Source organism: Aminobacter sp. GW821-FHT11F06 (assembly GCF_058808215.1).
The window spans coordinates 56886-169662 of sequence record NZ_JBXARL010000001.1; the positions used below are offsets into that span (position 1 = coordinate 56886).

110 protein-coding genes and 3 pseudogenes (2 of these 113 only partly in view) are annotated in these 112777 nt (G+C 61.7%); 30 read left to right on the forward strand and 83 right to left on the reverse strand.

Translation table 11 applies throughout. The features are described from left to right. Positions 1–401, reverse strand: partial view of a pantetheine-phosphate adenylyltransferase gene (gene coaD / locus AC1RTB_RS00275; RefSeq protein ID WP_492877197.1) — the 5' portion only. It extends 100 nt beyond the left edge of the window; only the first 401 of its 501 coding nucleotides appear in the window; its start codon is at positions 399–401; the stop codon falls past the left edge of the window. Continuing rightward, entirely contained in the window at positions 394–609 is a 216-nt protein-coding gene (locus AC1RTB_RS00280; RefSeq protein WP_492877195.1) for a hypothetical protein, read from the reverse strand. The genes coaD and AC1RTB_RS00280 overlap by 8 nt, the downstream gene beginning before the upstream one ends. On the opposite strand from AC1RTB_RS00280, the gene AC1RTB_RS00285 reads away from it, so the two are divergent. Beyond that, entirely contained in the window at positions 608–760 is a 153-nt protein-coding gene (locus AC1RTB_RS00285; RefSeq protein WP_492877193.1) for a hypothetical protein, read from the forward strand. The two genes, AC1RTB_RS00280 and AC1RTB_RS00285, sit on opposite strands and share 2 nt — an antisense overlap. Before the next feature lie 110 nt (positions 761–870). On the opposite strand, the gene gyrA is transcribed toward AC1RTB_RS00285, so the two are convergent. Continuing rightward, the gene (gene gyrA / locus AC1RTB_RS00290) at positions 871–3648 is read right to left on the reverse strand and encodes a DNA gyrase subunit A (protein ID WP_492877191.1); all 2778 of its coding nucleotides are present in this window, start codon (positions 3646–3648) and stop codon (positions 871–873) included. Positions 3649–3900: 252 nt separating this feature from the next. On the opposite strand from gyrA, the gene AC1RTB_RS00295 reads away from it, so the two are divergent. Continuing rightward, complete coding sequence (locus AC1RTB_RS00295) at positions 3901–4530, forward strand: MarC family protein (protein WP_492877189.1); 630 nt, start codon at positions 3901–3903, stop codon at positions 4528–4530. Between the two features lie 77 nt (positions 4531–4607). Here AC1RTB_RS00295 and AC1RTB_RS00300 read toward each other — a convergent pair whose 3' ends face one another. Further along, positions 4608–5108 carry a ClbS/DfsB family four-helix bundle protein gene (locus AC1RTB_RS00300; RefSeq protein ID WP_492877188.1) on the reverse strand — a complete coding sequence of 167 codons (501 nt, stop codon included), beginning with the start codon at positions 5106–5108 and terminating at the stop codon, positions 4608–4610. 161 nt (positions 5109–5269) lie between these two features. Here AC1RTB_RS00300 and AC1RTB_RS00305 point away from each other — a divergent pair, with 161 nt between their 5' ends. Both AC1RTB_RS00305 and AC1RTB_RS00310 read left to right on the forward strand, forming a co-directional pair. After that, positions 5270–5578 carry a DUF3302 domain-containing protein gene (locus AC1RTB_RS00305; RefSeq protein ID WP_492877186.1) on the forward strand — a complete coding sequence of 103 codons (309 nt, stop codon included), beginning with the start codon at positions 5270–5272 and terminating at the stop codon, positions 5576–5578. After that, positions 5575–6720 (forward strand): HlyD family secretion protein, encoded by a 1146-nt coding sequence (locus tag AC1RTB_RS00310; protein ID WP_492877184.1) that lies wholly within the window; start codon positions 5575–5577, stop codon positions 6718–6720. The genes AC1RTB_RS00305 and AC1RTB_RS00310 overlap by 4 nt, the downstream gene beginning before the upstream one ends. Positions 6721–6789: 69 nt before the next feature. Here AC1RTB_RS00310 and AC1RTB_RS00315 read toward each other — a convergent pair whose 3' ends face one another. The 3 genes from AC1RTB_RS00315 to AC1RTB_RS00325 all read right to left on the reverse strand — a co-directional run bounded on the left by AC1RTB_RS00315 (position 6790) and on the right by AC1RTB_RS00325 (position 10109). Continuing rightward, a complete protein-coding gene (locus AC1RTB_RS00315) occupies positions 6790–8265 on the reverse strand; it encodes an MltF family protein (protein ID WP_492877182.1) in 1476 nt (491 codons plus the stop codon). A 363-nt stretch (positions 8266–8628) separates the two neighbouring features. Next, positions 8629–9219 carry a single-stranded DNA-binding protein gene (gene ssb / locus AC1RTB_RS00320; RefSeq protein WP_492877181.1) on the reverse strand — a complete coding sequence of 197 codons (591 nt, stop codon included), beginning with the start codon at positions 9217–9219 and terminating at the stop codon, positions 8629–8631. 386 nt (positions 9220–9605) lie between these two features. After that, positions 9606–10109, reverse strand: coding sequence for a Holotricin-3 precursor (locus AC1RTB_RS00325; RefSeq protein WP_492877179.1), 504 nt, complete (start codon positions 10107–10109; stop codon positions 9606–9608). Between the two features lie 888 nt (positions 10110–10997). Here AC1RTB_RS00325 and uvrA point away from each other — a divergent pair. Both uvrA and AC1RTB_RS00335 read left to right on the forward strand, forming a co-directional pair. Beyond that, positions 10998–13922, forward strand: coding sequence for an excinuclease ABC subunit UvrA (gene uvrA / locus AC1RTB_RS00330; RefSeq protein WP_492877177.1), 2925 nt, complete (start codon positions 10998–11000; stop codon positions 13920–13922). A gap of 4 nt (positions 13923–13926) precedes the next feature. Next, positions 13927–14340, forward strand: a complete 414-nt coding sequence (locus AC1RTB_RS00335; RefSeq protein ID WP_492877175.1) for a hypothetical protein — start codon at positions 13927–13929, stop codon at positions 14338–14340. Positions 14341–14446: 106 nt separating this feature from the next. Here AC1RTB_RS00335 and AC1RTB_RS00340 read toward each other — a convergent pair whose 3' ends face one another. After that, positions 14447–15076, reverse strand: coding sequence for an MBL fold metallo-hydrolase (locus AC1RTB_RS00340; protein WP_492877173.1), 630 nt, complete (start codon positions 15074–15076; stop codon positions 14447–14449). A gap of 345 nt (positions 15077–15421) precedes the next feature. Continuing rightward, complete coding sequence (locus AC1RTB_RS00345; RefSeq protein WP_492877171.1) at positions 15422–16207, reverse strand: hypothetical protein; 786 nt, start codon at positions 16205–16207, stop codon at positions 15422–15424. Between the two features lie 554 nt (positions 16208–16761). On the opposite strand from AC1RTB_RS00345, the gene AC1RTB_RS00350 reads away from it, so the two are divergent. Next, a complete protein-coding gene (locus AC1RTB_RS00350) occupies positions 16762–17562 on the forward strand; it encodes a DUF72 domain-containing protein (RefSeq protein WP_492877170.1) in 801 nt (266 codons plus the stop codon). A gap of 16 nt (positions 17563–17578) precedes the next feature. On the opposite strand, the gene AC1RTB_RS00355 is transcribed toward AC1RTB_RS00350, so the two are convergent. Beyond that, positions 17579–18205: a TetR/AcrR family transcriptional regulator gene (locus tag AC1RTB_RS00355; protein ID WP_492877168.1), complete on the reverse strand. Its 627-nt coding sequence runs from the start codon at positions 18203–18205 to the stop codon at positions 17579–17581. A gap of 97 nt (positions 18206–18302) precedes the next feature. On the opposite strand from AC1RTB_RS00355, the gene AC1RTB_RS00360 reads away from it, so the two are divergent. Continuing rightward, positions 18303–19064: an SDR family NAD(P)-dependent oxidoreductase gene (locus tag AC1RTB_RS00360; RefSeq protein WP_492877166.1), complete on the forward strand. Its 762-nt coding sequence runs from the start codon at positions 18303–18305 to the stop codon at positions 19062–19064. 953 nt (positions 19065–20017) lie between these two features. Here AC1RTB_RS00360 and AC1RTB_RS00365 read toward each other — a convergent pair. Further along, positions 20018–21517: an NAD(P)H-hydrate dehydratase gene (locus AC1RTB_RS00365; protein WP_492877164.1), complete on the reverse strand. Its 1500-nt coding sequence runs from the start codon at positions 21515–21517 to the stop codon at positions 20018–20020. Further along, the gene (locus AC1RTB_RS00370) at positions 21507–21731 is read right to left on the reverse strand and encodes a hypothetical protein (RefSeq protein WP_492877162.1); all 225 of its coding nucleotides are present in this window, start codon (positions 21729–21731) and stop codon (positions 21507–21509) included. The genes AC1RTB_RS00365 and AC1RTB_RS00370 overlap by 11 nt, the downstream gene beginning before the upstream one ends. A gap of 113 nt (positions 21732–21844) precedes the next feature. On the opposite strand from AC1RTB_RS00370, the gene AC1RTB_RS00375 reads away from it, so the two are divergent. The 3 genes from AC1RTB_RS00375 to AC1RTB_RS00385 all read left to right on the forward strand — a co-directional run bounded on the left by AC1RTB_RS00375 (position 21845) and on the right by AC1RTB_RS00385 (position 24586). Beyond that, complete coding sequence (locus tag AC1RTB_RS00375; RefSeq protein ID WP_091913600.1) at positions 21845–22183, forward strand: P-II family nitrogen regulator; 339 nt, start codon at positions 21845–21847, stop codon at positions 22181–22183. Positions 22184–22232: 49 nt separating this feature from the next. Next, positions 22233–23642, forward strand: coding sequence for a type I glutamate--ammonia ligase (gene glnA / locus AC1RTB_RS00380; protein ID WP_492877160.1), 1410 nt, complete (start codon positions 22233–22235; stop codon positions 23640–23642). Between the two features lie 140 nt (positions 23643–23782). Then, positions 23783–24586, forward strand: coding sequence for a class I SAM-dependent methyltransferase (locus AC1RTB_RS00385; RefSeq protein ID WP_492877158.1), 804 nt, complete (start codon positions 23783–23785; stop codon positions 24584–24586). Between the two features lie 161 nt (positions 24587–24747). On the opposite strand, the gene AC1RTB_RS00390 is transcribed toward AC1RTB_RS00385, so the two are convergent. The 6 genes and pseudogenes from AC1RTB_RS00390 to crcB form a co-directional block, all read right to left on the reverse strand. Then, complete coding sequence (locus tag AC1RTB_RS00390; protein WP_492877156.1) at positions 24748–25788, reverse strand: glutamine synthetase beta-grasp domain-containing protein; 1041 nt, start codon at positions 25786–25788, stop codon at positions 24748–24750. A gap of 210 nt (positions 25789–25998) precedes the next feature. Next, positions 25999–26793, reverse strand: a complete 795-nt coding sequence (locus tag AC1RTB_RS00395; protein ID WP_492877154.1) for an ATP12 family chaperone protein — start codon at positions 26791–26793, stop codon at positions 25999–26001. A 2-nt stretch (positions 26794–26795) separates the two neighbouring features. Beyond that, positions 26796–27049 (reverse strand): annotated as a pseudogene (locus AC1RTB_RS00400) (EamA/RhaT family transporter); the annotation flags it as partial. A 39-nt stretch (positions 27050–27088) separates the two neighbouring features. Further along, positions 27089–27739: an HAD-IA family hydrolase gene (locus AC1RTB_RS00405; protein WP_492877314.1), complete on the reverse strand. Its 651-nt coding sequence runs from the start codon at positions 27737–27739 to the stop codon at positions 27089–27091. Positions 27740–27762: 23 nt separating this feature from the next. Continuing rightward, positions 27763–28746 (reverse strand): RluA family pseudouridine synthase, encoded by a 984-nt coding sequence (locus AC1RTB_RS00410; RefSeq protein ID WP_492877152.1) that lies wholly within the window; start codon positions 28744–28746, stop codon positions 27763–27765. A gap of 35 nt (positions 28747–28781) precedes the next feature. Continuing rightward, entirely contained in the window at positions 28782–29159 is a 378-nt protein-coding gene (gene crcB / locus AC1RTB_RS00415; protein WP_492877150.1) for a fluoride efflux transporter CrcB, read from the reverse strand. Between the two features lie 169 nt (positions 29160–29328). Here crcB and mazG point away from each other — a divergent pair, with 169 nt between their 5' ends. After that, positions 29329–30153, forward strand: a complete 825-nt coding sequence (gene mazG, locus AC1RTB_RS00420) for a nucleoside triphosphate pyrophosphohydrolase (RefSeq protein ID WP_492877149.1) — start codon at positions 29329–29331, stop codon at positions 30151–30153. Positions 30154–30159: 6 nt separating this feature from the next. Here mazG and hflX read toward each other — a convergent pair whose 3' ends face one another. From hflX to dusB, 9 genes are all read right to left on the reverse strand, one after another. Beyond that, positions 30160–31551: a GTPase HflX gene (gene hflX / locus AC1RTB_RS00425; RefSeq protein WP_492877147.1), complete on the reverse strand. Its 1392-nt coding sequence runs from the start codon at positions 31549–31551 to the stop codon at positions 30160–30162. Beyond that, a complete protein-coding gene (gene hfq / locus AC1RTB_RS00430) occupies positions 31552–31797 on the reverse strand; it encodes an RNA chaperone Hfq (RefSeq protein WP_006202172.1) in 246 nt (81 codons plus the stop codon). It abuts the gene before it with no gap. Positions 31798–31936: 139 nt separating this feature from the next. Further along, positions 31937–32800 (reverse strand): D-amino-acid transaminase, encoded by an 864-nt coding sequence (locus tag AC1RTB_RS00435; protein WP_492877139.1) that lies wholly within the window; start codon positions 32798–32800, stop codon positions 31937–31939. A gap of 77 nt (positions 32801–32877) precedes the next feature. Beyond that, positions 32878–34254: a Trk system potassium transporter TrkA gene (gene trkA / locus AC1RTB_RS00440; RefSeq protein ID WP_492877138.1), complete on the reverse strand. Its 1377-nt coding sequence runs from the start codon at positions 34252–34254 to the stop codon at positions 32878–32880. 52 nt (positions 34255–34306) lie between these two features. Next, positions 34307–35668: a nitrogen assimilation response regulator NtrX gene (gene ntrX, locus AC1RTB_RS00445; protein ID WP_492877137.1), complete on the reverse strand. Its 1362-nt coding sequence runs from the start codon at positions 35666–35668 to the stop codon at positions 34307–34309. Next, positions 35658–37994 carry a sensor histidine kinase NtrY-like gene (locus AC1RTB_RS00450; protein ID WP_492877136.1) on the reverse strand — a complete coding sequence of 779 codons (2337 nt, stop codon included), beginning with the start codon at positions 37992–37994 and terminating at the stop codon, positions 35658–35660. The genes ntrX and AC1RTB_RS00450 overlap by 11 nt, the downstream gene beginning before the upstream one ends. An 82-nt stretch (positions 37995–38076) precedes the next feature. After that, complete coding sequence (gene ntrC, locus AC1RTB_RS00455; RefSeq protein ID WP_492877134.1) at positions 38077–39534, reverse strand: nitrogen regulation protein NR(I); 1458 nt, start codon at positions 39532–39534, stop codon at positions 38077–38079. Beyond that, positions 39531–40667 (reverse strand): two-component system sensor histidine kinase NtrB, encoded by a 1137-nt coding sequence (locus tag AC1RTB_RS00460; RefSeq protein WP_492877133.1) that lies wholly within the window; start codon positions 40665–40667, stop codon positions 39531–39533. The genes ntrC and AC1RTB_RS00460 overlap by 4 nt, the downstream gene beginning before the upstream one ends. Then, positions 40664–41692, reverse strand: coding sequence for a tRNA dihydrouridine synthase DusB (dusB, locus tag AC1RTB_RS00465; RefSeq protein ID WP_492877131.1), 1029 nt, complete (start codon positions 41690–41692; stop codon positions 40664–40666). The genes AC1RTB_RS00460 and dusB overlap by 4 nt, the downstream gene beginning before the upstream one ends. A gap of 140 nt (positions 41693–41832) precedes the next feature. Here dusB and AC1RTB_RS00470 point away from each other — a divergent pair, with 140 nt between their 5' ends. Together AC1RTB_RS00470 and AC1RTB_RS00475 are read left to right on the forward strand one after the other, a co-directional pair. Continuing rightward, positions 41833–43053 carry a bifunctional 2-C-methyl-D-erythritol 4-phosphate cytidylyltransferase/2-C-methyl-D-erythritol 2,4-cyclodiphosphate synthase gene (locus tag AC1RTB_RS00470; protein ID WP_492877129.1) on the forward strand — a complete coding sequence of 407 codons (1221 nt, stop codon included), beginning with the start codon at positions 41833–41835 and terminating at the stop codon, positions 43051–43053. Continuing rightward, positions 43050–43556 (forward strand): CinA family protein, encoded by a 507-nt coding sequence (locus tag AC1RTB_RS00475; protein WP_492877127.1) that lies wholly within the window; start codon positions 43050–43052, stop codon positions 43554–43556. Before AC1RTB_RS00470 ends, AC1RTB_RS00475 begins: the two co-directional genes overlap by 4 nt. Here the strand turns inward: AC1RTB_RS00475 and AC1RTB_RS00480 are convergent. From AC1RTB_RS00480 to tpiA, 20 genes are all read right to left on the reverse strand, one after another. Beyond that, positions 43532–43993 carry a type II toxin-antitoxin system RatA family toxin gene (locus tag AC1RTB_RS00480; RefSeq protein ID WP_492877125.1) on the reverse strand — a complete coding sequence of 154 codons (462 nt, stop codon included), beginning with the start codon at positions 43991–43993 and terminating at the stop codon, positions 43532–43534. The genes AC1RTB_RS00475 and AC1RTB_RS00480 overlap by 25 nt on opposite strands. 10 nt (positions 43994–44003) lie before the next feature. Beyond that, positions 44004–44966, reverse strand: coding sequence for a lipoyl synthase (gene lipA / locus AC1RTB_RS00485; RefSeq protein WP_492877123.1), 963 nt, complete (start codon positions 44964–44966; stop codon positions 44004–44006). A gap of 12 nt (positions 44967–44978) precedes the next feature. Beyond that, positions 44979–45260 carry a GlsB/YeaQ/YmgE family stress response membrane protein gene (locus AC1RTB_RS00490; protein ID WP_492877121.1) on the reverse strand — a complete coding sequence of 94 codons (282 nt, stop codon included), beginning with the start codon at positions 45258–45260 and terminating at the stop codon, positions 44979–44981. Between the two features lie 82 nt (positions 45261–45342). Next, positions 45343–46788: a dihydrolipoyl dehydrogenase gene (gene lpdA, locus AC1RTB_RS00495; RefSeq protein ID WP_492877119.1), complete on the reverse strand. Its 1446-nt coding sequence runs from the start codon at positions 46786–46788 to the stop codon at positions 45343–45345. 18 nt (positions 46789–46806) lie between these two features. Beyond that, on the reverse strand, positions 46807–47388 hold the full coding sequence (locus AC1RTB_RS00500) for a GNAT family N-acetyltransferase (protein WP_492877117.1): 582 nt from the start codon (positions 47386–47388) through the stop codon (positions 46807–46809). Between the two features lies 1 nt (position 47389). Continuing rightward, positions 47390–48028, reverse strand: coding sequence for an SGNH/GDSL hydrolase family protein (locus AC1RTB_RS00505; protein ID WP_492877115.1), 639 nt, complete (start codon positions 48026–48028; stop codon positions 47390–47392). Between the two features lie 49 nt (positions 48029–48077). After that, positions 48078–49436 carry a pyruvate dehydrogenase complex dihydrolipoamide acetyltransferase gene (locus AC1RTB_RS00510; RefSeq protein ID WP_492877113.1) on the reverse strand — a complete coding sequence of 453 codons (1359 nt, stop codon included), beginning with the start codon at positions 49434–49436 and terminating at the stop codon, positions 48078–48080. Positions 49437–49451: 15 nt separating this feature from the next. Beyond that, on the reverse strand, positions 49452–50837 hold the full coding sequence (locus tag AC1RTB_RS00515) for a pyruvate dehydrogenase complex E1 component subunit beta (protein ID WP_492877111.1): 1386 nt from the start codon (positions 50835–50837) through the stop codon (positions 49452–49454). 15 nt (positions 50838–50852) lie between these two features. After that, positions 50853–51896, reverse strand: a complete 1044-nt coding sequence (gene pdhA, locus AC1RTB_RS00520; protein WP_492877109.1) for a pyruvate dehydrogenase (acetyl-transferring) E1 component subunit alpha — start codon at positions 51894–51896, stop codon at positions 50853–50855. A gap of 174 nt (positions 51897–52070) precedes the next feature. Continuing rightward, positions 52071–52400 carry an FtsB family cell division protein gene (locus AC1RTB_RS00525; protein ID WP_492877107.1) on the reverse strand — a complete coding sequence of 110 codons (330 nt, stop codon included), beginning with the start codon at positions 52398–52400 and terminating at the stop codon, positions 52071–52073. A 90-nt stretch (positions 52401–52490) separates the two neighbouring features. Then, entirely contained in the window at positions 52491–52886 is a 396-nt protein-coding gene (locus tag AC1RTB_RS00530; protein WP_492877105.1) for a DUF6636 domain-containing protein, read from the reverse strand. 64 nt (positions 52887–52950) lie between these two features. Continuing rightward, positions 52951–54225, reverse strand: coding sequence for a phosphopyruvate hydratase (gene eno / locus AC1RTB_RS00535; protein ID WP_492877103.1), 1275 nt, complete (start codon positions 54223–54225; stop codon positions 52951–52953). A 509-nt stretch (positions 54226–54734) separates the two neighbouring features. Then, complete coding sequence (locus AC1RTB_RS00540) at positions 54735–54938, reverse strand: dodecin family protein (protein ID WP_108608023.1); 204 nt, start codon at positions 54936–54938, stop codon at positions 54735–54737. 126 nt (positions 54939–55064) lie between these two features. Further along, a complete protein-coding gene (kdsA, locus tag AC1RTB_RS00545) occupies positions 55065–55898 on the reverse strand; it encodes a 3-deoxy-8-phosphooctulonate synthase (protein ID WP_492877101.1) in 834 nt (277 codons plus the stop codon). Further along, on the reverse strand, positions 55895–56740 hold the full coding sequence (locus tag AC1RTB_RS00550; RefSeq protein ID WP_492877099.1) for a VOC family protein: 846 nt from the start codon (positions 56738–56740) through the stop codon (positions 55895–55897). Before AC1RTB_RS00550 ends, kdsA begins: the two co-directional genes overlap by 4 nt. A 59-nt stretch (positions 56741–56799) precedes the next feature. After that, the gene (locus tag AC1RTB_RS00555; RefSeq protein WP_492877097.1) at positions 56800–57342 is read right to left on the reverse strand and encodes a DUF1697 domain-containing protein; all 543 of its coding nucleotides are present in this window, start codon (positions 57340–57342) and stop codon (positions 56800–56802) included. Between the two features lie 61 nt (positions 57343–57403). Then, on the reverse strand, positions 57404–59041 hold the full coding sequence (pyrG, locus tag AC1RTB_RS00560) for a CTP synthase (RefSeq protein ID WP_492877095.1): 1638 nt from the start codon (positions 59039–59041) through the stop codon (positions 57404–57406). Positions 59042–59190: 149 nt separating this feature from the next. Next, positions 59191–60246 carry a L,D-transpeptidase gene (locus tag AC1RTB_RS00565; RefSeq protein ID WP_492877093.1) on the reverse strand — a complete coding sequence of 352 codons (1056 nt, stop codon included), beginning with the start codon at positions 60244–60246 and terminating at the stop codon, positions 59191–59193. A 262-nt stretch (positions 60247–60508) separates the two neighbouring features. Beyond that, the gene (gene secG, locus AC1RTB_RS00570) at positions 60509–60967 is read right to left on the reverse strand and encodes a preprotein translocase subunit SecG (protein ID WP_492877091.1); all 459 of its coding nucleotides are present in this window, start codon (positions 60965–60967) and stop codon (positions 60509–60511) included. Positions 60968–61123: 156 nt separating this feature from the next. Beyond that, positions 61124–61888, reverse strand: a complete 765-nt coding sequence (gene tpiA, locus AC1RTB_RS00575; protein WP_492877089.1) for a triose-phosphate isomerase — start codon at positions 61886–61888, stop codon at positions 61124–61126. A 146-nt stretch (positions 61889–62034) separates the two neighbouring features. Here tpiA and AC1RTB_RS00580 point away from each other — a divergent pair, with 146 nt between their 5' ends. The 6 genes from AC1RTB_RS00580 (at position 62035) to lexA (ending at position 68269) form a co-directional block, all read left to right on the forward strand. Beyond that, a complete protein-coding gene (locus tag AC1RTB_RS00580) occupies positions 62035–63933 on the forward strand; it encodes a SurA N-terminal domain-containing protein (protein WP_492877087.1) in 1899 nt (632 codons plus the stop codon). Further along, positions 63930–64940 carry an anthranilate phosphoribosyltransferase gene (gene trpD, locus AC1RTB_RS00585; RefSeq protein ID WP_492877085.1) on the forward strand — a complete coding sequence of 337 codons (1011 nt, stop codon included), beginning with the start codon at positions 63930–63932 and terminating at the stop codon, positions 64938–64940. The genes AC1RTB_RS00580 and trpD overlap by 4 nt, the downstream gene beginning before the upstream one ends. Before the next feature lie 4 nt (positions 64941–64944). Next, a complete protein-coding gene (trpC, locus tag AC1RTB_RS00590; protein WP_492877083.1) occupies positions 64945–65754 on the forward strand; it encodes an indole-3-glycerol phosphate synthase TrpC in 810 nt (269 codons plus the stop codon). Between the two features lies 1 nt (position 65755). Next, a complete protein-coding gene (gene moaC, locus AC1RTB_RS00595) occupies positions 65756–66238 on the forward strand; it encodes a cyclic pyranopterin monophosphate synthase MoaC (RefSeq protein WP_492877082.1) in 483 nt (160 codons plus the stop codon). Further along, positions 66239–67444: a molybdopterin molybdotransferase MoeA gene (locus tag AC1RTB_RS00600; protein ID WP_492877080.1), complete on the forward strand. Its 1206-nt coding sequence runs from the start codon at positions 66239–66241 to the stop codon at positions 67442–67444. Positions 67445–67552: 108 nt separating this feature from the next. Next, a complete protein-coding gene (gene lexA, locus AC1RTB_RS00605; protein WP_492877078.1) occupies positions 67553–68269 on the forward strand; it encodes a transcriptional repressor LexA in 717 nt (238 codons plus the stop codon). A gap of 238 nt (positions 68270–68507) precedes the next feature. On the opposite strand, the gene AC1RTB_RS00610 is transcribed toward lexA, so the two are convergent. The 6 genes and pseudogenes from AC1RTB_RS00610 to AC1RTB_RS00635 form a co-directional block, all read right to left on the reverse strand. Continuing rightward, positions 68508–69896, reverse strand: a complete 1389-nt coding sequence (locus AC1RTB_RS00610) for a phospholipid carrier-dependent glycosyltransferase (protein ID WP_492877076.1) — start codon at positions 69894–69896, stop codon at positions 68508–68510. Next, positions 69893–70636 (reverse strand): ChbG/HpnK family deacetylase, encoded by a 744-nt coding sequence (locus AC1RTB_RS00615; protein ID WP_492877074.1) that lies wholly within the window; start codon positions 70634–70636, stop codon positions 69893–69895. Before AC1RTB_RS00615 ends, AC1RTB_RS00610 begins: the two co-directional genes overlap by 4 nt. Then, complete coding sequence (locus tag AC1RTB_RS00620; RefSeq protein WP_492877072.1) at positions 70620–71600, reverse strand: glycosyltransferase family 2 protein; 981 nt, start codon at positions 71598–71600, stop codon at positions 70620–70622. Before AC1RTB_RS00620 ends, AC1RTB_RS00615 begins: the two co-directional genes overlap by 17 nt. Then, complete coding sequence (locus AC1RTB_RS00625) at positions 71597–71977, reverse strand: GtrA family protein (protein WP_492877070.1); 381 nt, start codon at positions 71975–71977, stop codon at positions 71597–71599. The genes AC1RTB_RS00620 and AC1RTB_RS00625 overlap by 4 nt, the downstream gene beginning before the upstream one ends. After that, a pseudogene (locus AC1RTB_RS00630) lies at positions 71974–72382 on the reverse strand (Tn3 family transposase); the annotation flags it as partial. The pseudogene AC1RTB_RS00630 and the gene AC1RTB_RS00625, both read right to left, overlap by 4 nt. Positions 72383–72445: 63 nt before the next feature. Then, entirely contained in the window at positions 72446–74932 is a 2487-nt protein-coding gene (locus tag AC1RTB_RS00635) for a ComEC/Rec2 family competence protein (protein WP_492877069.1), read from the reverse strand. Between the two features lie 109 nt (positions 74933–75041). Between AC1RTB_RS00635 and gltX the strand changes: the two genes are divergently transcribed. Beyond that, on the forward strand, positions 75042–76463 hold the full coding sequence (gene gltX, locus AC1RTB_RS00640; RefSeq protein ID WP_492877067.1) for a glutamate--tRNA ligase: 1422 nt from the start codon (positions 75042–75044) through the stop codon (positions 76461–76463). Between the two features lie 184 nt (positions 76464–76647). Further along, the gene (gene gltA, locus AC1RTB_RS00645) at positions 76648–77937 is read left to right on the forward strand and encodes a citrate synthase (RefSeq protein ID WP_476801816.1); all 1290 of its coding nucleotides are present in this window, start codon (positions 76648–76650) and stop codon (positions 77935–77937) included. 55 nt (positions 77938–77992) lie between these two features. On the opposite strand, the gene lpxB is transcribed toward gltA, so the two are convergent. The 15 genes and pseudogenes from lpxB to AC1RTB_RS00720 all read right to left on the reverse strand — a co-directional run bounded on the left by lpxB (position 77993) and on the right by AC1RTB_RS00720 (position 92607). Further along, entirely contained in the window at positions 77993–79156 is a 1164-nt protein-coding gene (gene lpxB / locus AC1RTB_RS00650) for a lipid-A-disaccharide synthase (RefSeq protein ID WP_492877065.1), read from the reverse strand. Beyond that, positions 79153–80046, reverse strand: a complete 894-nt coding sequence (locus AC1RTB_RS00655; RefSeq protein WP_492877063.1) for an LpxI family protein — start codon at positions 80044–80046, stop codon at positions 79153–79155. Before AC1RTB_RS00655 ends, lpxB begins: the two co-directional genes overlap by 4 nt. Further along, the gene (gene lpxA, locus AC1RTB_RS00660) at positions 80033–80869 is read right to left on the reverse strand and encodes an acyl-ACP--UDP-N-acetylglucosamine O-acyltransferase (RefSeq protein ID WP_492877061.1); all 837 of its coding nucleotides are present in this window, start codon (positions 80867–80869) and stop codon (positions 80033–80035) included. The genes AC1RTB_RS00655 and lpxA overlap by 14 nt, the downstream gene beginning before the upstream one ends. Positions 80870–80881: 12 nt before the next feature. Further along, positions 80882–81346: a 3-hydroxyacyl-ACP dehydratase FabZ gene (gene fabZ / locus AC1RTB_RS00665; RefSeq protein WP_492877059.1), complete on the reverse strand. Its 465-nt coding sequence runs from the start codon at positions 81344–81346 to the stop codon at positions 80882–80884. Beyond that, entirely contained in the window at positions 81339–82397 is a 1059-nt protein-coding gene (gene lpxD, locus AC1RTB_RS00670; RefSeq protein ID WP_492877057.1) for a UDP-3-O-(3-hydroxymyristoyl)glucosamine N-acyltransferase, read from the reverse strand. The genes fabZ and lpxD overlap by 8 nt, the downstream gene beginning before the upstream one ends. A gap of 72 nt (positions 82398–82469) precedes the next feature. Next, on the reverse strand, positions 82470–84839 hold the full coding sequence (bamA, locus tag AC1RTB_RS00675) for an outer membrane protein assembly factor BamA (protein ID WP_492877055.1): 2370 nt from the start codon (positions 84837–84839) through the stop codon (positions 82470–82472). Positions 84840–85059: 220 nt separating this feature from the next. Then, complete coding sequence (gene rseP / locus AC1RTB_RS00680) at positions 85060–86199, reverse strand: RIP metalloprotease RseP (RefSeq protein WP_492877054.1); 1140 nt, start codon at positions 86197–86199, stop codon at positions 85060–85062. An 82-nt stretch (positions 86200–86281) separates the two neighbouring features. Next, positions 86282–87112 (reverse strand): phosphatidate cytidylyltransferase, encoded by an 831-nt coding sequence (locus AC1RTB_RS00685; RefSeq protein ID WP_492877053.1) that lies wholly within the window; start codon positions 87110–87112, stop codon positions 86282–86284. 8 nt (positions 87113–87120) lie between these two features. Beyond that, entirely contained in the window at positions 87121–87906 is a 786-nt protein-coding gene (locus tag AC1RTB_RS00690; RefSeq protein WP_492877051.1) for an isoprenyl transferase, read from the reverse strand. Continuing rightward, on the reverse strand, positions 87872–88426 hold the full coding sequence (gene frr, locus AC1RTB_RS00695; protein ID WP_492877049.1) for a ribosome recycling factor: 555 nt from the start codon (positions 88424–88426) through the stop codon (positions 87872–87874). The genes AC1RTB_RS00690 and frr overlap by 35 nt, the downstream gene beginning before the upstream one ends. 45 nt (positions 88427–88471) lie before the next feature. Continuing rightward, positions 88472–89194: a UMP kinase gene (gene pyrH, locus AC1RTB_RS00700; RefSeq protein ID WP_492877047.1), complete on the reverse strand. Its 723-nt coding sequence runs from the start codon at positions 89192–89194 to the stop codon at positions 88472–88474. A 111-nt stretch (positions 89195–89305) separates the two neighbouring features. Further along, positions 89306–90226 carry a translation elongation factor Ts gene (gene tsf / locus AC1RTB_RS00705; RefSeq protein WP_492877045.1) on the reverse strand — a complete coding sequence of 307 codons (921 nt, stop codon included), beginning with the start codon at positions 90224–90226 and terminating at the stop codon, positions 89306–89308. Between the two features lie 118 nt (positions 90227–90344). After that, entirely contained in the window at positions 90345–91127 is a 783-nt protein-coding gene (gene rpsB, locus AC1RTB_RS00710; RefSeq protein ID WP_492877043.1) for a 30S ribosomal protein S2, read from the reverse strand. Positions 91128–91493: 366 nt separating this feature from the next. Continuing rightward, positions 91494–91766, reverse strand: a pseudogene (locus AC1RTB_RS00715) (DUF4031 domain-containing protein); the annotation flags it as partial. Positions 91767–91776: 10 nt separating this feature from the next. Next, positions 91777–92607 carry a cell envelope integrity EipB family protein gene (locus AC1RTB_RS00720; RefSeq protein WP_492877042.1) on the reverse strand — a complete coding sequence of 277 codons (831 nt, stop codon included), beginning with the start codon at positions 92605–92607 and terminating at the stop codon, positions 91777–91779. 143 nt (positions 92608–92750) lie between these two features. On the opposite strand from AC1RTB_RS00720, the gene AC1RTB_RS00725 reads away from it, so the two are divergent. From AC1RTB_RS00725 to AC1RTB_RS00735, 3 genes are read left to right on the forward strand one after another with little or no spacing between them, the layout of a single operon-like run. Then, positions 92751–93215 carry a RidA family protein gene (locus AC1RTB_RS00725; protein ID WP_492877040.1) on the forward strand — a complete coding sequence of 155 codons (465 nt, stop codon included), beginning with the start codon at positions 92751–92753 and terminating at the stop codon, positions 93213–93215. Between the two features lie 10 nt (positions 93216–93225). Continuing rightward, positions 93226–93954 (forward strand): glycerophosphodiester phosphodiesterase, encoded by a 729-nt coding sequence (locus AC1RTB_RS00730; protein ID WP_492877038.1) that lies wholly within the window; start codon positions 93226–93228, stop codon positions 93952–93954. A 39-nt stretch (positions 93955–93993) separates the two neighbouring features. Then, a complete protein-coding gene (locus AC1RTB_RS00735; RefSeq protein WP_492877036.1) occupies positions 93994–95199 on the forward strand; it encodes a GNAT family N-acetyltransferase in 1206 nt (401 codons plus the stop codon). Between the two features lie 7 nt (positions 95200–95206). Here AC1RTB_RS00735 and AC1RTB_RS00740 read toward each other — a convergent pair whose 3' ends face one another. Next, the gene (locus AC1RTB_RS00740) at positions 95207–95536 is read right to left on the reverse strand and encodes a DMT family transporter (RefSeq protein WP_492877313.1); all 330 of its coding nucleotides are present in this window, start codon (positions 95534–95536) and stop codon (positions 95207–95209) included. Positions 95537–95624: 88 nt separating this feature from the next. Between AC1RTB_RS00740 and AC1RTB_RS00745 the strand changes: the two genes are divergently transcribed. Then, positions 95625–96056: an HIT family protein gene (locus tag AC1RTB_RS00745; protein WP_492877034.1), complete on the forward strand. Its 432-nt coding sequence runs from the start codon at positions 95625–95627 to the stop codon at positions 96054–96056. Between the two features lie 81 nt (positions 96057–96137). Here the strand turns inward: AC1RTB_RS00745 and AC1RTB_RS00750 are convergent, their stop codons facing one another. Together AC1RTB_RS00750 and AC1RTB_RS00755 are read right to left on the reverse strand one after the other, a co-directional pair. Further along, entirely contained in the window at positions 96138–96488 is a 351-nt protein-coding gene (locus tag AC1RTB_RS00750; protein WP_492877032.1) for an AzlD domain-containing protein, read from the reverse strand. After that, the gene (locus AC1RTB_RS00755) at positions 96485–97207 is read right to left on the reverse strand and encodes an AzlC family ABC transporter permease (RefSeq protein ID WP_492877030.1); all 723 of its coding nucleotides are present in this window, start codon (positions 97205–97207) and stop codon (positions 96485–96487) included. Before AC1RTB_RS00755 ends, AC1RTB_RS00750 begins: the two co-directional genes overlap by 4 nt. Before the next feature lie 217 nt (positions 97208–97424). Between AC1RTB_RS00755 and AC1RTB_RS00760 the strand changes: the two genes are divergently transcribed. After that, the gene (locus AC1RTB_RS00760) at positions 97425–98675 is read left to right on the forward strand and encodes a GGDEF domain-containing protein (protein ID WP_492877028.1); all 1251 of its coding nucleotides are present in this window, start codon (positions 97425–97427) and stop codon (positions 98673–98675) included. Between the two features lie 56 nt (positions 98676–98731). Here AC1RTB_RS00760 and clpA read toward each other — a convergent pair whose 3' ends face one another. The 3 genes from clpA to AC1RTB_RS00775 all read right to left on the reverse strand — a co-directional run bounded on the left by clpA (position 98732) and on the right by AC1RTB_RS00775 (position 102136). Continuing rightward, entirely contained in the window at positions 98732–101194 is a 2463-nt protein-coding gene (gene clpA / locus AC1RTB_RS00765) for an ATP-dependent Clp protease ATP-binding subunit ClpA (RefSeq protein ID WP_492877027.1), read from the reverse strand. Between the two features lie 8 nt (positions 101195–101202). Next, positions 101203–101532 (reverse strand): ATP-dependent Clp protease adapter ClpS, encoded by a 330-nt coding sequence (gene clpS, locus AC1RTB_RS00770; RefSeq protein ID WP_055977693.1) that lies wholly within the window; start codon positions 101530–101532, stop codon positions 101203–101205. Between the two features lie 274 nt (positions 101533–101806). Further along, entirely contained in the window at positions 101807–102136 is a 330-nt protein-coding gene (locus AC1RTB_RS00775) for a phasin family protein (protein WP_476784902.1), read from the reverse strand. A gap of 327 nt (positions 102137–102463) precedes the next feature. Between AC1RTB_RS00775 and AC1RTB_RS00780 the strand changes: the two genes are divergently transcribed. Continuing rightward, the gene (locus AC1RTB_RS00780) at positions 102464–103900 is read left to right on the forward strand and encodes a D-alanyl-D-alanine carboxypeptidase (protein ID WP_492877026.1); all 1437 of its coding nucleotides are present in this window, start codon (positions 102464–102466) and stop codon (positions 103898–103900) included. A 43-nt stretch (positions 103901–103943) separates the two neighbouring features. Here the strand turns inward: AC1RTB_RS00780 and AC1RTB_RS00785 are convergent, their stop codons facing one another. After that, the gene (locus AC1RTB_RS00785; RefSeq protein ID WP_492877024.1) at positions 103944–104639 is read right to left on the reverse strand and encodes a DnaJ domain-containing protein; all 696 of its coding nucleotides are present in this window, start codon (positions 104637–104639) and stop codon (positions 103944–103946) included. Beyond that, positions 104636–105367, reverse strand: coding sequence for a VWA domain-containing protein (locus AC1RTB_RS00790; RefSeq protein ID WP_492877022.1), 732 nt, complete (start codon positions 105365–105367; stop codon positions 104636–104638). The genes AC1RTB_RS00785 and AC1RTB_RS00790 overlap by 4 nt, the downstream gene beginning before the upstream one ends. Before the next feature lie 154 nt (positions 105368–105521). On the opposite strand from AC1RTB_RS00790, the gene AC1RTB_RS00795 reads away from it, so the two are divergent. Further along, complete coding sequence (locus AC1RTB_RS00795; RefSeq protein WP_492877020.1) at positions 105522–106475, forward strand: IS481 family transposase; 954 nt, start codon at positions 105522–105524, stop codon at positions 106473–106475. On the opposite strand, the gene AC1RTB_RS00800 is transcribed toward AC1RTB_RS00795, so the two are convergent. From AC1RTB_RS00800 to AC1RTB_RS00815, 4 genes are all read right to left on the reverse strand, one after another. Beyond that, positions 106472–106909, reverse strand: a complete 438-nt coding sequence (locus AC1RTB_RS00800; protein WP_492877018.1) for a DUF1489 family protein — start codon at positions 106907–106909, stop codon at positions 106472–106474. The two genes, AC1RTB_RS00795 and AC1RTB_RS00800, sit on opposite strands and share 4 nt — an antisense overlap. Before the next feature lie 69 nt (positions 106910–106978). Beyond that, positions 106979–107317, reverse strand: coding sequence for a type II toxin-antitoxin system HicB family antitoxin (locus tag AC1RTB_RS00805; protein WP_492877016.1), 339 nt, complete (start codon positions 107315–107317; stop codon positions 106979–106981). Next, positions 107314–107574: a type II toxin-antitoxin system HicA family toxin gene (locus AC1RTB_RS00810; RefSeq protein WP_492877014.1), complete on the reverse strand. Its 261-nt coding sequence runs from the start codon at positions 107572–107574 to the stop codon at positions 107314–107316. Before AC1RTB_RS00810 ends, AC1RTB_RS00805 begins: the two co-directional genes overlap by 4 nt. Positions 107575–107629: 55 nt before the next feature. Next, positions 107630–109033: an L-serine ammonia-lyase gene (locus tag AC1RTB_RS00815; RefSeq protein ID WP_492877012.1), complete on the reverse strand. Its 1404-nt coding sequence runs from the start codon at positions 109031–109033 to the stop codon at positions 107630–107632. A 621-nt stretch (positions 109034–109654) separates the two neighbouring features. Here AC1RTB_RS00815 and AC1RTB_RS00820 point away from each other — a divergent pair. Further along, on the forward strand, positions 109655–110410 hold the full coding sequence (locus AC1RTB_RS00820; RefSeq protein ID WP_492877311.1) for a DUF599 domain-containing protein: 756 nt from the start codon (positions 109655–109657) through the stop codon (positions 110408–110410). On the opposite strand, the gene AC1RTB_RS00825 is transcribed toward AC1RTB_RS00820, so the two are convergent. The 3 genes in view from AC1RTB_RS00825 to AC1RTB_RS00835 are tightly spaced (at most 26 nt apart) and all read right to left on the reverse strand, a layout consistent with a single transcriptional unit that may run on beyond the window. After that, the gene (locus AC1RTB_RS00825) at positions 110359–111156 is read right to left on the reverse strand and encodes a YdcF family protein (protein ID WP_492877010.1); all 798 of its coding nucleotides are present in this window, start codon (positions 111154–111156) and stop codon (positions 110359–110361) included. The two genes, AC1RTB_RS00820 and AC1RTB_RS00825, sit on opposite strands and share 52 nt — an antisense overlap. 26 nt (positions 111157–111182) lie before the next feature. Beyond that, a complete protein-coding gene (gene gatA / locus AC1RTB_RS00830) occupies positions 111183–112664 on the reverse strand; it encodes an Asp-tRNA(Asn)/Glu-tRNA(Gln) amidotransferase subunit GatA (protein WP_492877008.1) in 1482 nt (493 codons plus the stop codon). A 17-nt stretch (positions 112665–112681) separates the two neighbouring features. Further along, positions 112682–112777 carry the final stretch of a GNAT family N-acetyltransferase gene (locus AC1RTB_RS00835; protein ID WP_492877006.1) on the reverse strand. It continues 369 nt past the right edge of the window, so the window shows 96 of its 465 coding nt (coding positions 370–465); its start codon lies beyond the right edge, outside the window; its stop codon occupies positions 112682–112684.

Sequence of the window (112777 nt, forward strand, 5' to 3'; positions counted from 1 at the left end):
GTAATCGTGCGAACCGAAGGGCTCGCCGGCAGGAAAACCGTCTGCAGTTCCGGCGCCATGGTCTCGTTCATGCCCGCCATCTGCATCTCGTAGTCGAGGTCTGTGCCGTCGCGCAGGCCACGGATCATGATCGAGGCGCCTTGCTTGCGCGCCGCATCGATCACCAGCCCGTCGAAGGCGACGACCTTGATGCGGCCGCCATCCTGGCCGAACTCGGCTTTTGTCGCCTCTTCGATCAGCGCCACGCGCTCTTCGAACGAAAACAGCGGCTTCTTGCCCGGGTGGATGCCGATGGCGGCATAAACGACATCGGCCACCGCCAGCGACGCCTTGAGCACGTCGAGATGGCCGTTTGTGAGCGGGTCGAAAGACCCGGCGTAGATGGCAATGCGATCAATCATAGGCTGCTTCTAGAACATCGGCGCCGAAGGTGGAAGCGCACTTTGCCGCCAACGTGCCCCTCTTGGGGCCGGCGATTGGTTTACGAAATGAATGCGCCATGAACGGCAATTTCAGGATCAGTTCAAGCGGATGTGAATAAACCATCTCCATTGTCGATGAAACCAAACGCCGTTTCGTCCGTTGTTTCGAGCAGGAGAACAGCGCCATGATGATCTATATGCTCGCCGCGGCCATGACCCTGGCCATGCTCGTCGCCACTGCTTTCAGCCTCCATCATGAGGCGCATCGCGTTCGCACCAAGGTGCAGACCGCACGCATTCAGCTTCCCGGCTGGCGCAACCCGAGCACTCCGCGCTGAACAGTTTCTGCCCCTCCAGGCAAAAGCGGCGCCTCGGCGCCGCTTCTTTCTCTTCTTAAATATCCCTGCCTAACGCCTTGAACAGCAAAGCTGTTCGGCGTGGGCCAAGATCAACCTTCTTCGCTCACCACAGCATCGCCATTGGATGCTTCGTCGGCATCGTCCTCGCCCTGCGGCTCGGAAATCCGTTCGACCGAAACCACCTTTTCGCCATCGGCGGTGTTGAAGATGGTCACGCCCTTGGTGGCGCGGCTGGCGAAGCGAATGCCCTCGACCGGAACACGGATCACCTGGCCGCCATCCGACACCAGCATGATCTGGTCGTCGCCGCCGACCGGGAAGGTCGCAATCAGCTTGCCGATTTCCGCCGCTTTCGACACGTCGGTGGCGCGGATACCCTTGCCGCCACGGTTGGTCAGGCGGAAATCATAGGACGACGAGCGCTTGCCGTAGCCATATTCGGTGACAGTCAGCACGAACTGCTCGTGCTGGGTCAGGAACTGATAGCGCTCTTCGGAGATGTCGGCTTCTTCGCCGACCTCCTCGTTGGTCAGCGCGATCTCTTCGTCCTCGCCTGCAGCAACGCCTGCGGCCAGTCGCCGCTCGGCAACCGAACGCTTGAGATAGGCGGCACGTTCCGCCGGGCTCGCCTCGACATGCTCGATGACCGCCATCGAGATGACGCGGTCGCCCTCGCCCATGCTGATGCCGCGCACGCCAACCGAATTGCGGCTCTGGAACACGCGCACGTCGTCGACGCGGAAGCGGATGCACTGGCCGGAATCGGCGGTCAGAAGCACATCGTCATTGTCGGTGCAGGTTTCGACGCCGAGAATCTCGTCGCCTTCTTCCTCCAGCTTCATGGCGATCTTGCCGTTGCGGTTGACCTGGACGAACTCGCTGAGCTTGTTGCGGCGAACGGTGCCGCGCGTGGTTGCGAACATCACGTCGAGTTCGGCCCAGGTCGCCTCGTCCTCGGGCAATGGCATGATCGTTGTGATGCGTTCGCCCTGTTCGAGCGGCAGCAGGTTGATCAAGGCCTTGCCGCGCGATTGCGGATTGCCGATCGGCAGGCGCCAGACCTTTTCCTTGTAGACGATGCCGCGCGAAGAGAAGAACAGCACCGGTGTATGCGTGTTGACCACGAACAGCCGGGTGACGAAATCCTCGTCCTTCGTCGACATGCCCGAGCGGCCCTTGCCGCCGCGGCGCTGCGCCCGGTAGAGCGACAGCGGCACGCGCTTGATGTAGCCGGAATGGCTGACGGTGACGACCATGTCCTCGCGCGGGATCAGGTCCTCGTCGTCCATGTCGGCGCCGCCGTCGGTGATCTCCGTGCGGCGCGGCACGCCGAACTCGTCGCGCACGGCAATCAACTCGTCCTTGACGATCTGCTGGATGCGGGCGCGTGACGACAGGATGTCGAGATAGTCGGTGATCTCGGCGCCGATCTTGTTCAGTTCGTCGGCGATTTCGTCGCGGCCAAGTGCCGTCAGGCGCTGCAGGCGCAGCTCGAGAATGGCGCGGGCCTGCTCTTCCGAAAGATTATACGTACCGTCTTCATTGATGCGGTGGCGCGGATCTTCGATCAGCTGGATCAGCGACTCGACATCGGATGCCGGCCAACGCCGCGTCATCAACTGCTCGCGCGCCGTCTGCGGATCGGGCGCGGCACGGATAAGCTTGATGACCTCGTCGATATTGGCAACGGCGATGGCCAAGCCGACCAAGACATGCGCGCGGTCGCGCACCTTCTTGAGCAGGAACTTGGTGCGCCGGCTGATCACCTCTTCGCGGAAGGTAACAAACGCCCTCAGCATGTCGAGCAGCGTCAGCACTTCCGGCTTGCCGCCGTTGAGCGCCACCATGTTGGCGCCAAACGAAGTCTGCAGCGGGGTGAAGCGATAGAGCTGGTTGAGGATGACCTCGGCGTTGGCATCGCGCTTGAGCTCGATGACGACGCGGTAGCCCTGGCGGTCGCTCTCGTCGCGGATGTCGGAGATGCCTTCGATGCGCTTGTCGCGCACCAGTTCGGCCATCTTCTCGATCATCGTCGCCTTGTTCACCTGATAGGGAACTTCGGTGATGATGATCGACTCGCGGTCGCCCGCCCGCTGCTCGATATTGACCTTGCCGCGCATGATGACCGAGCCGCGGCCGGTCGAATAGGCATTGTAGATGCCCGAGCGCCCGAGGATCAGGGCGCCGGTCGGGAAGTCCGGACCGGGAATGATCTCCATCAGGTCGGGCAGGTCGATCGCGGGGTTTTCCATGACGGCAATGGTGCCGTTGCAGATCTCGACCAGATTGTGCGGCGGGATATTGGTGGCCATGCCGACGGCGATGCCGCCCGCGCCATTGACCAGCAGTGCCGGAAAGCGTGCCGGCAGGACGCGTGGCTCGCTGCCCGAAGCATCGTAGGTGTCCTGGAAATCGACAGTATCCTTGTCGATATCCTCAAGCAGTTCGTGCGCGACCTTGGTCAGGCGCGCTTCGGTGTAGCGCATCGCTGCCGGGGGATCGCCATCGATCGAACCGAAATTGCCCTGCCCGTCGATCAGCGTCACGCTCATCGACCAATGCTGCGCCATGCGCACCAACGCGTCATAGATCGAAGCGTCGCCATGCGGATGGTATTTACCCATCACGTCGGCGACGGGGCGCGCCGACTTCACATATTTGCGGTTCCAGTGATAGCCGCTCTCATGCGAGGCATAGAGAATGCGGCGATGCACCGGCTTCATGCCGTCGCGCACGTCGGGCAGCGCGCGGCTCACGATCACGCTCATGGCGTAATCGAGATAGGAGCGCTGCATCTCCTCGATGATGGAAATCGGCTCGATGCCGGAGGGACCGTCAGGTCCGCGCGGTGATTTCTGGTCGGTCAACTTTGATCACGCATGTTAGGAATCATTTGCTCCTTATATAGGAATGGCCTGCGAATGACCAATTTTGGCCGCGCTTTTCCAACGCTGATTTGAGGTTAGATATCAAAAGGATAGCCGCCGCGACATGATCCGCGACAGTTAGTCCGACAGCTCTGTTGGCCCTTTGCGCGCGCATCGCACATCATTCATGCGCTATGGCTCTGGCGCTGCGGACGCGCTCGGGTTAGCCTGCTTTCGCCGGGGAGATGCCGAATGCCGCTTTTCGACACTGTTTTCAACGCCTTCGTCACCATCCTCGTCACCATCGATCCGCCAGGCCTGGCGCCGCTGTTTTTGGCGGTGACGCGTGGCATGAATCGCGACCAGCGCCTGCAGGTCTCGGTGCGGGCGAGCGTCATCGCCTTTGTCGTGCTTGCGATCTTCGCCGTGGCAGGCAAGGTCATCCTCACCGTCTTCGGCATCACGCTGCCGGCCTTCCGTGTGGCGGGCGGATTCCTGCTGTTCTTCATCGCTTTCGAAATGGTTTTCGAAAAGCGGCAGGACCGCAAGGAGAAGATTTCGGATGTCGCGATCACGCGAGACCACATCCACAACATCGCCGCCTTCCCGCTCGCCATTCCGCTGATCGCCGGCCCGGGCGCCATATCGGCCACCGTGCTGCTCTCCGGCTCGTTCCAGGGATGGGCCGGACAGACAGCGCTCGTGCTCATCATCCTCGCCTGCCTGGCGGTGACTTACCTGGTGTTCATCCTGGCCGAGCGCATCGACCAGTTTCTCGGCCAGACCGGCCGTTCGATCCTCACCCGCCTGCTCGGCGTCATCCTTGCGGCGCTCGCGGTGCAATTCGTCGCCGATGGCATCAAGGAACTGGTGGCAATGTAGGCTGCGTCTTCATGGATTTGCCGCTCGGGCCAGGCAATCCTCCAGAGGTGGCAGTCTAGGCGCGCCTGCCTGCGCGATCAGGCCAGACCCTTCGCCCTTTTCCACTTGCGCAGCCTGCCATGCGCATTCGCGTAAGGCGACGCGGTGTTGAACTGGATCATCCGGCCCAATGTGTATTTCTCGTACCATGGCGCGCCATACAGCTCAGTGTCGCTGTAGCCTTCCACCAGCAGTGCGATCCGCGCCTTGGTATCGGCAAAACGCTCCAGCAGCGCTGGCCACGGCAGCTCGGCATAGTCGCCATAGAATTTCTGCGCCAATTTCTCAAGTTCGTTCCACCTGAAGCCGCTCTCCGGAAAATCGACGGTCTCACCGGCGCGCTTGCGCGCATGCCATTTGAGTACCAGCTCGTTCCAGCCAATGAGATACGAGACAAGGTCATGGACACTCATCATCGAGCCCTTTGCGTGTCCCTCCAGTGAGACCTCGTCGGCAAGATTTGCCGGAATGCCCGCGAGTTCCCGCACCAGCTTGTCATAGCTCGCGTTGATCGCCTCAAGCAGTTCAGTTTTGCTCATTGGGATTGCCATGCGCCCTCGAAATCTCATCGCAAACTGGAAGATGAACCCTTCAGGCAAAATGGCATGATTTCGTCGAGAAAAGCACGGCTTGCCTTTGCCGTCGTCATCACGCAGTTTCTCCACGCGTCAGGATTCACGTCTGGGAAAAGGCGACATCTATGCTGGACTACGTTGCGCTCGGGCTCCTGATCTTCATCGTCATTGCATTTGCCTATGGGCTGATCGCCGTCCACGACATTCCCTACAAAATCGCCAAGTCGCGCGACCATCCGCATCAGGACGCGATCGAGGCGGCGGGCTGGGTGAGCCTATTCACGCTCCATGCAATCTGGCCGTTCCTGTGGATCTGGGCGATGATGTACCGGCCTGATCGCGGCTGGGGCATGGGATCGCCGCCTGACACGCGACTTGCAGACCGAATTGCGGCGCTCGAAAAGCAGCTCGAAAACAAGGGCGCGCAGCAATGACGACGCTTCTCTGCCTGCTCTACGCTGCTGTCTGCATCGTTGTGTTTCGCCTGCTGCGTGTTCCGGCGAACAAGTGGACGCTGACAACGGCCGTTGTCGCCGGAGCGTTCCTCATCGGCGGTATCCTGCTGGTGATGAATTACAACCACCCCTTCACCACCGAGGCCCGCCTCTATTTCTACGCCACGCCGGTCAGCCCGCCGGTCAATGGCCAGGTGGTCGAAGTACCGGTGAAGGCGAATACGCACGTCAAGAAGGGCGACGTGCTTTTCCGCCTCGACCCGCGCCCGTTCCAATACATGGTCGAACGGCGCGAGGCTGAGCTCGCCGACGCCAAGCAAGGCGTGCTGGAGCGGGGGGCGGCACTCAAGGCTGCGACCGCGCTCGTTGGCCAGGCCAAGGCGGCACGGGACCAGGCAAAGGAGGAGTACGAGCGCTACACCGCGGCCAACACCAAGGGCAGCCTGGCCTCGGCACCGTTTTCGCAAGCGCAGGTCGACAACCGCCGCGCCGTCTACCTCTCCGCCGAGAGCGCCCTGGCCACCGCTGCGGCCCAGGAGGAACAGGCAAAGCTCACCGCCAAATCGCTCATTGGCGACACCGATACCAAGGTCGCGGAACTCGAGGCGGAGTTGTTGCGCGCGCGCTTCGAGTTGGAGCAAAGTGTTTATCGCGCCCCCACAGACGGCTACGCCACCCAGATTTTCCTCCATCCCGGCATGATGGCCGTCTCGCTGCCGCTGCTGCCGGTCATGACCTTCGTGCATTCCGATCGGCAGGTGTTTGCCGCTGCCTTCAAACAGGGAACGCTGCAGCGGGTAGAAGAAGGAGACGAGGCCGAGATTTCATTCGACGCCATTCCGGCGCGCATCTTCAAGGGCAAGGTCAGGACCGTCGTGCAGGCGATGGCCCAGGGACAGCTGGAGCCTTCGGGAAAGCTGTTGTCGCCGCAGGAGAACGCCGTTCCGGGCCGCGTTATGGTCGAGATCGAAATCCTCGATGATCTCTCGGCGTTCCAGCTGCCTGGTGGATCCGCCGCCGAGGTCGCCATCTACACCGATCACGCCCGCGCTTTTGCCGAGATCCGCAAGATACTCATCCGCATGCGCGCCTGGCAGAATTATGTGGTGTTCGATAGGTAGCCGGGAGTCCTGTTTGGGCGGTGCCGACTTGGCGGGTCGTCGGTTGATCCGCCAACCGCAAGCAGTGTCTCAGTTCGCCGACGAGGTCGCCGGCGCGTCGGCGATTGTCGCGTTGCTGTCGTGTGCCTGCTCAGTCAGGCGCTCAGCCAGCAGATCGTAGGCGACGTAATATTTGTAGATGTTGCTGACATACTGGACGGTCTCGCGGCCGACGATCTCGGCTGCGGAATGCTCGACATTGCCAAACCAGACATTCGGATCGAGCCCCATCTCCTTAGCCTTGGCGCGGAATTTGCGCAGGTTCGCCGGGCCGGCGTTGTAGGCGGCAAAAGCCAGCAGCACCCGGTCTCGCGCAGCGATACCCTCGTCATTGACATAGGTATCGACGAGGTAACGGAGATACTTCGAGCCCGCTTCCACATTGCGGTCTTCGTCCTTGTCGATGCCCAGGATGTTGACCGACTTGTCGGCCGCGGTCGACGGCAGCAATTGCATGATGCCCACCGCGCCACGCCGGCTCCGCAAGGATTGGTCGAACTGCGACTCCTGGTAGCCCTGCGCCATCAGCATCAGGTAGTCGAAGGAATAGGTTCCGCCGTGCTTGCGGAAAATCCCGACAAGATCCTTGAATTTTTCGACATCCGCCGACGCATAAGCGCGCTTCAGCATCTTGTCGCTCTTGTAGTAGGAATTCCGGACGATGTTGCCGAATGTCGTGCCGACCCGATGTGTCTTGACGAAATCGTTGAGCACGGATTTGAGCTTGGGACTGTCCTTGCGGAGCGCCCAGGCAATCTGATCATGCTCGGACACGACGATGTCGGCGCGTACGGCGATATCGGTAAAAACCTTCGCCCAGATACTGGCCTTGTGCATATCGACGACAGTCCAGCTCAAAAGGCCAGCATTGACCATCTCGAGCAGATCCTCATCCTCGAGGTTCTCGTCGATCGGCTTGATCTGGATCGGTTTGCGGCCGTTCTTTTCGAAATCCGCATTCAAGGCCGTCAGATGCTCGTAGTAGCTGCTGGAGCGCCGGACCGAAATCTCTTGGCCCGCGAGGTCGGCTATGGACGCGATGACAGGAGCAGCGGGGCCGGTGACAAGCACTTCGCTCGCCTCGCCAAACAGCGGTTCTGTGAAATCCACTTCTGACTGGCGTGCCTCGGTGACGGTCAGATTTGCCATGACGATATCGCCGAGCCCCTCCTCAAGTGCTGGCAAAAGACGCTCGCGCGGCAAGGGAATGAAGGCGACGCGGATCTTGTCGACCTCTTTCTTCTTGCCCTTGTTGAGCTCCTGCTCCAGCGCCAGGCCAAACTCGACGGCGGTTCCAAGCTGTTGCCCCCGGTCGATAAAATAGATGGTCTTGCTGAACGGTACGATGATCCGCACGACCCGCCGCTGGGCCATGCCGTCAAAATCGTCGAGATGCCTGGAGATGAGTGAAGGCGCCGCAGGGGCGATTGACTGCGCAAGGCTGGCCGACGTCGCCGCCAGCATGCCGGTCAAAATACATAGCGCAGCGACGAGCAACGTCTTCATGTCGCGCGCCCACACAGTCAGCCCACCACGCATACCCGCCTCATCGCGACCACGGATCAATTGCCGAATTGAGAATTGTACCGGCTGTAAAATCCAGCCTTGAGAGCACTGCCCAGGTGCCCAATCCCCCATCAGAATTGCCGGCCCGGTAGGCCGGCAAAGAAATGCCGTTGCCGGCACCCGTAAACCGCTGGCTGGTTGCCCTGAAAGGCGCCCATCCGCAACCCAATTACAGCGGCTGCCCCATGGCGCCGATAGTGCCGTGCTTCGTGGCGGCTTCAGCACAAGTGCCTTCCTAGCCAACCTGCCTCTGAGCCGGGCGTTTGACGAACTCGATGTCGATCTCCCGCCCGCTCATTGCGATCAAAACGGGATTTCGTCGTCGAGATCGCGCGACGAACCGCCGCCCTGGCCGCCACTGCGGCCACCGCCACCGCCCGAGCCGCCGCGACCGCCGCCGTAGCTGTCGGTCGGGCTCGACTGGCCGAAATCGGAACCACCGCGACCACCGCCGCCGCCATAGCCACCACCGCCGCCTTGGCCGCCGCCATAACCGACCTGGCCACCACCACCGCCGCCGCTATAGCCGGCGTCACCACCTTGGCCGCGCGCGTCGAGCATCTGCAACTCGCCGCGGAACTTCTGCAGCACGATCTCGGTGCTGTAACGCTCGACGCCGTCCTTCTCCCATTTGCGGGTCTGCAGCTGGCCTTCGATGTAAACCTTCATGCCCTTCTTGAGGTACTGCTCGGCGACCTTGGCGAGGTTGTCATTGAAGATGACGACCTGATGCCACTCGGTTTTTTCCTTGCGCTCGCCCGAATTCTTGTCGCGCCAGCTTTCCGATGTCGCGATGCGCAGGTTGACCACCGGCTCGCCGGAATTGAGCCGGCGGATTTCAGGATCCGCACCCAGATTGCCGACCAGAATGACCTTGTTGACGCTACCTGCCATGACACCGCTCCGCGCTCGTCCGAAACCAATTCCAAGAAAATGTGAGGGCGCACATTAGCCCATCGTCCACCTGCATGCGCCCCCGCCGGCGGAAAAGCACATGCTGTCCACAAATAGTTTTGTTCCTTTTTTGTTCTATAGGCAATGATGCGAATTGGCAAGAGGCTCCTGACAACCAACCCAACGCCGAAGCGACAAGCTTAGGGCCTTAGCCTCGTCCGTCTGCGTCCTGCCCTAGTCGGGCCGTCTCTTATCACCCGCCTTCGTGGAAACTCCGTGGCCGGTATCTGTCTGGCCCTGGGCAAGCCCATTGGCCAGTTTCGCAACCCATCAGTATCAAAAGGGCCGCCGAAGCAGCCCTTTCTTTTTTTCTGGTCGACCGGTTCTTATCGCCGCGCATCCAGCAGGGCGTTGATTTTGCTGAGCTGCTCATTCGTCAGTTCAGCAAGCTTGAAATCTGCCGCCAATCGGGCTTCCGCGTCATCCAGAGCTTGCTCCTGGGCGGCAGGGTCATGAAGGGTCAATGCTGCTTCGCGGCTCTTTTCATAGGTAGCAATCTTGCCGACTGCCGAATTTGGATTGGCATGCGCGCGCGCGGTGGCAGATGCATGAGCCGCATTCAACGCTCCCAGCGAATTGGCGTCAGAGTCATCTTCCGATACAGCGGCAGTTGTTTCGCGAGAGACGGATTTGCCATGCGCATCCGACTTGCCATGATCTGCCGACGCGTGACCGGAGCCGCCATTGTCGTGCCCACCGCCGTTGCCATTACCTCCGTCTTTGGCTTGGGCACTACCAATCAAGCTAAAGCCATCGACATGGCCTAGCGATGCGCTGCCAGCTACCAAACCGAGGCAAGCCAACGCGGCGAAATGGTTTTTCAATTTCATCGTGGTCGTTCCTGCAAGGCCCCCACCAGATGAGATCATGCCCTTTTGAGGCCGTTATGTGGCAACGACTTGAACCCGCATCCTTCAGCTTGTGAGGGCTGGCGAACTGCGTGGAGCCCTTTCCATCTGTTGGCAGTGTCCTCGCAAATAGCGCGCAAGCTGGCGGCGCAAGGGGACTTGTCAGCAGGAAATCGCGGTACAATTCCCCGTCGGCGCAAAAAATGGCCCCGCCGCTCCCAGGAGCGCACGGGGCCTGTTGTCGGGTTATACCCTTGACTGCCGGGAGTGGTTTACCGGCTTGCTCTCTCGGATGCTTCGTGGCTCACAGCCAACGATCCGACCAATGGTTTCAAATTGTAGGGGGATCAACGGGTCGCGGTTTGCGAGCGCTTTTCACTAGGGGAAAGCCAGGCACCTGCGCCTGCTGCGGTTCCGGCTTGTTAGCGGAACCCTTTGGGACTGTCCGGTGGAGTCATGCCTAGCTCCTGCGTCAGTTGCGCCATTTGTGCGCCTGCTGCTCAACTCGCGTGTCTGCGGCGTCTCGCAGACCGACCGTAGCATGGTGAGGAGCCCTCAAGGGAGGCTCGGCCTCAGGCGACTTCAGGAGTTTGCATCCCTGATTCGGCCACGTCAACTACAATTGTTAGAGGGGAAAAAATGTGATCGGAGAGCCGAATCCAGAGCCTGGGTTCAACCAACGCTCCTGCCATAGCGTTGTCAGGATGTCGTTCGGTCTTTGTTCTTTTCACTTGCCCCTGCCCGCCAAAGGCGCTTAAACGCATTTGGTTGCGACGCCTCTCGACCGGGCGGCGAAAATACCTACATGAGGGGATGGTCGGGCAAACCCGCCACTCCGAGCAATTCCAGATTTGAGGCGGCGGCGCGGCAATGGCCGATCACAAGTACATTTCCATTCGCGGTGCGCGCGAACACAATCTCAAGAACATCGATCTCGACCTGCCACGCGACAGGCTGATCGTCATGACCGGCCTGTCGGGCTCGGGCAAATCCTCGCTCGCCTTCGACACCATCTATGCCGAGGGCCAGCGCCGTTATGTCGAGAGCCTGTCGGCCTATGCCCGCCAGTTCCTCGAGATGATGCAGAAGCCCGACGTCGACCAGATCGACGGCCTGTCGCCGGCGATCTCGATCGAGCAGAAGACGACCTCGAAGAACCCGCGCTCGACGGTCGGCACGGTCACCGAGATCTACGACTATATGCGCCTTTTGTTTGCGCGTGTCGGCGTGCCCTACTCGCCGGCCACCGGCCTGCCGATCGAGAGCCAGACGGTTTCGCAGATGGTCGACCGCGTGCTGGCGCTCGACGAAGGCACCCGCCTGTTCATCCTGGCGCCCATCGTTCGTGGCCGTAAGGGCGAATACAAAAAGGAACTCGCCGAGCTCCAGAAGAAGGGCTTTCAGCGCGTCAAGATCGACGGCGCCTTCTACGAGATCGGCGAAGCGCCGGTGCTCGACAAGAAATACAAGCATGACATCGACGTCGTCGTCGACCGTATCGTCGTGCGGCCCGACCTGGCCACCCGCCTCGCCGATTCGATGGAAACCGCGCTCAAGCTCGCCGAGGGCCTGGCCGTCGCCGAATTCGCCGACAAGCCGCTGGACGCCAGCCAGACCGGCGCGGATGCGGTCAACAAATCGGCGAATGAAACCCACGAACGCATTCTTTTTTCGGAAAAATTCGCCTGTCCGGTGTCGGGTTTCACCATCCCCGAGATCGAACCCCGGCTGTTCTCCTTCAACAATCCGTTCGGCGCCTGCCCGGCCTGCGATGGCCTTGGCAATCAACGCGCCATCGACCCGGCGCTGATCGTTCCGGAAGACCACGTGTCGCTGCGTGAGGGCGCTGTCGCCCCTTGGGCCAAGTCGACCTCGCCCTATTACAGCCAGACGCTGGAAGCGCTCGGCAAGGTCTATGGCTTCAAGATCGGCGACCGCTGGCGTGATCTGACGCTGGAGGCGCAGGAAGCGATCCTGCACGGCACCGGCGCGAAGGAAATCACCTTCAACTATGACGACGGCCTGCGCTCCTACAAGACGACCAAGACCTTCGAGGGCGTCATCCCCAATCTCCAGCGCCGCTGGAAAGAGACCGAATCCGCCTGGATGCGCGAGGAGATCGAGCGCTTCATGTCGGCCACGCCCTGCCCTGCCTGCAATGGCTATCGGCTCAAGCCTGAATCGCTGGCGGTCAAGATCGCGGGAAAACACATCGGCGAAGTCACCGAGCAGTCGATCCGCAAGGCCAATGCCTGGTTCGAGCAACTGCCCGCTTCCCTCAACGACAAGCAGAACGAGATCGCCGTTCGTGTCCTCAAGGAGATCCGCGAGCGGCTGCGCTTCCTCAACGATGTCGGGCTCGAATATCTGACGCTGTCGCGCAATTCCGGCACGCTATCGGGCGGCGAAAGCCAGCGCATCCGCCTGGCGTCGCAGATCGGCTCCGGCCTCACCGGCGTGCTTTACGTGCTCGACGAACCGTCGATCGGCCTGCACCAGCGCGACAACGCCCGCCTGCTCGACACGTTGCGCCACCTCCGGGACATCGGCAACACCGTCATCGTCGTCGAGCATGACGAGGACGCGATCCTGACGGCTGACTATGTCGTCGACATGGGCCCGGCCGCCGGCATCCATGGCGGCAGCATCATCGCCGAAGGCACGCCGCAGCAGGTCATGGCCAATCCGAACTCGATCACCGGCAAGTATCTGTCGGGCGAACTCGAGATCGCCATGCCGGCCGTGCGGCGCGAACTGAAGAAGAACCGGCGCATCAAGGTCGTCGGCGCGCGCGGCAACAATCTGAAGGGCGTCACCGCCGAAATCCCATTGGGCACCTTCACCGCCGTCACCGGCGTGTCGGGCGGCGGCAAGTCGACCTTCCTGATCGAGACGCTGTTCAAGGCGGCGTCGCGCCGCATCATGGGTTCGCGCGAGCATCCGGCCGAGCACGATCGCATTGAGGGCCTCGAATTCCTCGACAAGGTCATCGACATCGACCAGTCGCCGATCGGCCGCACGCCGCGCTCCAATCCCGCCACATACACCGGTGCCTTCACGCCGATCCGCGACTGGTTCGCCGGTCTGCCGGAGTCCAAGGCGCGCGGCTACCAGCCCGGCCGCTTCTCGTTCAACGTCAAGGGCGGCCGCTGCGAGGCCTGCCAGGGTGACGGCGTCATCAAGATCGAGATGCACTTCCTGCCCGACGTCTACGTCACCTGCGACGTCTGCCACGGCAAGCGCTACAACCGCGAAACGCTCGACGTGCTGTTCAAGGGCAAGTCGATCGCCGACGTGCTCGACATGACGGTCGAGGAAGGCGTCGAGTTCTTCGCCGCCGTGCCCGTCGTGCGCGACAAGCTGATGACGCTCAACCAGGTCGGCCTCGGCTACATCCACATCGGCCAGCAGGCCAACACGCTGTCGGGCGGCGAGGCCCAGCGCATCAAGCTGGCCAAGGAGCTGTCGCGCAAGGCCACCGGCAAGACGCTCTACATCCTCGACGAGCCGACCACCGGCCTGCACTTCCACGACATCGCCAAGCTTCTCGAAGTGCTGCACGAGCTGGTCGACCAGGGCAACACGGTGGTGGTCATCGAGCACAATCTCGAGGTCATCAAGACCGCCGACTGGGTTCTCGACCTCGGCCCCGAGGGCGGCGACGGCGGTGGCGAACTTGTCGCAAGTGGCCGACCAGAAGACATCGTCGCCGAACCGCGCAGCTATACCGGCCAGTTCCTCAAGGAGTTGCTGGAGCGCCGCCCGGGGGGCAGGAAACGCGAGGCGGCGGAGTAGCGCTGTGAACTCGGCAAGCGAAGCTGAAACCAAATCGCTTGCCGACATTCCCGGCATAACGGATCTCATCCAGTGGTTCGGGCATATGCCACGCTTCCACGATGCCGAGCTTTTGAATGTAGAGTTGCGAACCGCCCAGCCCGGTCGCCTCAGGATTCATGCCTTTCGCATGACTGACGCCGTAGACGACAAAGGCCACTTCGTGCTCGACCGACACGTTCTGGTGACTGTGACTCTGGACGCAGTCACCGAGGTCAGCCTCGTCGACGCCAACCTACAGGGCATCATAGGCGACATGGTGATCTCGGAAGTGCCCGATGGTTTCCGCATAAAGTGGGATGCTGCCTATGGCGTGAACGGCAGTATCGTTGCGGGAAAGCTGCGGTTCGACCTCGAAGATTGGCCTGTCAAAGCCTGACTTTTCCTCAGTCAGGCGATTCATCGGCACCGACATCGCTGAACGGCGCTTCGCACCATTTCGAACATTATGCTCGCAAAAATTGCGTGATCTGGGGCGCCATGCCTCATACGGTGCGCGGGCGCCACGGCTCGTGCTCGTGCGCGAGCCAGACCAGTTCGGGGTCGAGAGCGAGCACCCGCAGCTGGCCTTCGCTGCGCGGCTCGTCAAGCTCGCCGAACCAAACCGCCACGTCGCCGCCAATGACGACCGGGCGCCCACCAGTCTCGACCACGACGACCTGCATGCCGGCTGTGTGGCCCGGCGCCGGGACGAGCCGGAGCCCGGGAAGCAGCTCGAATTCGCCGTCGACCAGCACATACCGCACGCCGGGCGCATCGACCCACTCGCGCATGGGGTATTCGTTCTCGTCGCTGTGCGCGTCTTCGAGCTCACGACGCTGGACGTAGATCGGCTTGCCGGCGAAGAGGTGGTTGCCGCCGCAATGGTCGGCGTGCAGGTGTGTGTTGACGACGATGTCGATGCTGGCGAGGTCGAAGTCCTGCTTGCTCAGCGGATAGAGACAGGGATCGAAGGCGGCCACCGCCGCCGGGTGCAGCTCCGTCATGCCGGTATCGACCAGTATGCGCGCATCGGGATGGTTGATGACGTGCACGTAGACTGGCATCCGCTCGCCCTCGACGTTCAAATCGGCAACGAGGATTGGCGTGATGGTGATTGAGGCGTAGGCGTTCATCTTCCCATCTCCTTCAACATCTTGCACGCTGCCTCGCATGTCCCCAATGAAGTGACGGAAGAGTGAGGGGCTTGGCTCAAACGCCATATGGTCGACGCAGCCGTGCGGGGCTGATTCATTCCGAACGGGTCGGCGATGCCACTTGCTTTGCCCATGCCGGCGCAGCCATTATGGTTGCATAATGCAACTGGTTTCAAAGTAAGTTAACTGATCTCGTTCTGCAATCGGTTTTTGGAGTGCGCATGAACGACGCACGTGGCTGAACACGATCGAATTGCCTCTTCAGTTGAGCCGCGAACGGAAACGGCACGGCTCCACAGCTGAAGGCGAGCCTTGCGCTGCCGGTCACCCCGCAAACCGGCCTGTATCGGCACGGCTTGAAAACAGCCACCAGCCATAAGCCGCGATGATGCCGGGGATCAGCAGCTCGCGGATCTCCGACAGCTCGTAGCCATCCATCATGCGGTGCCCGCCAAAGACGAAAACGAGCTGGGAAACAGGCAGCAGGATCGCCATCATCAGCCCGGCCACGCGGAGGGTTGGCCGCTCATGCCTCAGTTCCGCGGCCAGCAGCATGGCGATCAGCAGTCCCATGAAGAACCAGACCTGATAGGGAACGACGTTCCATTCCTCGTAGAGAAAGCCGGTCAACGGCAGGCTCGCCAGCGCGAGCAGCTTGGGTGGAACGAACCGCTCCACCTGCGCCCACAAACCGCTGACCCTTGCGGGCCAGAACGCTGGCAAAGCGACGAAAAACAGGAACGCGGCCGAATAATAGGCGGCTTCGAATTTGTAGGTCGCAAAATTGTGCAGGTTCGTCTCGTCCTGGGCGTTGCCTTCGAACATCGGCCCGGCCGACCAGCCGATCCAGTGCTGGCCCCACGACATTTCCTCCATGAGAATGAGGAACGTGACGACAAACATCGCCGCGAAAATCAGCGGCACGGGCAGGCCGAATACCCGCGTCCGGTCGCGGCGCGCGCGCCATCCGGCAGCACCGAGGCCAGCAAGCGCGATCAGGAACACCAGCTCGGTCAGATTGCTGACCGACTGCCCTTCGCGCACCGTCTCGAGCAGTATCTGCGGTGCCAGAACCACGCTTGCAGTGGTCAGCAGCAAGAGGCCGGCCATCACATACGCCACACCGAGCAATGCCGATCGGTTTTCAAACGGGCGCGCGTTCGATGGGGGCGGCCGCAAGCCAAGGACAAGCAGGCAGGCGGCAACGAAAGACACGATGGGCCTGACCAAGCCAAAGATTGACCAGTCCACCCTGTCTTTTTCGAGCAGATCACGATCATGGATGGCAGCATCGTATGTCACCAGGCACAGGAGAGTGACGAGCGCGGTACCGAGAAGGCCAAGCCGCCTCGGCAATGACACAGTTGGTGCGTGCTTGTGCGAAGTCATTTGTGCGGAGGTGGACACTGTTGTTATCCTTTACGTTCGGAACGCTTGAGGCGAATACTTAGTCACAAGCGCAGAATAAAACGTAAAACTTCAAGCAAGCTTTTGAAGCGCCGACAGCGATGGGCGCGACCGCGCATTCGGGAATGCGGAAATTTTTGTCAGTATGATTGTGCCCAGGCGCAACTGCATCTGTGACCTTGATTGCGACTTCGGCTAGTAATGGCCGACATTGGACCACGTATTCGTAGGGCCACGTATTCGTAGGGATTGTAGCAATGACCGGAAAAATCCGTGCAGGCATGGGCGGCTGGACGTTCGAGCCTTGGGAAGGCACGTTCTATCCCGAAAAGCTGTCCAAGGCGAAGCAGCTGCAGTTCGCCACCCAGCAGGTGCCGACCATCGAGGTCAATGGCACCTATTATTCTTCCTTCAAGGAACCGACCTTCCTGAAATGGGCGAATGAGGCCCCCGACGGCTTTGTTTATGCGCTGAAGGGCAACCGCTTTGTCACCAACCGCCGCGTGCTCGGCGAGGCCGGCGAGTCGATGACGCGGTTTTTGGGGTCTGGTGTGGCAGCTCTGGGCGAAAAGCTCGGGCCAATCCTGTGGCAGTTCGCGCCGACCAAGAAGTTCGACGAAGACGATTTCGGCGCCTTCCTCAAGCTTCTGCCGGAAAAGCAGGATGGCGTGAAACTGCGCCATGCGGTCGAGGTCCGGCACGACTCCTTCGTCGTGCCGGAATTCGCGGCACTGGCCAGGAAACATGATGTCGCCATCGTCTATGCCGACCACGCCAAATATCCGGCGATCGCTGATGTGACGGGCGATTTCGTCTATGCGCGGCTGCAAACCGGCAGCGACGACAATCACGATTGCTACACGCCGAAGGGCCTCGACGAATGGACCGCGCGCGCAAGAACCTGGTCTGCCGGCGGCGTGCCAGCCGACCTGCCCCGCGCCGATCCCAAGACCGAGGCACCGGTCAAGCCGCGCGACGTGTTTGTCTACTTCATCACCGAAGGCAAGGTCCGCGCGCCGTTCGGCGCCATGGCATTCATGAAGCGGATCAACGGTTAGGGCCTTGTTCGCCCTGTCAGGCTCCGGCGCTGCGCCCGGAGCCTGACGTCAGCGCATCCCATGCCGCCATCGCACCGTCTGCCACCGCAAGCAGCGCTTCGCGCGAGGCCCCGTCCCGCGCCTGCACCGACATGCCCTGCTGGACGGCGAGATAGAAAGCGGCAATCGCGTCGCAATCGACTGTCTCAGGCAACTCGCCCTGCTCCACCGCCAGTTTCAGCCGGCTTGCCAGGTCGCGCGCGCTCGACAGGCGGCGATCGCTGAGATCGCGGAACACCTCGGCATTGGTTTCGCTGACATTGAGCGCGCCCAGGACGATCAGGCAGCCCTTGGGATCGCCAGGTTCGCTGAAGGCTTTTGCCGAGGCGCGCAGGAAATCCGCCACCGCATCCCTCACACGGCCATGACGGTCGAAGGCGCCCCAGATGCCGCTCCCCTCCGTTGCGCCATAGAGATCGACAGCCTCGCGAAACAGCGCTTCCTTGCAGCCGAAGGCAGCATAAAGGCTGGGCGAATTGATGCCCATTGCGGTCTTCAGGTCCGACAGCGACGCGCCGTCATAACCCTTTTGCCAGAACACCCGCATCGCCTGGCGCAAGGCAGCGTCGCGGTCAAAACTGCGTGGCCGTCCCTTCTGAGACATCGAAAACCTTTCTGTTATGATCGATACATAAAGACCTTGACCACATTCGGCAAGAGTGCCATCTATTTTGTATCGACCAATACAGAAAGATCAAATCATGCCCTCCTCGCACCTCAATACGACTGAACTCGCCGGCAAGGTCGCACTGGTCACCGGCGGCAGCCGCGGCATCGGCGCCGCCATTGCGGTACAGCTCGCCCTCGCCGGCGCCGACGTTGCCCTGACTTATGTGCGTTCGGCGGAAAAGGCCGAGGCCGTCGTCAAGCAGATCGAGGCCCTCGCCCGTCGCGGCTTGGCGATCCAGGCCGACAATGCCGATGCGGCGGCTGTCGAGGCCGCGGTCGCCAGCACCGTCGCGGCGTTCGGGCGTCTCGACATCCTCGTCAACAGCGCCGGCATCTGGCATGCCGGCACCATCGACACGGTGACGCTGGAACAGCTCGACGAAACCATGGCGGTCAATTTCCGTGCGCCATTCATCGCCTCGAAAGCGGCGGCCAACGTCATGCCGGAAGGCGGCCGGATCATCTCCATCGGCAGCAATCTCGCCGATCGTGTGCCGTTCGAAGGCATCAGCCTCTATTCGGCCAGCAAGGCCGCACTGGTCGGCCTGACCAAGGGGCTGGCGCGCGATCTGGGGCCGCGCGGTATCACGGTCAATGTCGTCCACCCCGGCTCGACCGAAACCGACATGAACCCGGCAGAAGGCGATGTCGCCGACTACCAGCGCAGCCTGATGGCCATCCCAAAATTCGGCTCGCCTGGCGACATTGCTGGCCTTGTGACATGGCTTGCCGGTCCGCAGAGCCGCTTTGTGACAGGTGCTGTACTGACAATCGACGGTGGCACCAACGCCTGATTGCCGAACCCTTTCCACGCGCTGCGGTTCGTGGCGCGTGGAGAGGTTTTCTACGTTAGCAAATTCCTCAACGCCTTTGGGCTCCTAATTTTCACCGTCTCATTCCTTCGCACCCCCCTCTGGCCTGCCGGCCATCTCCCCCTCAAGGGGGGAGATTAGTCACGTCCGCGACGGTGCTCATCCTGCGAGTTCGTAGGGAACAAGCCTTGCAAAGTTGGTGATTAGCTGGGGCGTCGATGGCGGCGTGATCTCCCCCCTTGAGGGGGAGATGGCCGGCAGGCCAGTGGGGGGTGCGAAGGATTACGACCTGCAGGATTTGCCTTGCAAGGCACGAGCGACTGTCACCCCTTGTCAGCAACCATCGTGGATAGCCGCCCCCGTTTTTCCACGCCCTCTCCACCTCCCGTATCATCACCTCGCGATCTTCCACGGGACCCCGGTGCGCACCGGGCAGCGGGGGGGGGGAAGCGCCGGTGCCGGGCTGGCGGGAGGTCGGATCTCCTGCTGGGTGATGAGCCCCCAAGCCCGGGCCTTGCGGCGGCTGGCGGCGCGAAAGCGTTGAGGCGACTGAGCGGGGCAAGAACACCGGGCGGGGCGCGAACGTCGCGCCACATACATAAACTTAGGAAGGCACGGCCTCGCGCCCCGCTTCCCGAACTACCTCCTGCAAGGGAGTGCTCTTTGACAAAGGCCAGGCGCGAAAGCGAGCGTGGCGGTGAATAAGCTTGGCACCTGCGCTGGCGTCGTCATCCCGGCCGAGCGCAGCGAGAGCCGGGACCTATTGGCTAGCAAATCGTCAAGCGCGGCCGGGTCCTTGCCTTGGCGGTCTTCATGACCGGAACCGTGAAATGAGAACCCGGCCGCGCTGATCAATAGGTCCCGGCTCTCGCTGCGCTCGGCCGGGATGACGGCCGCTAATGCGAAGCTCGATTCTCACCGAATCGCTTGCAGTCTTACCCGCCCAACTCCCCCAACACCTCCCGCAGTGCCAGCGGCAGGTCTTCGGCGATCAGTCCGGGCCCAAAACGTCGTGCCGCTTCGGCATGCATCCACACCGCAGCGCATGCGGCCTCGAATGGCGGCATGGCTTGAGCAATGAGGGCTGCAACGATGCCCGACAGCACGTCGCCCGACCCGGCGGTCGCCAGGAGCGGCGTGCCGTTGGTGTTGATCGCCGCGCGCCCGTCCGCGGCAGCGATCACCGTATCCGGGCCCTTGTAGATGACAGTCGCATTGGCGCTTTGTGCCGCCGCCCGAGCGCGTTGCAGCTTCGACAGCTTGCCGTCTGCCGCAATATCGGCAAACAGCCGGCCGAACTCGCCATGATGCGGCGTCAGCACGAGTGTCGGCCCAGTCGCCCGTTTCGCCGCCTCGAAAAACGCCGCGCGCTGATGCGACAGCGAGGTGATGCCGTCGGCATCGAGCACCAGCGCGCCAAACCGCCTGTCGGCGACTGACATCAGCTCGAGCGCGAAGCGGCCGACCTCCGGCTCGGGCCCAAGGCCGGGACCATAGACCAGCACCTCCGGCTTGCGCGCGCCGAGAAAAGCCAGTGCGTCCGCAAGCGTGTCCGAGCGCCTCAGGATGATCGAGGTCAGATGCGCGGCGTTGGTGGCCAAAGCCGCGCCCGGCGACAAAACCGTTACCGCGCCTGCTCCCGCGCGCGCCGCAGCCATCGCCGACAGGCGTGCAGCACCGGTCGCAGCCAAGCCGCCGGAAAAGACACCGACATGGCCGCGGCTGTATTTGTGAGCGTCGTTGGCGGGTGAGGGAAACAATGGCAGCCACCATGCCGGATCGTTCTCGAAGCAACGCGTGCTTGTGGCGACAACGGTGGCATCCGAGATGCCGATATCGGCAACGACGGTCTCGCCGCAATGCGCCCGGCTGGGAAACAGCAGGTGCCCCGGCTTCTTGCGGGCAAAGGTCACTGTCAGGGCCGCCGTGAAGGCACCGCCCAACACCTCGCCTGTGTCACCCGACACGCCCGACGGCAGGTCAACCGCGACGACAGGCACGCTCGCCTCGACCGTCCGCGCGATCGCGGAAAGAACCTCGCCCGTCAACGGCTTGGACAAGCCGGCACCGTAGAGCGCGTCGACCACCATTGAACCTGATGTGGGTGCGAAAGCCGCCAGTGGCCGAACCTCGACCGGGCATTCGGCGGCGGCAAGGGCCGCATCGCTGCCGACGCGCGGGCTGGCGGTTGCGAAAAGCCTGACATCGACGCCGCTTTGGGCAAGCAGGCGCGCGACGACATAACCGTCGCCGCCATTATTGCCCGGCCCGCACAGCACATGCACCGCCTGTGCGCCGGCAAACCGCGCAAGGATGACATCGGCAATGGCGCGCCCTGCCCGGCGCATCAGGCCGATGCCGTCGACCGGCCCTGCGGCGATCGTCAACCGGTCGGCTTCGCTCATCTCGCTTGAGGTCAGCAGTTCAAATGCCATGGCGGTCATCCCGGATCGGTTCTGACAATGGCTTGAGAGTTAGCACGCCGCCGCATCCTGCCCAAACGCCAATGCGGGTGACCGGCCGCGTACAAATCATGAGCATGTTGCTGCTTTTTTGTGCATCTGAGCAAAGCATGGAGCGATGAAATTTTGGGCGCATCTCGACCAACCGGCTGAAATCGGTTCCAATCCCCAGGTCTTTGGCTGCCATGCAGACAAACCGAACAAAGTCGCCGCAGCCACTCGACTTGGCACGCTTCGTGCTTGAAAGATGCGCGAGTGGGTGCATCACCCCTGAGTTACGCCAGTGGAGGCCATATTCGCATGAAAAAGATCGAAGCGATCATCAAGCCGTTCAAGCTCGACGAAGTGAAGGAAGCGCTCCAGGAAGCTGGCTTGCAAGGCATTACCGTCACCGAAGCCAAGGGTTTTGGCCGCCAGAAGGGCCATACCGAGCTTTACCGCGGCGCCGAATACGTCGTCGATTTTCTGCCCAAGGTGAAGATCGAAGTCGTGCTCGGCGACGAATCGGTCGAAGCGGCCATCGAGGCGATCCGCAAGGCGGCCCAGACCGGCCGCATCGGCGACGGCAAGATTTTTGTCTCCAACATCGAGGAAGTCGTGCGCATCCGCACCGGCGAGACCGGTATCGACGCCATCTGACCTCGAAACAGCCCATTCTCGTTCAAACGTCATCACACAGGGAAACATCATGACGACAGCCAAAGACATCATGAAGCAGATCAAGGACAACGACGTGAAGTTCGTTGACCTGCGCTTCACCGATCCGAAGGGCAAGCTCCATCACGTCACCATGGACATCGCCGAAGTCGAAGAAGAGATGTTCGCCGACGGCGTCATGTTCGACGGTTCGTCGATCATCGGCTGGAAGGCCATCAACGAGTCCGACATGGTGCTGATGCCCGACATGGACACGGTCCACATGGACCCGTTCTTCGCCCAGTCGACCATGGTCATCCTGTGCGACATTCTCGACCCGGTTTCGGGCGAGGCCTACAACCGCGATCCGCGCGGCATCGCCAAGAAAGCCGAGGCCTATCTCAAGGCCGAAGGCATCGGCGACACCATCTTCGTCGGCCCGGAAGCCGAATTCTTCGTCTTCGACGACGTCAAGTACAAGGCCGACCCCTACAACACCAGCTTCAAACTCGACTCGACCGAACTGCCGTCCAACGACGACACCGACTACGAGACCGGCAACCTTGGCCACCGTCCGCGCGTCAAGGGCGGCTATTTCCCGGTGCCGCCGATCGACAGCTGCCAGGACATGCGCTCGGAAATGCTGACCGTGCTGTCCGAGATGGGCGTGCGCGTCGAAAAGCACCACCACGAGGTGGCGGCTGCCCAGCACGAGCTTGGCATCAAGTTCGACACGCTGGTCCGCAACGCCGACAAGATGCTGATCTACAAGTATGTCGTGCACCAGGTCGCCAATGCCTATGGCAAGACGGCCACCTTCATGCCGAAGCCGATCTTCGGTGACAACGGCTCGGGCATGCATGTCCATATGTCGATCTGGAAGAACGGCAAGCCGACCTTCGCCGGCAACGAATACGCAGGCCTTTCGGAAAGCTGCCTCTATTTCATCGGCGGCGTCATCAAGCACGCCAAGGCAGTCAACGCCTTCACCAACCCGCTGACCAACTCCTACAAGCGTCTGGTGCCGGGTTATGAGGCTCCGGTGCTGCTCGCCTATTCGGCCCGCAACCGTTCGGCCTCCTGCCGCATTCCGTTCGGCAACTCGCCGAAGGCCAAGCGCGTCGAGGTCCGCTTCCCCGATCCGGGCGCAAACCCCTATCTCTGCTTTGCCGCGCTTCTGATGGCCGGCCTCGACGGCATCAAGAACAAGATCCACCCCGGCCAGCCGATGGACAAGGATCTCTACGACCTGCCGGCCAAGGAGCTGAAGAAGATCCCGACCGTCTGCGGCAGCTTGCGCGAAGCGCTCCAGAGCCTCGACAAGGACCGTGGTTTCCTCAAGGCCGGCGGCGTCTTCGACGACGACCAGATCGACTCGTTCATCGAACTGAAGATGGCCGAGGTCATGCGCCTCGAAATGACCCCGCACCCGGTCGAATACGACATGTATTACTCGGTCTGAACCAGATCGTTTCAGGTAGAAAGGAACCCCGGCGAAAGCCGGGGTTTTGATTTTCTACGCACAATTGTGCGAAGGGCTAAGGCATGATTGCGAATCTCTCCGCAGCTTTGAAATGCGTGGCAGCCTGCTAGGAAAAACCGATGATCTCTAGATGTAGCGTCTGTGGCGCCAACGAATTCTGCCACGGGCATGTGCTTTGGCAAGGCTTGATCGCCGAATGGGAACTTGGCCCGACCGAGGTCGAGTATATCGACAGACAGCAGGGCACGTCATGCCAGAGCTGCGGGACGCAGCTTCGCGCCATCGCCCTGGTACAGGCCATTCAATCATACCTGCAGACGACTATGCCGTTGAACCAGATCGTAGCCGACAGACGATACCAAGGCGTCCGAATCCTGGACCTCAACGGATGCCTGGTAGTCTCGGACATGCTGGCAGCACTCCCCGGCTATGTGCGTGCCGATTATCCCGCGGTCGACATGACGGCGATGCCATATCAAGACGCGTCATTCGACATCGTCGTGCATTCGGACACGTTGGAACACATTCCTCACCCAGTCACAGCCCTCAAAGAATGCCTGCGTGTCGTCACCGACATCGGAGCTGTCTTCTTCACCATTCCAATTATTGTTGGGCGCCTCTCGCGCAGTCGCGACGGACTGCCCAAGAGCTTCCACGGCAGCAGTGCAAACAACGCCGACGACTATGTCGTTCACACCGAGTTCGGTGCGGACTTCTGGACCTATGCGTTTCAAGCCGGCGCGCAATCCGTATCGATCTGCTCTGCCGAGTTTCCGGCAGCGCAGGCAATCACACTTAAGAAATCGCCGGTGGCGGGCGAGCCCCCATCATTCGAGGCGCGGCAGGGCGCGGCGGATATAGGCAAGAATTTCACTGCCTGGGATGCGCTGCGCCGGCGTCTTGGGCTGCAACGCTTCGGATAGACGCGGCAAACAGGCTGCGTTCGCACGCCGCGCGACAGCAGGTTCGCATACGGTAACAAAAATCCCGACGTTTGCCGGGATTTTTGTTACCGCGCCCAAGAAGGACTTTTCAAAAGAAGTGTCGCGGCCGGCGTTTCGAACGCCGGTCGTGTTGGAAAAAGTCAGGCGGCCGCCTTCTTCTCGAAGCTGGTGGGCACCTCTGCGATCGTCTTCAGGATCTGCGAGGCGATCAGGTAGGGGTCGCCCTGCGAGTTCGGGCGGCGGTCTTCGAGATAGCCGCGATAGTCGTCGCGGACAAAGCTATGCGGCACGCGTACCGATGCGCCGCGGTCGGCGACGCCCCAGGTGAAGACGTCGATTGAAGCCGTCTCGTGCTTGCCGGTCAGGCGCAGATGGTTGTCGGGTCCGTAGACCGCGATGTGATCGGCACGTGCATCGGCGAACGCCGCCATCAGCGCTTCGAAATAGGCCTTGCCGCCCTTCTCGCGCATATAGGCGGTCGAGAAATTGGCGTGCATGCCCGAGCCGTTCCAGTCGGTGTCGCCGAGCGGCTTGCAGTGATACTCGATGTCGATGCCGTATTTTTCGGTCAGGCGCTGCAGCAGGTAGCGCGCCAGCCACATCTCGTCGGCGGCCTTCTTCGAGCCCTTGCCGAAAATCTGGAATTCCCACTGGCCCTTGGCCACTTCGGCATTGATGCCTTCGTGGTTGATGCCGGCGGCGAGGCAGAGGTCGAGATGTTCCTCGACGATCTGGCGCGCGACGTCGCCAACGGCCTGATAGCCGACGCCGGTGTAGTACAGGCCCTGCGGTGCCGGGAAGCCGGTTTCGGGGAAGCCAAGCGGGCGGCCGTCCTTGTAGAAGAAATATTCCTGCTCGAAACCGAACCAGGCGCCATCATCCTCAAGCACGGTGGCGCGGGTGTTCGACGCATGCGGCGTGACACCATCCGGCATCATCACTTCGCACATCACCAGCACGCCATTGAGCCGCGCCGGATCGGGATAGACGGCGACAGGCTTCAGGACACAGTCCGAGCTCTTGCCTTCCGCCTGCATTGTCGAGCTGCCATCAAAACCCCAATAGGGAAGCTGCTCCAGCTTGGGGAATTCAGCAAATTCCTTGACCTGCGTCTTCCCGCGAAGATTGGCCACAGGAGTATATCCGTCCAGCCAAATATACTCGAGCTTGTACTTCGTCATGCTAACCTCTCAGTGTCGTGCCTGTCTGCCATTGGCGGCGTTCGTCGAAATGAGAGATGCAAGCCCCGTGCCAATTGAAAATCCCCGCAGCCGCGCCCCAAGCTGAGGGTGCGGATAACGGGGATGCTCAAAGAATAGGCAAAGCTGGACAGCAGTGCTGACGTTCTGCACAAGAGCTGGGCGGGACCCGCAAAGTGCGCGGCGAGCGTGTCAGTCCGCCTTCAGCGCCTCAAGCAGCGCCACCGCCGACAGCATGTCGCGTTTGCGGTTGGCGCGACGGGCGACGGCTTCGGAATCCTGACCCCAATGCTCGATCTGCCAGTCCTCGTCGACATGGGCAGCGGCCCAGCCCTCTTCGACTGTGATTTCGCCCATCTCGACTGCCAGCGCCAGAAGGGCTGAACCGGTCAAAGTGGTCATCAGGTGCAGTGCTGCCAGGCGCATCGGTTCGGCGCGTTGGGACAAATGGACACCAAGGGCGGCGATCGCCGCGCGCGGCTGCTCGACATGCATGACGCCTTCGGCCACGACGAAATGCGCGCCGAGCGACGCCCGCGCCCAATCGATGATCGGGTCCCATGCTTCCGATTGCCGCCCAACCAGCCGTTCCGGCTGTTCGGCGCGATAGCAAAGCAGGTCGGACGACGAGAAGCGCAAGATATCCTCGAGCACCGCCTGCGGGTCGGTGGAAACACCGTCGATGGCCGTATTGATCAGGCGCAGCACCGGCATGGTGAAGGGGTCGATGGTTTCGACCTGGGCAGCGAACTCGTCTGCCACAAGCTGTGCGGCCGCCTTGGTCGGCAGGGCAAGCACCGCCCTGCCCGGCGTGCGCACTGCCTTGCCATCGAGCTGGACCGCATGGCCTTCTTCAACTGATGCAACCGAGGCCGTTTCATAAAACCGCTTGGGCAGGTGCTTGCGCATCGTGCTCTGGGCGCGACGGATCGGATCTGGATCGGACAGCAGGTCGCTGGTTTCGAGGTCCGTTAGAATGTCTCGCATCTCTACTCCGTAACAGTCACGCGCTTGCGCGCGGGCCGGTTTACAATGATCAGCCCGGCCACGATCAGGCCAAGCGCCAGAAAAATGTTCCAGGTCAATGGCTCGCCGAGCACCAGCCGCATATCACGCCGAATGCCGGCGACAGAAGGGCAAAGCTGAAAAGCCCCGCCCCAGGATAACCCCGCATCAGCCAGCACCAGAGAATATAGGTGAACGCAATGACATAAACAGCCTGAAACAGCAGCGCGCCGGTGGCGGCTGCCGATACGTCTTGGCACCGGCCCACTTGGTCCGGCTAGTCGATAAGGGCAAGCAGCTCGCTTGGGGTGGTCAGTACCGCATGCGCGCCGGTGGCAAACAGGCCGTCGCGGTGGTGGTAGCCCCAGGAAACGCCGATAGCCTGTGCACCTGCACTCCTCGCCATCTGCATGTCATAGATGGCGTCGCCGATCACATAGGTCGAAGCCGGATCGATGCCGGTTTCGGCACAGCATTCCAGCACCATGGCCGGATGCGGCTTGGACGGGCAGTCGTCGGCGGTGCGAATGGTGACGAAATGGCGCTTAAAACCGTAGGTTTCCAGAACCCTTTGCACGCCCCGGCGCGACTTGCCGGTGACCATGCCAATCAGCACGTCGTCGCGCTTGGCCAGCGTTTCGATCAGCTCGGCAATGCCGTCATAAAGTGGCTCGCTGAAGGTCGGCAGCTGACGCGAAGCGATGAAATGCTCCTTGTAGCGCTCCGCCAGGCGCGCGCATTCGGCGTCGCGCGGGCGTTCAAGCAAAGTCGCTATGGCGAGGTCAAGCGTCAGCCCGATGATGCTCTTGGTCGCATCGGGAGTCGGCTCCGGCAGGCCGGCCTCGCGAAAAGTCGTCACCATCGAGGCGTGGATGATGTCGGCGCTGTCGACCAGCGTTCCGTCGCAATCGAACAGGACGAGCTTCAGCGATGCGGCTGAGTTGCCAGCCGTCACGCCGGCTCCCCGCTTTCGTCGTCGAAGCCAATCAGGTTCCAGCTCTGGCGCATATGCGGCGGCATTGGAGCGGTGACGTCGATGATACCCTTGTCGGGATGCGGGATGACGATGCGGCGCGCATGCAGATGCAGCTTGTTTTGCAGACCACCTGGGAACTCCCAGTTGGTGTCGTGTTCGAAATATTTGGGATCGCCGATGATCGGGCAGCCAATATAGGCAGCGTGCACGCGCAGCTGATGGGTGCGGCCGGTATATGGCTCCATTTCCAGCCAGGTCATGGTCTGGGCAGCCTGCTCGAGCACACGGTAATATGTAACCGCGTGGTCGGCGCCCTTTTCGCCATGCTTGGCGACGCGCATGCGGTCGCCGTCGGGTGTCTGTTCCTTGATCAGCCAGGTCGAGATCTTGTCTTCGCGCTTTGGCGGCGCGCCCTTGACCAGAGCCCAATAGGTCTTCTTGGTTTCACGTGCGCGGAAGGCCTCGGCGAGTTTCATCGCCGCCAGACGCGTACGCGCCACGACCAGCACGCCCGACGTGTCGCGGTCGAGGCGGTGCACAAGGCGCGGCTTCTCGCCCTTCTTGCTGCGCCAGGCCTCGAGCATGTCGTCGAGATGGCGCACGATGCCGGAGCCACCCTGTACGGCAAGGCCAGCAGGCTTGTTGAAGACAAAGACCTTGGAGTCTTCGTAGATCAGCATCTGCGCCAGCACATCGCCATCGTCCTGATCACGCATGGTGCGGGCGGTCAGCGGGCCGTTGTTCTTCTTGTCGACCTCGAGCGGCGGGATGCGGATCGTCTGGCCTGGCTCGACACGCGTGTCGGCCTTGACGCGACCGCCATCGACCCGGATCTGGCCCGAGCGCAGCAGCTTTTGCAGGTGGCCGAAGCCGAGCCCCGGAAAATGGGACTTGAACCAGCGGTCGAGCCTCATGCCCGTTTCGCCGGCTTCCACCGTGATCTGTTCAACGCCAGCCATTTTTCAATCGTCCTTTTCGAAGCGGCCCAATAGCATCAGCCGACGCTTCTTGCGAGCCACATTCCCAAGAACAGCGCCAGAATGGCTGAAATGACGCTGGCAAACGCATAACCGAAGGCCGAAAATGTCGATCCGCGCTCCCACAAGGTGGCAAAATCCAGTGAAAATGCCGAAAAAGTGGTGAAGCCGCCGAGGATGCCCGTGGCGACGAACAACCTGAGTTCGTTCGACGTGCCAAACCGGCGCGCCAGGAACCCGACGAACAGGCCCATGGCAAAGGAGCCGACGATATTGATCGCCATCGTGCCCCACGGAAAATTCGGTCCAGCAAGTCGGAGCGCGACAAGATTGGCGAGATGGCGCAGCGAGGCACCTATGGCGCCGCCGAGTGCAACGAGAGTGAGATGAAGCATGGCGATTTCCTGCCCGCGCGCGAAAAGCCGGTCAATAGTTAAAGCGTAGCTGCGGTGGTCTCAAGCGGCCAGATCGCATCGCTTTCGCTACGAAAACAACATGTGGACAAGCGCCGGGCTCATCAAGCCACTGTTGGGTCGAAAGCTGCCGGGCTATAGCATTGCGGTCATGCAACCTTCCAAAGACATCTCCCGCCTGATCGAGATCATGGCCGCCCTGCGTGAGCCGGAAACCGGCTGCCCCTGGGACATCGAGCAGAATTTCGCGACCATCGCGCCCTACACCATCGAGGAAGCCTACGAGGTGGCCGACGCCATCTCCCGCAACGATATCGATCATCTGCGCGAGGAATTGGGCGACCTGCTATTGCAGGTGGTCTATCACGCGCAGATGGCCGAGGAAGCCGGCGAGTTCGCCTTCGGCGATGTGGTGCAAGCCATCACCACCAAGATGATCCGCCGTCATCCGCACGTCTTTGGCGACGCCAAGGCGCGTGAGGCGCGTTCGGCGAAGGGCATGTGGGAGAAGATCAAGGCGGAAGAAAAGGCCGAGAAACGCGCGGCACTGCTTGCCCGCGGGCTCGACCCCGAGGATCACGGCCAGGGCTTTTTGGACAGTGTGCCGGTAGCACTGCCAGCACTTACCCGTGCGTTGAAACTTCAGGAAAAGGCGGCGCGCGTCGGTTTCGATTGGGGTGAAGCTGCGCCCATCCTCGACAAGATCGAAGAAGAGATCGGCGAATTGCGCGACGCCATGGCCAAGGGTGACCAGGCCGCGGTCAAGGACGAATTCGGCGACATGCTGTTTGCGCTGGTCAATCTCGGCCGGCACCTGGAGCTCGACTCCGAGGCAGCCCTTTCAGGCACCAACGACAAGTTCCGCAAGCGATTCCACTACATCGAGCACGCTCTCTACGAGGCCGGCAGCAACCTTGGGGACGCGACCCTGGACGAGATGGAAGCGCTCTGGCAGCAGGCCAAGACAGCGAAGTAAGCCGTCTTAGCCGTTGTTTTTCCGCGATATTCTGCTGGCGATCTCGTCGCGCGCGGATGCGGTGGCCTTAAGTGTCATCGACACGCTGCCATCGTCATTGTCGGTGCGTGAGACCACATCTCCGTTGCGGTAGAGCCAATCGATCTGTCCGAGCTGGCTTGGCGCTAGCGTAACCTCGATGGACTCCAGCTCGCCCGAAACGCGCTGCTCGATCAGGCTGGTGAGCGTTGAAATGCCTTCGCCCGTGATGGCCGAAATCGCGATCGGCGGCGTCTTGCGGCCGTCGGCGCCGTCAGAAAGCAGGCGTTCGCGATTACCCTCGTCGAGCTGATCGATCTTGTTCCAGACCTCAACGACGCGATCAGTGTCCGCCGCATCGACGCCGAGATCGGACAGGATGCGCTCGACATCGTTGGCCTGGGCCGCTGTGTCGGGGTCGGAGATGTCGCGCAAATGGATCACCAGATCCGCCTCGATGACCTCTTCGAGCGTCGCCCGGAAGGCCGCGATCAGGTGCGTCGGCAGGTCGGAGATGAAACCGACGGTGTCGGACAGGATGATCGGCGTGCCGTGCGGCAGCCGCACGCGGCGCAAGGTCGGATCGAGCGTCGCAAACAACATGTTCTCGGCCAGCACGCTGGCACCGGTCAGGTGATTGAACAAAGTCGATTTGCCGGCATTGGTGTAACCAACGATGGCGACGACCGGGAACGGCACCTTGCGGCGCTTGGAGCGGTGCAGGTCACGTGTGCGAACCACCGTTTCCAGCTCGCGCTTGAGCTTGATGATCTTTTCCTGCAGCGCGCGCCTGTCGGATTCGATCTGCGTTTCGCCGGGGCCGCCGAGGAAACCCGCGCCGCCGCGCTGGCGCTCAAGGTGGGTCCAGCTGCGGACAAGCCGGCCCTTCTGGTAGTTGAGATGGGCAAGCTCGACCTGCAGCGTGCCTTCCTTGGTGCGGGCGCGCCGGCCGAAAATCTCGAGGATCAGCCCGGTGCGGTCGAGCACCTTGGCGTTCATCTCTTTTTCAAGATTGCGCTGCTGCACCGGAGTCAACGGATGGTCGACGATGACCAGTTCCGCGCCGCGCTCCTTTACGATCGCAGCGAATTCCTCGACCTTGCCGCTGCCCAGCAATGTCGCCGGACGCGGGTCGTTGAGGGTTACGATCGCGGTGTGAACAGGTTCGAGATCGATGGCGCGGGTCAGTCCGACGGCTTCGTCGTGGCGAGCCTCGGCCGAACGCTGCAGCCGTGGACGCGCGCTGTCGTCGTCACCCTTGGGCTGGCGCGTAAGCACCGGCACGATGACGATCGCACGGGTGGGGGCGTTGTCGCCCCCTACCGATTCGGGTCCATTGCTCTCACCGGCCTTTGTGCCGGCGTGTTTGTCGCGTGCCAATCAGGCGCCCTGGCTTTCCTCGCCATCGAACATCTGAACCGGCTGGCTCGGCATGATCGTGGAGATGGCATGCTTGTAGACGAGCTGGGAGTGCCCGTCACGGCGCAACAAAACACAGAAATTGTCGAAGGAGGTTACAACTCCGGTCAATTTCACGCCGTTAATGAGGAAAATGGTGAGTGGGTTTTTGCTCTTGCGAACTGAATTCAGGAACAGGTCCTGAAGATTCTGCGATCGTTCCGCCATTGTTTTTTTCTTTCGCCGATCCCTGTCTGCTGCCAATGCGCCAAATAACTCAGCTCATGTCAAGCGAGCAAACACCCCCTTGCCACAACGCGCGGCAAGCTGAACGAGATGAATTTAACCATTTACGCCCAAGCGGTTATCAGGCTTGGATTTTTTCCGCAACGTCAAAAAAAGCTTCCCGAAGGGAAAGGGCCACCGATCCGGGGTGCCCATTGGCCACCGGCTGGCCGTCGATCTCAACGATCGGCATGATCACCGTGGTTGCAGCCGAGATGAAAGCTTCGCGCGCGGACTTGGCTTCATCAACGGTGAAACCGCGCTCCTCGATCTTCAATCCGAGCTTGTCGGCGACAGCAAACAGCGTGGTGCGGGTGATGCCACGCAGGATGCCGCTGTCGGCCGGACGGGTGACAAGGCTGCCATCCTTGGTGACGATCCAGGCGTTGGTGGCAGCCCCTTCGGTGACCTTGCCGTCGGCATCGACGAACCACGCCTCCTGGGCGCCGGCCTCCTTGGCCTGCTGGCGTGCCAGAACATTGGGCAGCAAGCCGACGCTCTTGATGTCGACCCGGTCCCAGCGGTTTTCCGGCACGGTGATCACCTTGATACCAGTACTCGCCCGCTTGGCGGCGGCCGCCGGATCGGTGCGCTTGGCGGTGACCACCAGCGCTGGCCGCGTACCGTTGACCGGGAAAACATGGTCACGGGGCGCCACGCCACGCGTCACCTGCAGATAGACCATGCCATTGCGGACGCGGTTGCGGCCAATGACCTCGCGCATGATGTGCACGAGCGCCTTGCGGTTGACCGGCCAGTCGATCCTGAGTTCGGAAAGCGAGCGGTCGAGCCGGTCAAGGTGCCCGACGCTATCGACGATGAAGCCGCGTGCCACCTCGCAGACCTCGTAGACACCATCGGCGAACTGATAACCGCGGTCCTCGATATGCACAAAGGCGTCCGAATGGGCGACGTAGCGCCCGTTGACATAGGCAATGCGCGGCATGGTTTTCGTACCCTCGAGATTTTATGGCGTTCTAGACGATTTGCGCCGTGCGGCAATGTGCAAATGGCTGGTCCAGATCAGAAGAATTCGAGGCTGACCCTGAACATCTGCTCGACCTGCTTGACCGCCTTGTCGAGCGCGAAAATGACGACGCGGTCCTTGGGCTTGATCTTCACCGAACCACTCGGCTTGACCACATGGCCATCGCGATAAATCGCGCCGATGCGCATGCCGTCGGGCAACTCCAGATCACGCAGCAGCGTGCCGACCAGGGGCGAGGTTTCGAGCGCCTCGGCCTCGATGATTTCGGCGGCGCCGCGCTGGATCGAGTGCACCTGCCTGATTCGGCCGCGCCGGACATGCTGGAGCACGCGCGAAATGGTGACTGCACTTGGATTGACGTGCGCGTCGATGCCAAGCGACTTGGTCAGGTCGTGATAGGACGGGTTGTTGATGAGCGCGAGGTTGCCCTTGCAGCCAAGACGCTTGGCCATGACGCTGGACAGGATGTTGACCTGGTCGTTGTTGGTCAGCGCGACCATCAGGTCGGCATCCTGGATGTCTGCTTCCATCAAAAGCTTCTGGTCGAGCGCGCTGCCGTTGAGCACCACCGTGCGGCGCAACTCGTCGGCGACCTTGACCGCCCTCTCCCGGTTCGCCTCGATGATCTTGATTTTGGTGCGGCTCTGGCGCTGTTCGAGCGTACGTGCGACGAACAGGCCGATATTGCCGCCGCCGGCGATGACGATGCGTGTCGCCTCCTGCTCCTCATGCCCAAACAGGCCAAGCGTGCGGCGCACTTGGTCCTTGGTCGTCACGACATAGGCGAGATCGCCCGCCACCAGCTGGTCGGCCGAATGCGGGATGAACAGGCGGTCGTTGCGGGTGACGCCGACGACTGTCGATGGCAGATCGGGGAACAGTTCGCTGAGCTGTGCCAGCGGCGTGTTGATGACAGGGCAATCTTCCAGGCACTCGATCGCCACCATGATGATGTGGTTTTCGGCAAATCGAACCACGTCGGTGGCGCCCGGCAGCGAGATGCGCCGAAGCACCATCTCGCCGACCTCAAGCTCGGGCGAAATGATCACGTCGATCGGCAGATGGTCGCGCGAAAAAAGGTCCTGGTAGTGTGGCTGGAGGTAGGATTGCGAGCGGATGCGCGCGACCTTCATCGGTACGTTGAACAGCGCATGCGCCACCTCGCAGGCGACGATGTTGACCTCGTCGAACAGGGTCACCGCGATGATCATGTCGGCGTTCTGTGCGCCCGCCGCCTCCAGAACCTCCGGATGCGAGCCATGGCCGACGAAGCCGCGCACATCAAGCTGGTCGCGCACAGAATGGATCAGCTCAGGCGCCGTATCGATGATCGAGACGTCGTTCTTCTCGGCAGCCAGCCGCTCGGCGATGCCGTAGCCGACCTGTCCTGCCCCGCAGATGATTACGCGCATGTGGGAAGTCTATCCTGGCTGGCCGATCGGTTCCCACGTCTCAGGATCATGCCTAGACGCCAAGCGACTTGAGTTTACGGTGAAGGGCCGAACGCTCCATGCCGATGAACTCGGCAGTCTTGGAGATATTGCCGCCGAAGCGGTTGATCTGGGCGATGAGGTATTCCTTCTCGAACATCTCGCGTGCCTCGCGAAGCGGCAGCGCCATGATGTGCTGGTCAGACTGGTTGGGGGCGCGTGGCATGACGTCGCCAATTTCCGACGGCAGCAGGTCGGCGGTGATCGGCTGCTCGGGATTGTCGCCGCGCGCAAGGATCAGCAAGCGCTCGACATTGTTGCGCAGCTGGCGGACGTTGCCCGGCCAGTTATGGGCCTGAAGCACAGCAAGTGCGTCGTCGCCGATGCGGCGCGGCTTGATGCCGGCCTGCTTGGCCATCTGCTTCATGAAATTGTCGACGAGGTAGGGAATGTCTTCCCGCCGCTCGGCAAGCCCCGGCACCATCACCGGCACCACGGCCAGGCGATGGTAGAGATCCTCGCGGAAGCGGCCCTCGGCGATCATCGCCTCCAGGTTCTGCGCCGTCGACGAGATGATGCGCACATCGACCTTGACGCGCTTGGTGCCGCCGACGCGCTCGAATTGCTGCTCGACCAGCACACGCAGGATCTTGTTTTGCGTCTCGCGCGGCATGTCGGCGATTTCGTCGAGGTAAAGGATGCCCTGATGGGCCTCTTCCAGCGCGCCAACCTTGCGTTCGCCACCGTTCGACTCGGTACCGAACAGCTCGATCTCCATGCGCTCGGGCGTGATGGTCGCGGCGTTCAACGCGACGAACGGGCCATTTTTCCGTGCCGACAATGCGTGGATGGCGCGTGCCGCCATCTCCTTGCCGGAACCCGACGGACCAATGATCATGACGCGGCTGTTGGTTGGCGCGACACGATCGATGGTCTGGCGCAGCTGGCTCATCGCCGACGACATGCCGATCAGGTCGTGCGTTTCGCCGCTGCGCATCTTGAGATCGGAAACCTCGCGCTTGAGCTTCGAGGTTTCGAGCGCGCGTTCGGCGATCAGGATCAGCCGGTCGGCCTTGAACGGCTTTTCGATGAAGTCGTAGGCGCCACGGCGGATCGCCGAGACCGCGGTCTCGATGTTGCCGTGGCCCGAGATCATCACGACGGGCAGGCTGGGGTGCAAGGTCTTGATCTCGTCGAGCAATGCCAGACCGTCAAGCCGCGACCCCTGAAGCCAGATGTCGAGGAAAACCAGGCGCGGCGCGCGGTCCGCGATTGCGGCAAGCGCGCTGTCCGCGTCGAACGCGGTGCGGGTTTCATGGCCCTCGTCGCTCAGGATGCCCGCGACCAGTTCGCGGATGTCTTCCTCGTCGTCAACGATGAGAATATCAGATGCCATTTCTGACCTTTTCGTTTTCTCTGACCTGCACTGCGTCCCCGGCCCCCTTGGGTGCCGTAGCCTCTTCGGCTGCCGCAGGCAGGATCATGCTGATCATCGCGCCGCGCCCGCCGTGGAAATCGGCTGGTGCGTCGTGAAGTTCCAATTTTCCGCCGTGGTCCTCGACAATCTTCTTGACGATAGCGAGGCCGAGGCCCGTGCCCTTCTCGCGGGTCGTCATATAGGGCTCGAGCAGCCGTTGACGATTTTCGCGCGGCAGGCCCTTGCCATTGTCGATGACATCGATCCGGATCGAGTTGCCGTCCCGGCGCGCTCGGATTTTTATGACACCTGATTCACCGGTATGGCGTTCCGCCGCCTCGATCGCCTCCGCCGCATTCTTGATGACATTGCCGAAGGCCTGGGCCATCAGGCGGCTGTCGAAGGTTCCCTTGAGCGGACCGGCGGTGATGTCGCGTTCGAAGGCGATGTCGGCACGGCTGACCTCGACAAGGAATGAGGCCTCGCGCAGCGGCTCGCGAATGTCGGTCACCTTCATTTCCGGCTTTGGCATGCGCGCAAAGGCGGAGAATTCGTCGACCATGCGGCCGATGTCGCCGACCTGGCGGATAATCGTCTCGGTGCACTGGTCGAAGACCTCGCGGTCCTCGGTGATCACCTTGCCGTAGCGGCGCCGGAGACGTTCGGCCGACAGCTGGATCGGGGTCAGCGGGTTCTTGATCTCATGGGCGATGCGCCGCGCGACGTCAGCCCAGGCCGAGGTGCGCTGGGCGGTGACGAGATCGGTGATGTCGTCGATGGTCACGACATAAGACTTGTCGCCGACTTCGTTCTCGCCTTCTTCGACCGTTACCTGGACGTTGAAGGTGCGCTCGGCGCCGGCGCGATAGAAGGTCACCTGCTCGCGATAGACGGCACGGCCCGACTTGCGGCCGATTTCAAAGACACGGCCGACATGCGGCAGCAGGATCGACAGGTTCTGGCCGAGCGATTGATCAGCCGAGATCGCCAGCATCTCCTCGGCCGACGGATTGACGATGGTGATGCTGCCATAGGGGTCGACGCCGATGACGCCTGCGGTCACGCCCGAAAGCACAGCTTCCGAAAAGCGTCGCCGCTCATCGATGACGTCCTTGGCGGCCAGGATTTCGTTGCGTTGCGACTTGAGCTCAAGCAGCATGTTGTTGAACGTGTCGCTGAGAGCGCCGACATCGCCATCCGATTGGCGCACGGGCACCGAAACGTCGAGATTGCCGGTCGCCACCTCATCCGCAGCGCCGATAAGCAGACGGATCGGCCGCACAAGGCGATCGGCCACCGCAATGCCGGTCCAGATCGCCGACAAGACCACGATCAGCGTCAGCCCGAGATAAAGCAGCGCAAAGGCAATCTGCGTTGTGCGCCGGTTGGCACCGAGGTCACGGTATTCGTCGGTATTGGCGGTGACGATCTGGCGTGCCTTGATCACATCAGGATCGACCAGCCGGATCGTGTAGAGATAGAGCCCTTCGATCTCGCGCAGCTTGACGATGGCGCCCATGATGTTGCGCGTTCTGGCATCGATCAGCACCGGCTTGCCGGCGGCGGCAGCTTCCACCGCCGCCTGCGGCGGCTCGGGCATGGCAAAGTCGGCACCTGTCTTGGCGCTCATGACGAACGAGCCGTCGGGCCTGATCAGTGCCGCGTGGGCGAGCGCGCGCAATTGCGCCTGCCGGCTCATGAAATCGAGGAAGCCGCTGCGGTCGAGACCGTAGAGCGAACGCGCATTGTCGAGGTCGTTGGCCATCGACAATGTCGTGCTCTGCAGGTTGCGCGCGTTCTCCTGGACGTAGGCTTCCGCGATCGACAGCGACGAATTGATGATCGTCCGCGTCCTGATCTCGAACCAGCGGTCGAGGCCGATATCCAGCGTGATCGAGGCAACGATGGCGACCAGCAGTGCCGGCAGTGCCGCCACCAGCGCAAACATGGTGACGATGCGCACATGCAGCCGCGAGGCCGCCTTGCCTCGCTTGCGGGCCACGGCGATGCGCTGGATCTCGATGACAATCAGCGCGATGAGGATCAGGACGAACAGCGCGTTGATGCCGATCAGCGCAAGCGTCGTCGTCGAATCAGGCGTGATCGGCGTTACGCCGACGAGGATGGCGAACGACACCGCAGCCGAAACCAACGCGGCGGCGATCGCCACCACGCCCGGGAGCGCAAGAAGGCGACGACCTTCCTGCTGGCCCCGTTCGGGAAAGAGCGTTTCGTTCTGAGGTTTTGCCTGGCTCGCCATGCTGCCGTGTAGAGACATTGATTGCGGCGCATCTATGCAACGCATTGTGGCGATTATGCAACATTTTCGGCGTAAGCGAAAATGTTTCGGCAGGCTTTCGACAGATTAGCGTTTTGGCTTCGTCGCGTCAGGCCGAACGCGACGACTTGTAGACGTTGACGCCCAGTTCGCGGATCTTCTTGCGCAGCGTATTGCGGTTGAGCCCCAGAAGCTCCGCGGCCTTGATCTGGTTGCCGCGCGTCGCCGTCATCGAGGCCAGCACGAGGGGGTATTCGACCTCGGCCAGAATGCGCTGGTAGAGGCCGGGCGGCGGCAGGTCGCCGGCAAACATGGCAAAATAGCGCTGGAGGAAATGCTCGACCGCCTGGCCGACAGACAGGTCGTCGGGAATGAGATTGCCGCCCGGCACGACAGGCTGTTCGCCGGTCTTGAGTTCGGCCTCGATGATTTCGGCCGAAATCTCGTCTTGTGGGTAGAGCGCCGCCAGCCGGCGGACCAGGTTTTCCAGCTCGCGCACGTTGCCTGGCCACGGATAGCGCTTCATCAGCTCGACACCGCCAGATGAGATATGCTTGGCCTGCAGGCCCTCGCTCACGCCCTGCTTGAAGAAGTGGCGGACAAGATCCGGCACGTCCTCAGAACGCTCACGCAATGCTGGAAGACGAAGCGGTACGACATTGAGACGATAGAACAAATCTTCACGAAACAGACCCTGATTAATCAGCGTCCGCAAGTCCTTGTTGGTCGCGGCCACGATGCGCACATCGGTCTTGATCGGCGTGCGACCGCCGACAGTGGTGTATTCGCCCTGCTGCAGCACGCGCAGGAGCCTTGTCTGCGCTTCCATCGGCATGTCGCCGATTTCGTCGAGGAACAGCGTGCCGCCATCGGCCTGTTCGAAACGTCCGGTCGAGCGGTTCTGCGCCCCGGTAAAAGCACCTTTTTCGTGACCGAAGAGCTCGGATTCGATGAGGTCGCGCGGGATCGCGGCCATGTTGATGGCGACAAACGGTCCGTTGCGACGGCGGCCATATTCATGGAGAGCCCGCGCCACCAGCTCCTTGCCGGTGCCTGATTCGCCCGAGATCATGACGGTAAGATCGGTCTGCATCATGCGGGCGAGCATGCGGTAGATGTCCTGCATCGCCGCCGAGCGCCCGACCAGAGGCATGGATTCGGGCTGGTCGTCGTGGCGTTGCTCGATCTTTGGCCGCCGCGGCTCGGCGAGCGCGCGGTTGACGATGCTGAGCAGTTCGGTGAGGTCGAAGGGCTTGGGCAGATACTCGTAGGCGCCGGTCTCAGACGCGCGGATGGCGGTCATGAAGGTGTTTTGCGCGCTCATGACGATGACCGGCAGCTCGGGGCGCGCCTTCTTGATTCGCGGCAGCATGTCGAAGGCGTTTTCGTCGGGCATCACCACGTCGGTGATGACCAGATCGCCCTCGCCGGCCGCCACCCAGCGCCACAGCGTCGCGGCGTTGGAGGTGACACGGACGTCGTGCCCCATGCGCGACAGCGCCTGGTTGAGCACCGTGCGGATCGCCGCGTCGTCATCGGCGACAAGAATGTTTCCGCGCACGCTCATCGATGGGCTCCTTGGCTATCGTCGTCCAGATGCACGGGCAGTTCCTTCCAGGCAGGCATGAGGATGCGGAAGGTGGTGCCGCGCGGTGTCGATTCGCACTCGATCACCCCGCCATGGTCGCCGACGATCTTGGCGACAAGCGCGAGGCCTAGTCCCGAACCGTTCGGCTTGGTGGTGATGAACGGGTCGAACAGGATCGGCAAAATGTCCTCCGACACGCCCGAGCCATTGTCGTGCACGCAAAATTCGAGCGGCAGCGACACGCGATCCTGGCTGCCGGGGATCGACATGCGGATGCCCGGCTTATAGGCGGTCGACAGGGTGATCTCGCCATGTGGATCGTGGCCGATCGCCTCGGCGGCATTCTTGACCAGGTTGAGGAAGATCTGCACGAGTTGATCGCGGTTGGCATAGACCGGAGGCAGCGATGGATCATAATCCTCCAGGATCTTGATACCATTGGCAAAACCATTCCTGGCAATCGCCTTCACATGGTCGAGAACGACGTGGATGTTGACCGGATAACGATCGATAGGCCGCTCGTCGGAGAAGACCTCCATACGGTCGACAAGCTTTACGATCCTGTCGGTCTCGTCGATGATCAGCCGTGTCAACGAACGATCCTCGTCGGAGGCATTCAGCTCCAGCAGCTGTGCCGCACCCCTGATGCCGGAGAGCGGATTCTTGATCTCGTGGGCGAGCATGGCCGCAAGGCCAGTGACCGAGCGCGCAGCACCGCGATGCGTCATCTGGCGGTCGATCTTGTCGGCCATCGAGCGTTCCTGGAACATCACCACGACCGAACCCGGCAGTTCAGCTGCTGGTGCGACGTAGAGATCGACCATCTTTTCGATGCCAAGGCGCGGTGACGAGACATCGACACGGTATTCGTTGACCGGCGTGTTGCGTTCGCGCACCTGCTCGACGAGCTGAAGGATGGGGCTGCCGAAGGGCACGAAACGCGACAGCTCGCTGCGCGCCAGGATGGTGGCACTGGAGCGGAAAAAGTCCTCGGCATCGGCATTGGCGTAGCTGATGAAATTGTCCGGCCCGATCATGATGACCGGACGGCGGATGGTGTTGAGCACGATTTGCGCGGCATCGACTGCAACCGGCGCGGGGTTGAAGCTCATGCCGCATTCCTTTCAATGGAACTTTCGCCGAATGCCGTAAGTGCCTCGCGCAACGACGAAATCACCTGCTTCGGTTCGAACGAGGTAAGGACGCCACGGCGCAAATCATCGGGCACGGCAGAGGTGTGGCGATCGAGATACCAACCAAGATGCTTGCGCGCCTGGCGCAGCCCGCTTTCGATACCGTAGAGCGCGAGCATGTCTTCGTAGTGAGCGACGGCGTAGTCGGCCATGTCCGCAGGCGATTGCGGCACGCCGGCCGCGGCACCGTCGCTTGCCGCGGCAGCGATCATGCCGGCGGTCCACGGTGAGCCATAATGCGAGCGCCCGGCCATGACGGCGTCGGCTCCGGACTGGTCGAGAATCTCAGCGGCGTCCTGCGCCGTTGCGACATCGCCATTGGCGACCACCGGAATGCTGACAGACTGCTTGACCCGCGCGATCGCACGCCAGTCGGCCTTGCCTTGATAGAACTGGCAACGCGTGCGGCCGTGCACAGTGACCATCCTGACGCCGGCCTGTTCGGCGCGGTAAGCCAATTCCGGCGCATTGAGCACGTCATCGTCCCAGCCAAGCCGCATCTTCAGCGTCACTGGCACCTCGACGGCGCCGACGACCGCGTCGATCAGCGTCAGTGCGAAATCGAGGTCGCGCATCAGCGCCGAGCCGGCATAACCGCCGGTCACCTTTTTGGCCGGGCAGCCCATGTTGATATCGATGACGTCAGCACCTTCGCCAACCGCGATGCGGGCGCCTTCGGCCATATGCGCGGCCTCGCGACCGGCGAGTTGCACCATATGCACCGGCAGGCCGGAATGGCGGATGCGGAAGCCGCTGGAGCCTCGCCCCTTGGCGAGTTCGCCGCTGGCGACCATCTCCGAGACAACCAGGCCAGCACCATGCGCATAAGCGCGCGTGCGAAAGGCCTCGTCGGTGACGCCCGACATCGGGGCCAGAAACACCCGATTGCGGATCGTCACATTGCCGATCGAAAGCGGCTGGCCAAGTTTACCGAGATCATTCATGCACAAAAACAAAGCACCATTTTTCTCTGCACAATGAGTAGCCATGATCGGCTCGTTGTGCAACTGCGAAATGACAGCCGAATGCGGCGCTTTCTGGATTCCTCTGGCCTTCCGCAGGCCTCGCGGCTAAGCCTCTGCTCATGAATACAGAAGTGCCCAACCATCCGAATTCAAAGGTCGCCGTCGTCATCGTGGCTGCCGGCCGTGGCGAGCGCGCCGGCCAGGGCGACGGTCCCAAGCAGTACCGCAAGATCGGCGGCAAGGCCGTCATCTGGCATACGTTGAAGGCGTTTCTCGACCACCCAAGGATAGGCGCGGTAGCCGTTGCCATCCATGCTGATGACACAGAGCTTTTTGCAGCGGCAGCAGGCGAGTTCGCCTCTCGCGTGATTGCCGTCACAGGCGGCGCAACCAGGCAGGAATCGACTCGCCTGGCGCTGCTGGCGCTACAGGACACCAAGCCGCTAGCTGTGCTGATCCATGATGGCGTCAGGCCGTTCATCGGCGCCGATGTCATTGACCGCACGATCGCAGGCATCGACGAAAAACACGGCTCGCTGCCGTCCCTGCCCGTTTCCGATACGCTGAAGAAAGAAGCCTCAGATCGCACGGTTGCTGAAACCGTGCCGCGCGCGGGCCTGCATTCGGCACAGACACCGCAAGGCTTTCCCTTCGCGCCGATCTTTGCCGCGCACCAGCGCGCCTTCGAGGCCGGCCGCAGCGACTTCACCGACGATTCGGCTATCGCCGAATGGGCTGGCATTCCGGTCCGCCTGGTGCTCGGCTCACCCGATAACATCAAACTCACCTGGGCAAAGGACATCGCCATGGCCGACCAGCGCCTTTCTGGCCAGACACCAAGCTTTCCCGATGTCCGCACCGGCAATGGTTATGACGTGCATTCCTTCGAAGCCGGCGACCACGTCTGGCTGTGCGGCGTCAAAATCCCGCATTCGAAGAAGCTGAATGGCCATTCCGACGCCGATGTCGGGCTCCACGCGCTGACCGACGCGCTGCTGGCCACCTGCGGTGCCGGCGACATCGGCACGCATTTCCCGCCATCCGACCCGCAATGGAAGGGTGCGGCCTCGCGCCAGTTCGTCGAGCATGCCGCAAAGATCGTGCGCGCGTGTGGCGGGCGCATCGCCAATGCCGACATCACCCTGATCTGCGAGGCACCGCGCGTCGGCCCGCATCGCGAAGCCATGACCGCGGAACTTTCCGACATGCTGCGCATTGCCCCCGAGCGCATCTCGATCAAGGCGACGACCAACGAAAAACTGGGCTTCATCGGCCGCGAGGAAGGCATCGCTGCGATCGCGACCGCAAGCGTGGTCTATCCAGGAGAACTGCCGGAATGAGCGATATCGGCGCCCTCGCCTCGGCCCTGCTCGAAGCCTGCGAGACACATGGCATCATGGTCGCCACCGCCGAAAGCTGCACCGGCGGCATGATCATTGCGGCGCTGACCGACATCGCCGGGTCGTCGGCGGTGGTCGACCGCGGCTTCATCACCTATTCCAACGAAGCCAAGATGGAGATGCTCGACGTTTCCGCAGCCACGCTCGAAGCGCATGGCGCGGTGTCGCGCGAGACGGCACTCGAAATGGCCGCAGGCGCGCTGGCCCATTCGCATGCCAGCCTTGCGCTGGCGGTTACCGGCATTGCCGGCCCGGGTGGCGGTTCGGCCGAAAAACCGGTCGGCCTCGTCTGGTTCGGTGTCGCGAAGAAGGGCTTCCCACCGGAGGCGGAATTCAGGACCTTTGAAGACAAGGGTCGCGATTTCATCCGCCGCGAAACGGTCAGGACTGCCCTTGGGCTCGGCCTGAGGGCAGTCGATCAGACGGTCTTCGCAGGCCCGTAGATGACGTCGGCGCGCTTTTCGAAGGCTTCGGCGAACATGCGAAAGGCGCGGTCGAACATCGTGCCCATGAGCACGCCCAAGATGCGGCTCTTGAACTCGTAGTCGATGAAGAACTCGACGTCTGAGCCGCCACCCGCTGCCGCCACGAACTTCCACTCATTGGTCAGATAGCGAAACGGGCCATCGAGGTATTTGACGTCGATGGTGTTTTCCTCAGGCGTGAGTAGCACCTGCGTCGTGAACGTCTCGCGGATCGCCTTGTAGCCGACGGTCATGTCGGCAACGAGTATCTCGCGTCCATCGCGCTCGCGTCGCGAGCGCACGTTGAGTGCCTCGCACAAAGGCAGGAATTCAGGATATTTTTCGACGTCAGCCACCAGCGCGTACATTTCTTCCGGCGAGTGGCTGACGCGGCGCGTGGTTTCGAACTTCGGCATTCCGCGTTGATCAGGCCTTCTTGGCCAGCAATGCTTCGCGCGCGGCGCGCAGCTTGGCGAAATCGTCGCCGGCATGGTGCGACGAACGGGTCAGCGGGCTCGAAGCGACAAGCAGGAAGCCCTTCGACTTGCCGACCGTGGCGTAAGAGGTGAACTCCTCCGGCGTGACGAACTTCTTGACCGGATGGTGCTTCTTGGACGGCTGCAGATACTGGCCGATGGTCATGAAGTCGACATTGGCGGTGCGCAAATCGTCCATCAGCTGAAGCACTTCGTGGCGTTCCTCGCCGAGGCCGACCATGATGCCCGACTTGGTGAAGATCGAGGGATCGAGCTCCTTGACCCGCTGCAGCAGACGGATCGAGTGGAAGTAGCGCGCGCCGGGACGAACCGTCAGGTAGTTCGACGGTACGGTCTCCAGGTTGTGGTTGAAGACGTCGGGACGGGCGGCAACGACGATCTCGAGCGCGCCTTCCTTGCGCAGGAAGTCGGGCGTCAGGATTTCGATTGTGGTCTGCGGCGTCAGCCTGCGGATGGCGTGGATGACATCGGCGAAATGCTGCGCGCCGCCGTCTGCCAGGTCGTCACGATCGACCGAGGTGATGACGACATGGGTCAGGCCCATCTGGGCGACGGCCTTGGCCACGCTCTCGGGCTCATTCGGGTCGACCGCCGTCGGGATGCCGGTCGCGACATTGCAGAAGGCGCAGGCGCGTGTGCAGATCTCGCCCAGGATCATGAAAGTGGCGTGCTTCTTTTCCCAGCACTCGCCGATATTGGGGCAGCCGGCCTCTTCGCAGACGGTGACCAGCTTGTGCGACTTCACGATGTCGCGGGTTTCCTGATAGCCGCGCGATACCGGCGCCTTGACGCGGATCCAGTCCGGCTTGCGCAAAACCTCCTGGTCGGGCCGGTGGGCCTTTTCGGGGTGCCGCGCGCGCGGACGGTCTTTGAGATCGAGCACAGTGACCATCAGTCTATCCTATCAAGGCCGACGCGCTTGCGAGCGGCCGAAAATCCAGAGCAAGATCAGCGCGCCGGCGATGGCGACGATGAGATTGCCCATGAACCCGTAATAATGGATGCCGAGCAGCCCCGCCAGAGTGCCGCCGACAAACGACCCGGCAACGCCAACAAGGATGTTGGTCAAGAAGCCGTGGTCGCGGTTCATCGTGCGTTCGGCGACATAGCCGGCGATGAAGCCAACGAGCAGCATGCCGAAGAAACCGACACCGGGCATGCCGAGAATTCCGTAGCTCTGTTCCATCGTTCGTCTCCGGCCAATCGGCTGTCGTCAGCGCATATAGTGCCAATCGGCGCGCCGCAACAGGCGCGCCAGCGGTACCCTGTTATGCGTTGAGCGCGCGGCCATAAGCGTCGAGCACGCTTTCCTTCATCGTTTCCGAAATCGTCGGATGCGGGAAGATGGTGTGCATCAGCTCTTCTTCGGTGGTTTCAAGGTTCATTGCGACGACAAAGCCCTGGATCAGCTCGGTGACCTCGGCGCCAACCAGATGCGCGCCGAGAAGTTGGCCGGTCTTCTTGTCGAAGATGGTCTTGACCATGCCCTGGTCCTCGCCGAGCGCAATGGCCTTGCCATTGGCAACGAAGGGGAAACGGCCGACGCGGATGTCCTTGCCCTCGGCCTTGGCCTTGGCTTCGGTCAGGCCGACGGAAGCGACCTGCGGGTTGCAATAAGTGCAGCCCGGGATCTTCAGCTTGTCCATCGGGTGCACGTTGGGCAGGCCGGCGATCTTTTCGACGCAAATGACGGCCTCGTGCTCGGCCTTGTGGGCCAGCATTGGCGGACCTGCGACGTCGCCGATGGCATAGATGCCTGGCACGTTGGTCTTGCCGTAACCGTCGATGACGATGCAGCCGCGATCGGTCTTGATGCCGAGCGCTTCAAGGCCGATGTTTTCGATATTGCCCTGGACGCCGACGGCCGAAATCATCCGGTCGGCGGTGATCTTTTCGACCTTGCCGTCCTTCATCTCGACATGGGCCGTGACGGAGTTGGCGCCCTTCTCGACCTTGGTGACCTTGGCTTCGAGATAGATCTTCATGCCCTGCTTTTCGAACTGCTTCTTGGCGAAGGCCGAGATTTCGGCGTCTTCGACCGGCATGACGGCCGGCATCACCTCAACGACAGTCACATCGACGCCCATCGTGCGGTAAAACGAAGCGAATTCGATGCCGATCGCGCCCGAACCCATGACAAGCAGCGACTTCGGCATTTCCGGCGGCACCATGGCCTCGAAATAGGTCCAGATCAGCTTGCCGTCCGGCTCGATGCCGGGCAGCGCGCGCGGCCTGGCGCCGGTGGCGACGATGATGTGCTTGGCGCTGTAGGTGCCCTCGCCCAGCGTGTTCTTGGGCAGCGGCGCCTGAGGCTCCATCGGCTTCTTGGTCGATTTCGACACGACGATCTGGCCGGGCTTCACAAGCTTCGCCTCGCCCCAGATGACGTCGACTTTGTTCTTCTTCATCAGGAAGCCGACGCCGCCATTCATGCGCTGGGCGATGCCGCGCGAGCGGTCGACAACCGCCTTGAGGTCGGCGGTAACAGTGCCTTCGAGCTTGAGGCCGTAGTTCTTGGCGTGCTCGGCCAGATGCAGAACCTCGGCCGAGCGCAGCAGTGCCTTGGTCGGAATGCAGCCCCAGTTGGAGCAGATGCCAGCGAGATGCTCGCGCTCGACGATCGCGGTCTTGAGGCCGAGCTGAGCAGCACGGATCGCCGCGATGTAGCCGCCGGGACCGGAGCCGATGATGATGACGTCGTAATTCTCAGCCATGAGTGTCCTGCCTCTTGATCAAGTCGCGCTGCGCGTGAGCAGCACCCAGTCGTGTTTCTTGCTGTTTTCGTCGAGCGGTACGGATGGGTGGCGCGCAATCTCTTCAAATCCGCGGGATTTGTAGAGGCCAAGCGCCACGTCGTTGTCGCTTTCGGTGATCAGGCTGACGGGCCGTGCGCCCGCGCGTGCGATTTCGTGGTCGACCAGCTGTCGGCCTATGCCGCGTCCCCGATGGTGCGAATACACGCCGACGCTGTCGATGAACCAGTGGCCGATGGCCTGTTTTTGAAGGATCAGGATCGGCTCGAACACCGGATGCGGTGCCTCTTCGTCGGCGAATGAAGGCTCGACTGCATGGCCGATCACCACACCAGCGATTTCATGATCAACCTGGGCGAGGCTCGCGTCCTTCCAGCCGGCGCGCTCATCATCGTCGCGCATCAGATTGCGGCCATGTTCGAGCGCTGTCTGCGTGGTGCCATCGAGCACAGCGCCATGCCAAAGCCATGACGCCAGACCGTGCGACGACAGATCAACGAGAATTGCCAGCTCGGCGGCATCGCGCCGTTCGGCCCTGCGGATGGTGATAACGCCCGCCAAGCTAAAGCTCCAGCATCACGCGCACGATAGGCGCAATGGCATGGCCGATCTTACGGGTGTTCTCGGCATTGAGATGGACGCCGTCGACAGGCATGGTCTCCGCCACCGAGCCGGCATCGAAGAAACCGCAGCCGACCTCGTCGGCGAGCGCGGCATAGAGCGGCGCGAGTTCCTTGGAGGCCTTGTCGCCGCCTGCGAACATGTCCTTGAACTCGGCATTGGCCGTCCGGCTGAGAACCGGCGGCGAAACCAGCAGGATTTGAGGTGCCGGATAGTCGATGCCGTGATCGTAGGAACGGATAATCGATACAAGCCGCGCCATGCCTTGCTTGGCTGCCAGCGGATTGCCGTGGATCCACGGCTTCATGTCGTTGGCACCGAGCATGATGATGACGAGATCGAGCGGCGCATGCGTGCCGAGGATCGTCGGCAACAGCCGCGCGCCGTTGCGGTCGGCTGCTGCGAGATGGTCGTCAAAGGCGGTGGTGCGGCCATTGAGGCCCTCGGCAATGACGTTGACGCCAGTGCCCAGTTCCTTTTGCAGCACGCTTGGCCAACGGTCTTCGAACGCATGACGGGCCGGACCCGCGGCATCGTAGCCCCAAGTCAGCGAGTCGCCGTAGCAAAGCACAGTCTTCATGATTGAAGTCCTCGAATCCCCTCCCTTGTGGGGAGGGGAAATGGGGGAACTACACCAGCATGCCCATCGGGTTTTCGATGAAGCGCTTGAAGGCCGACAAAAGCTCGGCACCGAGCGCGCCGTCGACGGCACGATGGTCGGTCGACAGCGTTGCCGACATCACATTGGCGATCTTGATCTCGCCGTTCTTGACCACCGGCCGCTCTTCGCCGGCGCCAACGGCCAGTATGGTCGCGTGCGGCGGGTTGATGACGGCCGAGAAATCCTTGATGCCGAACATGCCGAGATTGGACACGGCACTGGAGCCGCCCTGATACTCCTCGGGCTTGAGCTTGCGGTTGCGCGCCCGGCTGGCCATGTCCTTCATCTCGTTGGAGATGACCGACAGCGTCTTGATGTCGGCCTGGCGGATGATCGGGGTGATCAGACCGCCCGGGATCGACACGGCAACACCAACATCGGCGTGCTTGTGCTTGACCATCGCCTGGTCGGTCCACGACACGTTGGCATCGGGAACGGCCGTCAGCGCCAGCGCAAGCGCCTTGATGATCATGTCGTTGACCGACAGCTTGTAGGCCGGAACGTCGCCCTTTTCGGTCTTGCGCACCGGGGCGGCGGCATTGAGCTGGGCCCTGAGCGCCAGAAGCGCGTCGATCTCGCAATCAAGCGTGAGATAGAAATGCGGGATCGTGCTCTTGGCTTCGACCAGGCGGCGCGCGATCGTCTTGCGCATGTTGTCATGCGGGATGAGCTCGTAGCTGCCTTCTTCAAACAGCTTGAGCACCTGATCGTCGGACATGCCCTTCGGCGCGGCAGCGCCAGCCGCGGGAGCCTTGGCGGCCGAAGCTGCCTTGGCACCGCCACCTGCTATCGCCGCCTCGACGTCGGCCTTGACGACACGGCCATGCGGGCCGGTGCCGGTCACGGCCAGGATGTCGACATTGGCGTCCTTGGCGATGCGACGGGCGAGCGGCGACGCGAAAGCGCGACCGTCGCTGGACGTGGCAGCGCCATTGGTCGCAGCCGGCTTGGCTGCCGGAGCAGCGGCAACCGGTGCAGCAGCGGGAGCTGCCGGCGCAGGCTCGGCCTTCGGCGCTTCAGCCTTGGGCGCTTCGGCTGCGGCAGGGGCAGACACACCGCCCTTGGCTGCGGCAGTGACATCTTCGCCTTCAGCGGCGAGAATGGCGATCAGCGCGTTGACCTTGACGCCTTCGGTGCCGGCCGGAACCAAAAGCTTGGCGACCGTGCCCTCATCGACGGATTCGACTTCCATCGTCGCCTTGTCGGTTTCGATCTCGGCGATCACGTCGCCGGGCGAAACCTTGTCGCCTTCCTTGACCAGCCACTTCGAGAGGTTGCCCTCTTCCATCGTCGGCGAAAGGGCAGGCATGGTGATATTGATCGGCATGATGACCTCCCGCCCCTAGCGATACGTGACTGCTTTGACCGCCTCGATCACTTCGCCGACATTCGGCAGAGCGAGCTTTTCGAGATTGGCGGCGTAGGGCATCGGCACGTCCTTGCCGGCGATGGTGATGACAGGCGCATCGAGATGATCAAATGCGCGCTGCGACACCTGGTTGGCGATGAAATCGCCGACCGAGGACTGCGGGTAGCCTTCTTCGACCACAACCAGGCGGTTGGTCTTCTTGACCGAGGCGATGATGGTGTCGAAGTCGAGCGGACGAATGGTCCTGAGATCGATGATCTCGACGTCGATGCCCATCGCACGCAACTCGGCCTCGGCCTTGATCGCGTAGGTCATGCCGATGCCGAAGGAGACGATGGTGACGTCATTGCCCTTCTTGTGGATGCGCGCCTTGCCGATCGGCAGCACGAAATCATCGAGCTTCGGCACTTCGAAGGAATGGCCGTAGAGGATTTCGTTTTCGAGGAAGATGACCGGGTTGGGGTCGCGGATCGCAGCCTTGAGCAGGCCCTTGGCGTCGGCTGCCGAGTACGGCATCACCACCTTGAGGCCGGGAATGTGGCTGTACCACGCGGCATAGCACTGCGAGTGCTGGGCAGCGACACGGGCAGCCGCACCGCTCGGTCCACGAAAGACGATCGGCGCGCCCATCTGGCCGCCGGACATGTACAGCGTCTTGGCGGCCGAGTTGACGATCTGGTCGATCGCCTGCATGGCGAAGTTGAAGGTCATGAACTCGACGATCGGGCGTAGGCCGGCCATCGCGGCACCAACGCCGACGCCGGCAAAGCCGTGCTCGGTGATCGGCGTATCGACGACGCGGCGCGGGCCGAACTCTTGCAGCAGGCCTTGGGTGATCTTGTAGGCGCCCTGGTACTCGGCAACCTCCTCGCCCATGACGAAGACATCGCCGTCGCGGCGCATCTCTTCGGCCATGGCGTCGCGCAGCGCTTCGCGCACAGTCGTGGTGACCATTTCGGTGCCGGCCGGAATATCAGGGTCGGCAGCGACTTCGGTCTTCGGCGCGGCGGCGACAGGTGCGGCTGCCTCGCTCTTGGCCGGAGCTGGTGCGGCAGCGGCAGCAGGCGCTTCAGCCTTGGCAGGCGCGGCACCTTTGCCGATATCGGCAGCACTTTCGCCGTCCTGCAACAGAACTGCGATCGGCGTGTTGACCTTGACGCCTTCGGTGCCGGCAGCGATCAGCTGCTTGCCCAGAATGCCTTCGTCAACGGCTTCCACTTCCATGGTCGCCTTGTCGGTTTCGATTTCGGCGATGACATCGCCGGCGACAACCTTGTCGCCTTCGTTCTTCAACCACTTCGACAGATTGCCCTCTTCCATCGTCGGCGAGAGCGCAGGCATGAGAATTTCGATCGGCATGTTTCGCGCCCTCCCTTAGATCAAGATGTCGGTCCAGAGCTCGGAAACATCCGGCTCGGGATCGGTCTGAGCAAAGTCTACGGCATCAGCCACAATGTCGCGAACATCCTTGTCGATCGCCTTGAGATCGTCCTCGCTCGCCCACTTCTTGGCGATGAGGCGCGCCTTGACCTGCTCGATCGGGTCGTGCTCGGAGCGCATCTTCTGCACTTCGTCCTTGGAGCGATACTTCGCCGGATCGGACATCGAGTGGCCGCGATAGCGGTAGGTCTCCATCTCGAGGATGATCGGGCCCTTGCCCGAGCGGCACCATTCGGTGGCGAGATCGCCAGCAGCCTTGACCGCGCGCACGTCCATGCCGTCGACCTGGATGCCGGGGATCTTGAACGACAGGCCGCGCTGGGAGAAATCGGTCTCGGCCGAAGCGCGCGACACCGAGGTGCCCATGGCGTAGCGGTTGTTTTCGATGACGTAGATCACCGGCAGCTTCCACAGCGAGGCCATGTTGAAGCTTTCGTAGACCTGGCCCTGGTTGGCAGCGCCGTCGCCGAAATAGGTCACCGACACATTCGGGTTCTCGCGGTAGCGATTGGCGAAGGCCAGGCCGGTTCCGAGCGAAACCTGGGCACCGACGATGCCGTGGCCGCCGTAGAAATTCTTTTCCTTGGAGAACATGTGCATGGAGCCGCCCTTGCCTTTCGACAAGCCGCCCCGACGCCCGGTCAACTCGGCCATGACGCCTCGCGCCGACAGCCCCATGGCCAGCATATGGCCGTGGTCACGATAGGCGGTGATCATCTGATCGCCTTCGATCAGCGACATCTGCAGGCCGGTGACGACAGCCTCCTGGCCGATGTAAAGGTGGCAGAAGCCGCCGATGAAGCCCATGCCATAGAGCTGGCCGGCCTTTTCTTCGAAGCGGCGGATGAGCAGCATCTCGCGATAGGCCGCGACATCCTGTTCCTTGGTAAATTCGACCGGTTTCGGTGTTACCGGAGCAGATTGAGATTTTGAGTCAGATTTGGTTTTGGCAGGCGCTTTTTTGGCGGCGGTGGCCATGCATCACTCCCTAGTGGCGTCTCTTTGCGGACAATGAGGAGATCATGCATAATCTCTCCTCTCCATGACCAAAACGCTAGCATGGAGAGTGACGCTGCGCCATGCGGAAAAATGCATAGCAGGCATGCGGTTAAGCGCCTAAAAACGTTGGATTTCTTGTTGATTAACCGACGTTCAGTTAATGCGGCGCTCGGATGGCCGCATGATGGTCAGCTCGTCTGCATGGGACACATTGAGGGCGTTTCGCGCCTGCTCGTCAAGCATGTCCTTCTCCAGCGAGCCGTCATGCAGCATCTGCACGCGGCGCTCGACGTCCAGGCGCTGCGCCCTGACCGTGTCAAGGCGGGCCTGCAACTCGACGGCACGCGCCGCGAGCCGGTACTTGGAATAGATGCCGAATTCGCCGTGATAGGCGTGGAAGCCGAAATAGGACAGAAACATCACTGCCAGTGCAGGGACGATCAAGCGGCCGGTGTTTGTCTGCTTGTGCTGGCGTGTCCACATGGTGCGCAAAACCTCTCGCACCCTTGTCGCCCAATCATACTTAATGCCGGGTTACGACAGTCTCGTTCCGCACGAAAAAACGGGTCGAATTCAAAACAGCCGCTGCCGCGCCCGCGAAAGCGCAAATCCCGCACCGCGCCCGTTGGTGCAGGTCACGCCCGAGCGTTCGGAGACGCAGCTGATGTTTCCGCGCTCGAAAGTCTCGCCATAGGCCAGTTCCGGATAGTCGCCGACGATCGTGTCGCCGACGCACATCAGCACGCCGCGCCTTGACGTTTCATCCAGGCTGAAGTCGTTGCCCCAGTCCAGTTCGCAGTCCTGCGGGCGCGGTGGCAGTGGCGTTGTCTTGTCGGCGATGTTGCAGCGTATCGATGCATCGTCGTCGAAGAACATGCATTGAATGTTGCCGGTCGGCGAACGGAAACCGTTCGCCGAATCTTGCGCCATGGCGGGCAACGCATGAAGCCAGATGGAGGTCGCAGCCATCAGCAGGCAGCAAGCCAGGCTGTTTGCCCTCTCGCTTTGCCGCCCGCCTGATGTGGCCATCGGGTCAGCCGCGCAGGATCGAGCGGCCGGCGAAGCGCGCCTGCCTGCCGAGCTCTTCTTCGATGCGGATCAGCTGGTTGTACTTGGCGGTACGGTCCGAACGGGCCAGCGAGCCGGTCTTGATCTGACCGCAGTTGGTGGCGACCGCGAGATCGGCGATGGTCGAATCCTCGGTTTCGCCCGAGCGGTGCGACATGACGGCGGTGTAGCTTGCCTTGTGCGCGGTCTCGACGGCGTCGAGCGTTTCGCTGAGCGTGCCGATCTGGTTGACCTTGACCAGGATGGAGTTGGCGACGCCCATCTTGATGCCGTCGCGCAGGCGGGCCGAATTGGTGACGAACAGATCGTCGCCGACCAGCTGCACCTTGTCGCCGCACAGCTCGGTCAGATACTTCCAGCCTTCCCAATCGTCCTCGGACATGCCGTCCTCGATCGAGATGATCGGGTAGTCGGCGGCGAGCTTGGCGAGGTACTTGGCCTGTGCCTTGGGATCGCGGGTCTTCTTTTCGCCTTCGTAGACGTAGTTGCCGTCCTTGAAGAATTCGGTCGCAGCGCAGTCGAGCGCGAGCGCCACGTCTTCGCCGGGCTTGAAGCCGGCCTTTTCGATCGAGGCCATGACGAAGTCGAGTGCTGCCTGGGCGCTCTTGAGGTTCGGGGCGAAACCGCCCTCGTCGCCGACATTGGTGTTGTGGCCGGCGTCCTTCAGACCCTTCTTCAGGGTGTGGAAGATTTCCGAACCCCAGCGCACGGCGTCGCGCAGCGTAGGCGCGCCGATCGGCATGATCATGAATTCCTGGAAATCGATCGGATTGTCGGCATGCGCGCCGCCATTGATGATGTTCATCATCGGCACCGGCAGCACGCGCGCGTTGGGGCCGCCGACATAACGGTACAGCGGCAGGCCCGAAGCCTCGGCGGCAGCCTTGGCAACCGCGAGCGAGACGCCGAGGATGGCGTTGGCGCCGAGGCGGCCCTTGTTGGGCGTGCCGTCGAGCTCGATCATCGTCTGGTCGATGTGGATCTGGTTTTCGGCTTCCATGCCGCCGATCGCCTCGAACAGCTCGCCATTGACGGCTTCGACGGCGCGCTCGACGCCCTTGCCGAGATAGCGCGGGCCGCCGTCACGAAGCTCCATCGCCTCATGGGCGCCGGTCGAGGCACCCGAGGGAACCGCTGCACGGCCCATCGAGCCGTCTTCGAGGACAACGTCCACCTCGACGGTTGGATTGCCACGGCTGTCGAGAATCTCGCGGCCGACGATATCGATGATTGCTGTCATGTGAGGCATCCCCGGGAGCTGATCGCAAATAGGATCGGTTGGATTTCCGCGCTCGTCTTAGCCAAAGCAGAAGAAAACGCAATCGCGGCAGGGCAAATATCACGCAACGTCAGGCATCAGATTCACTTTCGGCAAAACGCTGTCACCATAATTCATCCCGTTGGGCAGGCATTCGCCACACTTTCGGGTAAACTATGCCTGCGCGGGGCGAAACAGAGGGAGTTTCGCCATGTCCGAGTTGAGTGGTATCCTGAGTTTGTTCTTCATCGCCGCAGCCTTCCTGACCTCATGCGACGGTCAACCGCCCCCACAGGGCACGTCGCAGGTGCGGATCATTCCGACGCCAAGGTAGCTGCCGGCACGGACAAAAGCCCCGCGATGCGATCTTCATCCGCGGGGCTTTTTTGGTTGGCTCGGGCAAATGCCAGTACGGCTCGTTGGCGATGCCGGAATAGCGCCCCCCAAAGCGGAGGTCCAAAGTTTTCCTGATGGTGGGTAAGGCCGACTGGTCAGTCGGTGAGGATGAAGGTCACCTTCATGTTGACGCGGTAGGCAGTGATCTTACCGTTTTCGACGACGATTTTCTGATCCTGGATCCAGGCGCCTTCGACATTCTTCAGCGTCATCGACGCACGGGCGATTCCCTGCTCAATCGCATCCTGAAAACTCTTGGTCGATGATGAGGTGATTTCCGTAACGCGGGCAACAGACATAGGATTCCTCCGGCTGATACGCTCAGTCACGGAGCAAGACTACGCCCGGTATCCGCAGGGCTCAAGCAGGAGTTGTAGCGAGGCATCCGCGCGCCAGATGACACGCAGATGCTTTGCAAGGCGGCCTTAGCCCTTGGCGATGCGGTCGAAGGCCATCAAGCGCTCGAGCAGCGCTGGCATGTCCTTGAGCGGCACCATGTTGGGGCCGTCCGACGACGTCGAATTGTCGGGGTCTTCGTGCGTTTCGATGAACACACCGGCGACGCCAACGGCAACGGCGGCACGCGCAAGCGTCTCAACGAAACGCCTCTCGCCGCCCGATGTGGCGCCCTGCCCGCCCGGCTGCTGCACCGAATGGGTAGCATCGAAGATAACTGGCGCGCCGATGTCGGCCATGATCGGCAGCGCGCGCATGTCGGATACCAGCGTGTTGTAGCCGAAGGAAGCGCCACGCTCGGTGACGAGAACGTTCGGGTTGCCCGAGTCGGTGACCTTGGCAACGACGTTCTTCATGTCCCAGGGCGCGAGGAACTGGCCTTTCTTCACATTGACGACCTTGCCGGTCTTGGCCGCTGCAACCAGCAGGTCGGTCTGGCGGCTGAGGAAGGCCGGAATCTGCAGCACGTCGACGACTTCGCCTACGATGGCGCACTGCTCTTCGGTGTGGACGTCGGTGATGACTGTGACGCCAAGTTCCTTGCGCAGGTCGGCGAAGACAGGAAGTGCCGCATCGAGTCCCGCACCTCGGGTGCTGCCAAGCGAGCTGCGGTTGGCCTTGTCGAAGCTCGACTTGTAGACGAAGCCGATGCCAAGCTTGAGGGTCAGCTCCTTGAGCGCGCCGGCCATGTCGAAGGCATGCTGGCGCGATTCGAACTGGCACGGACCGGCGATCAGCGACAGCGGCGCATTGTTGGCGAAAAGGGTCTTGCCGACCGTCACATTTGCATTCGGCTTGGTCATTTCAATTCCTCGAATATGAAGGTCGCGCCTTGCCCAGGTGCCGGCGGTACCACCAGGCGTTGACCGCTTAGATCGTGCTCGATGCCGTTGCGGACAAGAAGCGACTTGGCCGCGCCGAGATCATCGACGGCAAAAACCATCGCCTCAAGGCGAATCCCATTGGAATTTGGTGTGGAGCGGATGGAAAGTCTTGCATTGGCCAGCGGCACGGAGGCCCCGTCAACACTGCTGCGGGCGATTGTCGCCAGCAATGCGCCAGCGGCTTGCGCGCTTGCCGCAGTCGCTTCGACGGCCAGAACACGCCTCACGCCATTGGCATGCGTCTGAAGTGCTGTGCGGTCGACATTGGGTGCGTTGACGCGCTCGCAGGTGAAGAAGAACGCATCTGTCGCGGTGTCAGGTTCGGCGGCAAAAGCCAGCCGGAACGATGCCTGGTCAGATTTGCCGGCCGCATCGACGAAGGGCCGCGAAAAATCGAGTCGGGGACCGGCCGAAACGCCTGCGGCAACGAACTTGGCATGGTCGACGTCCGCATCGTCAGTTCCAAACACCACAGCCGAAAAACCTTCGTCGCCATGGGCGTCACGGAACGCCCGGTCGCGGGCGACAAAGACATTGCCTTCGGCCACGGCTTGGTCGGTCGCAGCCCGGTCACCGACTGCCAGAGGCTCCATGAAGGTGCCGTCGCTGAGATAGACGCAGCAATTGACCGTGCCGAAGGGATGGATGCCGACTGGTGACACCGTGAAGCCAAGTGCCGTGAGCCGCTGCCGCGCGATCGCGAGGTCGGCGGTCGGCAACACAATATGGTCGAGCGGACGTGGCTTGTCGTTTTCAGTCATATGCTTGCGCTTTGCCTCAATTCCTCATGCCGCGCAAGGCTGCCCCTTGGGCAATGCCCTCACCCGGCCACCATCTCGCCCAGCCGCCGCACCGTGTTCCAGTTGCGCGACGTGCCGACGCCGCCAGCACGCTTGGGCGTGAGCGCGCCAAGCAGCCGCGACGTGCCGGCACTGCGCGAGAAATAGAGCCAGATGTCGCCATTGGCTGCCGCAAGCTTCTCGTCCGCCGCCACATAAGGCGTGAGTTTTGCCAAAATCTCCGGCGCTACCGGCGCGCGCATGACGCGTACCGCCACCTGGTCGGGGTAACGTGCAGCGTCCTCAGGAAAAGGGTTGGCCGCGACCAGCTTCAGCCAGTCATCGGCGCAACGTACGATGATGTCGACATGTTTGCCGAATTTTTGCTCGAACGCCTTTTCCAGCCTGGTTTCGATCGCAGAGACTGGCTGCTCTTCGGTCTCGAAAACCAGATTGCCCGTCGCAACCAGTGTGCGTGGATTTTGAAAGCCTGCGGCTTCGGTCATGTCGCGCAGGTCGGACATGACAACCCGCCGCCCCTCGCCCAGAATGATGCTGTAGAGCAACGCGACATAGGTGGTCATGACTGTGGCATGACCTCGGCAGGTCTGCGCGCCAACGGTTTCACGTCGGCGCGCATGACAATCAGACGAGCCTGCTCTGTTCGACGGCAGCCTCGATGAAGCTGGCGAAAAGCGGATGCGGGTCAAGCGGACGGCTCTTCAGTTCCGGATGGTATTGCACGCCGATGAACCAGGGATGGTCGGGATATTCGACCGTTTCAGGCAGCACACCGTCGGGCGACATGCCGGCAAACACCAGGCCGCAGGCTTCGAGCCGCTCCTTGTAGTCGATATTGACCTCGTAGCGGTGACGGTGACGCTCGGAGATATCGGTATCGCCATAAATCTCGGCGATTTTCGAACCTTCCGAAAGCTTCGCTTCATAGGCGCCCAGGCGCATCGTGCCGCCGAGATCGCCGGCTGCCCGGCGCTTCTCCAGCATGTTGCCCTTGAGCCATTCGGTCATCAGGCCAACGACCGGCTCCTTGGTGGCGCCGAACTCGGTTGACGAGGCATTGTCGATGCCGGCGAGCGAACGCGCGGCTTCGATGCAGGCCATCTGCATGCCAAAGCAGATGCCGAAATACGGCACCTTGCGTTCGCGGGCGAACTTTGCCGCCAGGATCTTGCCTTCCGAGCCGCGCTCGCCGAAACCGCCCGGCACCAGGATGCCATGGACCTTTTCGAGGAACGGTGCCGGGTCTTCCTTCTCGAAGACCTCGCTCTCGATCCAGTCGAGCTTGACCTTGACGTTGTTGGCCAGGCCGCCATGCGACAGCGCTTCGATCAGCGACTTGTAGGCATCCTTGAGGCCGGTGTATTTGCCGACCACGGCGATTGTGACTTCGCCTTCGGGATTGTGGATGAGCTGCGAGACATTCTGCCAGGCATCGAGGCGCGGCTTGGGCGCCGGATCGATGCCGAACGCTGCCAGCACTTCCGAATCGAGGCCTTCCTTATGGTAGGCCAGCGGCACGTCGTAGATGTGGCCGACGTCGAGCGCCTGGATAACGGCCGATTCGCGGACATTGCAGAACAGCGACAGCTTGCGGCGCTCTTCCTTGGGGATGTTGCGGTCGGCGCGAACCAGGAGAATGTCCGGTGCGATGCCGATCGAGCGCAGTTCCTTGACCGAATGCTGGGTCGGCTTGGTCTTCAGTTCGCCAGCCGTTGGGATGTAGGGCATCAGCGTCAGGTGGACGTAGACCGCATTGTTGCGCGGCAGATCGTTGCCAAGCTGACGAATCGCTTCGAGGAACGGCATCGCCTCGATGTCGCCGACAGTGCCGCCGATCTCGCACAGCACGAAGTCGAACTCGTCATTGCCGTCGAGGATGAAGTTCTTGATCTCGTCGGTGACGTGCGGAATGACCTGCACGGTCGCGCCGAGATAGTCGCCGCGCCGCTCACGCTCGATGATGTTCTTGTAGATGCGGCCGGTGGTGATGTTGTCGCTCTGGTTCGCGGAACGCCCGGTGAAGCGTTCGTAGTGACCGAGATCGAGATCGGTTTCCGCTCCGTCGTCGGTCACGAACACCTCACCATGCTGGTAAGGCGACATCGTTCCGGGATCGACGTTGAGATACGGATCGAGTTTACGGATGCGCACGCGATATCCGCGTGCTTGCAAGAGAGCCCCAAGGGCCGCTGCGGCTATGCCTTTTCCAAGGGAAGAGACCACGCCGCCGGTAATGAAAACATATCGCGCCATGGGATTCATCGCTTAACGCGGCCAAATCGATTCCGCCAGAGAAAAATCCGCCGCGTCGGACTTTTCCCTATGTGGCTGTTCATTGTTGCTGCCGGTAGACCGCGCAAACAAAAAGGCCGGCGTGACCGCCGGCCAACTTCGAGCGTTATGGAAACGCCTTACATGACGATGACTTCAGAGCCCATCTTCACGCGATTGTAGAGGTCCATGACATGGTCATTGACCATCCGGAAGCAACCGTTCGAAGAATTCGTGCCGATCGTCTGCGGCTGATTGGTACCATGGATACGGATATGGGTATCCTTGTTGCCCTGGTAAAGGTAGATGGCGCGCGCGCCGAGCGGATTTTCCGGCCCGCCGTTCATGCCGTCCTTGTAGCGGCCGTATTTCTTGGGCTCGCGCTCCTGCATGTCCTTGGTCGGAATCCAGCGCGGCCATTCCTGCTTGTCGCCAATTGTCGCCTTGCCCTTGAATTCCAGCCCCTCGCGACCGACAGCAATCGCATAGCGACGGGCGGTCGACGATGATTCGACCAGATAGAGATAGCGCTTGCCGGTATCGACGACGATCTGGCCACGCTCGTAGCCCGAGAACGTCACTTCCTGCGGCTCGTAATCGGACTTCACCTTGAACTGCTTGTTGGCCTGCTTGGCCTGTAGCACGGCGTCGAGCGCACGCGTCTGCGGCAGCATCGACTGCTGCGGCGCAATGCTGCTGCCACCGAAGATGCCGGCGAGCAGACCGGTCTTCTGTGGCCGCGCCGGGTTTTCGCTGCGCAGTTCGCCATTGTTGCCGGTCGAGGCAACTGCGACCGCGTCGGGCGTCAAGGGTGCAACCGGCTGCATCAGCTCGATCGGCTGAACAGGCTTGCGCACAGCAGGTGCGACCTCCGCAACCTGGGTGGTCGCCTTTTCAGTCTTCTTCAGACGGGCGAGTTCACGGGCCTTGTCGGCCTTTTCCTTGGCTGCTGCCCGCATCGCCATCTTCTTGGCTTCGAGCATCTTGAGCCGGGCGAGTTCCTTGTCGGCCGTGATCTTGGCTTCGAGGTCCTTGATTCGCGACAGGTCCTCGTCGGTCGGCTTCTTCTTTTTCTTGAGAATCTTGAGTTCGGCAGTGTCGCTCTTGGCGGCGATCAAAACGATGTTGCTTGCGGCCCCGGGCTGCGGCGCCGCAGCCATGCCGGCCGAGGTGGCAGCAAAGGCTGTCGAGCTCATGAGAGAGGCACAAAGACCAGCAAGAAGAATGCGGCGGAGCTGCATGGCGAAGGATCCCGAACGTTCAACGCAAATTTTCGCGCGACAACGCACGGTGCCCCCAAAGGCTCCCCCGCCGATATGCCGCAACCCAGCTATTATCGATTAGCCGGAGACGCCTCAAGGGAGGCACCACCGGCGAATTGATCGAATTGTTGTGATCTACGCAGCATTTGCCGCAACTGTGTTCAAACAACAACAGGTTGCGGCAAGAGCTTAGGACTTAGTTAGGAACTTGCGGTGCTGCCGGGGCCGTCGTGCCGCCTGCGGCAGGCTGTTCGGTGCCCGATGCTGCCGGTGCAGCAGCAGGTGCAGGCTGCGTGGTGCTCGGGGCAGCAGGTGCCGTGGCACCAGGTGCGGGCGCTGCCGGAGCGGTCGAACCGCCGAGCTGGTCGAGAACGCCCTTGCCAGTCGTGCCGCCTTGGGTGGTCGGCGCGCGATTGAGGATGTCGGTTTCCTTCGCACCATAACGAGCGACGATGGACAGCGTCAGCGACGTGACGAAGAACACGGTCGCCAGGATGGCTGTCGCACGAGTCAGGGCGTTGGCCGCGCCGCGCGCGGTCATGAAGCCCGAACCGCCACCGATGCCAAGGCCACCGCCTTCAGAGCGCTGCAGGAGCACAACGCCAACAAGGGCGAGCACGACCATCAAGTGAATGACGATGAGGACGGTTTCCATTGCGCTTCCTGGGATCTTTCCTGACGGGGACTTGCCGCGCGCCGAAGCGCCCGGTCTTCCGGAGGCGGCTCAATACAATGCTTTCTAGGCATTTCCAAGCCCGCCGGCCGAATATGGGATGACACGCTGTCTTTGCAACGGTCAGGCGTGCTGAAATCAGAGCTTGCGATAGGCTTCTGCAATGCCAAGAAAGTCGGCAGCCTTGAGACTTGCGCCGCCGACGAGCGCGCCATCGACATTGGCGATCGCCAACAATTCATTGGCGTTCGATGGCTTGACCGAGCCACCGTAGAGAATGCGCATCTTGCCGGCCGCTGCACCCAGCTTCTCCGCCAGACGGGCGCGGATATGCGCATGCGCTTCGGCCACGTCGGCGACTGTCGGCGTCAAGCCGGTGCCGATTGCCCATACAGGCTCATAGGCAATGATCGCGTTGGCAGGTGTAGCAGTGCCCGGCACCGAGCCTTCGATCTGACGCGACAGCACCGAGAGCGTCGCCCCGCTCTCGCGTTCGGCAAGCGTCTCGCCGATACAGATGACGGCCACCAGCCCTGCCCGCCATGCGCCTTCAGCCTTGGCACGAACCACGGCATCGGTTTCACCATGATCGGTGCGGCGTTCGGAATGCCCGACAATGACATGGCTGGCGCCGGCGTCCTTGAGCATTTCCGCCGAGATGTCGCCGGTGTGGGCGCCGCTTTCCTTGGCGTGACAATCCTGCCCGCCGGCCTTGACCGGTGAGCGGTGCAGGATTTCAGCGGCACGCGAAAGAAGCGTCGCTGGAACACACAAAAGCGCTTCAGTCTCGGCGTCGAGGCCGCCCATGAAACCGCCGGCGATGTTGCGCAATTCGTTGAGCGAGGCGCTGGTGCCGTTCATTTTCCAGTTGCCTGCAACGAGTGGGCGGATTCCTGGCGTCATGTGATCTTCCCTCGAAATCGATATTCGCTAGGGCAACCTCACTACCAAAAACAAACCACAAAGCAATCGACAGTGGCCTTGAAGGGCGCTATTGCGCTTCGTTCATGCAGGCGCATGCGAAAATGCGCGTATACGGGATCTGATACATGCTCGAATCGATGCGAAGTGCTGCGGGAACCTGGGTTGCTAAGCTGCTGCTTCTGCTACTCGTCGTCAGCTTCGCGATCTGGGGCATCTCAGGACGCATGCTGAACCAGTTCAGTGGCGACAAGGTGGTGACCGCCGGCGGCACGTCCGTTTCAGGCGTCGAATACCGCCTCGCCTATGACCGTCAGCTCAACGTCATGTCGCAGCAGTTTGGCCAGCGCCTGACCCGCGACCAGGCAAACGCGCTTGGTATCGACAATCAGGTGCTGTCGCAGCTGGTCGCAGGTGCCGTGCTCGACGAGCAGGCACGCAAGCTCGGCCTTGGCCTGTCCAAGGACCGCTTGGCACAGCTGACCTGGGACGATCCCACCTTCCGCGGCCCCGATGGCCAGTTCGACCGCCAGGCCTTCGAATACATCCTGCGCCAGATCGGCATGCGGCCTGAGGATTACCTCAAGAACCGCGCCCAGGTTGCCGTCCGCCAGCAGATCGTCGAAGCCGTTTCCGATGGCCTTGAGGCACCTGATACGTTCCTGCGGGCTGTCGCGCTTTATCGTGGCGAAGACCGCACCATCGACTATTTGCCGCTGCCCAAGTCGCTGGTCGAGCCGATCGCGGCTCCGAGCGACGAGGTGCTCAAGGCCTGGTTCGAGGAAAACAAGAAGAACTACGCCGCGCCGGAATTCCGCAAGCTGAGCTACGTCAAGCTCGAGCCGGAAGACATCATGGACGTCGCTTCGATCACCGACGAGCAGGTTCGCCAGGACTACGACAAGAACAAGTCGCATTTCACCACCGCTGAGACGCGCAAGATCGACCAGTTGGTAATCGGCAACGCCGATGCGGCCAAGGCGGCTTCCGATGCGATCAAGGGCGGAGCTGCCTTCGACAAGGTCGTCGCCGACCAGGGCAAGACCGCAGCCGACGTGGCGCTCGGCACGCTGACCAAGGAGCAGATCGCCGACAAGGCTGTCGCAGATGCGGCTTTTGCGCTGCAGGCAAACCAGGTCAGCGACGTGATCCAGGGTTCTTTCGGCTCGGTGCTCGTCCGTGTCAGCGAGATCACGCCCGAGACGGTGAAGACGTTCGATGAGGTCAAGGACCAGATCCGCAAGGAGCTCGCCCTTGCCGAAGCCAACCGCATCCTGCTCGACGTGCATGATTCCTACGAGGACGCTCGCGCCGGCGGCGACTCGATGCAGGCCGCCGCAGACAAGTTGAAGCTCAAGGTGGTGACGATCGACGCGATCGACCGGGCCGGCCAGAATGCCGACGGCACCGTTATCAACACGCTGCCGGATTCGCGTAACCTGATCCAGGCGACCTTCGAGGCCGAAGCCGGTATTGAAAACCCGCCACTCAACGTCGGCACCAACGGCTTCGTGTTCTATGAAGTCGACGGCATCACGCCGGCCCGCGACCGCACGCTCGATGAAGTGCGCGAAAAGGTTGTGGCGGACTGGACCGCGGCTGAAGCGACAAAGCGCCTCAACGACAAGGCGAACGAGCTTGAAAAGCGCCTCAAGGACGGCACCGCGCTGGACGTGATCGCTGGCGAACTGAAGCTTGAAAAGCAGACCAAGCGCGGGCTCAAGCGCGAAACCGACGACGCCGATTTCGGCCGCGAGGGTGCGGCTGCGATGTTTGCGATGGGCCAGGGTGGCACCGGCATCGTTGCTGCCCCCACCGGCGATGCGCAGATCCTGTTCAAGGTCGCTGAGGTGTTCGAGCCGGCTGGTGTGGACAAGAGTGCTGTGCCCGAGGACGCGCAGAAGACATTTGCCTCGGGCATGTCGGACGACCTGCTCGACCAGATCGTGGCTCAGCTTCAAGGCGAGTATCAGGTCACCATCAACCGGGATGCAGTCACCCGGGCACTTGCGGTGGGAACGCCATGAGCGCACTCAAACCGCATATCGCCAAGGTCGCTTCGGGCGCGCCCCTTACCTTCGATGAGGCGCGCGAGGCTTTCGACATCATCATGTCGGGCGAAGCGACGCCCGGCCAGATCGGCGGTTTCCTGATGGCGCTGCGCGTGCGCGGCGAGACAGTCAGTGAAATCTCAGGCGCAGTCGCCACCATGCGCGACAAGATGCTTCGCGTCGAAGCGCCCGCGGACGCCATCGATATCGTTGGCACCGGCGGTGATGGCTCGCACAGCGTCAACATCTCGACCGCATCGGCCTTCGTGATTGCGGGCGCCGGCGTGCCGGTTGCCAAGCATGGCAATCGCGGCCTGTCGTCGCTGACGGGCGCTGCCGACGTGCTGACAGCGCTCGGTGTGAACATCGACCTGTCGCCCGAAGCGATCGGCCGCTGCATCCACCAGGCCGGCATCGGCTTCATGTTCGCGCCGGCGCATCATCCGGCGATGAAACATGTCGGAGCGACCCGCGTCGAACTCGGCACCCGCACCATCTTCAACCTGCTTGGTCCGCTCTCCAATCCAGCCGGCGTCAACCGCCAGCTTGTCGGTGTGTTTTCGCCCGAGTGGGTCGAGCCGGTGGCCGAAACGTTGAAGGAGCTTGGCGCTCGGCACGTCTGGGTCGTTCATGGCGATGGCTATGACGAGATCACCACCACCGGCGAGACCCATGTCGCGGCCCTGAAAGACGGTGCCATCCACAGCTTCACGCTGACGCCCGAACAGGTTGGCCTTGCCAGACACACGCGCGAAGAGCTGCGCGGCGGCGATTCGGCCTACAATGCGGCGGCCCTGCGCGGCGTGCTCGAAGGCGCCAAGGGTGCCTACCGTGATACGGTGCTGATGAATGCCGGTGCCGGTCTCGTCGTCGCCGACAAGGTCGCAACCATCGGCGAAGGCGTGGCACTTGCCGCAGACGCAATCGACAGCGGGCGCGCGCTTGCGGTGCTCGACCGCCTGATCGGCGTTTCGAACGGATAAAGACATGGCCGACATCCTGCGCCGCATCGAAGCCTACAAGCGCGACGAGATCGCAGCCGCCAAGGCATTGCTGCCACTCTCCGAGGTCAAGGCACGGGCGCGCGATGCATCCAAGCCGCGCGGCTTTCTTGCCGCACTCGAAGCCAAGCGCTTAGACAATCGTTTTGGTCTGATCGCCGAGATCAAGAAGGCCAGCCCGTCCAAGGGCCTGATCCGTCCCGATTTCGACCCGCCGGCACTTGCCCGGGCCTATGCCGAAGGTGGAGCGGCCTGCCTGTCGGTGCTGACCGACACGCCGTCATTCCAGGGTGCTCCGGAGTTCCTGACCGCCGCGCGCGACGCCTGCGCCCTGCCCGCTCTGCGCAAGGATTTCATGTTCGAGCCTTACCAGGTGCACGAAGCTCGCGCCTGGGGTGCGGACGCCATCCTGATCATCATGGCGAGCCTCAGCGACGACGACACCAAGCGGCTTGAGGACACGGCCTTCGAGCATGGCATGGACGTGCTCGTTGAGGTGCACGACGAAGAAGAGACCGAGCGCGCGCTAAAACTGTCTTCGCGCCTGCTCGGCATCAACAACCGCAACCTGCGCACCTTCGAGGTCAGCCTCGACACTTCCGAGCGGCTGGCGCCGATGGTGCCGGCAGACCGGCTGCTGGTCGGCGAAAGCGGCATCTTCACCCACGCCGATTGCCTGCGGCTGGAAAAATCCGGCATTGGCAGCTTCCTCGTCGGCGAAAGCCTGATGCGTCAGGCCGACGTTGCCGCCGCGACCCGCGCGCTTCTCGACGGCGCAGCCGTTGCGAGCGTCTGACATGGCAAGCACCCTCACCCATATCGGTGCCTCTGGCGAAGCCAACATGGTCGATGTCGGCGACAAGGCCGAGACCACGCGCACCGCGATCGCCGAAGGCGTTGTCATCATGCGCGCTGAAACCCTGGCGCTGATCCTTTCGGGCAACGCCAAAAAGGGCGACGTGCTTGGCACCGCGCGCATCGCCGGCATCATGGCCGCCAAGCGCACGCACGAACTCGTGCCGCTTTGCCACCCGATCCTGTTGACCAAGGTGTCGGTCGAGATCGAGCCCGACGATGCCCTGCCCGGTCTTCGCGTGACAGCGCTTGCGCGCGTCACTGGCAAGACCGGCGTCGAGATGGAGGCGCTGACCGCCGCGTCGGTCGCCTGTCTCACCATCTACGACATGGCCAAGGCTGCCGACCGCGCCATGGTGATTTCCGGCATCCGGCTGGTCGAAAAGACCGGCGGCAAGTCGGGCGACTACAAGGCGGCCGAATAGATGGCGCTGCTGCCCGTAGCCGAGGCTCTGGAACGCCTGCTTGATGGCGCCGAACCCAGCGGCACAGAGACGGTCGGCCTCAACGAGGCCTCAGGACGCGTGCTTGCAAGCCCCTTGCATGCCCTGCGCACCCAGCCTCCCTTCAATGCCTCCGCCATGGACGGTTATGCCGTTCGCGCAGCCGACATCGCGTCCCTGCCAGCACGGCTGAAGGTCATTGGCACAGCACCTGCGGGAAAACAGTTCACCGGGACGGTTATGCAAGGCGAGAGCGTGCGCATCTTCACCGGCGCACCTGTGCCGGGCGGTGCGGACACCGTCGTCATTCAGGAGAACGTCCGCGACCTCGGCAATGGCGAAATCGACGTGCTGGAACCAGCGATACTTGGGCGCAATATCCGCGCCAAGGGCCTCGATTTCAAACAGGGCGATCTGATTCTCGACGCTAGCCGCGTGCTTGATCCGGCGGCGCTGTCGCTGATCGCGGCCGCCAATCACCCCGAAATGCCAGTGGTTCGCGCGCCGCTGGTTGCCATCATCGCCACCGGCGACGAACTGCTTCCGCCCGGCAGCAACCCGGGTCCTGACCAGATCATCGCCTCCAATGCCTATGGTGTCGCCGCGATAGCCCAATCGGTTGGCGCACGTGTGCTCGATCTCGGCATCGCAGCCGACCGTAAGGATGCGATCTCAGCCCTCGTCGCCAAGGCGCTCGATGCCCAGGCCGACGTCATCGTGACGCTCGGCGGGGCCTCAGTCGGCGACCATGATCTGGTCCATGGTGTTTTGACCGGGCTCGGCATGGATCTCGATTTCTGGAAGATCGCCATGCGCCCCGGCAAGCCGCTGATGTTCGGCCGCCTTGGCAAGACGCGTTGCATCGGCCTGCCCGGCAATCCGGTCGCCAGCCTGATTTGCGCGCACATTTTCCTGAAACCGCTGCTGGCAAAGCTTGGTGGGCGGCCCTATGCGCCCGACATCCGCAAAGGCGTCCTCGACACTGCGATGGCTGCCAACGACCTGCGCCAGGATTTCGTTCGCGCCATTGCGCGCGAGACGGCAGACGGCCTCATCGTTACGCCATACACGATCCAGGACTCGTCAATGCTCCGCACGCTCGCGGACGCCAACTGCGCCATCATGCGCGAGCCCTTCGCACCGGCCGCCGAATCTGGCAGTGCGTGCCGCGTGATGATGCTGCGCTGAACGAAGCAGCCACTTTCCTTCACCAGATATAAACAGTTGCAGAACACAACTGGAACAGATAGTGTTTGTTCTGGGTTTGTTTTTCTTCTGATTCCTCCGGGGGTGGCGATGCTGACGCGCAAACAACACGAGCTTTTGCTGTTCATCCACTCGCGATTGAAAGAGACGGGCATCCCGCCATCCTTCGACGAAATGAAAGAGGCGCTCGACCTCGCCTCCAAATCCGGCATCCATCGCCTGATCACAGCACTTGAAGAGCGTGGCTTCATCCGACGCCTGCCCAACCGGGCACGCGCGCTTGAAGTGCTGCGCATGCCCGATTCGATCGCGCCTGGCCTCAACGCGGCGCGGAAGTTTTCACCCAGCGTCATCGAGGGCAGCCTTGGCCGTCGGCCCGAGCCATCGCGCTCGATGTCAGCTGGCAATGACGACGACGCTGGTTCGGCCGTCACCATTCCGGTGATGGGGCGTATCGCCGCCGGCGTGCCGATCGACGCGATCCAGCACAAGACCCATTCCATTGTCGTTCCGCCTGACATGATCATGGGCGGCGAGCATTACGCGCTCGAGGTCAAGGGTGACTCGATGATCGAAGCTGGCATCTTTGATGGCGATACTGTCGTCATCCGCAGCTCGACCACCGCCAATCCCGGCGAGATCATCGTCGCGCTTGTCGATGACGAGGAAGCGACCCTCAAGCGCTTCCGCCGCAAAGGCGCCTCGATCGCGCTGGAAGCCGCCAATCCAGCCTATGAGACCCGCATCTTCGGGCCTGACAGGGTCAAGGTCCAAGGCAAGCTCGTCGGGCTGATCCGCCGCTATTGATTTTTACACAAGCCGGGCGCGCTGCTGAGCTCGGCCTTTCGTGCTGTCGTTCGGGCTGCCTGAACGGAATGCCGGCTATTTGACCCGGTCGAACCGCGCGTGCGATTGTGGCCATTTGAAAAGACCGGGATCGAACATCATGAATTTGGTTGTTGCTGAAGCACTGAGGTGGTGTTTCAGCAGTTCGGCGCACCCGGAGCAGATTTAGGCCGAACTCATGTGAGGCTTCGACCCCTCGTTATTTCGCTATGGAAACATACAGAAAGAATCTTTTGTCCTCGGCTATTGTTTTAACCGAGCTCCCGAAATGGGTGAGAAATGCATCTTGATCGCGTTTTGGCACAAGCACGCCATCGCCTGGGGTAAGCCATGCTGATACGTCAGCAGGTGTTTTCAGCTGTGTAATTTTACCTTGCCTATAGAACTCGGCCGAAAAGCTGCGTGCATCCAGAATGGCCAAACGGCCTGTATCTGGAAATGCAGCAATCAGGTCGACCTCAGTGGGGATTGCTGAGCGGGCCCAGCCGAACAAGGAAGCTGCGGTAATGCCTAAAAAAACCACCAACACTTCCGCCACTCCGAGCTTCAGCCAAAATGTTCGCGAGAGGTCGGTCCTGGTCCACAAAATGACAGCTAGCAGTGCTGCGGCTGGCAACCCTGGCAGCACATATGCCAGGAGGATGTTTGCTGCCAGAGTGAAAAACACCAGCGGCGTTACGGCGAACAAAAACAGATACAGATGAAGTCCGCCGCTTTCAGGTATGCCCTTCCGTAGCCGCCAGATCAAAACAGGCAACAGCAGGCTCCAAGGTAGAGTGGCCGCAACCCAATATAGCCAGATCGTGCCCTTCGGGTGCGCGCGCCCCGCGCCGTAAAGGTCTCCGGTCCAGCCGGGTTGCAGAAAGCGCTGGATGTGCTCACCGATCAGGAAATAGTGAAGAAATCCGGGCGTGGCAATTTCCGCCGCCACATACCATGGTATCACCAGCACGGCGACCAAGGCGCTCCCGCCAACCCATGGCAGGCGGCCAAGATCTTTCCAGCCACCGCGCCATATCATCCACGCCATGATTGGCGTTAGCGAAAGAACCACGGCTACAGGACCCTTGGCCAACAGCCCAATGGCAAGCCCCAAAAAGAACAGCCAGCCCCAGCGACGGCTTTTTTCCATGCCGCCGTGAAAGCCAGCCATGCATGCAACGACGCCAAGCGTTAAGACCATGTCGGTCATAACGAAGGCTGAGGCGACAAAAAACAGCCCTGTGCTGGCGGTGACCAATACCGCTGCCGCTGCCGTTCGACGATCGGTCAATGTGCACGCCCATCGATGCAGAATTACCAAGGTGGCGATGGCTGCCAGCAAAATTCCCAGTCGCGCAGCAAACGGCGTTGCACCAAACACGGCTATTCCCGCTGCCGACAACCATGTGTGCAATGGCGGCTTGGCCCAGAATGGCACGCCATAGTCAAACTGTGGCGTGATCCAATTGCCGGTTTCAACCATTTTCCGGGCGATTTCGGCATAGCGCGCTTCGGTTGGATCGGTTAGCGGTACCCAGGCCATTGCCAGCAGCCGCACGATGAGCAACGAGAGCAGGCCCCAGAAAATAGCACGGCTCTTGGTCATGATATTGCGCTTTCAGTCAAGATCCTGGCCTCAACGGCACGGCTTTCTGGGGCGTGGCCGGTGCATTGCATCATATCGGTGGCATCGCCCGGATGCAGCATGATCAGACAATCCGATTTCGCAGCCGACAACAGGCGCGGAAGCCATAGCTGAACATTGGCTGGGTCATTGAGACGGAGAAAGCCTGAAAAATCGCTGTTTACCTGGAGCTTGGCCTTGGTGAAGAACATGCGCGCTCGCACCGCCATCGCCATGACCGCCAATCCTTTGACGCCACCTGACCGAAGATTGCGCCATCGGTCTGCCCATGTGGCGGGCAACGGCACGCGCACCCATGTCTGCGGTCCGTATGGCAAGAGCGTGACAAGCGGTGCAATTTCCGGGAAGCAATGGCAATGCTGGTGGCCATCGTAATAATCGGGCAGGCTACCAAAGAGCGCAACGAACGCTTTGGTCTGCCGGTTGAGCGAAACGGCAACCTCAACCGGCAAGGCAATGCCCGGCAGCATCAGTTTGGCCAGAGGCCAGACTGGCTCCCGCTTCGAAAAGCCGTGCGTCAGGTTCAGATGCAGTCCGACCTGCGCACCTGCATCTCTTAGCGCTCGCAGACGGGCTATATCGCCGGGCTCAATCGCATCATTGACCATGACTGATGTGCCATCGAGCCGCCCCGCCGCCAATAGCGACAAGATTACCCGGTCATGCCCGCGACCCAGCCCGAAGTCATCCGCGATCCGCATCAGTTTTTCCCTTGAAGCTGATGTCTTCCGCCAGAATATAAGGCGGGCGCTTCTTGGCCTCTAAGACGGATTTTCCGACATATTCGCCCAACAGACCTAAAAAAATCATCTGGACGCCCCCAAAGAACGCGACGAGCGTCAAAACCGACGTAATTCCTGTCGGAATTGCAGGGAAAAAGAAATGCTGAAGCACGATGTAAATACCATACGCTGCGCTCAGCATTGCAATGATGCTTCCCGCCATTCCCATCAAACGGAGCGGTGTCGTTGTAAAGCTTGTCATGGCATCAAATGTCATCGACAACAGGCGGACCGGGCTAAAACTGCTATTGCCGCGGACGCGCGGTGGCGGCTCAAGGGCGATGCCGGTTTGGCGAAAGCCAATCCAGCCATACAGCCCCTTCATAAACCGATCACTCTCGGGAAGGCTGCGCAGCGCATTCATGAACCGTTGGTTGATCAAGCGAAAATCACCCGCACCCGGCGGAATTTCAAATCGGTTACCGCGATTGATGACCCAAAAAAACAAATGCGAAAGGGTCGCCTTCATCACCCCTTCAGACGCGCGACGATTGGCTTTGTAAGCGTAAACACTATCCATGCCTTCAGTGAGCCAGATACGCACGAAATCGGGAAGCATTTCAGGCGGATGCTGGAGGTCTGCATCCATCAGAATGGCAGCATCGGCGTAATAAGCTGCATCTATTCCTGCGGAAAGTGCTGCCTCTTTACCGAAATTGCGCGAAAACTGGAGAAGACGAACAGGACGCGCGCCAAAATCGTAAGCCTTCAACAGGGCAAAGCTGTCATCACTGCTACCATCGTCAATAAAGATATAGTCGACATTGAGCGCAAACTCTGTCGAGATACTGCGTGCAATTGAATTCAGCCGATCAAGGAGATCGGGCAATCCCTCAGCTTCGTTGTAGATGGGAATAATAATGCAGAGTGTTTTTGCAGTCATGGCGTCTTCTTTGCAAAAATTACTGTCGATGAGATCGCAAAATTAATAATCGCCGCAAGTGCTATCGCAACAAATAGCGCTGCAGCCAATGGAATGCCTGCATATAAAGTCACCTTCAAAATCACCACTCGCAGAGCATATATCAAACAACTCCAGACCATGAATAATACGTATCCGCGAATGGGATTACGCTTTGTGCCATGGAAGGTGATCCGATCATGGAAAAAAAATACTACCGATGCACTGAAAAACATCGCCACGGCCAAAGCGTATCCCGGATCCAAACCTATCCAGCTTGTTGCAGCCAGCGTTACGACATAATCGATTGCGGCTCCTATGCTGGAGCCGCTAGCAAATAGAGAGATACGTTTCAGCATTGAGGCAAACCAATGGCACTCTGGCCGTGAAATTGATGCTGGGGGCCCATGTCGGTGCAATGGCGCGGGACACTTCAATCATTGAGGCGACTTCCGATGAAGGACAGCGTTTCAGCCGCGAATAAATGCAGGTCGCACGTTTCTCAACCAATAAATCATCACGCCGCGCCCGCCACAACGGGCATGCCATTCTGTCATCATATTCTTGTCCAGGTACCAAACTTTTCGAAACTTGAGACACAAGCTATGGCCACGTCTCCCCAGATCGCTGCGAATAGCAGGTGCCGCATTGCCAGCCTTGCATATAGCCGCAATCCGCTTGAGACCAGTATTTGTGCCATGTCCATAAAGACACTGGATCAACCGATGATCCGTATGTTCCTGTGAAAGCGCGCCGCGCGATGCCGGCAACAACCTTCGCTCCGTTCCGGCCTGTCTGATGTTGCTCGGCCTTGGCTGATTGTCTGGCTATTTGGCCGGAATTGCGGCCTCCGGTGCTTTCGGGCGCTTGTTTTCTCGCTTGTAGGGCGGTAGGCCCCTCGCCTCGCGAGAGAATTCGCGCTGCGTATGCCACGGACGATATGGCTCGGCCACGGCGTGACGAATTTTGATTTTTTGATCCTTGTTGCCCGATGCTGGCGTCAGGAATATCGCCGCACTTCCAAGGCGCGCGAGTTCGCGGCTGGTGAGCACGGTTGCAGTTGAACCAAGGCAGATGTCCTTTGCGGTGGCGTCTGTCAAAACGATGAGGTCAGCGCTTGCGCATGCGCGCCTGGCGGCAACTGCGTGCTCGGCGTGCGCAATCACTCCGACAAACGCGTGTTGAACCAGACAAAGGCCATCGCTGCAGACAAAGGCAGCTTGCTTGTCAGTGCCGCTTGGACTGCTGGAGGTGCCCAGGCCCTTCGGATTTTTCAAGCCATCGGAGCCTATGCGCATAGGCCCGACAAACTCCTCGGTTGCCAAAGCCCGCTTCCAGTTATCGACCGTGAACTCGTTTGGTCGGGCGCGATTGACGGCAAGCTTTTTGTCCCCGGTCGGTACGCCCACCAGACGGCCATCTTCGGAGATGAGAACGACAGGTGTTTCGGTTTCCACCAGCGCCAAAATGCCGAGAGCGGCAAATGGCAAGGCTGCGACCCGCAACCAGGTCGTGGCGACCGATGCGATGACCAGTGCGGCGGTGACGAAGACAACCGCATGCGCCGACACCAACCCGACCGCATCAATGGGCGAGCGCTCGGAGAACCACGTTGCCAGGGCGATCATGGCCTTTAGGCCGATGCCCATCGTATCGAGGAAGAGCCCTTCGATGCCCAGCGGCATGAAGATGCCGGCGAGGACCGCAAATGGCATCACCAGCACCGAGACGATCGGCATGACAGCCAGGTTGGCGACAAGGCTGAGCGGCGAAACGCGCTGAAAATGCCATGCGCCGAAGACACTGGTGGCAAGACCTGCGATCAGTGACGTGGCGACAAGCCCGATCACAACCGTGGCAAGCCAGCGCCCTATCTTCGATGGCAACGACCGCTGCGCGAGAGGTTGCGCTTGCGCCTCCCGGCTGTCCGACCACCAGGCGTAGGCACCCACGAGCGCGGCCGTTGCCGCAAATGACATCTGGAAGCTCGGGCCAACCACCTCGTGCGGCGAGATTGCGATGACGACGATCGCCGAGATCGCCAGGTTGCGCATGGTGAGTGCAGCGCGATCAAACAGTACGGCGGTCAACATCACCGCCAGCATGATGAAACTGCGTTGTGCTGCGACCTCGGCGCCCGAGATGAACAGATAGCCCCCTGTCGAGACCAGGGCAGCACCTGCCGCGTATTTCTTCACTGGCCAACGTGAGGTGAAGCTGGGGAAGGCCGCGAAGCCGAGCCGCATCAGCAGCATGACGGTGCCCGCGACCATCGCCATATGCAGGCCGGAGATCGAAATGATGTGGTAGAGGCCAGTACGCCGCAGCGCCTCGTTGACGTCCTCGGGAATGCCGCCGCGCACCCCGACCACCAACGCCGCCGCGATCTCGCCTTCGGCGCCGCCGATCCGGTCGCGAATGCGCTGGGCTATGTTTTCGCGCACGTTCTCTATCGAAGCAAAGGCTCGATCGCTGGCCGACAGTGGCTGCGTGGTGGCAGCAAGGTCCGGTCCCTTCATGAAGAAACCGCTGGCGCCGATGCCGTCGAAATAGCTTTCGAAGGAAAAGTCATAGCTGCCCGGCCGCACGGGGCCTGAAGGCGGCATGAGGCGGACATAGCCGCTCACCTGCGCCCCGGCCACCACTCCGTCTGGAACGTTGCGCGCTGTCAGCCTGACACGTTCCGGGGCGTAGCGCAGAACCGGACGCGCGGTTGCGAGGACATCCAGGGTCAGCCGCACGCGGCCATTATCGAGATGGTCGAGTTCGACGACGCGCCCTGTGATCCCGGTCGATATCTCGGCGCCAAGCATCCTGGTTGCCATTCCAGCCGTTTCAAGCTTCGCCACGGTCATGCCGAGCAGGCAGGTTGCAGCGGCGGCGAGCCCGTAGTGGACCAGACGCTGCGAGCGCACGATGAAGGCAAACAATGCCGTAACCGCGAAAGCGAGTGCCAGCGGCGCAAGCGCAGGCTCGGCCGGCAGCGCAAAGTAGATGAGCGCGCCGAGAGCCAGCAACACCGGAATCAACAGGAAGGCAGCCCCGCGGTCGAGTTCGGTTTCGATTGCGGCATGCGCTGATCGCCTGCTGATCTGGTGGCCGGCCAGAAATTGTGATCCTCGTTGCAGCCAGGAGAGGTGCGGCGGCACTTGAGGCGGAAAAAACGCGGCTTCCACGGCAGCTTGGTCGGCTCCGGGAATTCTGGGCTGTGCCCAAGCAAGGGGAAGCGTAGCCGAGCCGGCCAGCAGGCCGTGCTCGCTGGCCTCGACCACCGGATCGTGACCGGCTTGCCCCTCCCGCACGCGCTCGCCCATCGGGCCTGCCCCTTGCGCCCCAGACCTTCTATGCTACATCAACGCCACCGAAACGCCATGCGCCGCCGGTCTCCGGCCGGGCGACGCCATGCCTCCCTTGGAATTTGCTATGCCCGTCGTGACCCGCTTCGCCCCCTCGCCCACCGGCTACCTGCATATCGGTGGCGCGCGCACCGCGCTGTTCAACTGGCTCTATTCCCGCCACACCGGCGGCACGATGCTGCTGCGCATCGAAGACACCGACCGCGAGCGCTCGACCGATGCCGCCACCGCTGCGATCCTTGAAGGCCTCACCTGGCTTGGCCTGACCTGGGAAGGCGAGCCGATTTCGCAGTTCGAGCGCGCGCCGCGCCACCGCGAGGTCGCCGAGGAGCTGGTGCGCATGGGCAAGGCCTATTACTGCTACGCCTCGCAGGAAGAGCTCACCGAGATGCGCGAGAAGGCACGCGCCGAGGGCCGGCCGCCGCGCTATGACGGGCGCTGGCGCGACCGCGATCCGTCCGAAGCACCGGCCGGCGTGAAGCCGGTGATCCGCATCAAGGCGCCGACCGAAGGCGAGACGCTGGTGCGCGACCGCGTGCAGGGCGACGTGCGTTTTCCCAACAAGGATCTCGACGATTTCATCATCCTGCGCTCGGACGGGGTGCCGACCTACATGCATGCCGTCGTCGTCGACGATCACGACATGGGCGTCACCCACATCATTCGTGGCGACGATCACCTGACAAACGCCGCGCGCCAGACGGTCATCTATGTCGCCATGGGCTGGGACGTGCCTGTCATGGCGCATATCCCGCTGATCCATGGTGCCGACGGTGCCAAGCTCTCCAAGCGTCACGGCGCGCTCGGTGTCGATGCCTATCGCGCCATGGGCTACCTGCCCGAAGCGCTGCTCAACTATCTCGCCCGCCTTGGCTGGAGCCATGGCGATGACGAGGTGATGAGCATTGAAGACATGATCCGCTGGTTCGAGATCGAGGACGTCAACAAGGGCGCTGCCCGCTTCGACTTTGCCAAGCTCGAGGCGCTGAACGGCGTCCACATGCGCCAGATGGACGACAACAAGCTGTTCGACATCTTCGTTGCGACCCTGCCCTATTTGCCGGGCGGCGATGCGATCCTTGCCAAGCTCGACGACAAGCGCACAGCACAGCTGCTTGCGGCGATGCCTGGCCTCAAGGAACGCGCCAAGACGCTGATCGAACTGGCCGATGGCGCGGGCTTCCTGTTTGCCGAACGTCCGCTTGCCGTCGACGAGAAGGCTGCAGGCCTTTTGGCTGGGCCGGCCAAGGACATCCTCAAGGGCGCCCATGCGGCCCTTTCGACGGTTGCCGAGGCCGAGTGGAACGCTGCCTCAGCCGAGGCTGCGATCCGTGAATTCGCTGGTCGCGAAAATGTGAAATTGGGTGGAGTCGCCCAGCCTTTGCGTGCCGCTTTGACAGGCAAAAGCACCTCTCCCGGGGTGTTCGATGTGTTGGCTGTTCTGGGGCGCGACGAAAGTCTGGGCCGCATTTCCGATCAAATCGATTAGGTCAGTAGTGCTTTCCTAGTTTTGCATTGAAATGAGGCTGTTGCGGTGCAACATTGCGGCAACAGGTCAATTTGAAAGCAGCGGGGAAGCTGGCAAGCGTGTTCGGGCGTTCCGGGCCGAAATGGTTGCCTTGTTATGACGATTGCGCCGCGTGAGGCGGCAACTCAGCACTAAGGAGTATGCGATGACTGATTCGACCGCCAAACTAGAGTTCCGCGGCCAGACCCATGAGTTCAAGGTTCGCAGCGGTACGGTCGGACCAGATGTGATCGACATCGCATCGCTCTACGCCACGACGGGTGCCTTCACCTACGATCCCGGCTTCACGTCGACGGCGAGCTGCGAATCGGAAATCACCTTCATCGACGGCGATGCCGGCATCCTGCTCCATCGCGGCTACCCCATCGACCAGCTGGCCGAGCACGGCGACTTCCTCGAAGTCTGCTACCTGCTGCTCTACGGCGAGCTGCCGACCAAGGCCCAGAAGGACGACTTCGACTATCGCGTCACGCGCCACACCATGGTGCATGAGCAGATGTCGCGCTTCTTCACGGGCTTCCGCCGCGACGCACACCCGATGGCGGTGATGTGCGGCGTGGTCGGCGCGCTTTCGGCCTTCTATCACGACTCGACCGACATCTCCGACCCGCACCAGCGCATGGTCGCCTCGATTCGCCTGATCGCCAAGATGCCGACGATCGCGGCGATGGCCTACAAGTACCATATCGGCCAGCCCTTCGTTTACCCCAAGAACGAGCTGAACTTCGCCGCCAACTTCCTGCACATGTGCTTTGCCGTGCCGTGCGAGGAGTACAAGGTCAATCCGGTGCTGGCGCGCGCCATGGAGCGCATCTTCATCCTGCACGCCGATCACGAGCAGAACGCCTCGACCTCGACGGTGCGTCTCGCCGGCTCTTCGGGCGCCAACCCGTTCGCCTGCATTGCAGCCGGCATCGCCTGCCTATGGGGTCCCGCACATGGCGGCGCCAATGAAGCGGCACTCAACATGCTGTCCGAGATCGGCCACGTCGACCGCATTCCGGAATTCGTTGCCCGCGCCAAGGACAAGAACGACCCGTTCCGCCTGATGGGCTTCGGCCACCGCGTCTACAAGAACTACGATCCGCGCGCCAAGATCATGCAGAAGACCACGCATGAGGTTCTGGGCGAGCTCGGCATCAAGGACGATCCGATGCTGGACGTGGCGATGGAGCTCGAGCGCATCGCCTTGACCGACGAATATTTCATCGAAAAGAAGCTCTATCCGAACATCGACTTCTATTCGGGCATCACGCTGAAGGCGCTGGGCTTCCCCACCACCATGTTCACAGTGCTGTTCGCGCTTGCCCGCACCGTCGGCTGGATCGCGCAGTGGAAGGAAATGATCGAGGATCCGCGCCAGAAGATCGGCCGCCCACGCCAGCTCTACACCGGCGCTCCCGAACGCGACTACGTGCCGATCGCCAAACGCTAAGCGCTGCGTACGGACTTCAAAAACGCCCGCCAAGTTCTTGCTTGGCGGGCGTTTTTCATTTCACGATGTGTTTGAGAACCGCTTCGGCAGCAATCTCGCCGGAAGGCCGCTCTGTTGCCAGGCGTCGGGCGACTTCGGCAAAGCCGTCCTTCTGCCAGCGCCGAAGGCCGCTGTCGGCGAACAGGCCCTCGACATAACGCGCCATCCATTGCGGCCGCACATACTGGTTGTAGCTTTCCTGAATGACGGGCCGGTCAGCGATCAGATTGGGCAGGGCCGCGCTCCACACGGTGATCAGGCTTTGAACCGCGCGCATGAACGTGTCGAGCTTGTAGGACGACAGCATCGGCACGCCGGCAAGCGCGAGCTCCAGCGACACGGTTCCCGATGCAATCAAGGCAGCGTCGGCTTCGCCGAAGGCCTGCCACTTGTGCTGCGGATCGAGGATGATCTCGGGCTTTTGCGGCCAGCCGGAAACCGCCTCTTCGACCAAGCCTGCAACATGCGGCACAGTGGGCAAAAGCAGGCGCATCCGATGGCCGCGGGCGCGTAGGATCGAGACAGTCTCGCCGAACGGTCCGATCAGGCTGCGCACTTCGCCGCGGCGCGATCCAGGCAAAAGCAGGAGCGTCTTTTCACGATCGGGCGCAAGCGCGCCTTTGCCTTCCTGCATCGCCGCCGCAATGGCGATTCCAGGATCCGTCGTCAGGCGATGGCCGACGAAAGTGCCGTGCGGGCCACCGAGGCGTTCAAGCTCGGCGGGTTCGAACGGCAGGATGCACAAGATCTCGTCGACATGCGGCTTCATGGCCTTGGCGCGCCCCGGTCGCCAGGCCCACACACTCGGGCAGATGTAGTGGACAATCGGGATCGCTGGATCGAGCGCGCGAACCTTCTTGGCCACCCGCAACGAAAAATCCGGACTGTCGATGGTGATCAGGCAGTCCGGCTTCTCTTTGGCGACAAAGCGCGCTGTCTCACCGATGCGCCGCAGCAGGCGCGGCAGGTCGCGAATGATCGCGGTCAGCCCCATCAGCGCGATCTCACCGGCATCGAACAAAGGCGAAAGGCCGAGTTCCTCCAGGTGGCGACCGCCGGTGCCGATAAGGTTTACCTCGCGCCCGCTCATGCGCTGCAGCGCCTGCACCAGGTCGGCCCCCAGCAGATCGCCAGACTCTTCGCCGGCAACAATGGCAATCTTAAGCGGTGGCAAGCTCATGTGTTGATTCCCTTGCCGGTGAGGCCGACGACAAACAGCCCCAGCCTGTCCGCGCGGTCGATCAGTTCACCAAAATCAAGCACAAGCGAGCGCCCGGCTTCAACGCCGATCCCGGCGAGTCCCGCCGCGTGGGCAGCGTCGACCGTCGAGGGGCCGATCGTCGGCAGATCGGCGCGCAATTCCTGGTTTGGCTTGGCACATTTGACCAGAACGCCGCGCTTGCGCCCGGCGATACGCCCATTGTTGCGCAGGTCGCGCACGCGTTCGAGCAACAAGTCGGTGCCCTCGATACCTTCAAGGGCAATCGCCCGGCCACCGACGGCAACCGCCGCCTGCCCGACATCGAGCGCGCCAATGGCATGGGCGGCTTCCAGGCCGGCATTCAGGTCGGCCCAATCGGCTTTCTGAGGCGCATGCGCGCCCATTGCGCCTTCGACCGCCAAAAGTTCCGGCACGATCTGATGGGCGCCGACGACCTTGATGCCGTAGTGCTCGAACGTATTGACGAGAATGCGCAGCAAGCCGTCGTCGCCACGCGCCAAAGCCGTCAGCGCCCGCGGCAGTAGGCGGAACAGCATCAGGCTCGGACGGATCGCACGCAACCTTGGGCGCCGGCTGACCCCGCCGGCAAGCACGACATGCGTGATGCCCTTGCGCTTTAGAAGCGGGAACACCGAGGGGAACTGCTCGATAGCAAGTACCTCACCCTCATGGCCCTTAAGGCTGGTGCCAGGATCGGTCTCTCCTTCGATGCTGACGACAAAGGGCGAATGGCCAGCCTGAGCCAGACTGTCGGCGACATAGATGGGAAGCCGGCCGCTGCCTGCGACGACAGCAACCCTGTCGGTCGCGGAAAGGTTTATCTTCTTTCCGCCCTCAGCTTTCGTCATCGGCGGCGTCGTCGGAGACGGCGTTGCGGAGCGGCGGAACGGTGAAGTGCCGCTTGCCGCGTGCCTGGATGAAATCCAGAACGTCGCGAACGATGGGCGAACCTGCAAACTCGCGTTCGACGGCCGGGATGTTCTCGGCCACGGAGCGGGTGGGATCGAAGATCATCTTGTAGGCCTTGCGCAGCGCGAATATCTCCGCGCGTGGCAGACCGGAGCGCTTCATGCCGATGATGTTGAGGCCACGCAGCCGGGCGCGATTGCCCATCACCATGCCGTAAGGGATGACGTCACCATCGATGATGGCGGCTCCAGCAGCAAAGGCATGATGGCCGATACGCGTCATCTGGTGGACAGCGGCAAGCCCGCCGATGGTGACGTTGTTGCCGATCTCGACATGGCCACCCAGCGTTGCGAGGTTGGCCATGGTGACGTTGTTGCCAACGATGCAATCATGCGCGATGTGCGCATAGGCCAAAAACAGCCCGTTGTCGCCCACAGTGGTTTCGCCGCGACTGGTGTCGGTGCCCACATGCATGGTCACGCCTTCGCGGATCGTGCAGTTCTTGCCAATCACCAGCGTCGTGCGGCCGCCCTTGTGCTTGTTGTTTTGCGGTGCCGCGCCCAGTGTTGCCTGCGGGAACACTTTGCAGCCCTCGCCCAAGGTCGTCGCGCCCATGACCGCGACATGGCTGATCAGCTCTACGCGATCACCAATGATGGCGTCGGCGCTGACATGGCAGAACGGGCCGATGCGGACGCCCGCACCCAGCTTTGCACCGGTTTCGACAACAGCGGCGGGATGAATGAAAGTTTCGGTCTGCATCAATGTTCTAGCTTATTCCTTGGGTACCATCATCGCCGCTACCTCGGCTTCCGCCACGACGACGCCGTCGACGCGTGCATGGCAGGCGAATTTCAGGATGTTGCCCCGCTTCTTGATCTTCTTGACGTGGATTCGCAACTGGTCGCCAGGAACGACCGGCTTGCGGAACTTGGCGCCGTCGACCGTCATCAGATAGACCAGCGAAGGGGTTTCGTCGATCACCAGGCGCAGGCAGATGGCGCCGGCAGTCTGTGCCATCGCCTCAATGATCAGCACACCCGGCATGACCGGATGGCTCGGAAAGTGCCCCTGGAAATGCGGCTCGTTGGCGGTAACGTTCTTGATGCCAACCGCGGAATCGTCACCATCGATTTCCACGATGCGATCTATCAGCAGAAACGGATAGCGGTGCGGAAGGATCTTGAAAAGGCCCTGGATATCGACGGTTTCGAGCGTCTTGGTTGCCTGGTCAGTCATTGCTCCCACCCTCCTTTGGTTTTCCCTTGGCCATTTTCCTCAGCAATGCAAATTCGCGCATCGCCTCTTTCATCGGCTTTGCCGGAAAGCCAGCCCAAACTTCGTTTGCAGGCACGTCGTGCATCAGTCCGCTACGCGCCGCCAGTTGGGCGCCTGCGCCGATGGTCAGATGATCGGCGAGGCCAACACCGCCGCCCATCATCACGTTGTCGCCGACAACGACGGAGCCCGAAATACCCGTAAGACCCGCGATAACGCAATTGCGGCCAATGCGCACGTTGTGGGCGATCTGGACCAGATTGTCGATCTTGGTGTTCTCGCCAATGATGGTGTCTGCCATGGCGCCACGATCGACGGTCGAATTGGCGCCGATCTCGACATTGTCCTGGATAATGACGCGGCCGATCTGGGGAATGCGCTCGGGGCCGCGCGCGCCGCCGGCGAAACCAAAACCATCCTGGCCGATACGAGCGCCGGCATGGATAATGACGCCATTGCCGATCAGCGCATACTGGATCGAGCAATGCGGGCCGATGTAACAATCGCGCCCGACCTGCGACGAACGCCCGATCACCGCGTTGGCAGCGATCACCGTGCCGCTGCCGACAGCCGCGTCGGGGCCGATGACGGCCCCGGCCTCGATGACAGCACCAGCTTCGATATGAGCGGTTGGATCGATATGGGCGAATGGTGAAACGCCGGTTTCTCCGGTCATGCCAACCGGGCGTTCAGCCTCGGGATAAAGCAGCCGGCCGATACGCGCGAAGGCCTGTTGCGGACGCGGCGTGACCAGAACGGCGATGCCGTCCGGAACCATGCCTGCAACGTCAGGCGTGCAGAGCACGGCTGCGGCTGAAAGTGTCGCCAAGGGCTTTGCGTTGCGCTTGCCATCGACAAACACCAGTGCACCATCGCCACCACTGCTTGCGGCAGCGATGGTCGAAATGGCGATATGGGAATGTTTGGGGTCGACAAGCGTCGCGCCGGTAAGGCCGGCCACCTCGCCCACCGTAAAGCGGCGTGACGGCACAAAAAACACCGGATCCGTCATAAAATGCTGTTCCAGCCAAGCCGGGCAACCGTCTTCCGGGCCACGATGGCCCGGAAGTATCGTTCCGCGCGATTAGAAGCGGGTCGAAATGCCGAAGTTGAATTCCTGCGTATTGTCGGAGTCCTGCTTGGCCACCGGCATCGCATAGTCGATACGCAGCGGGCCGAACGGCGAGGCCCAGAGCAGGCCGACACCAACCGAGGCACGCCACTGCATGTCCGTCGAGATAATGTTGGTACCCGCAACATCGACCTTGTTGCCGTAGAGCGTCGCCGCATCGGCGAACACCGCGCCACGCAGGCCGAAGCTTTCCGGCACGACCGGGATCGGGAACTGCGCTTCGGCAGTGGCATTGAAGTAGGTCGTACCGCCAAGGTGATCCTGACCGTTGGTATCGAACGGACCGATGCCGTTATATTCGAAACCGCGGATCATGCGATCGTTGCTCTTGAAGTGATCGAAGACGCGCAGACCGTCGTCGCCGAAGCCAGCAATATGGCCGCCGCCGGCGGACAGAAGGGCAACGATATCAAGCTCTTCCGAGAGAGTCTGATAATAGGTGCCGCGACCGGAGACCTTCACAAACTTGGCGTCGCCACCGAGACCGGCCACTTCCGTCGTGAAGTTGGCGTAGATGCCGGCATGCGGGCTCTTCATGTCGTCGATGGTGTTGTAGACCAGCGTGCCGCTGACCGACGACTTGACCCACGGGCTGTTTGCGATGCCGTCGATGATAGCCGGCGAGATGGAGCAGGCGTCGTTAATGCCATCGCCATTGGTGTCGCAATTGTTGTCTAGCGAATACTCTTCCTGCGACAGGTTGTAGGCCAGCTGCGTCGAGACGTTGTCGGTGATCGGCAGACCGAAACGGATCGTACCGCCGGTGATGTCGCTGTCGTATTTATCGTCATACTTGCGGGTCTGACGATAGATGTCGAAGCCCGCCGCGATACGACGGCCGAGGAAATACGGCTCTGTGAACGAGAAGCTGTAGTCACGCGAGTTCTTGCCGCCACCGGCCGAGAACTTGATGAACTGGCCACGGCCGAGGAAGTTGCGCTCGGTGATCGAACCTTCGATCGACGGGCCGGCATTGTCGCCACCTGTCGAATAACCAGCGCCGATCGAGAACTCGCCGGTCGACTTCTCGACCAGATCGACAACCAGCACAACCTGATCGGGCTGCGAGCCGGGAGCTGTCGAAATCTCGACCTTCTCAAAGAAGTTAAGCGCTTCGAGGCGCTTCTTCGCGCGCTGGATGAGCACCTGGTTGAAGGCATCGCCTTCGCTGACGTCGAATTCGCGACGGATCACGAAGTCGCGGGTACGTTCGTTGCCGCGGATCTCGATGCGCTCGACATAAGCCTTGGCACCCTGGTCGACGGTATAGACGACGTTGATGGTGCGCGTTTCGAAGTTGCGGTCACCACGCGGCGTCACCTTGGCGAAGGCATAACCCTTGCCGGCGACATTTTCGGTAATGCCGATGATCGAGTCTTCGACGTTCTTGGCGTTGTAGACGTCGCCCTTGCGGGTTTCGACCAGGGACTGCAGCTGGGCGCCATCGATCTCCGGGATCGTGCTCTCAACCGAAACGTCGCCGAACGTATAACGCTGACCTTCATCGACGGTGATCGTGATGGTGTACTGGTTGGTCGTCTCATCGAGTTCGCCAAAAGCGGACACGACCTGGAAATCGGCATAACCGTGATTGAAGTAGAAGCGGCGCAGCGCTTCCTCGTCGGCACGCAGACGATCTTGGTCGTAGATATCGTCGCGAAGCATGAACGACAGGAACGACGAGCGCTTGGTGGAGATGATGTCGGCGAGACGGCGGGCGCCATAGGCGCTGTTGCCGACGAAATTGATCGCAGCAATCTTGGTGCGGCCGCCTTCATTGATTTCGAACACCACGTTTACGCGGTTTTCGCCGAGGTCGACGACCTTGGTACCAACGGTGACGTCGTCGCGACCGACGCGCTTGTAAGCTTCCTTGATCGTTGCTGCGTCAGCATCGAGTGCTGCCTGCGAGAACGAACCGCGCGGCTTGAGCTGGACCGCACCGGTGAGCTGCGCGTCCTTGAGCTTCTTGTTGCCCTGGAACAGCACTTGGTTGACGACCTGGTACTCGGAAACCTGAACCACCAGCGTCGAACCGACCTGGTTGATTCGGACGTCGGAGAACAGGCCGCTGCCGAACAGCGCCTTCACCGCATCGTCGATGTCGGTGTTGGAGAACGACTTGCCTGGCTTGATGGTGATGTAGTTGCGGACGGTTTCCGCATCGACGCGCTGATTGCCGCGCACTTCGACCCGGTTGACCACCGCCGCCTCTGCGGCCGACACGGCAACAAACTGAACCACCACTGCTGCCGGAACGGCCAGCGCGGCGGAAAGAGCTACCGCGGACGCGGCGCTCGCAAACTTAAGTGCTGCCTTCATTGGCCTTTATAACCTTTTTCTCGAAGTCCCCACGGCGAGAAAACCGGACGTCGCGGTAAATTTCTCGTACCGTATTAACCGGATTTTCCCTACACGCAAGGCTTCTAGTTAATTTGTATTTACTTACCTTGCGAGCGTGACTTTCGCGTCACGCATATCACCCCAGATGGTAAACGCCCCCTCAACAGGCCCCTCGCCTGCCTAAAATTTCTTCATGATTTCAGCAGCCAAACAGGTCGTTCCAAAAAACGAAACCCATAAAGGCGAGAACCAGAATCATCCCGACACGGTATACCGCTTCCATCGCCCGTTCGGAAACGGGGCGGCGGATCACCGCTTCCACGGCATAGAATGCGAGGTGGCCACCGTCCAGCGGAGGAATTGGCAAAAGGTTAAGAAAGCCGATGCCGACCGACAAAAGCGCAACCAGTTGCACCAGCCATACAAAGCCCAGCTGAGCCGCCTTGCCGGCCATGTCGGCGATCTTCACCGGCCCGCCGAGCTGGCACTTGTCCTCGCGTCCGACGACGAACCGCGTCAGGAACTGGCCGGTGCGCTCGATGATGTGGCCGGTCTCCGAAACGGCCTGAACGAAGGCGCCGCCAGGGCTGTAGCTGATCAGCCTGGGTTGCCCCAGCTCCTCGTTGTTGACCACGCCGATGACGGCGACCTTGACCGCATTGCCGAGCGCATCCTTCTGCTCCATCATTTCGGGCGTCGCCGTCATGGTGATGTCCTTGCCGTCGCGCAGCATCACGAAGGTGATCGGATCGCCGCCACGGCCTGACACCAGGCGCTGCACGTCGGAGAAGGTTTCGACCGGGCTGCCATCGACGCTGACGAATCGGTCCCCCGGCTGAATGCCGGCGTTTGCCGCCGGGCTTGCGGCGCGCACTTCGGCGACAGTCGGCTCCATGACATAACGGCCATAGGCCGAAAACAGCACGGTGAAGACGGCAATCGTCAGAAGGAAGTTGAACACAGGGCCGGCAACGACCGTTGCGGCGCGCTTCCAGACCGGCTGTGTGTGAAAGGCGACCTTGCGTTCCTCGGGGGTGAGATTCTCATCCTCGCCGCCCTCCGGCTTGGAGGTGACGCTCATGTCGCCGACAAATTTGACGTAGCCGCCCAAGGGAACCGCGCAGAGCTTCCAGCGCGTGCCGCGGCGGTCGTTGAAACCGAGCAGTTCCGGTCCGAAGCCAATCGAAAAAGCCTTCACGCCGATGCCGCACCAGCGGCCGACGAGGTAGTGGCCCATCTCATGGACGAACACGACGACGGTGAGCACGAACAGGAACGGCACGATGGTGCCGATCAACAGGCCGTCTGTGCTCAGGAAGCCGGGTAAATACTCGTTCAAATCAAGCCCTCAACCAGATACCATCGAGCCCCAAATGAGGCGCCGTGCCTTGCCCGAGGCTTACGCCGCGCGCTTCGGTCGCTCAGGCTGGAAACAGTCCCTGCGCCGGATGATCGGCCGAGCCTGACATCCAACCGATGACGTATAGGGCAAATGCCGCCGCGACAAGCCCGTCGACCCTGTCCATCACGCCGCCATGGCCGGGAATGAGCGACCCCGAATCCTTGTAGCCGTGCCGGCGCTTGACCCAGGATTCAAACAGGTCACCGGCTTGCGAGATCACCGAGAGCAGCAAAGCCACGATTGCCAAGGCGAAGAGGTTGCCGGCGCCGACGGCGCTGGCAAGCAAAAGCCCCGCCACAACGCCGCCAACAGCACCGCCAAGCGCGCCGCTGCGGGTCTTGCCAGGCGAGATGGCGGGCGCAAGCTTTGGCCCGCCGATCCTGCGGCCGACGAAATAGGCGAAGATGTCGGTCGCCCAGACAACCGCAAACAAAAACAGGATGGCGATGAGGCCGGCTGCGTCATTGCCGCGCAGCAGCGCCAGAGACAGCCCGGAGAGCGCGGCATAGCCGAATCCGGCAGCTTCCCAGGCCATTTCGCCGCGCAGCCGGCCCACGGCCCACAGAATCACCGTGGAGGCACCCGCCAGGACGATCAGCGCAAGTGCGGGCACGCCCGCAACGAGCGCACCGGCAAACAGCAGGATCGCCACCTCAGGCAGCATGGCGAGGCCGCCCACGGGCCAGCCTGCGTCGCTCTTCGGTCGCGACATGCGCGACCACTCGTAGAATATGGCAAGGGCTATGGCCGCCGACAGCAGCCTGAACGGCATGCCGCCCAGCCAGGTCAGCAGCAGCACCGCTGCCGCGAGCACGATCGCCGAAATTGTCCGGAGCTGGAGATTGCTCATGTCAGCGGTCACAACGCGACGTCGCGCGCGGCAAGCCCGCCAAAGCGGCGTTCGCGGCCGGTATACTCGCGCAAGGCCTCGCTCAGATGCTCGCGGGTGAAGTCCGGCCAGTAGCAGGGCTGGAAAACCAGCTCGCTGTAGGCCGACTGCCAAGGCAGGAAATTGGATAGCCGAACTTCGCCGCTGGTGCGGATGACCAGATCGGGATCAGGGATACCCGATGTGTCGAGCTGTTCGGCGAACAGTTCCGGCGTGATCGCTTCGCTGGAGATTTCACCGCGCTTGACCGCTTCGGCAAGCTTGCGCGCCGCACGCGCGATCTCGTCGCGCCCGCCATAGTTGAAGGCGATGACCAGGGTCAGCGACCCGTTGCCGGCGGTTAGCGTTTCGGCTTCCTCAAGCAGGGAGCGGATGTCGGGCTGCAAGGTCGCGCGATCACCGATGATGCGGACACGCACGCCGCTGTTGTGGAGTTCGGCGAGATCGCGGCGAATGAAGATCTTGAGCAGCCCCATGAGGTCGGTGACCTCGGATTTCGGCCGCGACCAGTTCTCGGAAGAAAACGCATAGACCGTCAGCCAGGAAATGCCGAGGTCGGCTGCCGCACGAACGGTGCGGCGCAGCGCCTCGACGCCGGCACGATGTCCCGCAACGCGCGGCAGGCCGCGGGCCTTTGCCCAGCGACCATTGCCGTCCATGATGATCGCGACATGCGCGGGCGTAGTCATCCGTTCGCTTTCGGGCCGGTCTGCGGCCGCCTTAGACTTGCATGATCTCGGCTTCTTTGCCCGCAAGCAGGCTGTCGATCTGGCTGATCGTGTCGTCGGTCAGCTTCTGCACCTTCTCGGACTGGACGCGATGATCGTCCTGGCTGATATCGCCGTCCTTTTCTTCCTTCTTGAGCGTCTCCATGCCGTCGCGGCGCACGTGGCGCGTCGCCACCTTGGCATTTTCGGCATAGGTGTGCGCGATCTTGACCAGTTCCTTGCGGCGCTGTTCGTTCAGCTCCGGCAGCGGAATGCGCAGATTGGTGCCGTCAACGATCGGGTTGAAGCCGAGGTTGGATTCGCGAATGGCGCGATCGACTGCACCCACCATCGACTTGTCCCAGACCGACACCGAGATCATGCGCGACTCCGGCACCGACACCGTCGCGACCTGGTTGAGCGGCATCGAAGAGCCGTAGGCCTGGACGTGGATCGGGTCGAGAAGGTTGCTCGAAGCGCGGCCCGTGCGGAGCGAGGCGAGATCGCTCTTGAACGCGTTGATAGCGCCTTCCATGCGCCGCAGAAGATCGTTGTAGTTCGAGCTCATCAAAGCCTCCTTGGCCCCGAAGCCTCGGGGCCGTCGTTCCAATTGTCAGGCGTCCGCAACAACCGTGCAGCGACCGCCACCTCTCAATATTTCGCCGAAACCGCCTTTTTCATGGATCGAATAGACGATTATCGGAATGTTGTTTTCGCGCGCAAGCGCAATCGCGGCCGTGTCCATGATCGACAGGCCTTTTGCGATGACTTCCGCATGCGTAATGCGCTCGAAGCGGGTCGCTTCTGGATCTTTCTTCGGATCGGCCGAGTAGACACCGTCGACCTGGGTGCCCTTGAACAGCGCATCGGCGCCAATCTCGGCAGCACGAAGAGCGGCAGCCGAATCGGTGGTGAAGAACGGGTTGCCGGTGCCACCAGCGAAGATCACCACCTTGCCTGCGTCCATATAGGCGGTCGCTTGGCGCTGCGAGAAGCTTTCGCAAAGCTCAGGCATGGCGATCGCCGATAGCACCACGGCATCGACGCCAAGCTTGACCAGCGATGTGCGCAGCGCCAGCGAGTTGATGACGGTCGCGAGCATGCCCATGTGGTCGCCGGTGACCCTGTCGCCGCCCTTGGAGGCAACTGCCACGCCGCGGAAGATGTTGCCGCCGCCGATGACCACGCCAACCTCGACGCCAAGCGCCCTCGCCTCGGCGATATCAGAAGCAATACGGTCGACCACCGACACGTCGATGCCAAAATGCTGCTCGCCCATCAGGGCTTCACCCGACGCCTTAAGCAGTACACGCCGGTAGAGCGGCTTGGCGGTCATGAGTTCCTCACGGCTGTTGAAAGATCGGGAGTCCCGATACACGAAGGGCGCCGCGATGTCACGCGGCGCCCTTCGGCTATCCTCAGGAAGCGCTTGATGCGGCGCTATTTTTTAGCCCTTGACCGCGGCAGCGACTTCGGCGGCAAAGTCGCTGGCTTCCTTCTCGATGCCTTCGCCGAGCGCGAAGCGCACATAGCCGGAAATCTTGGCCGGAGCACCGATCTGCTTTTCGGCTTCCTTCAGCGCTGCCTCGACGGTGAGGTCGGGGTTGAGCACGAAAGCCTGCTTCAGCAGTACGACTTCCTCGTAGAACTTGCGCATGCGGCCTTCGACCATCTTTTCGATGATGTTTTCCGGCTTGCCCGACTCGCGTGCCTGCTCAGCGAAGATCGCCTTCTCGCGCTCGACAGCCGAAGCGTCGACCTCGTCGGGCGTCAGTGCCAGCGGGTTGGTCGCAGCAACGTGCATGGCGACCTGACGCGCGAAAGCGCGGGCCGCATCGTGGTTGCCGGTCGTTTCGATGGCGACCAGAACGCCGAGCTTGCCGAGATTGTCGGCAACCGCATTGTGGACGTAGCTGGCGACGACACCTTCAGAAACCGAAAGCTTGGCCGAACGGCGGAAGCTCATGTTCTCGCCGATGGTGCCGACGGCATCCTTGATGGTGTCGGTGACAGTCTTGTCCGAGCCCGGATACTTCGCAGCCGCAACCGCTTCGGTATTGCCGTAAGCGAGAGCAACCTTGGCAACGTTGGACACGATTTCCTGGAAGGCCGCGTTGCGGGCAACGAAGTCGGTCTCCGAATTGACTTCGACGACAACGGCTTCGCGCACGCCGGTGTCGACGCCGACCAGGCCCTCGGCCGCGGTGCGGCTGGCCTTCTTGTCAGCCTTGGAGATACCCTTCGTGCGCAGCCAGTCGACCGCAGCTTCCATGTTGCCGCCGGTCTCGTTGAGAGCCGTCTTGCAATCCATCATGCCCGCGCCCGTCAGTTCGCGGAGTTCTTTAACCTGTGCTGCCGAAATGCTCATTGTGGCCTCTTTGCTTCGAAATGCGCGAACGCACCACCGAGGGATCGATGATGCGCCGAACGCCGGCGCTAGCTGCGCCCAATCTTGAAAAGGAAGGCCGGTTGCCCGGCCTTCGCGATTACGCCTGGGGCGTTTCGGTCGTCGGAGCCGGCTCAAGCGCAGGCTCAATCGGAGCTTCGGCCGACGCGCCGATGTCCATGCCGAGCGCGCCCTGCTGGCGGGCGATGCCGTCGATCGCAGCCTTGGCAACCAGATCGCAATAGAGCTGGATGGCGCGGGCAGCGTCGTCATTGCCGGGGATCGGGAAGTCGATCTTGTCTGGGTCGCAGTTGGAATCGATGATCGCAACGACCGGAATGCCAAGACGCTTGGCTTCCAGGATGGCGATGGCTTCCTTGTTGGTGTCGATGACGAACATCAGGTCCGGCGTCGAGCCCATGTCCTTGATGCCGCCGAGAGCCTTGTTCAGCTTCTCGCGCTCGCGCTCGAGGTTCAGGCGCTCCTTCTTGGTGAAGCCCTGGGCTTCGCCAGCGAGCAGCTCGTCGAGCTTGCGCAGGCGCTGGATCGAGTTCGAGATCGTCTTCCAGTTGGTCAGCATGCCGCCGAGCCAACGCGAGTTGACGTAATACTGAGCCGAACGCTGGGCAGCGTCAGCAACGATGTCCGAAGCCTGACGCTTGGTGCCGACGAAGAGAACACGGCCACCGCGCGCAACGGTGTCCGAGACCTGCTTCAGCGCCTGGTGCAGCAGCGGCACGGTCTGGCTGAGGTCGATGATGTGGATGTTGTTGCGGGCGCCATAGATGTAGGGCGCCATCTTCGGGTTCCAGCGGTGGGTCTGGTGGCCGAAGTGAGAACCAGCTTCAAGAAGCTGGCGCATGCTGAAATCAGGCAGTGCCATTCTTTATTTCCTTTTCCGGTTAGCCTCCACGGACCATGACGCTTTTCGCTGAAATGCTCGAAACGCCACCGGGGTGGTCTCAGCCGGATTTCTCCCGGTCAGAAACCAAAGTCCGTGTGTGGAATGCGGCGGCATATAGACGTATTGCCTGGCGAGCGCAACCCCAAGACCGGGCCGACATCGGCCGAAACCGTGGCTTTCTGCGCCTCTGCACCATGACGTGGAACATTCAGGTGGTCTGGGCGCAGGTGCAGGCTCCTGCAACGCGGGTCCTCGATTCTCAAGCCCGAGACATGTTCAGCTGCCGGCTGCCCAACGCGACATCCCTGGCTCTTCCTGCACCGGCTCTTCCACCGGCTTGGGGTCGCGGCGCTTGAAGTTGCGGACGCGTACGCGGCGAAACACCGCCACGATCTCATCGCGGCTGCATTCGACCGCCCCCAGGCGCACGGCCCTGTCTCGCTCGAAGCCGGTAATGTCGTAATGCGGAGCCGACGTCTTGGGTGGCCCCTGATAGGATGACCGCTTCAGCCCGAGCTGGGCTGCAAAGCGGTGCAGCTGATCGGTGTCATCGGCAAGCAGGTGGCACCAGCGATGGCCCACCCACTTCCAGATTGCCGCGTCGACATAGACCGCCACAATTGCCCGCCTACGGCTTGCAATTGCCTTGCGGCGGGGTGGGAAACAGCGCCAGATTGACCAGCTTGCCGGTCATCGAGAAGTCGCCATAGTCCATGACCAGATCGCGCGTCAGGCCGTTTTCGTGCAGCTTGAAGCTGATGCGGTACTCCGGCACTTCTTCGCCGCCGCCCTTGCTCTCATCAAAATAGGCGATGTCGACGGGCCAGTATTTGTCCTTGGCAAGCCCGGCGAGCGCGGGCAACTCAGGATCGGTCTTGGGCACTTCGCTCTTCTTGCCGACGATGACAGTCGTGGTCATCACCTTGTCGGCATCCTCCGAGCCGTCGAACAGGCTGGTCTCATAAAAGGTCTCGCCCTTCTCGGCCTTGTCGATCAGCTCGACAAGATGCTGGGTCGGAAACTGGGTCTTGGCAAGGTCGACCGAACCGGCCTCCGGCTTTTCCAGCGCAACCTTGAGCCCGTTGGCCTCGCGTGTCGCAGTGCCTTTGACCTCGCGATCGAGGTTTTGGTCGACAAAGGATTTTGTCACAAAGGAAAAGGTCTTGCCTTCCCCATCCTCAAAGGTGGTCGTTTGCTGATCGGTCAGCTGCGTCTTCTCAGACGTTGCGATCTGGGTCACGAAACGGAATTTTACCGTGTAGCCCTCGCAAGCGGAGCCATTGAACTCATAAACCATGCGGCCGGAAAGGCCGGTGATTCCAGACCGGTCCGAAGCCTGGTCGAGCACCAGATCGTAGACAGCGCGGTGAGGTGCAAGCACCGGTGCAGCAAATGCCGGCGCCAAGGGCAGCACCGAGGTGGACAGGGTAGCAAGAAGGACAAGGCGCGTTGCGCGCATACACTGGCTCCGATCGGCGCGGCCACGACAGGCCGCCTTGAATGATGGTCCACCTTAAAAAAAGTCATGGCGGAAGCGAGGCAAACATAGCACTTTCGGCGCGACCTCACCTGCCACCCGAGACTCAGAGATAAGGAAAGACGATGGGCGAAACAATCGAAAAGCGGTTAAGCGATCTTGGCGTCACCCTGCCCGCAGCTGCTGCCCCTGCCGCCAACTACGTGCCGTTCATGGCAAGCGGCAGTCTCGTCTTCACTGCGGGGCAGCTGCCGCTCAAGGACGGCAAGCTCATCGCCACCGGCCTGCTTGGCCGCGATGTCGACGTTGCTGGCGGCAAGGAAGCGGCCAAGCAGTGCGCCATCAATATCCTGGCCCAGGCCAAGGCGGCACTTGGCGACCTCGAAAAGATCCGGCGCATCGTCAAGATCAGTGTCTTCGTTGCCTCATCGCCAGATTTCACCGAGCAGCACCTCGTCGCCAACGGGGCATCGGACTTCCTGGTCGCGGCCCTTGGCGAACGTGGCAAACATGCGCGCTCGGCCGTCGGCGTCGCTTCGCTGCCACTGAACGCGGCTGTCGAGATCGAAGCCATCATCGAAACCGAGTGAGCCTCCGTCCATGACCGATCTTTCGTGGCTGACCGCCCGTCCCATTGCCCATCGCGGCCTGCATGACCTCAACAAGACCTGCTGGGAAAACACGCTTTCGGCGTTCGAAAGGGCAGCTCAGCGCGGCTACGCCATCGAATGCGACGTGCATTTGAGCGCCGATGGCAATGTCGTCGTCTTCCACGATGATGTGCTGAAGCGGCTGACCGGCACGGATGGCTACATCTGGCAGCGCACGGCAGGCGAACTCGCAGCCCTTCGGATTGGCGGCACCACCGATCATGTGCCGACGCTTGCCGAATTGCTCAAGCTCGTCGATGGCCGCGTGCCACTGGTGATTGAACTCAAGGGCATTCCCGGCCACGATGCCGGCCTCGTCGCCAAGGTTGGCGAAGTGCTCAAGGACTACAAGGGCAAGGTGGCGATCATGTCCTTCGACCACTGGCTGATCCGAGACGTCGCCAAATATGTACCCGGCGTTCCTGCCGGCCTGACCGCGTGGGGCGACCAGGATCACGAGCTGGAGGCACATTTCTCCATGCTCGCGCACGGCATTTCCTTCGTCTCCTATAGCGTGACGCATCTGCCGAACCGCTTCATCAGCTTCGTGCGCGAAAAGCTCGCCATGCCCGTCATCACCTGGACTGTGCGCGACCAGGACGCCGTGAAGCGGACCTTCGCCCATGGCGACCAGATGACGTTCGAGGGATTCGACCCAGATGCGACGCCGGTGGCGTGAGACCTTGCAACGCTGGTTTTCGAGCGTAAGTAACAACCTATGAGCACTGCGAGCGAAGCCGGGGCGAAGATGGCGGATGGCGATTACGCCGTCCGCGTCGTCTCAAGCATCAGCGAATTCGACCGCAACGAATGGAACATGCTTGCCGGCGCTTCAAAGGGCGCGCAAGGAACGCCTTACAACCCATTTATTTCCTTCGATTTTCTATCCATCCTGGAAGAGTCCGGCTGCGCCGTGCGCAAGACCGGCTGGCAGGGGCACCACCTCAGGCTTGAGGCAGCGGACGGCACCTTCCTTGGCGCTCTTCCCTGTTACGCCAAGTCGCACAGCCAGGGCGAATATGTCTTCGACCATGGCTGGGCCGACGCCTTCGAACGCGCCGGCGGGCGTTATTATCCCAAGCTGCAATGCGCGGTCCCGTTCACTCCGGCCACCGGCCCTCGCCTGCTGACAACCGGCGGCGCCGATTCTGACAGGGTTAAATCGGCCCTGTCGACAGCGCTCAGAAGCGTCGCGGAGGGTGTGGGCGTTTCATCGGCGCATGTGACCTTCGCCGAGGCAGACGAGGTCGACATTCTCGAGGCCACCGGTTTCCTGCGCCGTACCGACCAGCAGTTCCACTTCTTCAATGAAGGCTTTGGCAACTATGACGATTTTCTCGCCACCTTGGCGTCGCGCAAACGCAAGGCGCTGAAGAAAGAGCGGCGCGAGGCTCTGGCCGACGACATTTCGATCGAGCGCTTGACCGGCATGGACATCACCGAAGCGCATTGGGACGACTTTTTCGCCTTCTACGTGGACACTGGCGGCCGCAAATGGGGCCGCCCCTACCTCAACCGCAAGTTCTTCTCGCTGATCGGCGAACGCATGGCCGATGACGTGCTGCTGGTCATGGCCAGGCGCGGCGGCCGCTACATCGCGGGCGCCATCAACTTCATCGGCTCCGATACGCTCTACGGCCGCAACTGGGGCTGCATCGAGGACCACCCCTTCCTGCATTTCGAGGTCTGCTACCATCAGGCCATCGACTTCGCCATCGAACGCAAGCTGAGGGTTGTCGAGGCCGGCGCACAGGGCGAACACAAGCTGGCGCGCGGCTACAGGCCAGTTACCACCCAATCGGCGCACTATATCGTCCATCCCGGACTTCGTCGCGCGATCGCCGAATATCTGGAACGCGAGCGGCGGGAAGTCGCTGAGATAGGCGAATATCTCGAAGATCACGGCCCGTTCCGCCGCGACTGATCGGCCCTCAGTGCGCGACCGACTTCGAAAACAGATTGATGACGATGACGCCAGCCATGATCAGGCCAATGCCGAACAACGCCGGCAGGTCGAGCGACTGGCGGAACCAGACCCAGGCAATCGCCGTGATGAAGACGATGCCCGCACCCGACCACAACGCATAAACGATGCCTACGGGCATCGCTTTCAACACCAATGACAGGAAATAGAAGGCGGCGGCGTAACCTGCGACGGTGACGAGCGACGGCAGCAGCTTTGTAAACCCGTGTGTTTCCTTGAGCGCCGAAGTGGCGACGACCTCAAATGCCACCGCAATAATCAGATAGATATAGGTCAACTCAGCTCCTCTCGGCCCCTCGCGGCTTGACGTCCGCGGCACCAGCGCCGAAACATCGACCACGAAACCGCAGCAAACGGGATAGGCCATGGCGAGCACCGCGTACGATCCAAACAACATCTTTGCCAAGATCCTGCGTGGCGAAATCCCCTCGCACCGGGTTTATGAAGACGATGCGGTCGTGGCTTTCATGGACGTCATGCCGCAAGGCACGGGCCACACACTTGTCGTGCCCAAGGCACCGTCGCGCAACCTGCTCGATGCGGACCCTGCAACGCTTGGTCAACTCACCGTTGCCGTCCAGAAGCTGGCCAAGGCGGTCAAGGCCGCTTTTGCTTCCGACGGCGTGACGGTGATGCAGTTCAACGAACCCGCATCCGGACAGACTGTCTACCACCTGCACGTCCACGTCATCCCGCGCTTCGAAGGCGTGCCGCTCCGGCCCCATACAGGCGAGATGGAAAAGCCCGACGTGCTGGCGGCGAACGCGGAGAAGATCAGGGCGGCGCTGAAGGCCTGAACATCGAAACCACAGACCGCTTTTAGATAGCCGCGTCCACCCGCGCTGCGGTCGCTGGCACCAGTGTCACCATCTTAGCCGCTAGGTCGAAAACCACATCCCTGCCAGCAGAAACACTTCGGCCACGATAATGCCGACCAGTATCTTTCGCCCGAGGCATAGGTAGGCAAGAAAGCCGCAGGCGGCGGCGCCGATGCGCAGGGCAAGTGCCGTGTCGGCAAGCGCTCCGCTGGGAAACACGATCAGATTGCCGATGACGGCGGCGACGAGTGCGGTGGCGAGCGCGCGTACCAGAACCAACAGGTCCGAGTCTTCGGAGATGCGGTCGCCAAGATAGACGCCGAGAAAACGCCAGGCATCGGTCGCGAGCCAACCGCCAACAAGGATGAACAGGAACGGCCACCACCAGCTATCGATCGCGTCGAAGGTCATGCCGCCACCTTTCGACGCGACAGGCGGTGGAAGGCGAAGGCTGCGCCGCCGCCGATGAGCCCCGCGCCCAGCAGGTCGAAGCCAGGCACGACAAGGTGGAGCAGCGGGCCAAGTATGAGCCCCAGGACCATCGCCACGTGCCCTGCCCGCTCGCGCGCAGAACCCCAGAGCGAGGTCAGGAAATACATCGGCGTGAGCAAGAAGAGTGCGGCCGAAACCGCTGGCGGCAGGCTGTCGGCGACGAGATAGACGACGGCTGTTACGCCCATATTGAACAGCACAAGCGTCGAACCGAGACCGGCATAATAGCTCGTGCGCAGCTCGCGCGGGATGCCGCGCAACCGCTCCATGGCCAGCACCCAGGAGGTGACGGCAACGAAATGGGAGAGGAAATAAAGCACCCAGCGTGGCGTTTTCGGTCCGCGCAGCTCGGGCACAAGCGCCACAACCATCGGCGTCAGCCGGATCGACGACAACGCCACCGCAAAGGCTGCCGCAGGCAGCGAAGCGCCCGACAGGATTGCGCCGATCAGTACGACCTTGGCCGGCAGCGCCCAGACCATGCCGACCATGAAGACTGTCTGCGCGAGCGTCAGCCCCGCTTCCTTGGCAAGCCCGGCAAAGCCGATGAAGGCACTGGCAAGGATCAAGCCCGGGACGGAGAAAGCGGCGCGAGCGCCGCGCAGATACCACAGGCGGCGCGTGGACAGGCTCGGCATTGAAGATGCGTCGTCAGCAAGCATTTCCGACGCGCATAGCATGGGCTCCCAGCCAAGTCAGCGCTTCTGTCTTGTGGCGCAACAGACTTTCGCGCGTGACCACCGCCTCGTGCCATCGCAAATCATGCCGACGACCGGACAAGCCGGCATTTTTGCGGTTTACCCACGGTGAATGTGCAGGTACGCGTTCATGTGGGACGCGAGGAACAGTCACATCATGACAGGTGCATTTCTGCTCGTTTTGCAGGCGCTGATCTACTTCGCGACGATGGCGGCGGTGTTCCATTCTCGCCACAGATTCGGCATCGGAATTTTCTTGTGCGTGCTTGGAGTGATGCACTTCCTGGAGACCTACCTGGCTGCGGTTTTCTTTGTCCAGCTGCCCTTCGGGCTGATCTCGCCCGGCTCGACGGTGATGTTTTCGGGCAAGCTGATGATGTTTTTGCTGCTCTATATCAAGGAGGACGCCGAGACAGTCCGCCAGCCAATCTACGGGCTCCTGATCGGCAATTGCCTGATGGTGGCTCTGGCCTTGATCCTGCGCCTGTACGGAGATGTCGCGGAATTGCCCGGCTACCGGCCGGACCTGAGCTTTCTCGACGACATGGGCGTGCTGATGGTCTGGGGCACGGCCCTGCTTTTCCTGGACAGCATCGCGCTCATCCTGATTTACGAAAAGCTCGGGCAGCGCATCGCCAACACGCTGTTCAAGCGCATTTTCCTCAGTGCAGCGCTCGTGCTCACCTTCGACCAGCTGATGTTCTTCGTCGGGCTTCACCTCGTATCGGGCGTACCGTTCAGCGCGCTTTACGGCGGCTGGATCGCCAAGATGGGCGCTGCCGCACTCTATAGTACGATGCTCGTCATCTACCTCCGCTTTGTCGAAACAAGGCCAGCACTCGCAGGCCCCGAGCCATTGCTCAGGGTCTTCGACCGGCTGACGTTCCGCCACCGCTACGAGGACCTGCTGGAGAAAACCGGCAAGGATATGCTGACAGGCACGAGCGACCGCGGCCAGTTCGAGACGGTGGCACAGTCGCTGATCGACAGGGCACTGGCAGACCGCAAGCCGGTAAGCCTGCTGATGATCGACATCGATCATTTCAAGAGTATCAACGACCAGTACGGCCATGTGACGGGAGACAAGGTGCTCAAGGATGTCGCGCGCTCGCTGGCCAGTTCGCTGCGCAGCGGCGACCGCCTGTTCCGCTACGGTGGCGAAGAGTTTGCCGCCATATGCCAGGACTTGACCGCGGGCGACGCGGCAGTCCTCGCCGAACGTCTTCGCGCCGCGGTCGAAGCCACGGACCTTGCCGAACCCGGCATGCAGGCCACCGTCAGCATCGGCGTGACCACAGCAGAAAGCGGACCGATATCGGCCGAACAGATGATCAGGGATGCGGATAGCTGGCTCTATCGGGCCAAACGGCTGGGCCGAAACCGCGTCGAGAGTTCGATCCTCGCCTGAGCCCCAAACTGCGGGCAAAAAAGAAGCCCCGTTTCCGGGGCTTCTTTGTCTTGAAATCAACCCTTGCGGGGAAGTTGCGGGACCAGGCTGCGCTTGCCGCCGTCCTTGCCCTTGGTATCGGGCTTGGGCTTCGAAGCCACGATCTTCTTGGCGACCGGCTTCTTGGCTGCCTTCTTTGGACGGTCGGCCGGGTCTTCCTTCTTCGGCTTGACCGGCACTTCGTCGGCAAGTGTCTCGAGCTTAAGGCCGGTCTCGCCGGTTTCCTTCTTCTCGACGGTGACACGCACAGTGCCGCCCTTCCTGAGTTTTCCGAACAGCACCTCGTCGGCCAATGGCTTTTTGATGTGCTCCTGGATGACGCGACCGAGCGGGCGCGCGCCCATGCGTTCGTCGTAACCCTTTTCGGCGAGCCAGGCGATGGCGTCCGGCGACAGGTCGAAGGTCACGCCACGTTCCGAAAGCTGCGCTTCCAGCTGCATGACGAATTTCTGCACGACCTGATGCACGACCGGCACCGGCAGCGAACCGAACGGGATAATGGCATCGAGACGGTTGCGGAACTCCGGCGTGAACAGCCGGTTGATCGCCTCGACATCGTCGCCTTCGCGCTTGGTCGACCCGAACCCGATCGCCGCGCGCTGCGCGTCCGACGCGCCTGCATTGGTGGTCATGATCAGGATGACATTGCGGAAGTCGATCTGCTTGCCATTGTGATCGGTCAGCTTGCCATGGTCCATGACCTGCAACAGGATGTTGAACAGGTCGGGATGGGCCTTTTCGACCTCGTCGAGCAGCAGCACGCAATGCGGATGCTGGTCGACGCCGTCGGTCAGCAGACCGCCCTGGTCGAAGCCGACATAGCCGGGAGGCGCGCCGATCAGGCGGCTGACCGTGTGACGCTCCATATATTCCGACATGTCGAAGCGGATCAACTCGACGCCGAGCGACAAGGCCAGTTGCTTTGCCACTTCGGTCTTGCCGACACCGGTCGGACCCGAGAACAGGTAGGAGCCGATCGGCTTTTCCGGTTCGCGCAGGCCGGCACGCGCCAGCTTGATCGCCGACGTCAGGGCAGTGATCGCCGTGTCCTGACCATAGACGACACGCTGCAGTTCGACCTCGAGGCCGGCCAGCACCTTTTCGTCGTCGGCGGAGACGGTCTTCGGCGGGATACGCGCCATGGTGGCAATCGTCGCTTCGATCTCCTTGATGCCGATGGTCTTCTTGCGCTTGTTTTCGGGCAGCAGCATCTGCGAGGCACCCGTTTCGTCGATCACGTCGATCGCCTTGTCGGGCAGCTTGCGGTCGTTGATGTAGCGCGCCGAAAGCTCGACCGCGGCCTTGATCGCCTCGTTGGTGAACTTCACCTTGTGGAAGTCCTCATAATAGGGCTTGAGGCCCTTCATGATCTCGATGGCGTCGTCGATGGTCGGCTCGTTGACGTCGATCTTCTGGAAACGACGCACGAGCGCCCTGTCCTTCTCGAAGAACTGGCGGAACTCCTTGTAAGTGGTCGAGCCGATGCAGCGGATGGCACCCGACGACAGCGCCGGCTTGAGCAGGTTGGACGCATCCATCGCGCCGCCCGACGTCGCGCCAGCGCCGATCACCGTGTGGATCTCGTCGATGAACAAGACGGCCCCCGGATACTCCTCGAGCTCCTTGACGACCTGCTTCAACCGCTCCTCGAAGTCGCCGCGATAGCGCGTGCCGGCAAGCAGCGTGCCCATGTCGAGCGCGAAGATGGTGGCATCCAGAAGCACCTCGGGCACATCGCCTTCGACAATGCGCTTGGCCAGGCCTTCGGCAATCGCCGTCTTGCCCACGCCGGGATCGCCGACATAGAGCGGATTGTTCTTGGAACGGCGGCACAGCACCTGGATGGTGCGGTTGATCTCGGGCTCGCGGCCGATCAGCGGATCGATCTTGCCGGCGCGGGCCTTGACGTTGAGGTTGACGCAGTAGGCCGTGAGCGCGTCCTGCTGCTTCTTGTTCTTGCCGCTGTCTTCGCCCGCTTCGCCGTTCGGCCCATGCTGCTCCTCATCCGCACCGCGGGGGGCGCGGCTTTCGGTGGCGCCTGGACGCTTGGCGATGCCATGGGAAATGTAGTTGACCGCGTCGTAACGGGTCATCTGCTGTTCCTGCAGGAAATAAGCGGCATGGCTCTCGCGCTCGGCGAAGATCGCGACGAGCACGTTGGCACCGGACACTTCCTCGCGTCCTGACGACTGCACATGGATCACGGCGCGCTGGATAACGCGCTGGAAACCCGCCGTTGGCTTGGAATCCTCGTCGTAACCGGTGACGAGGTTGTCGAGCTCGGTATCGATATAGGTGAGCACGGTCTGCTTGAGATCGTCGAGATCGACGTTGCAGGCGCGCATGACAGCCGCCGCCTCATTGTCGTCGATGAGGGCGAGCAGCAGATGTTCGAGCGTTGCATATTCATGGTGACGCTCATTGGCGAGCGTCAGCGCCTGATGCAGCGCCTTTTCGAGGCCTTGGGAGAAAGCCGGCATTCAATACCTCACTTCTTCTCCATCACGCATTGCAGCGGATGCTGGTTCTGTCTGGCAAAATCCATGACCTGAGACACCTTAGTCTCAGCCACTTCGAAGGTGTAGATGCCGCATTCGCCGACGCCATGATTATGAACGTGCAGCATGATGCGGGTAGCGGCCTCCCTGTCCTTCTGGAAGAAGCGTTCGAGCACATGCACGACGAATTCCATCGGGGTGTAGTCGTCATTGAGGATGAGCACCCGGTAGAGGCTCGGCCGCTTGGTTTTGGTCTTCGTACGGGTAATGACGGCGGTGCCACGGCCTGGACCGTTGCCTCCCTCGTCACCGTTTTGCATCCGCGCCACATCAAGCTTCGTGGCATCCAAGCCGGTCGTCAATCTGGTTCTGCCCTTCATCATTTCCGACACACTTCGACATGTAGGTGTCATGCGACGGATTTTAAGCCCTTCTCACGTGCTGACAATACGGTGAGCAGGGTAGCAAGGCCCGATTTGCCATAAACGTGAAGCGCTTATGCAAAGAAAAACAAAAAACCCGGCTGCGCGGGCGCAACCGGGTCTCATTCCGCGGGTCTTTCGACCCAGCCCCGAGAAATCGGGGATCAGCCTGTCACTTCGCCTTGGCGACGAGCGACTCAAAAGGCTTGTAGGCGTCCTTGGCCAGCTCCGCGTAAAGCTCACCGAGCTTGGTCGCTTCGGCGACAAAACCCTCATAGGCCTGCTTGGCGTAGTCGGTCTGAATTTCGACGGCCTTTTCGAGCGACTTGACGCCGAGCAATTTCTCGAAGGTGGCAGCGCCGGTCTCGAAGGTCTTCTTGGTGTAGTCGGTCGTCTCGGTGGCGATCGCCTGGGCACCCTTGGAGAGCGAGGCGTAGCTCTTCAGGCCATTGTCGACGAATTCCTTGCCGTATTTGCTGAAATCTTCATAGGTCTGGGTCATCGCTACATCCTTTCGGGTTGGGAGCGCTGCGCTATGCGATTGTGCGATGCAGCCTAGATATTGTGCAGCGCACAAGATGTCAACTGACCCAGCGTCATTCCGCGCCGCCCGAGGCAACCGCCCACTTCGATAAAGTTAGACTAAAGCCCGAGCAAAAGTGTGAACGAGCCGGTTACCATAAACTTATTGGTAACGCTGTGACCCTACTGTGCAACGACACGGGGCAGGAACCTTTGCCGCCCTCATCAACAATAATTCAAGGGTGTAACAGTGCGTCAAGCGTTGCCGGGCAAAGTCCTAAAGTCGGCTATCTCCATCAAATCCTTCATGGTTTTCACTCTCGCCGCAGCCATCGGCCTGTCATCGGCCGCCCCTACTTTGGCGGCGAAAGACAGCAGATACGCGGCCATCGTCATCGATGCGAACACCGGCGAGACGCTGCATTCGTCGAACGCCGATTCCAGGCGTTATCCGGCGTCGCTGACCAAGATGATGACCCTTTATTTGACCTTCGAGGCACTGGCCAAAGGCCGGATTCAGAAGGACTCCAAGGTCGTCTTCTCCCAGAATGCCGCCGCTGAGCCGCCGACCAAGATTGGCGTGAAAGCAGGTGGATCGATCACGGTCGAGGCCGCAATCCTGTCGCTCATCACGCGTTCAGCAAACGATTCCGCGACCGCGCTCGGTGAAATGATCGGCGGCTCGGAAGCCGATTTCGCCCGCATGATGACCGCCAAGGCGCGCAGCCTCGGCATGAAGGGCACCGTCTTCCGCAACGCCAACGGCCTGCCCAACACCGCCCAGTTCACCACCGCGCGCGACATGGCCAAGCTCGGCATCGCGTTGCGCGAGCATTTCCCGCAGTATTACGGCTACTTCTCGACCCGCAGCTTCGCCTTCGGCCGTCAGCGGATCGCCAACCACAACCGTCTGCTCGGCCGCATCAAGGGCGTCGACGGCATCAAGACCGGCTACACCCGCGCTTCGGGCTTCAACCTCGTTTCGTCGGTGCAGGACGGCAATCGCCGTGTCGTCGCCGTGGTTTTGGGTGGAACCAGCGGTGCGAGCCGCGACAATCAGATGGCCGAACTGCTCAAGACCTACATGCCGCAGGCTTCCAAGCGCGGCGGTGGCGACCTGATCGCCAAGACCGACACCCCAATGCCGACGGCCACCCTGGCGAAGGCCGCACTGCCCAAGCACAATGCGCCGACGCCTGACATCCGCCCCGTGGCGGAAGAAATCGAAGTCGCCGATGCCTCGGCGGATGAAGCCGTGACATCAGACGAAGACGTTGAGGCAGTTGCAGTGCCCGCCAAGAAGCCGGTCATCGCCCTTGCCGCGCAGCCGAAGATCGCCATGGCCTCGGTCGAGCGTTTTGGCGGCAAGATTCCTTTCCAGATCCGCAAGGGCAAGGATCGCGCGCCAACCTCCTCCGACGCTGGCGCTGAACAGGCATATGCCGCGCCGGCTCCGGCCGTCGCAGCTCTCGACCAGATGAAGACGGCGTCGCTTCCTTCCGGCTGGGCCATTCAAGTCGCTTCCTCGCCGAGCGAAGGTGAAGCCCGCGCCCTGCTCGACAAGACCGCCAAGCAGGTGCCGACGGTTCTCGCCGACGCCTCCGGCTTCACTGTGCCCTTCGAAAAGGGCGGCGTCACCTACTTCCGCGCCCGCTTTGCCGGCTTTGATTCCAAGGACTCTGCCTGGAATGCCTGCAACGCGCTCAAGAAGAAGAAAATCGCCTGCTACGCCATCGCGCAGTAGGCGCCTTGCCACCTCCTGGAAAAGTGCTGTGTCGAAGGAGAGTTTAATGATGATCGGAGAGAAGGACGTCCTTGGCTTCGTTGATCCTCGCCGCGAGGAAAGACGAGCCTCCGAGGTCGGGATGCAGGCGCTGAATCAGTCGTCGATGCGCCTTGCGGACGTCCGCCGCGGCGGCCCCCGCTTCAAGACCAAGGACCTTGTAGGCCTCCTCCTTAGTCATGGCGCCAGAACTTGGCGCAACACGCTGCCCGTTGTCACGGTCAGGTTGCGCGTCTTCTCGCCAGACGGGAAAACGGCCGTCAAGATAGGTCTCAAGTAGCTGACGGCTTTCCGGGTCACTGGAAAGCTCCAGATAAAGTGCCTTCAGCTCGGTAAGCCCGAGCGAGGCCAGCGACTTGCCTTCCTGGCGGCCAGCCAGGACAAATCCCTGCAAGCCGCCGCTGTCGTGATCCAGCTCCATTTCGAGAGCAGCGGTGCGAACCGTCGACCGCCTTCCTGGCGTCTTGCTGGCCCAGCCGCCCCTTTTGCTCGCCGCATACCAGGCCAAAGCAGCCGAGATCAGGCCGCCACTGACAGCCACTCGACCCAACAGCAGCAGTATCAGGCCGACAAAGCCTAACGTCAGGGGACCCGCGATCTTCAGGGCACTGGCAAGCTGGGAAGCGTCGGCGCGCAGGAAAGCGGTGACAGCCAAAGCCGAAAGAAGCAGGACCGCTGCGATGGCGGCGAAAATGGTCATGGCGCCTTGCCGCTCCTCAGATGCTCGATCATCAAGATGTCTTCCGGACGGCCCCTCGCCTCCAGCGCCTTGATGCCGCCGGTGGCAAACACGGCAACCGCCGACAGCAGCCTGGACAAGGTGGAGGCTGCCTTGCGGTCGAAGCGGAACCATGCGCCCTTGGACAGCCGCGCGATCTCCTTGAAGGCACGCTCGGCGCCTGCGTCATGGCCTTCCTGGAAAACGAAAGCCGGAACACCGAGCAAGCCGAGCTTGCCGGCCTTCTCGGCCAGCTCGTCGATGTTTTCTTCCATCGCGTCGCCGATATAGACCACCGCGTCGACCTTGGTTGCAGCGGTTTCCTTGAGCGCGTGCGCCAGCACCTTGCCGACCTGCGTCTGGCCGCTGCGGCACTGGATGGATGTCATCAACTGCTTGAGGGAGCCAGTCTCGGCGACGAATTTCGACGCGCGGCATTCGCCCAAGCCCCGGAAATAGACAAGTTGCACGTTCAGCCGTCCGGTCTTGCCGGCGGCGTCGAACATCTGGCCCTGGACCTCGCAGGCGAGGTCCCATGTCGGCTGCCGGCTCATCGTGGCATCGAGCGCCAGAATCAGGCGGCCATTGGCCTTGCTCGTGGCAAGCGCCCGTGCCTGGCGCACGAAAGCATCTATGGCAGCAGAATCCGAACGGCGCTCGGCCGGCGGACGATTTGCTGCGGTACCCGGGGGCTTGTTGTCGTCGCTCATCGACAATCAAGATGTGGCGGCGCGCGTCGGCTTGCAAGCCCGACGTTGCGCGCTGCCGCCACAGGGCTAGGTGTGAGCTTTCGGGAGGTTGTCCATTCGGACCGAACCGAGGAGACTGGAGTTACCAAGCTTCAGCACTCACCGGAGGGTCCGAATGAACATCCACAAGAATGCCCGTCTCACGCCGCTGCGTCGAGAGGAGATGGCGCTGTCGGTGATAGAAGGCGCTTTTTCCAAAGCCCATGCGGCGCGCGTCTACGGCGTGTCGGCCAAGGTCGTGGCGCGCTGGGTCGAGCGCTATAAGGCCGAAGGGCCAGCCGGCACGGTCGACCGCTCCTCGCGACCCGCCCATATGCCACAGGCCACCGCTGCGTCGATCGCCGAACGCATCGTGGCGCTGCGGAAGCAGCGTTGGACCGGCAAGCACATCGCCCATGAGGTCGGCGTCTCGCCCGCCACCGTCAGCCGGGTTCTCAAGCGTGCCGGACTGTCGCGGCTCAAGGACATCGAGCCAGCCGAACCGGTCCGGCGCTATGAGCGCGAGCATCCCGGCGAGATGATCCACATCGACATCAAGAAGCTCGGCCGCTTCAGCCAGGTTGGCCATCGCATCACCGGGGATCCGCAAAAGGGCAAGTCTCGCGGCGCCGGCTGGGAGTTCGTCCATGTCTGCATCGACGACGCGCCCCGCATCGCCTTCTCGCAAATCCTGCCCGACGAGAGACAGCAGAGCGCCATTGCCTTCCTCAAGGCGGCGGTGGCTTACTACGCCAGCCTCGGCGTCACCATAGCCCGCGTCATGACTGACAACGGTTCCTGCTACAGATCGAAGGCCTTCGCCAAGGCCTGCCGCGAACTCGGCCTCAAGCATGTCAGGACAAGGCCCTATACGCCAAAGACCAATGGCAAGGCCGAGCGCTTCATCCAGACAGCACTGCGCGAATGGGCCTACGCCATTGCCTACCCGACATCAAATCACCGCGCCGCCGAACTGCCGCTCTGGCTGCACAGATACAATTGGCATCGACCCCATGGCAGCCTAAAGTCCAAAACACCTATCAGTCGCCTCGCCATAACCGAGGACAACCTGTTGAGGCTCCACAGCTAGAGCAGGCCGAGTTCGGCAAGCTCAAGGCGCAGTTTCGGCGGCATTTCGGCAAGTGCTGCATTGCCTTGGCCGAGATCCGCCGGCGCATCGGCTATCTTGAGATAACGCCAGCCCTGAAACGCCCGGCGCGGCTGCCAATCGGTACGCACGACCGTCGGATCCAAGATGAGATGGCAGCGCGAAATGCCCTCGGCATCGGTAAATGGGCGGATTTCAAGCAGGCGCTGGCGGCACTGAACGTTGCCCTTGATGACCCAGTAGAGCGAGCCACCATCGGTCAGCTCGGCGCCACGGGTCGGCACCATGCGGGTGGTGTGGAACTGCTCGACCGGATCGCCGGCACGGCGGCGCTCATCGAGGCGGAAGGCGATCCATTCCTCGAGGTCTTCGACGCTGTCGCAGCCAACGCAGAGCTTGATCATGTTCAGTGACATGGCGTGAGCATTAGCCCGAGATACGAAACGGTCAACCGTGAAGCGACTTCTCCACAGCTCAGCCCCTCGTCAAGCCGCCTCGGCTGCACGCTCTATCGCTTCGGCCACCCATTCGTTCAGGCTTTTACTCTCCGCCGCCGCAGCGATGACGGCCGCCTCATGCGTTTTAGGATCGAGACGGACATTGAAGCGCCCAGAAAACGCGCGAAAAGGCTCAACGCCCTTTTCTGCGCACATATCCAGATAAACGCGCAGCGACTGGCGACCTTCGGCCACAAGCTGGTCGACACTATTCGCATAAAAATCAGCACCACCAGCTAGTCCCAGAAACTCACCCCGGATCAGGCCGATTTCTGGATCGAACGAAAGCACTGCCTTGTAGCCATCGATCTCCATAACGTTCTTCATGGTCGCACTCCGTGTGTTTCCAGCCATTTCCTAATGCTGGCAACAGCACCTTTGTCCGTGTCCGGACTGGGATGAGGGCGATGGAAAACCCTCACTTCGCCGAACAGGAAGACACCGATACGCGAACCTTCCCGCTCGCTAACCTCAGCACCTATTGCAACAAACAGTGCCTCAATATCCGACCATCGGATCGATCCGCTGACCGGTCGGGCAAAAATCTGCTCCAAGGTAGCCCGGTGCCGCCGCTTCAGGTCCATCGCCGATGGTACCAATATATGGCACTAAATGCAACTTTACGAGCCTGAGCCAGGCTCAGCACTCGACGACGTTGACCGCGAGGCCGCCGAGGCTGGTTTCCTTGTATTTCTCGCTCATATCCATGCCGGTCTGGCGCATGGTCTCGATCGCGGCGTCCAGTGGCACGAAATGCTTGCCGTCGCCCTTGATGGCGAGCGATGCGGCTGTGACAGCCTTGACCGCGCCAAGCGCGTTGCGCTCGATGCACGGAATTTGCACCAGTCCGCCAATGGGATCGCAGGTCATGCCGAGGTGATGCTCGAGCGCGATCTCGGCGGCGTTTTCGACCTGCTCGGGCGTGCCGCCCATGACAGCACACAGGCCGGCGGCGGCCATGGCGGACGCGGATCCGACCTCGCCCTGGCAGCCGACTTCGGCACCCGAGATCGACGCGTTGGTCTTGATGATGCCGCCGACCGCGGCTGCCGTCAGCAGGAAGTCGCGGATGCTGTCCTTGTCGGCTTCGACATGGAAATGCAGCCAGTAGCGCAGAACGGCGGGCAGCGTGCCTGCCGCACCATTGGTCGGTGCCGTGACGACGCGGCCGCCAGCCGCGTTCTCCTCGTTGACGGCCATGGCGTAGATCGACAGCCAGTCATTGGCGAGCAGCGGGTTGGGCCGGTTCTGGCTCCACTGCTCCTGCAGCTTGTCGTGCAGCTGGCGCGCCCGGCGGCGAACCTTGAGGCCGCCCGGCATGATGCCGTCCTGGGACAGGCCACGATCGATGCAGCGGCTCATCGCATCCCAGACTGCGTCGAGGCCGGCATCAAGCTCGGCGCGCGGCATATGGGTTTCTTCGTTGGCCCGCTTCATCTCGGCGATGGACAGCCCGCTGCGCGAGGCCATGGCCAGCATTTCGACGGCATTGGCAAAGGGGTATGGCACGCGCTTGCCGGCGGCGGGTGCCGCAGTCTTGGCCTTCATGCGCTGCAACTCTTCTTCGGAAACGACGAAGCCGCCGCCGATCGAATAGTAGATGCGCTTGAGCAGCAGCCGGTCGCCGGCGTCATAGGCATAAAAAGCCATGCCGTTGGCGTGGCCGAGCAGCGGCGTCTTCTTGTCGAGCACCAGGTCGATGGCGGGATCGAAGCGGTAGGACGGATGGCCGGGCGGCGAGACGCGCTTGTCGCGCGAGATCTGTTCGACGAGCCCGTCTGTCTGGTCGGGATCGACAGTCACTGGCGTCAGGCCATCAAGGCCAAGTATGACGGCGCGGTCGGTGCCGTGGCCGACGCCGGTATAGGCGAGCGAACCATGCAGGCTCGCACCAACGCGGTCGACCTTGGCGCCCGCGGGACGCGGCCAGTCGCCGCTCAAGATCTCGTCAAGGAAACGCGCGGCCGCCGTCATCGGCCCCATCGTGTGCGAACTCGACGGACCAATGCCGATCTTGAACAGGTCGAATACCGAAAGAAACAAATCTCACTCCCTGCGACGGCGGCTTATGTCGCATATGTATACGATCATTCCGCCCTTTTCACGTTCTCCGCTAGACGCGATCCGACGTGGTTTGCTCAGCGCGCGACATTTGAAAAAACCGCAAACTTACGCAAGGCCATAAAGCAAAAAAGCGCGGCATGAACCGCGCTTTTTGTATCCAATCCGGAAGGGTTGTCGATCAGCCCGCTGCCACGACCGCCGCCTTCTCAGCGCCGCCGCTTACAAGCCAGGCAAGAACGAGAAAAACCGCAAAGCCAATCACTGCCTTGGCCGTAAGGCCCCAGCAGGATTTCTGAACGCCGTCATCCATGATGTTTCGCAAAACCCTTGTGGTTCGGTGAGCAGGCAGTGTGTCCGCCATTCCAGCTCGTCCCGAGTGGGAGTGCTGGATACGACTTTGCCTGCGTCTTCGCAACTGCAAAAAATGGCGAAAGCATGGCGAAATCTGTATGCCAGCCATGCAGTCATCAATTCAATTTTAATCAAATCAGGCACTTATACCAAACTGGCCGTTCATGCATTTTAAACACCTGTGACGGCACCAAGGCCCGCGCAAGCACTCGAAATGCGCCACGCGGCCATGGTAGCTTCCAATCGATGATCAACGATTCCTTCTCCATGACCGGCCCGTTGAGCGGCCTCGACATCGCAGCCTTGGCGTTTTTCCTCGCCGGCTGGATTTTTCACGCGCTTGGTGCTGAGGGGTACATCGTCAAGCGCCTGTCGCTGACGCGCGCGATGAACGCCCAGCGCGCCGCCTGGATGGCGACCATGGCGCTGCGCGAGGTCAGGATCGTCGATACATCGATCATGAACGGCCTGCAGCAAGGCACGGCCTTCTTTGCCTCAAGCTCGCTGATTGCGGTTGGTGGCTGCTTTGCCCTGCTTGGTGCCTCAGACCGCGTGCTCGCCATTTTGAGCGACGTGCCGCTGGCGGGTGCCACGGCGCGCCCGCTGTTTGAGATCAAGGTGATCGGCCTGATCATCATCCTTGCCTACTCGTTCTTCAAATTCGGCTGGGCTTACCGGCTGTTCAACTACTGCTCGATCCTGATCGGGGCCGTGCCACAGCTCGGCAACCGCAGCGAGCCGGACGCAGAGATTGATATCGCGGTGATGCGGGCGACCCGCATGAACCAGCTTGCGGGCAAACACTTCAACGCCGGCTTGCGCGGCGTCTTCTTCTCGATTGGCTATCTCGGCTGGTTCGTCGACGCACGCGTCTTCTTCGTCACCACCGCTGTGCTGCTCGCCGTGCTGATCAGGCGCCAGTTCTTCTCAGAGGCCCGCCAGGCGGTGCTGGTTCAGGACCCGGGACCGGGAAACGGCCTGTCGATCCGGCCGGACAGCCAATAGGCCAGCAGGCCGACCCATTCGCGCATCGCCATCGTGGTGTTCTGCAGCGAATCGGCGGGATTGTCGGTGAACAGGCCGACACCCTCTTCGCCCGAGGTTCGGTAATCCACGGGCCAGGCAACGACGGAAAATCCTGCCTTGGCAAACAGCGCCATCGAACGCGGCATGTGGAAGGCCGAGGTGACGAGCAGCCAGGTCTCACCAGGCTTCGGCGTCACCAATTCCTTGGAGAACAGGGCATTCTCGTAGGTGTTGCGCGAACGGTTTTCGAGGATGAGCCGGTCGCGTGAAACGCCCAGCGCCTCAAGCAGGCGCGGTGCCGTATCGGCGTCACCCTCGCCGTCCAGCGTCAGCGCGCCATTGCCACCTGAAACGACGATCCTGGCGTCAGGATAACGGCGGGCGAGGATCGCGGTTTCGACCATGCGGTCGCCGCCGCTGTTGAGCTCATAACCGCCGCGCGCAAGATTGATCGCGCCTTCGAAACCGCCGCCGAGCACGACGATGCCGTCGACCTTGGCTGGCGTTGCCGGGCGCTGAAAACGCTCTTCCAGCGGGTTGAGCATCAGCGAGCCGAGCGAGGTCCATGTGGCAAGCGCCAGGATCGACAGCGACAAGAACGTAGTGGTACGGAAAAACCGCCGGCGGCCGAAGAAGCTGGCCACGAGCCCTGCCGCAAGCAGGAAGATCGCGAAATTGAGCGGCTGGGCGAAGAACCAGAAGACCTTGGAGAGGTAAAAGAACATCTTGCCTCAGGCTAGGCGCGAAACGCCTACCACCACTTCTCCGGCTGGAAACGTCCTGCTGCCTGCTCGATGACATGAGCTGTCTGGAACAGCGTCTCTTCATCGAACGGACGGCCGATGAGCTGGAGGCCGAGCGGCAGGCCGTTGCCGTCGAGGCCGGCGGGAACCGCGATGCCCGGCAGGCCGGCCATGTTGACCGTCACGGTGAAGATGTCGTTGAGGTACATCTTGACCGGATCGGCGGCCATCTCCTCGTCGGCGACGCCGAAGGCCGCGGACGGGGTCGCAGGCGTCAGGATGACATCGACACCAGCGGCGAAGGCCAGTTCGAAGTCGCGCTTGATCAGCGTGCGCACCTTCTGAGCCTGGAGGTAATAGGCGTCGTAGTAGCCGGCCGACAGCACATAGGTGCCGATCATGATGCGGCGCTTGACCTCGCGGCCGAAGCCGGCGGCACGGGTGTTTTCGTACATCTCGATGATGTCCTTGCCCGGCACACGCAGGCCGTAACGGACACCGTCGTAGCGGGCGAGGTTCGAGGACGCCTCGGCGGGCGCAACGATATAGTAGGCCGGCAGCGCGTATTTGGTATGCGGCAGTGAAATATCGACGATCTCCGCGCCGGCATCCTTGAGCCAGGCGATACCCTTCTGCCAAAGTGCTTCGATATCGTCAGGCATGCCCTCGACGCGGTACTCCTTGGGAATGCCGATCTTCATGCCCTTGAGAGACTTGCCGATCGCCGCTTCGTAATCCGGCACAGGTAGGTCGACGGAGGTGGTGTCCTTGGCATCCACCGATGCCATCGACTTGAGCAGGATCGCGGCATCGCGCACGTCACGGGCGATCGGGCCGGCCTGGTCGAGCGACGAGGCGAAGGCGACCGTACCCCAGCGCGAAACGCGGCCATAGGTCGGCTTGATGCCGACAGTGCCGGTGAAGGCCGCCGGCTGGCGGATCGAACCGCCTGTGTCGGTGGCGGTGGCGCCTGCGCACAGGAAGGCCGAGACGGCGGCAGCCGAACCACCTGACGAGCCGCCCGGCACCAGCTGCTTGTTCGAGCCGCCCGCACGCCACGGATTGATCACCGGGCCGTAATAGGAGGTCTCGTTGGACGAGCCCATGGCGAACTCGTCCATGTTGAGCTTGCCCAGCATGACCGCGCCGTCCGCCCACAGATTGGCCGTCACCGTCGATTCGTAACGTGGCTTGAAGCCGTCGAGCACATGGCTGCAGGCCTGGGTGTGCACACCTTCGGTGGCGAACAGGTCCTTGATGCCGAGCGGGATGCCCTCGAGCGCACCGCCCTCGCCCCTGGCGAGCCTGGCGTCCGAAGCCTTGGCCATGTCGCGCGCCTTGTCGGGCGTGGTGGCGATGTAGGCGTTGAAGATCGGATTGGCCTGTTCGATGGCCGAGACATAGGCTTCGGTCAGCTCGGAGGCCGTAATCTCCTTGCCGCGCAGCTTCGCGCGCGCTTCGGCAATCGTCAGTCTGGTCAGTTCGGTCATGGCGAAATCACTTCGGGTCACGCAGCCGAAAGCTGCTTCTGATAGAATACGGAATAAGGCGAATCCGGATAATCGAGCACCGGGCCGCAGCGGGTAAAGCCCGCCTTTTCATA

Bases quoted from the DNA above. Each gene is read 5' to 3' on its own strand.
- AC1RTB_RS00285 (WP_492877193.1), top strand. From the start codon at position 608: ATGATGATCTATATGCTCGCCGCGGCCATGACCCTGGCCATGCTCGTC.
- AC1RTB_RS00280 (WP_492877195.1), bottom strand. From the start codon at position 609: ATGGCGCTGTTCTCCTGCTCGAAACAACGGACGAAACGGCGTTTGGTT.
- AC1RTB_RS00295 (WP_492877189.1), top strand. From the start codon at position 3,901: ATGCCGCTTTTCGACACTGTTTTCAACGCCTTCGTCACCATCCTCGTC.
- AC1RTB_RS00300 (WP_492877188.1), bottom strand. From the start codon at position 5,108: ATGAGCAAAACTGAACTGCTTGAGGCGATCAACGCGAGCTATGACAAG.
- AC1RTB_RS00305 (WP_492877186.1), top strand. From the start codon at position 5,270: ATGCTGGACTACGTTGCGCTCGGGCTCCTGATCTTCATCGTCATTGCA.
- AC1RTB_RS00310 (WP_492877184.1), top strand. From the start codon at position 5,575: ATGACGACGCTTCTCTGCCTGCTCTACGCTGCTGTCTGCATCGTTGTG.
- AC1RTB_RS00315 (WP_492877182.1), bottom strand. From the start codon at position 8,265: ATGAAGACGTTGCTCGTCGCTGCGCTATGTATTTTGACCGGCATGCTG.
- ssb (WP_492877181.1), bottom strand. From the start codon at position 9,219: ATGGCAGGTAGCGTCAACAAGGTCATTCTGGTCGGCAATCTGGGTGCG.
- AC1RTB_RS00325 (WP_492877179.1), bottom strand. From the start codon at position 10,109: ATGAAATTGAAAAACCATTTCGCCGCGTTGGCTTGCCTCGGTTTGGTA.
- uvrA (WP_492877177.1), top strand. From the start codon at position 10,998: ATGGCCGATCACAAGTACATTTCCATTCGCGGTGCGCGCGAACACAAT.
- AC1RTB_RS00340 (WP_492877173.1), bottom strand. From the start codon at position 15,076: ATGAACGCCTACGCCTCAATCACCATCACGCCAATCCTCGTTGCCGAT.
- AC1RTB_RS00345 (WP_492877171.1), bottom strand. From the start codon at position 16,207: ATGGCCGGCCTCTTGCTGCTGACCACTGCAAGCGTGGTTCTGGCACCG.
- AC1RTB_RS00350 (WP_492877170.1), top strand. From the start codon at position 16,762: ATGACCGGAAAAATCCGTGCAGGCATGGGCGGCTGGACGTTCGAGCCT.
- AC1RTB_RS00355 (WP_492877168.1), bottom strand. From the start codon at position 18,205: ATGTCTCAGAAGGGACGGCCACGCAGTTTTGACCGCGACGCTGCCTTG.
- AC1RTB_RS00360 (WP_492877166.1), top strand. From the start codon at position 18,303: ATGCCCTCCTCGCACCTCAATACGACTGAACTCGCCGGCAAGGTCGCA.
- AC1RTB_RS00365 (WP_492877164.1), bottom strand. From the start codon at position 21,517: ATGGCATTTGAACTGCTGACCTCAAGCGAGATGAGCGAAGCCGACCGG.
- AC1RTB_RS00370 (WP_492877162.1), bottom strand. From the start codon at position 21,731: ATGGCAGCCAAAGACCTGGGGATTGGAACCGATTTCAGCCGGTTGGTC.
- AC1RTB_RS00375 (WP_091913600.1), top strand. From the start codon at position 21,845: ATGAAAAAGATCGAAGCGATCATCAAGCCGTTCAAGCTCGACGAAGTG.
- glnA (WP_492877160.1), top strand. From the start codon at position 22,233: ATGACGACAGCCAAAGACATCATGAAGCAGATCAAGGACAACGACGTG.
- AC1RTB_RS00385 (WP_492877158.1), top strand. From the start codon at position 23,783: ATGATCTCTAGATGTAGCGTCTGTGGCGCCAACGAATTCTGCCACGGG.
- AC1RTB_RS00390 (WP_492877156.1), bottom strand. From the start codon at position 25,788: ATGACGAAGTACAAGCTCGAGTATATTTGGCTGGACGGATATACTCCT.
- AC1RTB_RS00395 (WP_492877154.1), bottom strand. From the start codon at position 26,793: ATGCGAGACATTCTAACGGACCTCGAAACCAGCGACCTGCTGTCCGAT.
- AC1RTB_RS00410 (WP_492877152.1), bottom strand. From the start codon at position 28,746: ATGGCTGGCGTTGAACAGATCACGGTGGAAGCCGGCGAAACGGGCATG.
- crcB (WP_492877150.1), bottom strand. From the start codon at position 29,159: ATGCTTCATCTCACTCTCGTTGCACTCGGCGGCGCCATAGGTGCCTCG.
- mazG (WP_492877149.1), top strand. From the start codon at position 29,329: ATGCAACCTTCCAAAGACATCTCCCGCCTGATCGAGATCATGGCCGCC.
- hfq (WP_006202172.1), bottom strand. From the start codon at position 31,797: ATGGCGGAACGATCGCAGAATCTTCAGGACCTGTTCCTGAATTCAGTT.
- AC1RTB_RS00435 (WP_492877139.1), bottom strand. From the start codon at position 32,800: ATGCCGCGCATTGCCTATGTCAACGGGCGCTACGTCGCCCATTCGGAC.
- trkA (WP_492877138.1), bottom strand. From the start codon at position 34,254: ATGCGCGTAATCATCTGCGGGGCAGGACAGGTCGGCTACGGCATCGCC.
- ntrX (WP_492877137.1), bottom strand. From the start codon at position 35,668: ATGGCATCTGATATTCTCATCGTTGACGACGAGGAAGACATCCGCGAA.
- AC1RTB_RS00450 (WP_492877136.1), bottom strand. From the start codon at position 37,994: ATGCGTTGCATAGATGCGCCGCAATCAATGTCTCTACACGGCAGCATG.
- ntrC (WP_492877134.1), bottom strand. From the start codon at position 39,534: ATGAGCGTGCGCGGAAACATTCTTGTCGCCGATGACGACGCGGCGATC.
- AC1RTB_RS00460 (WP_492877133.1), bottom strand. From the start codon at position 40,667: ATGAGCTTCAACCCCGCGCCGGTTGCAGTCGATGCCGCGCAAATCGTG.
- dusB (WP_492877131.1), bottom strand. From the start codon at position 41,692: ATGAATGATCTCGGTAAACTTGGCCAGCCGCTTTCGATCGGCAATGTG.
- AC1RTB_RS00470 (WP_492877129.1), top strand. From the start codon at position 41,833: ATGAATACAGAAGTGCCCAACCATCCGAATTCAAAGGTCGCCGTCGTC.
- AC1RTB_RS00475 (WP_492877127.1), top strand. From the start codon at position 43,050: ATGAGCGATATCGGCGCCCTCGCCTCGGCCCTGCTCGAAGCCTGCGAG.
- AC1RTB_RS00480 (WP_492877125.1), bottom strand. From the start codon at position 43,993: ATGCCGAAGTTCGAAACCACGCGCCGCGTCAGCCACTCGCCGGAAGAA.
- lipA (WP_492877123.1), bottom strand. From the start codon at position 44,966: ATGGTCACTGTGCTCGATCTCAAAGACCGTCCGCGCGCGCGGCACCCC.
- AC1RTB_RS00490 (WP_492877121.1), bottom strand. From the start codon at position 45,260: ATGGAACAGAGCTACGGAATTCTCGGCATGCCCGGTGTCGGTTTCTTC.
- lpdA (WP_492877119.1), bottom strand. From the start codon at position 46,788: ATGGCTGAGAATTACGACGTCATCATCATCGGCTCCGGTCCCGGCGGC.
- AC1RTB_RS00505 (WP_492877115.1), bottom strand. From the start codon at position 48,028: ATGAAGACTGTGCTTTGCTACGGCGACTCGCTGACTTGGGGCTACGAT.
- AC1RTB_RS00510 (WP_492877113.1), bottom strand. From the start codon at position 49,436: ATGCCGATCAATATCACCATGCCTGCCCTTTCGCCGACGATGGAAGAG.
- AC1RTB_RS00515 (WP_492877111.1), bottom strand. From the start codon at position 50,837: ATGCCGATCGAAATTCTCATGCCTGCGCTCTCGCCGACGATGGAAGAG.
- pdhA (WP_492877109.1), bottom strand. From the start codon at position 51,896: ATGGCCACCGCCGCCAAAAAAGCGCCTGCCAAAACCAAATCTGACTCA.
- AC1RTB_RS00525 (WP_492877107.1), bottom strand. From the start codon at position 52,400: ATGTGGACACGCCAGCACAAGCAGACAAACACCGGCCGCTTGATCGTC.
- AC1RTB_RS00530 (WP_492877105.1), bottom strand. From the start codon at position 52,886: ATGGCTGCGACCTCCATCTGGCTTCATGCGTTGCCCGCCATGGCGCAA.
- eno (WP_492877103.1), bottom strand. From the start codon at position 54,225: ATGACAGCAATCATCGATATCGTCGGCCGCGAGATTCTCGACAGCCGT.
- AC1RTB_RS00540 (WP_108608023.1), bottom strand. From the start codon at position 54,938: ATGTCTGTTGCCCGCGTTACGGAAATCACCTCATCATCGACCAAGAGT.
- kdsA (WP_492877101.1), bottom strand. From the start codon at position 55,898: ATGACCAAGCCGAATGCAAATGTGACGGTCGGCAAGACCCTTTTCGCC.
- AC1RTB_RS00550 (WP_492877099.1), bottom strand. From the start codon at position 56,740: ATGACTGAAAACGACAAGCCACGTCCGCTCGACCATATTGTGTTGCCG.
- AC1RTB_RS00555 (WP_492877097.1), bottom strand. From the start codon at position 57,342: ATGACCACCTATGTCGCGTTGCTCTACAGCATCATTCTGGGCGAGGGG.
- pyrG (WP_492877095.1), bottom strand. From the start codon at position 59,041: ATGAATCCCATGGCGCGATATGTTTTCATTACCGGCGGCGTGGTCTCT.
- AC1RTB_RS00565 (WP_492877093.1), bottom strand. From the start codon at position 60,246: ATGAGCTCGACAGCCTTTGCTGCCACCTCGGCCGGCATGGCTGCGGCG.
- secG (WP_492877091.1), bottom strand. From the start codon at position 60,967: ATGGAAACCGTCCTCATCGTCATTCACTTGATGGTCGTGCTCGCCCTT.
- tpiA (WP_492877089.1), bottom strand. From the start codon at position 61,888: ATGACGCCAGGAATCCGCCCACTCGTTGCAGGCAACTGGAAAATGAAC.
- AC1RTB_RS00580 (WP_492877087.1), top strand. From the start codon at position 62,035: ATGCTCGAATCGATGCGAAGTGCTGCGGGAACCTGGGTTGCTAAGCTG.
- trpD (WP_492877085.1), top strand. From the start codon at position 63,930: ATGAGCGCACTCAAACCGCATATCGCCAAGGTCGCTTCGGGCGCGCCC.
- trpC (WP_492877083.1), top strand. From the start codon at position 64,945: ATGGCCGACATCCTGCGCCGCATCGAAGCCTACAAGCGCGACGAGATC.
- moaC (WP_492877082.1), top strand. From the start codon at position 65,756: ATGGCAAGCACCCTCACCCATATCGGTGCCTCTGGCGAAGCCAACATG.
- AC1RTB_RS00600 (WP_492877080.1), top strand. From the start codon at position 66,239: ATGGCGCTGCTGCCCGTAGCCGAGGCTCTGGAACGCCTGCTTGATGGC.
- lexA (WP_492877078.1), top strand. From the start codon at position 67,553: ATGCTGACGCGCAAACAACACGAGCTTTTGCTGTTCATCCACTCGCGA.
- AC1RTB_RS00610 (WP_492877076.1), bottom strand. From the start codon at position 69,896: ATGACCAAGAGCCGTGCTATTTTCTGGGGCCTGCTCTCGTTGCTCATC.
- AC1RTB_RS00615 (WP_492877074.1), bottom strand. From the start codon at position 70,636: ATGCGGATCGCGGATGACTTCGGGCTGGGTCGCGGGCATGACCGGGTA.
- AC1RTB_RS00620 (WP_492877072.1), bottom strand. From the start codon at position 71,600: ATGACTGCAAAAACACTCTGCATTATTATTCCCATCTACAACGAAGCT.
- AC1RTB_RS00625 (WP_492877070.1), bottom strand. From the start codon at position 71,977: ATGCTGAAACGTATCTCTCTATTTGCTAGCGGCTCCAGCATAGGAGCC.
- AC1RTB_RS00635 (WP_492877069.1), bottom strand. From the start codon at position 74,932: ATGGGCGAGCGCGTGCGGGAGGGGCAAGCCGGTCACGATCCGGTGGTC.
- gltX (WP_492877067.1), top strand. From the start codon at position 75,042: ATGCCCGTCGTGACCCGCTTCGCCCCCTCGCCCACCGGCTACCTGCAT.
- gltA (WP_476801816.1), top strand. From the start codon at position 76,648: ATGACTGATTCGACCGCCAAACTAGAGTTCCGCGGCCAGACCCATGAG.
- lpxB (WP_492877065.1), bottom strand. From the start codon at position 79,156: ATGAGCTTGCCACCGCTTAAGATTGCCATTGTTGCCGGCGAAGAGTCT.
- AC1RTB_RS00655 (WP_492877063.1), bottom strand. From the start codon at position 80,046: ATGACGAAAGCTGAGGGCGGAAAGAAGATAAACCTTTCCGCGACCGAC.
- lpxA (WP_492877061.1), bottom strand. From the start codon at position 80,869: ATGCAGACCGAAACTTTCATTCATCCCGCCGCTGTTGTCGAAACCGGT.
- fabZ (WP_492877059.1), bottom strand. From the start codon at position 81,346: ATGACTGACCAGGCAACCAAGACGCTCGAAACCGTCGATATCCAGGGC.
- lpxD (WP_492877057.1), bottom strand. From the start codon at position 82,397: ATGACGGATCCGGTGTTTTTTGTGCCGTCACGCCGCTTTACGGTGGGC.
- bamA (WP_492877055.1), bottom strand. From the start codon at position 84,839: ATGAAGGCAGCACTTAAGTTTGCGAGCGCCGCGTCCGCGGTAGCTCTT.
- AC1RTB_RS00685 (WP_492877053.1), bottom strand. From the start codon at position 87,112: ATGAGCAATCTCCAGCTCCGGACAATTTCGGCGATCGTGCTCGCGGCA.
- frr (WP_492877049.1), bottom strand. From the start codon at position 88,426: ATGAGCTCGAACTACAACGATCTTCTGCGGCGCATGGAAGGCGCTATC.
- pyrH (WP_492877047.1), bottom strand. From the start codon at position 89,194: ATGACCGCCAAGCCGCTCTACCGGCGTGTACTGCTTAAGGCGTCGGGT.
- tsf (WP_492877045.1), bottom strand. From the start codon at position 90,226: ATGAGCATTTCGGCAGCACAGGTTAAAGAACTCCGCGAACTGACGGGC.
- rpsB (WP_492877043.1), bottom strand. From the start codon at position 91,127: ATGGCACTGCCTGATTTCAGCATGCGCCAGCTTCTTGAAGCTGGTTCT.
- AC1RTB_RS00720 (WP_492877042.1), bottom strand. From the start codon at position 92,607: ATGCGCGCAACGCGCCTTGTCCTTCTTGCTACCCTGTCCACCTCGGTG.
- AC1RTB_RS00725 (WP_492877040.1), top strand. From the start codon at position 92,751: ATGGGCGAAACAATCGAAAAGCGGTTAAGCGATCTTGGCGTCACCCTG.
- AC1RTB_RS00730 (WP_492877038.1), top strand. From the start codon at position 93,226: ATGACCGATCTTTCGTGGCTGACCGCCCGTCCCATTGCCCATCGCGGC.
- AC1RTB_RS00735 (WP_492877036.1), top strand. From the start codon at position 93,994: ATGAGCACTGCGAGCGAAGCCGGGGCGAAGATGGCGGATGGCGATTAC.
- AC1RTB_RS00745 (WP_492877034.1), top strand. From the start codon at position 95,625: ATGGCGAGCACCGCGTACGATCCAAACAACATCTTTGCCAAGATCCTG.
- AC1RTB_RS00750 (WP_492877032.1), bottom strand. From the start codon at position 96,488: ATGACCTTCGACGCGATCGATAGCTGGTGGTGGCCGTTCCTGTTCATC.
- AC1RTB_RS00755 (WP_492877030.1), bottom strand. From the start codon at position 97,207: ATGCCGAGCCTGTCCACGCGCCGCCTGTGGTATCTGCGCGGCGCTCGC.
- AC1RTB_RS00760 (WP_492877028.1), top strand. From the start codon at position 97,425: ATGACAGGTGCATTTCTGCTCGTTTTGCAGGCGCTGATCTACTTCGCG.
- clpA (WP_492877027.1), bottom strand. From the start codon at position 101,194: ATGCCGGCTTTCTCCCAAGGCCTCGAAAAGGCGCTGCATCAGGCGCTG.
- clpS (WP_055977693.1), bottom strand. From the start codon at position 101,532: ATGCAAAACGGTGACGAGGGAGGCAACGGTCCAGGCCGTGGCACCGCC.
- AC1RTB_RS00775 (WP_476784902.1), bottom strand. From the start codon at position 102,136: ATGACCCAGACCTATGAAGATTTCAGCAAATACGGCAAGGAATTCGTC.
- AC1RTB_RS00780 (WP_492877026.1), top strand. From the start codon at position 102,464: ATGGTTTTCACTCTCGCCGCAGCCATCGGCCTGTCATCGGCCGCCCCT.
- AC1RTB_RS00785 (WP_492877024.1), bottom strand. From the start codon at position 104,639: ATGACCATTTTCGCCGCCATCGCAGCGGTCCTGCTTCTTTCGGCTTTG.
- AC1RTB_RS00790 (WP_492877022.1), bottom strand. From the start codon at position 105,367: ATGAGCGACGACAACAAGCCCCCGGGTACCGCAGCAAATCGTCCGCCG.
- AC1RTB_RS00795 (WP_492877020.1), top strand. From the start codon at position 105,522: ATGAACATCCACAAGAATGCCCGTCTCACGCCGCTGCGTCGAGAGGAG.
- AC1RTB_RS00800 (WP_492877018.1), bottom strand. From the start codon at position 106,909: ATGTCACTGAACATGATCAAGCTCTGCGTTGGCTGCGACAGCGTCGAA.
- AC1RTB_RS00805 (WP_492877016.1), bottom strand. From the start codon at position 107,317: ATGAAGAACGTTATGGAGATCGATGGCTACAAGGCAGTGCTTTCGTTC.
- AC1RTB_RS00810 (WP_492877014.1), bottom strand. From the start codon at position 107,574: ATGGACCTGAAGCGGCGGCACCGGGCTACCTTGGAGCAGATTTTTGCC.
- AC1RTB_RS00825 (WP_492877010.1), bottom strand. From the start codon at position 111,156: ATGTTCTTTTACCTCTCCAAGGTCTTCTGGTTCTTCGCCCAGCCGCTC.
- gatA (WP_492877008.1), bottom strand. From the start codon at position 112,664: ATGACCGAACTGACCAGACTGACGATTGCCGAAGCGCGCGCGAAGCTG.